This is a genomic window from Stenotrophomonas sp. 14P6.2.3 (genome assembly GCF_057799055.1).
On the sequence record NZ_JBYOLA010000003.1, the window covers coordinates 113,263 to 225,249 of the forward strand.

Sequence of the window (111,987 nt, forward strand, 5' to 3'; positions counted from 1 at the left end):
AGGCCGGCCGGTATCGCCAGCAGCGGCACCGCCAGGAACACCCAGCGCCAGCCCAGATGCTGCACGATCACCCCGCTCAGTGCCGGGCCGATCATCGAGGGCACCACCCAACCGGCAGAGAACGCGGCGAATACCTTCGGCCGCAGATGCTCGGGATAGGTACGGCCGACCATCACATACAGCGAGACCGAGATGGCACCGGCGCCGAGGCCCTGCAGCAGACGGCCGGCCACCAGCATGCCCATGCGCATCGCGAAGCCGGCCAGCAGCAGGCCCAGCACGAAGCAGGCCAGGCCCCACCACAGCGGCCGTGCCGGCCCGTGGCGGTCGGCCCAGCGGCCGGCCAGGGTCATGCCGATCACGCTGGTGGCCAAGGTGCCACCGAAGGCCAGCGCATACAGGCGCAGGCCGTCCAGTGCCTCGGCCACGGTCGGCATCGCGGCGGCTACCGCCAGCGCCTCGAAGGCATGCAGGGAGACCAGGGCGACCATGCCCACGGTGGTGGCGCGGTAGCGCGCGGACAGGATGGAGGAGTCGACCGGATCGGCCGTGGCAGCGGGGGAGGGCATCGGGTTCCTGCGGGTGGCGGACGGGCCGCGCTTGTCATCTGGCGGCGATGGTAGCAGCATGCCACCTCAACCAAAGTTGAGGTCAATCGATGCTGGCACAGGACATGAGCGTCGGCGATGTCGCCCGCCGCAGCGGCGTGGCGGTTTCTGCGCTGCATTTCTACGAGCGCAAGGGGTTGATCAGCAGCCTGCGCACGTCGGGCAACCAGCGCCGCTACGCCCGCGATGTGCTGCGGCGGCTGGCGGTGATCCGCGTGGCGCAACGCGTGGGCATGCCGCTGGAGGCGGTGGCGCGTGCGTTCGAGAGTCTGCCGCAGGGGCGGGCGCCGACCAAGGCCGACTGGGCCAAGCTGTCGGCACGCTGGCAGGTGGAGCTCGAAGAACGCATCCACATGCTGCAGCTGCTGCGCGACGAGCTGACCGGTTGCATCGGCTGCGGCTGCCTGTCACTGAAGCGTTGCCGCCTGGCCAACCCGGATGACGTGCTCGGCGAACGCGGCGACGGCCCGATGCGCTGGGGCTGACCGTGCTGGTGGGTGCCGACCCTGGTCGGCACGCCCGTCACCAGACCGTGATCGTTTCGCCGCTCTGGATGCCTTCCACCGCGCGCTGGAAGGCCAGCGCCGCGCGCTGTGCGGTGACTGCTTCAAAGCCGGGGAAGTACGGAGCGTAGGCCTCCATCGATTCCACCAGCACGTTCGGGCTGACCACGTTGATGCGCAGCCCGCGCGGCAGCAGTTCCAGCGCCGCCGCGCGCACGAAACCTTCCAGTGCATGGTTGACGGCGGTGGCGTTGGCACCATCGCGGATTGGCTGCGCGCTGACGATGCCACTGGTCAGGGTGATCGAACCGCCAGCATTGAGGTGGTGCTGCGCGGCCAGTGCAAGGCGCACCTGACCGAGTAGTTTGTCCTGCAGGCCGATGTTGAACTGTTCGGGTGTCATCTGCTGCAGGGGGCCGAAATGCAGTTTGCCGGTGGTGGAAATCACTGCATCGACCGGGCCGGTCTGCGCGAACAGCTCGCGCACGCTGGCGTCGTCGGTGAGGTCCACGCGCAGGCTGCCGCTGCGGCGACCAGCAGCGAGGATGTCGTGCTGCTGGCCCAGGTGGCGGGCAACGGCCTGGCCGAGGGTGCCGCTGGCACCGACGAGAAGAATCTTCATGACAGCTCCTTGCGAGAGGGAATGGACGCAGTCTGCGCCGTCACTGGGTGGTTTGGTAAGGAGCGTATGATTCGCATATTCCTAACCATGGGTTTGCAATGGATACCTTGCGCTGCATGCAGGCCTTCGTCGCCGTGGCCGAGCACGGCAGTTTTTCCGCCGCCGCCCGCCAACTGCAGGTCTCGGCGGTGATGGTCGGCAAGTACATCCAGCAGCTGGAAGCGCACCTGGGCACCGCGCTGCTGCAGCGGAACACCCGGCGCCAACGCCTGACCGAGGCCGGCAACGCCTATCTGGCCGGGTGCCGGCAGGTGCTGGAACAGGTGCAGCAGGCCGAGGCGGACGTGGCCGGGCTGCAGGTGCAGCCACGCGGACTGTTGCGGGTCAGTGCGCCGACCACCTGGGGCAGCTGTGTACTCGCACCGCTGCTGGCCGAGCTGTTGCGGGCACAGCCGCTGCTGAACCTCGAACTGGACCTGAGCAATCGCCGCATCGATCTGATCGAGGATGGCTTCGATGCAGCGATCCGCGTCGGTCCGCTGCCGTCGCAGGAACTGGTGGCGCGGCCGCTGCCGCCGTATGCGATGAGCCTGTGCGCATCACCGTCGTACCTGCGCCGCCGCGGCACGCCGCGCACGCCGGCCGATCTTGAAGGACATGATTGCCTGAGCCACCTGGCCTGGCGCGGCGGGCACGGTTGGCAGTTGGCCAATGGTGAACACGTGGACTGGGAAGCGCGGTTGACCAGCAATGACGGTTACGCGCTGCGCGAAGCAGCCGTGGCGGGTGCGGGCCTGGTGCTGCAGCCGACCGCGCTGCTTGCTGGTGAAATCGCGGCAGGACGATTGAAGCCCCTGCTGCGTGACCATCTGCCCGAGCCACGGCCGATGCACCTGATCTACCTGCCCGACCGTCGCCCACGACCGCGTCTGCAGTGTTTCGTCGATTTCGTCATGGCCACATTGGGGCAATGAGCATCCACGCATGGCGTGGATCTACTGAAGAGCACCATGCATTCCAGCGGCGACAGGTGTCAGTAGATCCACGCCATGCGTGGATGACGGTGGGTGCCGACCGTTGGTCGGCACACCTGTTTCAATCATTGGCCGCTGACAATTCCTGCCCGCGCACCTGCGCCGCACGCAGTGCCTTTTCCACCAGCGCTTCAAACCCGCCTGCCTGGAAGCTCTCGATCGCCGCCTGCGTGGTGCCGTTGGGTGAGGTCACCCGGCGACGCAGTTCGGCCGGGCTTTCACCGGCTTCGTCCAGCATGCGCGAGGCGCCCAGCAGTGTCTGCACCACCAGCGTGCGCGCCGCCTCTGCAGGCAGGCCCTGTGCGATCCCCGCCGCTTCCATCGCTTCGGCCAGCAGGAACACATAGGCCGGGCCACTGCCGGATACGGCAGTGACCGAATCCATCTGCGCTTCGTCGTCGATCCACACCGTGCGTCCCGCGCTGGCCAGCACACGTTCGGCCTGCGCATGCTGCTGCGCATCCACCGACGGCGTTGCATACAGACCGGTAACCCCGGCACCGAGCAGCGCCGGAGTGTTTGGCATCGCGCGCACCACCGGCAGCGAGCCACCCAACCAGCGCTGCAGCTGCGGGCTGGTGATGCCGGCGGCGATCGAGATCACCAAGGGCTTGCTCGCCTGCGCCAGCACCTGCAGTGACTGGCAGACATCGCGCAGCACCTGCGGCTTCACTGCCAGCAGCCACGTATCGCCTTGTGCTGCGGCGTCGGCCGCGTTGTCATGGGTCTGCACGCCGAAATCAGCAGCGAGTGCTTCCCGCAGTCCGGCCACCGGTTCGGCCACGTGGATGTGCGTGGCCGGCACGCCCTGCCGGATCAGGCCGGCGATCAGGCTGCGGGCCATGTTGCCGCCGCCGATGAAAGTGATGGAATCAGCTGCCATGGGAATCTCCTTGGAATCAGGCCGGGCGCGGACGCGCGCCGAACAGGGCGGTGCCGATGCGCACCAGGGTGGCACCTTCGGCAATGGCTTCAGCGTAGTCGCTGCTCATGCCCATCGACAGGGTGTCCACTTGGGGATGACGGGCCGCCAGTGCCTCGAAAAGTGTGCGCATGCGCACGAACGCATCGCGTCGGCGCTCGGCCTCGGGCCACGGCGCAGGAATCGCCATCAGGCCGCGCAACCGCAGGTTGGGTTCGGCGAGGATGGCTGCGGCCAGCGCCTCGACGTCCTCCGGCACACAACCGTGCTTGCTCGATTCGTCATCGATGTTGACCTGGATGAGCACGTTCAGCGGGCCGCGTTCAGCGGGGCGGTAGCGGGCCAGGGCGGTGACCAGCTTGGGCCGGTCCACGCTCTGCACCCAGTCGAAGTGCATGGCGACCGGCTCGGCCTTGTTCGACTGCAGGTGGCCGATCAGGTGCCATTCCAGCACCAGACGCTGCAGCTCCTGCATCTTGGCCAGCGCTTCCTGCACGTAGTTCTCGCCGAAGGCGGTCTGGCCCTGCGCGGCAAGGGCCGCGACGGCTTCGGCCGGCTGGGTCTTGGACACCGCCAGCAGGCGCGGCGGTGGCCGCCCGGCGGCATCGGCGGCGTTGTGCAGGTTGCTCAGGATCTGGGGCAGGGGAGTGGCCACGTAACGCGTTCCGTTCAATCAGGAGGGTATACTGCCGCCCGGGGAAAGATCCTTCCAGTCGAAGCCGTTATTGGGGAGTAGCCGCTCATGGATATCGCCGAGCTGTTGGCGTTTTCCGTAAAGAACAAAGCGTCCGACCTGCATCTGTCCGCAGGCCTGCCGCCGATGATCCGCGTGGACGGCGACGTTCGCCGGATCAACATTCCAGCCCTGGACCACAAGCAGGTCCACGCGCTGGTGTACGACATCATGTCCGACAAGCAGCGCCGCGATTATGAGGAATTCCTCGAAGTCGACTTCTCCTTCGAGATCCCGTCGCTGGCGCGCTTCCGTGTCAATGCGTTCAACCAGAACCGTGGCGCCGGTGCGGTATTTCGTACCATTCCGTCCGAAGTGCTGACCCTGGAAGACCTGGCCTGCCCGCCGCTGTTCCGCGAGGTGATCCAGCAGCCGCAGGGCTTGATCCTGGTGACCGGCCCGACCGGTTCGGGCAAGTCGACCACGCTGGCGGCGATGATCGACTACATCAACAAGAACGAATACGGTCACATCCTTACTGTCGAGGATCCGATCGAATTCGTGCACACCTCGCAGAAGTGCCTGATCAACCAGCGCGAAGTGCATCGCGATACGCATGGTTTCAACGAGGCGCTGCGCTCGGCGCTGCGTGAGGACCCGGACATCATCCTGGTCGGCGAACTGCGTGATCTGGAAACCATCCGCCTGGCGCTGACCGCCGCGGAAACCGGCCACCTGGTGTTCGGCACCCTGCACACCAGTTCGGCGGCCAAGACCATCGACCGCATCATCGACGTGTTCCCGGCCGGCGAAAAGCCGATGGTGCGCTCGATGCTGTCCGAATCGCTGCGCGCGGTCATTTCGCAGGCGCTGCTGAAGAAGGTCGGTGGCGGTCGTACCGCTGCGTGGGAAATCATGGTCGGCACCCCGGCCATCCGCAACCTGATCCGCGAAGACAAGGTGGCGCAGATGTACTCGGCCATCCAGACCGGTCAGCAGTACGGCATGATGACCCTGGACCAGCACCTGCAGGACCTGGTCAAGCGCAGCCTGATCACCCGCAACCAGGCCCGCGAATACGCCAAGGACAAGCGTCTGTTCGAGTAAGGCGAGGCAATGGCGGGGCAGGGCGCAGCACTACGCCGCCGGCCCCGCGCTGTTTCCTCCACCGACCGATTCCTGGTACATGCCCCATTGGGAGCCCGCCGTGAACACCACCGCGACCACCATCGATTTCACCTCGTTCCTCAAGCTGATGGCGCACCAGCGCGCCTCGGACCTGTTCATCACCGCTGGCATGCCGCCGGCGATCAAGGTCAACGGCAAGATCTCGCCGATCACCCAGACTCCGCTGACGCCGCAGCAGAGCCGCGACCTGGTGCTGAACGTGATGACGCCGGCGCAGCGCGAAGAGTTCGAAAAGACCCACGAATGCAACTTCGCCTTCGGCCTGTCCGGTGTCGGCCGCTTCCGTGTGAGCTGCTTCTACCAGCGCAACCAGGTCGGCATGGTGCTGCGTCGCATCGAGACGCGCATCCCGACCGTGGAAGAGCTGAGCCTGCCGCCGATCATCAAGACGCTGGCGATGACCAAGCGCGGCATCATCCTGTTCGTCGGCGCTACCGGTACCGGTAAATCCACGTCGCTGGCAGCGATGATCGGTTACCGCAACCAGAATTCGACCGGGCACATCATCACCATCGAAGACCCGATCGAATTCGTGCACAAGCACGAGGGCTGCATCATCACCCAGCGCGAAGTCGGCATCGATACCGACAGCTGGGAAGCCGCGCTGAAGAACACCCTGCGCCAGGCGCCGGACGTGATCATGATCGGCGAGGTGCGTACCCGCGAGGGCATGGACCACGCCATCGCCTTCGCTGAAACCGGTCACCTGGTGCTGTGCACCCTGCACGCCAACAATGCCAACCAGGCGATGGACCGCATCGTCAACTTCTTCCCGGAAGATCGCCGCAACCAGCTGCTGATGGATCTGTCGCTGAACCTCAAGGGCGTGGTCGCGCAGCAGTTGATTCCGTCGCCGGATGGCCGCTCGCGCAAGGTCGCGATGGAGATCCTGCTGGGCACGCCGCTGGTGCAGGACTACATCCGCGACGGCGAGATCCACAAGCTGAAGGAGCTGATGAAGGAATCGGTCCAGCTCGGCATGAAGACCTTCGACCAGAGCCTGTTCGAGCTGTACCAGGCCGGTGAGATCAGCTACGAGGACGCACTGCGCTACGCCGATTCGCAGAACGAAGTGCGCCTGCGCATCAAGCTCAGCCAGGGCGGCGATGCCCGCACCCTGTCGCAGGGGCTGGATGGCGTGGAGATTTCCGAGGTCCGGTAACGGCGGCGCCGGCCACCGGCGCCAGTGCGATGGGTGGCCGGACGGCATTCATGAAATCCAGTCATGACCGACTGCCATCCAGGTCGTTCAATCCGCCGGCCCTGCAGGCGTATCGTCATCGCTCCCCTACTGGAGCACGACGATGCAGACACGTGAACTCGGCCGCAGCGGCCTGAAAGTCTCCGCCCTGGGCCTGGGCTGCATGGGCCTGAGCCACGGCTACGGTCCCGCCGTCGAGCAGAGCCAGGGCATCGCCCTGCTGCATGCGGCGGTCGAACGCGGCGTGACCTTCTTCGACACCGCCGAAGTCTATGGGCCGTATACCAACGAAGATCTGCTCGGCAAAGCGCTGGCGCCGCACCGCGACAAGCTGGTGATCGCCACCAAGTTCGGCTTCAAGGACGCACAGGTCGACACCGGCCTGGACAGTCGCCCGGAGAACATCCGCGCGGTGGCCGAGGCCAGCCTCAAGCGCCTGCGCACGGACCATATCGACCTGTTCTACCAGCACCGTGTGGATCCGAACGTGCCGATCGAGGATGTGGCCGGTACCGTGCGTGACCTGATCGCCGAGGGCAAGGTGCGCCACTTCGGTTTGTCCGAAGCCAGTGCGGCCACGGTGCGTCGCGCCCATGCCGTGCAACCGGTGGCTGCAGTGCAGAGCGAGTACTCGCTGTGGTGGCGCGAGCCGGAGCGTGAACTGTTGCCGGCGCTGCAGGAACTGGGCATCGGCTTCGTTCCGTTCAGTCCGCTGGGTCGCGGCTTCCTGACCGGCGCGATCAACGCCGACACCACATTCGCCGACAACGATTTCCGCAACACCGTGCCGCGCTTCGAAGTGGAGGCACGTCGCGCCAATCAAGCGCTGGTTGACCGCATCACCACGATCGCGGCAGCGCGGGGCGCCACCCCGGCACAGGTCGCGCTGGCCTGGCTGCTGGCGCAGGCACCGTGGATCGTGCCGATTCCGGGTACGACCAAGATCCATCGCCTGGAAGAGAACCTGGCCGCCGCCGACCTGCAGCTGTCGCCGGCCGAGCTGGAGCGCATCGCGCAGACGCTGCAGGAGATCGCCATCGTCGGTGAGCGCTACAACGCACAGCGTGCGGCACAGGCCAAGGGCTGATCGCAGTGGGTGCGTTCCGTGGTGGGTGCGGGCTCTCGCCCTGTGGTGGGTGCGGACCGTTGGTCCGCACGCCTCACCCCATCATCGGCCCGCGCAGCGCATCAAGCACGGTGCGCATCGCCACGGTGACATGCCGGCGCGACGGGTAGTACGCGTAATAGCCGTCGAAGTGCGGGCACCAGTCATCCAATGTTGATTGCAGCCGGCCCTCCTGCAGGGCCGCCTGCACCTGGTCCTCGGGCAGCCAGGCCAGGCCACTGCCAGCCAGTGCTGCCGCCCGCGTCATGCCCATGGTGTTGAAGGTCCACTGACCAGAGACGCGGATGCTCAGCTCGTTGCCGTCCTGGCCGAAATCCCACGGCATCAGGCCGCCATGGGTGGGCAGGCGCAGGGTGATGCAGTTGTGCCCGGCCAGATCGTGCGGATGCACCGGTGCTACCTGCTGGCGGAAGTACGACGGCGCGCCCACCACGCGCATGCGCAGCGGCGGGCTGATCGGCAGCGCCACCATGTCGCGTGCCAGGCGCTCACCGAGACGGATGCCGATGTCGTAGCGCTCGGCAACGATGTCGGCCAGGCCGTAATCGGTGGTCAGCTCGACCTTCAGGTCCGGGTACTGCTGCAGCAGCGGCGCCAGCCTTGGCCAGGCCAGGTATTCGGCGGCGTGGCCGGTGGCATTGATGCGGATGGTACCTGCGGGCCGCTCGCGATATTCGGCCAGCGCGGCCAGTTCGTCTTCGATCTCGGCCAGGCGCGGGGCCAGAGTTTCCAGCAGGCGAGCACCCGCCTCGGTGGTGGCGACGCTGCGGGTGGTGCGGGTCAGCAGGCGCACGCCCAGCCGTTCTTCCAGCCCGCGCATGGCATGGCTGAGGGCGGACTGGGAGACGCCCAGCTGGGCGGCGGCCTTGGTGAAGCTGCCTTCGCGGGCGACGTGGACGAAGGCTTGCAGGTCGTTGAGGTTTTCACGCGGCATGAGGGGGATGATACGGCCGGGCTGCGCCCGGCGCCCGCGGTAGTGCCGGCCGCTGGCCGGCAACCTCAACAGCAGCAGCCGAAGCAAGAGCAAAAGCCGAAGCCGAAGCCGAAGCCGAAGCAACAGCAACATCGGTTTCCCGGGTTTGGCGGGGTGGGTCCGGTTGCGGGGGACGCCGTGAATACGTCCCTGTAGGCTTGGCCGCGGCATCCATGCCGCGGACACCCCCGCAACCGGACCCACCCCGCCTTCGACAGTTTCCCGCGATCTTTTGGAATGGCATGGCCCGCTCTTAGTGGGTGTCGACCTTGGTCGACACGTGTGTTCACGCCGTGCGTGGATGCGTGCCCGGTGGTACCGGCGCTGGCCGGTAAATGCCGATGTCGATTTGTGGTTCCGTGGTTCGTCGAATGGGTACTTTCCAAACAACAGGGAGCAGCACATGAGCACCGACAGCAAACCCAAGGGCCCGGCGTCCTACTTTCCGTCCATCGAGAAGACCTACGGGCAGCCGGTGACGCATTGGCTGGGGCTGCTGGCCAAACGGCCGGGGCTGAAGCACATGGAGCTGGTCAGCTTCCTGAAATCCGAGCACGGGCTGGGCCATGGCCACGCAAACGCCCTGGTCGCACACCACCTCGCCACCCAGCGCTGAACCCACCGCTCCACCGAGCGCAGCGACCCGCTTTTGCTCTTCTTTTCTCTTTACGTGGCTGGACGCGCACGGAAATTGTCCAAGGCCGGGCGGGTGGGCTGTGCAGGGGCGTGAGCCGCATGGATGCGGCGACCGAGCTTACATGGACGTACTTGCAGCGCCCCCTGCACAGCCCACCCGCCCGGCCCACTGCCAGATTTGGAGGCAGTATGCCGCCCAGCCACGAGGGGCTGCGCCGTTCGCCGGAACTCCCAACTGAACGATTTCATCTGCAACTGTCATGCAGATCGTGTCTAATACCGCTCCCCACCCGTAGTGCCCCCACCTGTATGTCCCTCCAATCCCATGGCCCGGCGCCGTGCGACGACGCTGACGGCCACCTGGTCACCGCTGGCCCGCTGACCCCGCCGCCCGATGTTGCCGGTACCCCCGCCGATGAGAAGGCACTGCGCCACTCGGTCGCCGAGGACGCGCAGGGCATGGTGCTGGCGATGCTGGTGGCCTCGCTGGGCCTGGCGATCTTCGCCAAGAGCGGGCTGATGATCGGTGGCATGGCCGGCATGGCGTTCCTGCTGCATTACACGATGGGCTGGAACTTCGGCCTGGTGTTCGTGCTGGTCAACCTGCCGTTCTACTGGGTGGCGGTGCGCCGCATGGGCTGGGAATTCACCCTGAAGACATTTGCGGCGGTCACCGCCTGCGGCCTGCTGACCGACATCCTGCCGCGCTGGGCCGACTTCTCGCATATCGCGCCGTTGTACTCGGCGCTGGTTGGTGGCGCGCTGTCCGGCCTGGGCATCCTGTTCTTCATCCGCCATCGCGCCAGCCTCGGCGGCATCGGCATCCTGGCGGTGTACCTGCAGCGCACCCGTGGCTGGAGCGCCGGCAAGGTGCAGATGTCCTTCGATGCGTGCCTGATGGTGGCCGCGTTCTTCGTGCTGTCGCCGTCGAAGGTGATGTACTCGGCCATCGGTGCGGTGGTGCTCAGCCTGGTGCTGATGTTCAACCACCGCCCGGGCCGCTACATGGGCGTCTGACGGCTCACCGGCAATGCCGGCCAGCGGCCGGCTCTACGGGGTGGACGCCTGCACCCACGGTGGCGCCAGCTTCAGCAGCTTGGCGTGCACCGGGCAGTCCTCGGCATGCGCGCCAGGCAGGTAGCCCAGGCTCATCAGGAACTCGCCGGTGATCTCGCCGCCGGTGAAGCGGAACGTCTTCTTGAACAGCTTCACCCAGTCGGCCTTGCTGCGCGGGTGGTGAGCGTCCAGCCACGCAGCGAAGCTGCCGTGGCTCTGGCGCAGCTGCTGGATCACCTGCGCGTTGTGGATCGCCGCCAGCACCTTCAAGCGGTTGCGGATGATGCCGGGGTCCGACAGCAGGCGCTCGATGTCCTGCTCGGCATAGGCGGCGACACGATCGACGTCGAAGGCGTCATAGGCCGCGCGGAATCCCTCGCGCTTCTTCAGGATGGTTTCCCAGCTCAGGCCAGCCTGGTTGATTTCCAGCAGCAGGCGCTCGAACAGCTCGCGCTCATCGCGCTGCGGGAAACCATATTCGTTGGCGTGGTAGTACTCGTGCACCGGGTGGCCCGGGGCGATGCGGCAGTATCCGCTCATGGTGTTGCCGCCTCCGCGCGGTCTTTGCTGCGATCAATCTCCAGCTGGCCCGCCGCGCCGTCAAGCAGCAGCGTCGGCCAGCGTGGCGGCTGCACGGTCAGGCGGCCATCGCGCAGGGCCTGTGGGGCCTCGTCCGAAGTGCGCTGGTCAACGTCCTGGAAGGAAACATCACCCTCCTTTCTCCAGCCAGCGGGTTCACGCACGTGCAGCTGGCAGCGCGGACCGCTGTACAGACTGGTCATGCAGAGCAGCACTTCATCTTCGCCATCGCCGTCCAGGTCACGACGCAGGGCGACGCAGCGCTTGTCGCCGATCTTGTCGTCGTCCAGACAATCGCCCGCACTCAAGCGCCGATCCAGTACTGCCTGCCACCAGTCATCGGCTGGCGATGCAGTGCCCTTGGCCAGCACGATCCGTGCCTTCAGGCCGGCCAGGTCGCGCACGCCATCGTCGATGTCGTTGTCCCAGCGCGACTCGCGCTTCTGCCGGGCCAGTGCCTGCACGATGATGCTGGAGGCGCGGGTATCGGCCGCCAATGAAGGTGCCTTCTGCAGCGTGCGCAGCGCCTGCACACCACGGCGGCCCAGCTCGAAACGCAGCTGGTTTGCCGCGTCTGCGGTCATCAGTGCCGGATCGGCGCGCAGGCGCTTCATCTGGCTGGCCAGGGTGATGCGCACCGGGTCGATCACCGGCGAGATGGCCAGCAGTGCCGTGGCCAGCACGGTCCAGCACATCCAGCGGTTGACCGGCTCAAGCCGATGCAGCCAACGCCCCTGCCGGCGCAGTGCGGCGAAGGCGTAGCCGATGGCATAGCCGGCGATCAGCACCGCAACCGCGAAGCCCCAGAAGCGCGAGAGGGTCCAGCCATATTGGCTGACCCGCAGGGTCATCGCGTACAACGCCAGGCCGGCGTAGACCGGCAATGCCAGCAGGCTGGCCTCGACCAGCCGGCGCAGCCATGCCGGGTAGGGCGGGGTGCCGTCGTCGTGTTGGTAGACCGCGTTGGCCAGGCTGATCAGCAGCACCGCCAGCACCAGCAGCAGGCTGGCGGCCGAGCGCGTGGCCCACAACGGCGCCAGCCCGGTGAACGGCAGTGACAGCACGAACAACACTGCGATGAACGACAGCAACGGCAGCAGGCCGCGGCAGATGGCGAACAGCACCTGGCGGGTGATCTGCATCGCGCGATGCTGGGTGCGCCCGATCAGCACGCCGAAGCCCGCCAGCATGCCGGTGGCCAAGGCGATGAAGGCGTCACTGCCGAACAGCTCGTGGAAGAAGTCGACCTTGACCATCCGGAACAGCGCTGCCCACAACCACAGCAGCAGCCAGGTCAAGCCGGTGAACACCGCCGCCAGCACCAGCGTGAGACCGTTCTGCCACGCACGTTCGAACAGTGCGCCGTAGTCGGCCCGCCAATGACCCGCGTGCAGGCGGAACTGCCACCAGGGCAGGGCAATGAACGTGGCAACCGCCAGGCAGACCGAGAGCGGAACCTGCAGCACGGCCGCATACAGCGCGGTTTCTCCGCTCAGGTTCCAGGCGGCCCAGGCGGCCAGCGCGAGGACGAGCACCGAGGCCAGCCCGGCGTGCAGCCACAGGCGCCACGCCTTCAGATCAACCAGCGTCAAGGCCACCGCGGTGGGCACGGTCAATACCCAGGCATACCAGCAGTAGCGCCAGCCGATGTCCCGGAACGGCCATTGATCGGCCAGTTCCTGGGCGGCGAAAAGCATCAGCCCCTGCAGCAATGCGATCAACACGATCATGCTGCGGGTGGGCCATGACAGCGTTGCGTCCTGCTGCATCGGGTCGTCCTCCTTGCAAGAGCGCCATCCTAGCCCATCCCTTCGCGCCCGCATCCTGCCGCAGCGGTTAGAATGACGCCCATGCCAGTAACGCCGACTTCCCTCGCCAATCACCTGCTCGTGGCGCTGCCGTCGCTGATCGACGCCACCTTCGCCCGCACCGTTGCGCTGATCTGCCAGCACGACGAGAACGGGGCAATGGGGGTGCTGGTCAACCAGCCTTCCGAGTACACCCTGGGCGAAGTGCTGGCGCAGATGGACATCGCCACCGTCGATGGTGGCCTGCAGGCGCGTCCAGTACTCAATGGCGGGCCGGTGCATCCCGAACGTGGCTTCGTCATCCATGACGATGCGCGCGCGTGGGATTCCAGCCTGGTCGTCGGTGATGGCCTGTACCTGACCACCTCGCGTGACATCCTCGAGGCGATGGCGCGCGGCGAAGGCCCGGCCAATGCCGTGGTCACCCTGGGCTGCGCGGGCTGGAGTGCCGGCCAGCTGGAAAGCGAACTGTCCGAGAACAGCTGGTTGACCGTGCCGGCCGACGCCGAGCTGGTATTCCAGCTGCCGCTGGAACAGCGCTGGCAGGGCGCCGCCTCGCGCATTGGCGTCGATCTGTTCCGGCTGACCGATTACAGCGGCCATGTCTGAGCCGGCCCTCATCCGTCGCGATGGCACCGTACTCGGCTTCGACGTCGGCTCGCGCCGGATCGGTGTGGCGATCGGCAGTGCGTTCGCCGCGCATGCCCGCGCGGTGGCCGTGGTCGATGTGCACGGTAATGGTCCCGACTGGGCGGCGATCGAACGCCTGCTCAAGGAATGGAAGCCCGATGGCCTGGTGGTTGGCGATCCGCTGACCCTGGACGGCCAGGACCAGCCCAACCGCAAGCGCGCGCAGGGCTTTGCCCGCCAGCTGCGGGAACGTTTCAAGCTGCCGGTGGTGATGATCGACGAGCGTTCCAGCTCGGTCGAGGCCGCCCGCCGCTTCGCCGTCGAGCGCGCCGAAGGGCGCAAGCGCCGCCGCGATGCGGCTGCCCTCGATGCCGTGGCTGCGGCGGTGATCGTCGACCGCTGGTTGTCGTCGCCGGACGACGCCATTCCCATTCCCTGACGATACGAACTCCGCCATGACCGCCCAGCAACTCGATGACTCCGGCCGCCTGCGCCACCTGTTGACGCTCGAAGGTCTGCCCCGCGACACCCTGGTGCAACTGCTCGACCGCGCCGGCCAGATCCGCGATGCCGCGGTCGGCCGCGTCGGCAACAAGCGCCATGTGCTGGGCGGATCGGCGGTGTGCACCTTGTTCTTCGAACCCTCCACCCGTACCCGCAGCTCGTTCCATCTGGCGGCGCAGCGGCTGGGTGCGGACGTGCTGAACTTCGACGCTTCCACCTCGTCAACGCGCAAGGGCGAAACCGCCTGCGACACGCTGAAGAACCTGGAAGCGATGGGCGTGCGTGGTTTCGTCGTACGCCACCCGGACGACGGCGCCGTGGCAGCGCTGGCTGCCGTGGCGGGCGAGGGCACCGCGCTGGTCAACGCCGGCGACGGTCGCAGCTCGCACCCGACCCAGGGCCTGCTGGACATGTTGACCCTGCGCCAGGCCAAGGGCCCGGACTTCTCGAAGATGAAGGTGGTGATCGTCGGCGACGTCAAGCACTCGCGCGTGGCCCGCACCGACCTGCATGCGCTGCGTACGCTGGGCGTGGGCGAGATCCGCGTGTGCGGCCCGCAGTCGCTGCTGCCGGACGACGACACCCTGAAGGGCTGTGTGGTGGGTGATGATTTCGACGCGATGCTGGAAGGCGTCGACGCACTGATGATGCTGCGCCTGCAGCGCGAGCGCATGGAAGAAGGCCTGGTGCCGTCGCTGGAGCAGTACCACGCGCAGTACGGCCTGAACACCGCACGCCTGGCCCGCGCCGGCAAGGACGCAGCCGTGCTGCACCCGGGCCCGATCAACCGCGGCGTGGAAGTGACCGACGAAGTAGCCGACGGCCCGCAGTCGTGGGTGCTGCGCCAGGTCGCCAATGGCGTCGCCGTGCGCATGGCTGTGCTGGAAACCCTGTTGGGTTGAGACCCCGCGTCCCGATTGGGTGGGTGCCGATCGCTGGTCAGCACAAAGGAATTCACCCTGAACAGCCTAGGTGGGTGCCGACCGTTGGTCGGCACAGAGCAATCAGTCCCGTGGTGCTGCGCGCAACCATTGATTGGCTACAGGCCTACCTGCATCGGAGTGGTTGCCCGATAGAAGGGGACTGCCCGTAGGTACACGCTTGGGCCCATGAACCGTGCACGCCTATGCCTTGGCCGCCATTCCCGGATCGGGCAACCCTACATCCTGACCACCGTCACTCAGGGGCGTCGACGCCACTTCGACGATGCCATTGCGGCGCAGGTGGTGATGGACGTGGTCCGCCGCATTGATACTGAAGGCCTGACGCACTCACTTGCCTATGTGGTCATGCCGGACCACATTCATTGGCTTGTGGAGCTCCGCGCGTTCTCGCTGGACTACATCATGCAACGCTTCAAATCGAGCAGTGCATTGCGGATCAGCCGCATGCTCGGCCGATCGGGACGATTCTGGCAATCGAGCTATCACGATCACGCGATCCGCTCCGATGAATCACTGTTCCGTCATGCGATGTACGTGTTGGGGAATCCGATCAGGGCAGGGCTGACCGCGCAGCTTGGTGAATATCCCCATGCGTGGTGTCGATGGGAAGTTGAAGGGAGATTCCAGTCAATTGAACATATGGGATCGGAGAGATAGTGCCGACCAACGGTCGGCACCCACCGCGGAGGTTTTCCAGCAGGAGCTGTAGTTCAGCGCTTCTGCTTGAACAACCACGCCCACATCGCCGCGTCGGCGTAGGTGGCATCCCAGGCATTGTGGTTGCCTTCCGCGTACTCGGTATAGCGCACGTCACGCGCGCCGGCGGTCTGGAAGGCGGCATGCAGCCGGCGGTCGTCATCCGGCGGCACCACATCATCCAGCGCGCCGTGGAAGATCCAGATCGGGGTGCGCTGCAACCGTTCCGCGATCACTGCATAGGGATCCGCTTCGTTCGTCACCTGCTCCACGAACAGGGTGGGGCGTATCGCACGCGGCGCCAGTACCGCACCGCAGACCGGCACGATCGCGGCAAAGCGCTGCGGGTCGTCCAGGGCGATGTTCCAGCTGCCGTAGCCACCCATCGACATCCCGGTCAGGTACTGCCTTGCCGGGTCGGCGCCGAATTCGGCGATTGTTGCATCGAGCGCGGCCACGGCCACACGGTTGTTGCGTCCGCTCCATTCTTCACGGCCGGGTACCTGCGGAAACACCGCCAGCGCGGGGAAGTCGGCGGCGTGCTGGCGCAGGTACGGGCCCAGGCCTGCGTGGGTCTGCTTCACGCCATCGCCGCCGCGCTCACCGGAACCGTGCAGGAACAGCACCACCGGCAGCGGCCCAGACGCGCGCGCGGCAGCGGCCGGAATGAACACCTGGTAGTAGGCCGTCTCGCCGTCCACCTTCACCGCGCGTGCCTCGAAGTGGCCGCGCGCACCGGGCGGCGTACTGGCACACCCGGCCATCATCAGCAGGGCCAGCAGTGGCAGCCAGCGCGAGAACGATCGAAGCATGGCGATTCCCATGAGGGCGAGGTCGCTTCGATGGTAGTGCGCTGCGGCCAGCCCGGCATCGTGCGCCGCATCACTGCGGGCGCGGGAAGCTGGCGATGATCTGCAGCTGCTCCTGCGCTTCGGCATTGCCGCCTGCGGCTGCGGCCTGCACCTGCGCCATGTCCGGATGCAGCACCACCAGCAGCGGGTTCTCGCACACCGGGCACACGTACTCGGTGGCGTCCTCGTCCAGCTCCATCACCATTGCCCGTGAACTGCCTTTCCACTCGCAGGCCGCGCAGGTGTGAGGCTGGTCGCGCCAACCCGGCGCAAAGTAGTTTTCGATCGTCGTTGCCATGGCAATTCCAGTCAGTGCAGCAGGACCATGGTGGCCAGGCCGAGGAAGGTGAAGAAGCCCATCGAATCGGTCACTGCGGTCAGGAAGATGCCGCTGGCCAGCGCCGGATCGAAGCCGAAGCGCTTCAGGCCCAGGGGCACCAGCACGCCGGCCAGTGCCGCGAACAACAGGTTGCAGGTCAGCGCGATGGCGATCACCGCCGAGAGTCCGGGCGAGTGGAACCAGGCGAGCACGATCAGGCCCAGCACCGAGCCGAGCACCACGCCATTGAGCAGCGCGACCCGTACTTCCTTCCACAGCAGCGTGCGTGCGTTGGAACTGCCGACCTGGCCCAGCGCCAGGCCACGCACCATCAGCGCCAGCACCTGGGTGCCGGCATTGCCGCCGAGCCCGGCGACGATCGGCATCAGCACGGCCAGTGCGACCAGCTTGTCGATGGTGCCTTCGAAGTGGCCGACCACACTGGAGGCCAGGAACGCGGTGCACAGGTTCACCGACAGCCACATCAGGCGGCGCCGCATTGCGCGCCAGACCGGGCTGAACAGATCCTCGTCCTCATCCAGGCCGGCGGCGCCCAGCGCCTGGTGCTCGGCCTGGCCACGGATGATGTCGACCACGTCATCGATGGTGATGCGGCCGATCAGGATGTTGTTGTCATCCACCACCGGCGCGGAGATCCAGTCATGGTCGGAGAACTGCCGCGCCACTTCCTGGTCGCTCTCGCCGACATCGATGGCAGGCTGTTCATCGTCGATCAGGCGGTTGATCGGCGTGGTGTCTTCGTGGGTCACCAGCGAGGCCAATGACACGCGGCCCAGGTATTGATGGCGGCGGCTGACCACGAACAGGTGATCGGTGTGGTCGGGCAGTTCGCCGCGCAGGCGCAGGTAGCGCAGCACCACATCGACGTTGACGTCGGCGCGCACCGTCACCACGTCCGGGTTCATCAGGCGGCCGGCGCTGTCCTCGGGGTAGGACAGCACCTGCTCCAGGCGCTCGCGGTTCTCCCGGTCCATCGACTTGAGGACTTCGTCGATGACCGTGTCCGGCAGATCTTCGACCAGGTCGGCCAGATCGTCGATGTCCAGGTCTTCGACCGCCGCGATGATCTCGTCCGGGTCCATGTCCGCGAGCAGGCTCTCGCGCACGTCGTCGCCGACGTGGACCAGTACTTCGCCGTCGTCTTCCGGATCGACCAGGCCCCAGACGATCTCGCGCTTGCCCGGAGGCAGCGATTCGAGCAGGTTGCCGATCTCGGCCGGCGCCAGGGTATTGACCAGACGGCGTACCGGGCCCAGCCGACCGCTGTCCAGTGCATCGGACAGCATCCGCAACTGGCGCGCAGTCTTGTCGTGGCGTACAGCCTCAGCCATCGCAGCTCCCGCGGGATAAGAAAAGCCGCGATCCTTGCAAGGATGCGGCAACAGGGGTGTTCAGCGCGTCATTATCGCAAGGGGATGTTTCAGCGCATACCCCGGCGGCCGGCGGCCATCGGGTGCGCGACGCATCAGGATGCGTCCGCCACCAACGCCAGCCAGCGCTCGATGCCGCGGCGGTCACGCATGCCCAGCAGCTTCGGTGCGCGGGCGCGCAGGGCGCCCAGGTCGGCGTCACGGACAGCCCGGCGTACTTCCAGCAAGGTGCCCGGGTGCAGGCTGAACTCGGTCAGGCCCAGCGCCAGCAGCAGCGGGGTCATCCGGGCGTCGCCCGCGATTTCGCCGCAGACCGCCACCGGAATGCGATGGCGCGCGCCGGTTTCGATCACCATCTGCAGCAGGCGCAGCACGGCCGGGTGCAGCGGCGAATACAGTTCGCCCAGTGCTTCGTTGTTGCGGTCGGCGGCCAGCAGGTACTGCACAAGATCGTTGGTGCCGATCGACAGGAAGTCGACCAGGTCGATGAAACTCTCCAGCGCCAGCGCGGCGGCGGGCACTTCGATCATCGCACCCAGCGGTACATGCTCGGCCACCATGTGGCCCTCGGCGCGCAGCTGCTCGCCCAGTTTCAGCATGCGCCGGCGTACCGCCAGCAGTTCGTCGCGGGTGCTGACCATGGGCACCAGCACGCGCAGCTTGCCGTAGGCCGAGGCACGCAGGATCGCGCGCATCTGGGTGTCGGCCACCTTCGGCCGGGCCAGTGACAGGCGCACGCCGCGCAGGCCCAACGCCGGGTTTTCCTCGTTGCTCAGGGTCAGGCCGGTGCGGTCGGCCTTGTCTGCGCCCAGGTCCAAGGTGCGGATGGTCACCGGACGGCCACTCATGCCCAGCGCCGCATCGCGGTAGGTCTGGAACTGTTCTTCTTCGTCCGGCAGTTCGTTGCGCTGCAGGAACAGGAATTCGGTGCGGTACAGGCCCAGGCCGTGGGCGCCCAGCGCATGCGCCTGGGTCACGTCTTCCAGCGATTCGGCATTGGCCAGCAGGGCGATGTCGACCTGGTCGCGGGTTCGGCTGGGCTTGCTGCGCAGGCGGCCGAGCTCGCGCTGCTCGCGTGCGTGCTCCTTCAGGCGTGCACGGTAGTCACGCAGGTTGTCGGCCTGCGGGTTGACGGTGATGCTGCCGTCGGCGCCATCGATGATCAGCACGTCGCCGTCGATCACCTTGCTCAGCAGCTGCGGCACGTTGACGATCAACGGCAGGTGCAGGCTGCGGGCGAGGATCGCACTGTGCGAAAGCGCGCTGCCCGCGCTGGTCACGATGCCGACCACACCGTGCGACTGCAGCTGGGCCAGCTCGGAAGGGGCGATGTTGTCGCAGACCAGGATTTCACCGGCCAGGCCCTTTACCGCTGCCGGCCGCTCGGGCTGCAGGAACGCATGGATGCGCCCGATCACATGGTCGAGGTCGTCCATGCGGCTCTTCAGGTAGGCATCGTCCATGCCATCGAAGACTTTGGCCAAGCGGTCGCGCTGCAGTCGCAACGCATAGCCGGCGCTGTAGGGACCGCTGCGGATCAGTTCGTCCAGGCCGAACAGCAGTTCGGGATCGTCCAGCAACAGTGCATGCAGGTCGAGGAACTCGCCCACTTCCTGGTTCAGCGCACCATGCAGGCGCTGGCGCAGCTCGTGCATTTCCGTGCGCGCCGCGTCCACGGCGCGGTGCAGGCGTGCCAGCTCGGATTCAACCTGGGAAGGGGGGACGCGCTGTTCGGCTACTTCCAGTGCATGCGGCAGGCGCACGCGGGCGCGGCCCATCGCAGTACCGCGGGCGGCGCCGTGTCCGGCCAGCAGCTGTACCGGCCGTTGGCCGGTGGGGGCTTGGCCGGCGCGCGCGCGCGGCACGCTCAGTTGTCCTCGTCGAAGCGACGCTCGAACAGGTCGACCACCGCGTCCATCGCCGCGACTTCGTCTTCGCCGTTGATGCGGATGGTGACCGGCGTGCCTTGCCCTGCCGCCAGCAGCATTACGCCCATGATGCTCTTGGCGTTGATCTCACGGCCCTTGGCGGCCATGGTCACATTGCAGCGGAACGGCGCCAGGGTCTGCACCAGCTTGGCGGTGGCCCGGGCATGCAGGCCCAGGCGGTTGCTCACAGTGAGTTCTCGTTCAAGCATCGTCGACTATCGCTCCATTACGGGTGCCCGCCGCCGCAGTGGCAGGCAGTTGATCCAGTCCCTGTTCCGGATAATTCATCACCCGCAGCAACATCGGCAGACTCAGCGCCGACACCCGGCGAACCGGGGTCCCCAACCGGGCCAGCTGCCCGGCGAGGTTGGCGGGGCTGGCGCCGTACAGGTCGGTCAGGATCAGCACGCCCTCACCCCCATCGACCCGCCGCAGAGCGGCCGAGGCGAGCGGGAGCAGAGCATCCAGGTCTGCGTCGAACGGTACTTCGAAAGCTTCGGTTTTCAACGGCAACTGCCGCAGAAGCCGGGTCGCCACCTCAAGCAGGGCGATCCCGACCCCAGGATGTGTTACGAGGAGAATGCCACAGGTCATTACTGCACGTTAACAGGTCAAGGTGAATTGGCGATAGCAGCAGGAGAGGGGCACTGTGTCCCGTATTCAGCGTTACTCGGGTCGGAGCCCTTTTCCGTTGAAAAAGGCTCCGACCCCATCCGTTTTTCGATGCCTGACAGAGATCCATCCACGCATGGCGTGGATCTACTGTGTCGACCAAGCTCGACACCCACCAACAGCAGCAGAAATCTGTCAGAGGTGGGGCAGCTCCACACCGCCCCGCATCCCACGAAATGCGGGCGTTTGACGTTGCCGTGGTTTCTGCGGGTGCCGGGCGCAGCCCGGCCGACCACCCCTCAATCCTGTTCTCGGTGATAGGTCGCCACGTCTTCCCAGCCCATCTCACGTGCATGGCGGGCCAGGCGTTCGGCCAGGAACACCGAGCGGTGCTTGCCACCGGTACAACCGAAGGCCACCGTCACATAGCTGCGGGTGCCATCCCCCAGCTTGGGCAGCCAGGTATCCAGGAAATCCATCAGCTGCGCCAGGTAGCGCTGCACATCCGGCTGCGCTTCCAGGTAATCGCGCACGCCGGGTTCGCGACCGCTCAGCGCGCGTAGTTCCGGATCCCAATGCGGATTGGGCAGCACGCGCGCGTCGAACACGAAGTCGGCCTCGGCCGGCACGCCGCGCTTGTAGGCGAACGATTCGAACAGCAGCGACAGGCGCGTGGCATGGCCCATCGCGAATTCGGTGATGATCCGGCGCCGCAGCTGATGCACGTTCAACGCACTGGTATCGATCACCGCATCGGCTTCGCGGCGCAGCGGCGCGATCAGTTCGCGCTCGCGGGCGATCGCTTCCGGCAGCGACAGGCCCAGCTGGCTCAGCGGGTGCCGGCGGCGGGTGTCGGCATAGCGCTTGAGTACCGTTTCATCGTTGGCCTCGAAAAACAGCACCTTGGCATCCACGCCGGCATCGGTGGCCAGCTGCCGCCAGCTGGACAACTGGGTCAGGTCGCTCTGCCCGCGTACATCGATGCCCACCGCCAGCCGGCGCGCTGCTGCACCGTTGTGGTGGCTCAGGACATTGCGCACGAAGTCCGGCAGCAGCTGGATCGGCAGGTTGTCCGAGCAGTAGTAGTCCTGGTCCTCGAAGGTCTTCAGGGCGACGGATTTACCCGAGCCGGACAGGCCGCTGACGATGATCAGGGTCGGGGCGGTGGGACTGACGGTGCTCATGGACGGACTCTTCGAAGGGCAGGGGGGTCAGGGCGTTCGCCGTTCCAGCAGGTTGCTGTGGCGGGCGATGAACATCGCCGCCGGGTCGATACCCTTGGTACGCAGAATGTGCAGGCGGGTGGCCGCCTCGGTCAGCACGGCCAGGTTGCGGCCGGGCATCACCGGCAGGGTGATCAGCGGCACGTCCAGGTCCAGCACGTGGCGCGTGCCCGAGTCGCCGGTCAGGCGCTCGTAACCATGGGGGGTGGGCTCGGTCATCGGCTTGGTCAGGTGGACGATCAGCCGAAGGTACTTGTTCTTCTTTACAGCGGTGTCGCCAAACATCTCGCGCACGTTCAGCACGCCCAGGCCGCGCACTTCCAGCAGGTCCTGCAGCAGTTCCGGGCAGGTGCCATCGAGCACGTCAGGGGCGATCTGGGTGAACTCGGGGGCGTCGTCGGCCACCAGGCGGTGGCCGCGGCTGAGCAGTTCCAGGGCCAGCTCGCTCTTGCCCGATCCCGCTTCACCGGTGATCAGCACGCCGATGGAATAGATCTCCATGAACACGCCGTGCAGGATCACCCGCGGCGCCAGCGTACGCGCCAGGTGGTACGACAGATGGTTGAGCAGTTCGTGGCCGCGCTTGGGCGACAGCCACAGCGGCGTGCCGGATTCATCGGCGGCCGCGCGCAGGTCTTCCGGGCAGGGCTGGTTGCGGGTCAGCACCAGCGCCAGCGGATGCGACTGCATGATTTTTTCGATGGTCTCCCAGCGCTGGCGTGGTTCCAGCGCGTCCAGCCAGGACAGTTCCTCGGTACCGAGGATCTGCACCTTGTTGGGGTAGATCGCATTGAGATAGCCGGCCAGCGAAGGGCGTCGCGAGACCGTATTGCCGGCCTCCAGCTCGCGCTTCTCGCCGGATTTGCCCGCTGCCCAACGCAGGCCAAGCCGCTCACGCTGCTGTTCGAACAGTTCGCGGGCAGTGATGCTGGTATTCATGCGGCGCTCGCCGGTGGGGTCAGGTCCAGGGCCTGGCGCAGCTCCCGTGCATCACCGGCCTCGCGCAGCGCCTGGCGGATGCAGGGCGCGGAAAACAGCTCGGCCAGCTCGGACAGCAGCATCAGGTGTTGATGGGTGTAGTGGGCGGGAACGGCCATGGCGAACACCAGGTCCACCGGCTCGTCGCCACCGAAATCGACCGGGGTCTGCAGACGCAGCAGCGCGCCTCGGGGTCGATCCAGGGTCGGCGCACGACCATGCGGGATGGCGATGCCGTAACCGATCGCGGTACTGCCCAACGCTTCGCGCTGGCACAGGTTGAGATAGATCTGTTCGGCATTGGCCTGGCGGCAGGCCAGCAATCCGGCCGCGGCCTGCAGGACGCTGTCGCGGTCGGTGGCCGTGCAGAGCTGGGTCTGCACGGCCGCCAGGAGGTCAGTCAGGGGCATGTCTGCGGGGAGCGGTGGCGATCAGCCACCATTGTCGCCCACCGGCAGCGGTGCGTGCTGCTGTTTTTTCTCCTTGTGCTTGATCACCAGGCGGTCAAGCTTGTCCGCCAGCAGGTCGATCGCGGCGTACATGGTCTGCGCATTGGCTTCAGCGTGCAGGGTCTGACCCGGAATATTGAGGCTGGCATCGACGTGGTGTTCAGTCTTCTGCAGCTTGAGCGTCACCCGCGCTTCGCAGTGCTGGTCGAAGTGTTTGCCGATCCGGGCCAGCTTCTCCTCTACATAGGACTGCAGGGCCGGGGTGACTTCGACATCTTTGCCAAACGTTTCGATGCGCATCGGGTTTCTCCTTTGATCGGATGTGCCAATGAACCTCTCCGCCGGGCGCGGCGGCGCGTCAAACGATTCTGACTCTTTCGTGCGAGGCGGAGATGTTCATGGCCTCACGATACTTCGCCACGGTGCGCCGCGCTACTGGGATTCCCGATGTTTTGAGCAGGTCAGCCAGCTTGGCGTCAGAAAGCGGCTTGCGTGGGTTCTCGTCATCGATCAGGCGCCGGATCATGGCCTGGATGGCGGTGCTGGACGCTTCGCCACCGCCCTCGGTGTCGATGCCCGAGGCGAAGAAGGCGCGCAGCGGCAGGGTGCCGCGTGGCGTACGCACATGCTTGCGGGCGATCGCGCGCGACACTGTGGATTCGTGCAGGCCCAGTTCGCCGGCGATCTCGCGCAGGGTCAGCGGGCGCAGAGCCTGTTCGCCGAATTCAAGGAAGCCCGCCTGCTGCTGGATCAGGCTGCGCACCACCCGCAGCAGCGTCTCGCCACGCGCCTGCAGGCCCTTCAGCAGCCAGCGCGCTTCCTGCAATTGGCCGCGCAGATAACCGGCATCGGCGTCACCGCAGCGACGGATCATCTGCTCGTAGCCGCGGTGGATCACCAGCTTGGGCCCGGCATGGGCGGCCAGCGCGGCGCGCCAGATGCCGTTCTGCCGCCACACGACCACGTCCGGCACCACGTAGGTGTCCTGGGCGAGCGGAGCGATCTGGGTGCCGGGGCGAGGGTCCAGCGAGCGCAGCAGGGCCACGGCGGTCTCGACCTCGGCCAACGGCTGCTTCAGCTGCTGGGCCAGGCCGGTCACGCCGCTGCGCGGCAGTTGTTCCAGTGGACCGGCAGCGACCTGCCGGGCCAGGGCCAGGCACGGGGTGTCGACAGGCAGCACGTCCAGCTGCAGTTGCAGGCATTCGCCGAGGCTGCGTGCGGCCACGCCAACGGGGTCGAAGCGCTGGATCTGGTGCAGCACGGTCAGGATTTCGTCTTCACCGGCATGGATCGCCGGCAGCAGCGCTTCGGCAATGGCCGAGAGCGGCTCGCGCAGATAGCCATCGTCTTCCAGCGAATCGATCAGCGCGGCGCCGATGCTGCGGTCGCGGTTGGACAGGTGGGTCAGGTGCAGCTGCCACAGCAGGTGGTCGGCCAGGGTTTCGGTTTCGGCGACGCGTTCGGCAGCACTGCCGTTGTCGTCGTCATCATCGAAACTACCGCCGCTGCCGCCACTGCTCCAGTCCAGCTCGGCGGGCGCCCAGTCGTCGCCACTGCTTTCAGCATTGTCGGGCGGGGCGTCATTGTCTGCGCCCGCGTCGTCGCTGCTGGCGTCCTTGTCGACACCGGCGCCTTCGTCGCTGCTGTCGGACCAGTCCAGCAGTGGATTGCTCTCCACCGCCTGGGCGATTTCCAGCTCCAGCTCGGTCGTGGACATCTGCAGCAGCTTGATCGCCTGCTGCAGCTGGGGCGTTAGCACCAGCTGCTGTCCCAACGATGTCTGCAGCCGAGTCTTCATGCCTGTGCCGAACGGAAGGGAGAGGGCCCGGCGGCCGCGGTTACAGCTTGAAGGAATCCCCAAGGTAGACGCGGCGCACGTCGGCGTTGTCCAGGATCGCCTCGGGCGAGCCCTGGGCCAGTACGGTGCCCTCTGCGAGGATATACGCGCGGTCGCAGATTCCCAAGGTCTCGCGCACGTTGTGGTCGGTGATCAGCACACCGATGCCGCGCTGCTTGAGATGGGTGACGATGCGCTGGATTTCGCCGACCGAGATCGGGTCCACACCGGCGAAGGGTTCGTCGAGCAGGATCAGGCGCGGCTTGGCGGCCAGTGCACGCGCGATCTCGCAACGACGGCGTTCACCACCGGACAGGCTGGCACCGAGCTGTTCGGACACGTGCCCCAGCTGCAGTTCGTCGAGCAGGCTGTTCAGTTCGCGCTCGCGGCCAGCCGAATCCAGGTCCTCGCGCAGTTCCAGCACCAGGCGCAGGTTGTCGGCCACGGTCAGCTTCCGGAACACCGACGGTTCCTGCGGCAGGTAACCCACACCCTGCTTGGCGCGGGTGTACATCGGGTCGCCGGTGATGTCCTTGCCGTCCAGCACGATGCTGCCGGCATCGGCACCGACCAGGCCGACGATCATGTAGAAGCAGGTGGTCTTGCCCGCACCGTTGGGACCCAGCAGGCCGACCACTTCGCCGGCGTCCAGGGTCAGCCCGAAGTCCTTGACGACTTCGCGCTGCTTGTAGCGTTTGCGCAGGCCAGTTGCGACGAGCATTACTTCTTGCCTCCCGCCGGCGCCGCAGCCGGGGCGGCCGCGGGCGTCTTGTTCTTCGGCGGAATCACGGTGCGCACGCGGCTGCCATCGCCGCCGGAGTTCATCTCACCGCTGCGGGTGTTGTAGACCATGCGCTGGCCGGCATTGGTGCCGCGCGCGCTGGTGACCTTGTAGTTGCCGGTCAGGGTGATGATCTCGGTGGTGATGTCGTAGTCGATCCGGTCGGCCACCGCATCCATCCAGCTGCCATCGTCGAGCTGCTGCTTCATCTTGGCCTGCTTGCCGGTGAACACCGCACGCACGGCTTCGCCGCCCTTGAGGTAGATCTCGGCCTCGGACGAACGCAGGTCCAGCGTGCCCTGGGTAATGATCACGCCGCCCGACAGCACGGTCTTGCCGTCACCGGTGAGGGTGCCGGACTGCGCGCCGGAATCAATGTTCATCGCTTCATTGCGGTCGGTCGACTTGGCAAAGGCGACAGCGGGGACAAGAAGACTGAGTGCGAGCACGGCTGCAAAGGGAATCTTCATCGGGGTCCGTTCTACCGGTGGTGGCCCTCCGGCGGGACCGGGGGCTGCGGGTGGGGGCTGCCTGCTTCGCGCCTGTCGGGAAGACGTCGCGGGCGGGCGGCGGAATCAGCGCTTGGGCGTGTAACGGCCCTTGGACTGGCTGAGGAAATGATACGTGTTGTTCTTCGAATCCACCTCGAACCCGACGCCGGACTGCTCCATGCCCGGGCGGGTCATGGTCACCAGGGCATCGGTACGGGCGCGGTTGTCCTTCGGGAACACGTCCAGGTGGTCGGTGCGGAAGGTGGTCGGGACCACGCCGGGATCGGCCGGGCTGTCGCCGGCGACGTTGCCGCGCAGCTTCATCTCGTCGCCCTTGGCACTGAGCCAGCCGGTCTCGGCGCGCAGCGTCCAGTGCTTGCCGTCCTTGTCGGGCATTTCGAACAGCGGGGTGGTGATGTTGAGCGTCTGGTCGCCACGCTGGCGTTCCAGCAGGGGCGCGCGCAGGGTGGTCGATTCCTTGCCGTGTTCGTCCAGGGCGACGATCTGGAAGTCGTGCAGGATGTAGTCCACACCGGCGTCCTGGCCTTCGACGACAGGTGCCTTTTCACGGTTGCGCAGCGCGGCCCAGCTGCTCAGCAGGGCCGCCAGCAGCAGGCCCACGCCGAGGATCATCCGCCAGTTCAAGGTGGGGGCATTCATGCGCCGAACCTCGCCAGCACGGCGTCCAGGCGGCCCTGCGCGGCCAGCAGCACGTCGCACAGCTCGCGTGCGGCACCACGGCCGCCGTCGGCGCGGGTGATCCAGTGCACGCGCTCGGCGATCCACGGATGGGCATTGGCCGGGGCCACGGCCAGGCCGACCGCGCCCAGTGGCGCCAGGTCCGGCAGGTCGTCACCCATGAAGGCCACCTGCTCCAGGCCGATGCCGTGCTGCGCGCACAGCGCCTGCACGCTGGCCAGCTTGTCGCCGACGGCAATCTGGGTGTCGATGCCCAGGTCGGCGCCGCGCTTGAGCGCGGACTGGCTGTTGCGCGCGGTGATCAGCACGGGGTGGATACCGTGCTGCTGCAGCAGTTTCAGGCCCAGGCCATCCTGCACGAAGTACGCCTTGCTCTCGTTGCCATCCTTGTCGTAGTACAGCCGACCGTCGGTGAGGGTGCCGTCCACGTCGAAGCAGGCCAGGCGGATATTGGCCGCAACGGCATGCAGGTGGGCGGGGAAGGCGGGCAGGGGGGACCAGGGCATCAGGGCATCGGACTCGGTGGTTGCGGGCTCGTTGGTACAGACTGAATGGGGTCTACGGACTGTCGGTTAAACCACCCGGGCCCGCAACAGGTCATGAATGTTCAGGGCGCCGACCGCGCGGCCCTCGCTGTCGACCACGATCAGGCCGGTGATCTTGTGGGTTTCCATCAGCCGGGCAGCCTCCACCGCCAGCTTGTCAGCGCTGATGGTGCGAGGTTGCCGGGTCATCACATCGGCGATCCTGGCGGTGCGCACGTCCAGGTCGGTGTCCAGCGCGCGGCGCAGGTCGCCGTCGGTGAACAGGCCGATCAGCACGCCCTGGTCGTCGACCACGGCGGTCATGCCCAGGCGCTTGCGGCTCATCTCCATCAGCGCTTCGCTGAGGCTGGCGCCGACATCGACCTTGGGCAGGTCCTCGCCGGTGTGCATGACGTCGGTGATGTGCAGCAGCAGGCGGCGGCCGAGGCTGCCGGCCGGGTGCGAGCGGGCGAAATCGTCGGCGGTGAAGCCGCGCGCGTCCAGCAGGGCCACCGCCAAGGCGTCGCCCATCGCCAGCGATGCGGTGGTGCTGGAGGTGGGCGCCAGCGCCAGCGGGCAGGCTTCGGCCGGCACGCTCACATCCAGGTGGAAATCGGCGGCGCTGGCCAGGCTCGACTGCGGGCGGCCGGTCATGGCGATCAGCACATTGCCCTGGCGCTTGAGCACCGGCAGCAGCATCAGCAGCTCATCCGATTCACCCGAATAGGACAGGGCCAGCACCACGTCGTCCTCGGTGATCATGCCGAGGTCGCCGTGGCCGGCCTCGCCCGGGTGCACGTAGAACGCCGGGGTGCCGGTGGACGCCAGGGTGGCGGCGATCTTGCGCGCGACATGGCCGGACTTGCCCATGCCGGTGGCGACCACCCGGCCGCGGCTGCCCAGGATCGCCCGGCAGGCCTGCTGGAAGGCGTCGCCGAGGCGGTCGGCCACGGCGTCCAGCGCCTGCCGTTCGATCTCGAACACGCGCCGGCCACTGGCGACCAGGGCGGCTGGGTCGGCGGAACGGGGGGGCAACAGGGATTCGGCCATGCGGACGCCACGCAGCGGAAGTAGAATGGACGCACATTTTATTAGGAAAGCCCGTTGGACGCCGACACCATCCGCAATCTGATCGAAACCGGCCTGCCCGGCGCCCGCGCCGACGTGCAGGGTGACGATGGCGTGCATTTCGAAGCGACCGTGGTCAGCGAGGCCTTTGCCGGCAAGATGCCGCTGGCCCGCCACCGGATGGTGTATGCCACTCTGGGCGACCTGATGGGCGGCGCGATCCACGCGCTCGCATTGAAAACCGTGACCCCGGCCGAAGCCGGCTGAACCGCAGAAGATCCCCAATACATGGCCAAGATCGTTGTGACCGGCGGCGCTGCGCTGCACGGTGAAGTAAGCATCTCCGGCGCCAAGAACGCCGTCCTCCCCATCCTGTGCGCAACCCTGCTGGCCGACGCGCCGGTGGAGATCACCAACGTGCCGCATCTGCACGACGTGGTCACCACGGTGAAGCTGCTGGGCGAACTGGGCGCGAAAGTGACCATCGACCAAGGCACGCTGTCGCGCGGCAGTGCGATCGTGGTCGACCCGCGTCCGGTCAACCAGCATGTGGCTCCGTATGAGCTGGTCAGGACCATGCGCGCCTCCATCCTGGTGCTGGGCCCGCTGCTGGCCCGCTTCGGCGCGGCCGAAGTGTCGCTGCCGGGTGGCTGCGCGATCGGCTCGCGTCCGGTTGACCAGCACATCAAGGGCCTGCAGGCACTCGGTGCCGACATCGTGGTCGAGAACGGCTTCATCAAGGCCACCGCCAAGCGCCTGAAGGGTGGCCACTTCACCTTCGACATGGTCAGCGTGACCGGTACCGAGAACGTGCTGATGGCAGCGGTACTGGCCGAAGGCACCACCATCCTCGACAACGCGGCGATGGAACCGGAAGTCACCGATCTGGCGCACTGCCTGATCGCGCTGGGCGCGAAGATCGAAGGCCTGGGCACCGCACGCCTGGTCATCGAAGGTGTCGAGCGCCTGTCCGGTGGCCGCCATGAAGTGCTGCCCGACCGCATCGAAACCGGCACCTTCCTGGTGGCCGCCGCGATGACCGGTGGCAAGGTCACCGTCAACCGCGCGCGCCCGAACACCATGGACGCCGTGCTGGCCAAGCTGGTGGAAGCCGGCGCGACCATCGAGACCACCGAAGACAGCATCACCCTGGACATGCACGGCAAGCGGCCGAAGGCGGTCAACCTGACCACCGCGCCGTACCCGGCGTTCCCGACCGACATGCAGGCGCAGTTCATGGCGCTCAACTGCGTGGCCGACGGCGTGGGCGTGATCAACGAAACGATCTTCGAGAACCGTTTCATGCACGTCAACGAACTGCTGCGCCTCGGCGCGGACATCCAGGTGGAAGGCCACACGGCCATCGTGCGTGGTCACGAACGCCTGAGCGGTGCACCGGTGATGGCGACCGACCTGCGTGCATCGGCGTCGCTGATCCTGGCCGGCCTGATGGCCGATGGCGATACCACCATCGATCGCATCTACCACCTTGATCGCGGCTACGAGAACATCGAAGAGAAGCTGTCTTCGCTCGGCGCCACCATCCGGCGCGTGGCCGCATGATCCTGCGCGGCAAGTTCAGCCGTCGCCGCAAGGCACTGCTGGTGCTGGTGCTGATCGTGCTGGCGTGGCTGGGCTACGCCTGGTACGCCAACATCGCCATCACCAAGGGCATCGAGCAGAAGGACATGGACTGGAATGGCGACGGCACGGTGACCCGTGACGAGATCATCCAGTCGTTCTACGCGGTGGCGGTGAACGACAGCCAGGACGGCAACCGCCATTGCCGTACCTTCGTGCGTCGATCCACGGGCGAGCAGATCCGGGTGGACTGCCGCACCGAGTTCGCGCCGGCGGAAGCGCCGAAGAAATAAAAAAACGCCCGCGAAAGCGGGCGTTTTTTTGGGACATCCATCCACGCATGGCGTGGATCCACTGGGACGTGAAGTAGATCCACGCCATGCGTGGATGGCGCGGATCGCCGGTCAGTTCATCGCCTTGATGGTCAGGTCCAGCGCATCGCGGCCGCTTTCACGCTGCAGCATGCGCGCCGGCACCGGAAACTCCGGCACGATCCAGGCGATCAGTTCCTTGTTGCCGTCGGTGCGCGAGACCTTGGTGGCCTCGTAGCTCTTGCCGCCCACGGTGACCGATTCCTTGCCGACCACGCGGTAGGTCATGTTCTTGACCCGGCCTTCGTCGACCATGCGATAGGTCAGCGGCTTGCCGGCAGCCAGGTCACGGGCGATGGCCAGGTTGATCAGCAGCGCGTCCATGTCGCCGGCCTTCAACGCGATCGGTCCGGCGCGATCCGGCTTGATGTCGCCGGTCCAGGTGGCCTGGTTGCTGGTCCAGTTGTAGTTCGCCTGCACATTGCGCTTCTTCACCAGCAACGCAGAGCGATCCTGGCTGCTGAGCGGGCGCAGCTGCCCACGCACTTCCTCGAACACGGTGGTCTGGCTCAGGTCGGCCAGCTGGTTCTTGACCTGCAGGCTGTAGCGCCACTTGTTGCTGCCTTCGCTGGCCAGGGTCATGCTGCCGTTGGCCTGCATGCCCATGTAGCTGGCCAGGTAGTCGGCCTTGAACGGCTGCAGGGCCATGGCCGGCAGGCTGGCCACCGACAATGCGGCAGCGGCGATCCAGGTCAGGGGGCGGGTCAGGGTGTTCATGCTCAGACTCCTTGGTATTCGATCAGGCGCAGATCGACGCGATCTTCGCCGTCTTCGCGTTGCAGGATGCGCACCGGGGTTGGGACACCGTTGGCGATCCAGAGAATGGTTTCGTTGTTGCCGCCGTTGGTCCGATAGACCCGCAGCGCGTTGTAGGACAGGTCGCCGACCTCGACGTTCTCGGTCTGCGGCGCGGCCTGGTAATCGTGCTGGCGCACCTTGCCCATGTCGACGTAGCGATAGTGCATGGCCGCGCCAGGGCGGGCATCGCGCATGATCGCCAGGTTCATCAGCAGGGCGCTCTGGTCGCCGGCCTGCAGCGGAATCGGCTGTGCGCGCTTCTTTTCCACGTCGCCACTCCACTGCGCGGTGCCGGCCTGCCAGTTGTAGGTGCCGACGGCCTTCTTGCCGAGGAACAGGCCCTTGCGCACCGTGCTCTGGCTGAGTGGCGCATAGACACCGTTGCGCTCCTCGAACACGGTGCTCTGTTCGATGTTCAGGCCGAGCACGCTGGCAAAGCCGCGGCGGCCGACTACCTGCATGTCCACCCGCCACTGGTTGCCACCGGTGTGGGTGACCTGCATGGTCGCATCGCCCGCTTCCTTGCTCTTGTAGAAGGCCTGGTAGGTCGCGCTGAACGGCTGCAGCGGCGGCGGCTCCCAGGCCAGTGCAGGCAGCACCGGCGGCGCCACCTCGGCAGGTGCCGGCGCAGCAGGCGCTGTTGCCTGGCCCCAGCCCGCACAGGCGAGGACGGCAAGCGGCAGCAGCAGGGTTGTACGCAGCAGGGTCGTGGTCTTCATGGCCGACAGGAACCGCAGGAGGGGAGCAGGATGCCAGCCCCGCAGTCAGCGGGGCGTGTGCACGGGCGTTACCGGTTCAGGTTCCCGGCGGAATCTAGAGCCAAGGGGCTAAACAGGGGGTGACCGTCGAATATCGGCTGGCCTTCCCGTTCAGCCAGACGGCCTGCACAGAGCAGTTCCAGGGTCGCGATCAGCAGCGGATGCTCCACCGCAAGCACGCGTTCGGCCAGGGTCTGCGCATCATCGCCGGCAAGCACCGGAACCCGCGCCTGCGCCAGCACCGCGCCGGCATCCAGTTCCGGCACCACCAGGTGGACGCTGGCGCCGTGCTCGACGTCACCGGCCTCCAGCGCGCGTGCGTGGGTATGCAGGCCCTTGTGCAGCGGCAGCAGCGAGGGATGGATGTTGACCAGGCGGCCATTGAACCGCTGCACGAAATCGGCGCCCAGGATGCGCATGTAGCCGGCGCAGACGATCCAGTCCGGGGCGGATGCAGCCAGCGCATCACCCAGCGCCAGCTCGTAGGCGGCGCGGTCGCTGAATTCCTTCGGCGCATGCGCCCAGCGTCGATCCGCTGCCACCCGCTCCAGTGCGGTCGCATCGGGACGGTCGGAGAACACGCCGACAACCTCGGCCTGCAGCCGCCCCGCAGCGATGGCGTCGACAATGGCCTGCAGATTGCTGCCGCGGCCGGAGGCCAGCACGGCGATTCGGCAGATGCTCATCGCACCGCGCTCCGGCGCACCAACGGCCACAGCAACAGGCTGCCCAGGGTCGCCAGCAGCATGTCCGCATGCGCGTCCCACATGTCGCCCTGCTGGCCGTTGTAGGCCTCGGCCGCTTCCGGCGACAGGGCAAGGGCGATGCCCCATTCCAGCCACTCATACACCAGGCTGGAACACATCACTGCCATCACCGCCAGGGTGAATGCCTGGCCGATGCGCAGCGCAGGCCAGGACTGTCGCGCCAGCTGCAGCAACGCGGGTGTGAAGCAGACGCCATAGAGGAAGTGAATCAGGCGATCGAAGTGGTTGCGCTGCCAGCCAAAGGCGGCATCCGGCGACCATCCGAGCAGCGACTGCAGCCAGGCATCATAGGGAACGTTGGAATACAGCCAGCGCGCGGCCACGCAGTGGATGGCGATGAAGCCGCAGATGGCGATGAACGCGCCGTTGTCCAGCTGCCAGCGCCGGTCCACCCACCACAGGGCGAGCAGGCCGATCACGGTCAGCGAGCTGTGCAGGGTCTGCTCGAGCGGCCACAGCGGATGGATCCAGGTTGCTGCGAATATGCCCAGCACCGCGGCCAGCGCGACCTTCTTCGGTGCTGACAGTGAGTGGGTGGCGCGGTTGCTGGCGAGCGAGGGGGCAGCAGGCGTGGACATGTCGGAGCGATCAGCAGAAGGGACGGAACATGCGCCTGCCAGCTCAGACGCTGACGTGGTCGCCGCGGTCGAACAGTGCAGCGATCTCCGGCTTGCGCAGGAAATACACCGCGTAGGCGGTCAGCGCCATGCCCAGCGGGCCGGCAAGCACTGCCGCCCAGGCCGCGCCGCGACACCAGGCCAGATTGCTGCGCTGGCCAAGCAGGCGCGCGGTGCGCAGCTGCAGGAAGCCCAATCCGATGGCCAGCAACGACACTGCGCCGTACACCGTCGCCAGCACGGCACCGTCATCCATGCCGCGTTCGAAGGCGACGATGCCGACAAAACCGAGGAACACCAGCGCTGCCAGCCAATGGAAGCCTGCCAGTGCATAGAACAGGATCTTCAGGTTGTGCAGGTGGCTGGCGGTCTGCAGGTCGGCCAGGGTCTGCCGGGGCAGGGGTGGCGGGTTCATTCCATCGCTCATGCCACACCCGCCTGGCCAGCGAAGGCGGCCTTCACCTGCGGGCGCAGCAGCACGACCAGGGTGAACACGCCGAGGATGGTGCCGATGGGGGTGAACAGGCACGATAGCCCCGCCACGATCATGCACAACAGGTAGCGGCGCTGCTGCGACAGGCAGCGGCCGGCATAGGCGACAAAGCCGGCCAGGGTCAGCCCGCCGAGCACGATGCAGAAACCCATCACGGTGAACAGCCAGCCGACGAACTGCTGTTCTTCCGGCGAAGACGGTTCACCGCCGGACTTCATCGGCAGCGAGCCGGACAGCATGGCGATACCCAGCACGATGTGCAGGATGAAGATCAGCGAGAACACCGCCATCAGACCGGCGACCACGTAGTGGCCGATTGCCAGCTGGCGCAGCTGGGTGGCGTCCTGCGGGCCGAACACCGGCACGGCCGGGTTCGGCGGCAGCACAGACGGAGCCGGCGTCGACGACAAGGGAGGGGGTGCGTCCATGCGGGTTCCTTTGTCCAGTGGATCAGGCGATGTGGACGCGTTCGCCGCCCTGGGCGGTGACCACCTGACCGATCGTCCAGTGCTCCAGGCCCTGCGCCTTGACCGCAGCGGACACGGCCTCCAGCTGGTCCGGGGCGACGATCAGCACAAAGCCGATGCCGCAGTTGAAGGTGCGCCACATTTCACTGTCGGCCACCGCGCCTTCCTTCTGCAGCCACTGGAACACCGGCGGCAGGGTCCACGACGAGGCCTGGATGTCCAGGCCGAGGCCCTCGGGCACCACGCGGATGATGTTCTCGGTCAGGCCGCCACCGGTGATGTGGGCCATGCCATGGATGGCATCGCCGTGCGACTTCAGCAGCGACAGGATCGGCTTGACGTACAGGCGGGTGGGGGCCATCAGCGCATCGACCAGCTTGACCCCGCCTTCCAGTTCCAGCTCGCCCGGGCGGCCGGCGCGGTCGTAGATGCGACGGACCAGCGAGTAGCCGTTGGAGTGCGGGCCGGACGAGGCGATGCCGATCAGCACGTCGCCTTCGGCGACATGGGCGCCGTCCTTCAGCTCGCTCTTTTCGACGGCAGCGACGGTGAAGCCCGCCAGGTCGTACTCACCCGGCGCGTACATGTCGGGCATCTCGGCGGTTTCGCCGCCGATCAGGGCGCAGCCGGCCTCGGTGCAGCCGTTGGCGATGCCGCCCACGACTGCCGCAGCAGTGTCGATGTCCAGCTTGCCGGTGGCGAAGTAGTCCAGGAAGAACAGCGGCTCGGCGCCCTGCACCAGCACGTCGTTCACGCACATGGCGACCAGGTCGATGCCGATCGTATCGTGGCGGTTCAGCTGGTGGGCCAGCTTCAGCTTGGTGCCGACGCCGTCGGTACCCGACACCAGCACCGGCTCGCGGTACTTGTTGGACAGGTCGAACAGGGCACCGAAGCCACCCAGGCCGCCCATCACCTCCGGACGGAAGCTGCGCTTGACCAGGGGCTTGATCCGCTCGACCAGCTCGTTGCCGGCGTCGATGTCGACACCCGCGTCACGGTAGGTGAGGGGGGAAGGGGCGGAAGACGGGCTGTTGGTCACGGGCGTCGGCGCTGGCAGGGGTTGAATCGCCGATTTTAACAGGCCGCATTGGCGCAAAGGCCGTATTCGGGCAACAATTCCCCCCGGATACGTCGAGCCAATGGATGTCCTGATGCGCCGCAGCCTGTTTTTGACCCTGCTCCTTGCGCTGTGCCTGCCGGTGGCCACGATGGCCCAGAGCGGCATGCGAACCGAGGGGGATGTTGCCACTGCCAGTGGTGCGTACGAGGCCGAAGTGCCCGTCAACAGCCAAGCCGAGGCTGACCGCAACGGTGCACTTGCCCGCGCGTTGAGCGTTGTACTGGGCAAATTGTCCGGCGATCGCAGCGTCATGTCGCGCCCCGGCGTGGCGCAGGCGTTGCGCAATGCCAAGGACTATGTGGCCAGCTACGACTACAAGCAGGACCAGAGCGTGGGCGCCAGCGGTGCGCCGAGCTTCCGTACCCTGCTGGTCGCGCGCTTCCGCGAGGATGACGTGGACGGGCTGGTGTCGGCGCTGGGCCTGCCGCTGTGGCCGCAGCCACGACCGAAGCCGGTGCTGTGGCTGGCCGTCGATGACGGCAGCGGTCCGCGTCTGGTCAGCGTGCAGCAGGCCAATGCCGCGCGGCCGCTGCTGAGCCGGGCCATCGAGCGCGGCTACAAGCTCGGCCTGCCCAGTGGTGGCGCCGCCGAGCAGGCCTTGGCCGGTGCCATCTGGCGCCAGGACAGCGCCGCCGTTGCCCGCGCTTCGTCGCGCTATTCGCCGCCGATGCAGTTGATCGGCAAGCTCTACCGCGCCAATGGCGGCTGGCAGGCGGACTGGGTGTTCGTCGACAACGGCCGTGAACTGAACAAGTGGACCAGCAAGGACGCCAACGCGATGCGCGCGATGGCCGCCGGTGCCGATGGCGCTGCCGACGCGCTGGTCAAGCGTTATGCCAAGGCCGGTGCGGCCACCGGCCAGGCGGGCACCTACCGCGTGGTGGTGACCGGCATCAACAGCGCGGACGAATACCTGCGCCTGGCCGCCGGCCTGCGTGAAGTGGCCGTGGTGCGCAACGTCACCCCGCTGCGCGCGACCGCCGATCATCTGGAACTGAATCTGGAAATGACCACCGGCCTGGCCGGCTTCAACCGCATGCTCGGCGACAACGGCGTCCTGGTGCCGTCGGCGACCCTGCCGGCCCTGCCGACGCCGATCGACGATACGACCGGTGCACCGGCACCGGCGCCGGTCAGCAACGAGTACCGCCTGCGATGATCCTGTCCCCGGAAGCGGAAATCGCGCAGTTCCTGCGTCGGCTGAAGTACATCCTGCTGGCGGGCCTGATCGGCTGGATCGTCTGGCTGCTGGCACCGATCCTGACCCCGTTCGTGCTGGCGCTGGCGCTGGCCTGGCTGGGCGATCCGCTGGTGGACCGCATCGAGGCCACCGGCCGCTCGCGCATGACCGGCGTGGTGCTGGTGTTCGTGGCGATGGTGCTGGTGATCGTCGCGCTGCTGCTGGTGCTGGTGCCGATGATCGAGCGCCAGATCACGACCTTGATCGCAGCGGCGCCGCAGGCGCAGGCCTGGTTGATGGAGAAGGGCATTCCCTGGTTCGAGCAGAAGACCGGGCTGGAAGTGATGCAGTGGATGGACCCGGACCGACTGATCGAGTGGGTGCGCAGCCATTGGCAGCAGGCCGGCGGGTTCGCAACGACCTTCATGGGCTACGTATCGCGCTCGGGCTTCACGGTGGTCACCTGGGTGGTCAACCTGTTGCTGCTGCCGATCCTGGCGTTCTACTTTCTGCGCGATTGGGACAAGCTGGTCGAGCGCGTGGCATCGGTGATTCCGCGCAACCAGATCGGCACGATCACCGCGCTGGCGCGTGAATCCAATGAAGTGCTCGGTGCGTTCATCCGCGGGCAGTTCCTGGTGATGCTGGCGCTGGGCGTGATCTACGCCGGTGGCCTGTCGCTGGTCGGGCTCAAGCTGGGCCTGTTGATCGGCCTGATCGCCGGCCTGATCAGCTTCATTCCCTACCTCGGCGCGACGACCGGCATCCTGATGGCGATCGTGGCCGCGCTGGTGCAGGCGCAGGGGTTCGACCTGAAGCTGCTGATCCTGGTGGGCGTGGTGTTCACCGTCGGCCAGCTGCTGGAGAGCTACGTGCTGACCCCGCGCATCGTCGGCGACAAGATCGGCCTGCACCCGGTGGCGGTGATCTTCGCGGTGATGGCCGGTGGCCAGCTGTTCGGCTTCCTGGGCATGCTGCTGGCGCTGCCGGTGGCGGCGGTGACCAACGTCCTGTTGCGCTATGCGCACCAGCGCTACCGGCAGAGTGAGCTGTATGCCGGCGAGAAGCCCGCAATCGTGCTTGATGGCGTGATCGACCAGCCCCATATCATCGTGCCTGGCAATGACAAGGGTCCGGAACTGAAGTGATTGGTGTGCCGCAACTTCCGCTGGCCCTGCATTACCCGCGGGATCAGCGCCTGGAGAGCTTCATCGGTGCGCCGGACGGCGCGCTGGCGCAGCTGCGTGCCATCGCGGTAGGGGCCAGCCACGATTGGATCTACCTGGAAGGCGCGGCCGGCACCGGCAAGACCCATCAGGCGCTGGCGATGTGTTCCAGCGCCGAGCAGGCCGGGCGCCTGCCGACCTACGTGCCCCTGGCCAGTGTGGCTGGCCGGGTACGGGTGGCGCTGGAAGGGCTGGAGCAGCGCGAGCTGGTGGCGCTGGATGGGTTGGATGCGGTGGCGGGCAACCGCGAGGACGAGATCGCGCTGTTCGATTTCCACAACCGCGCGCGCGCTGCCGACGTGACGGTGCTGTACACCGCGCAGAAGTCGCCCGGAGAGTTGGGCCTGGTGCTGCCGGATCTGCGTTCGCGCCTGGGCCAATGCGTGCGCGTGCTGCTGCAGGCGCTGGACGAGGAAGGCCGTGCGGCGGTGCTGCGCGAGCGCGCGCTGCGTCGGGGATTGGCGATCGACGAGGCCGCCATCGAGTGGCTGCTGTCGCACACCGGCCGCGAGCTGGGTGGGCTGATCACGCTGCTGGATTGGCTGGATCGCGAATCGCTGGCGGCGAAGCGGCGGATCACCGTGCCGTTCCTGCGCCAGGTACTGGAAGAAGGCCGTCCTCGTTACTGAGGTTAGGGTTGGTCGGCAGGGCTGCGCCCTGCACCCCCTGAAGCCGAAGCAACGTCAACGTCAACGTCAAAAGCGGGCTATCTGTGGGATGGCGGGGTGGCTCAGGTTGCGGGGGACGGCGCAAGTACGTCCATGTAGCCTCGGTCGCGCCATCCATGGCGCTCACGCCCCCGCAACCTGAGCCACCCCGCCTTCGACAGTTGGTCGCCGCTGCAGGTAGGTGTCGACCTTGGTAGGTAGATCCACGCCATGCGTGGATGAGACTTTCCGGGGAAGAATTGCCTTGGATCTGACGTGCTCTGCTTGTGGTGGGTGACGACCGTCGGTCGTCACCAGAGCAAGCGCAGCGAGGCGACCCGCTTTTGCTTTTCTTTCTTTTTCCGTGGCTGGACGCACACGGAAACTGTCAGAGGCCGGGCGGGGTGGGCTGCGCAGGGGCGTGAGCCGCATGGATGCGGCGACCGAGCTTACAGGGACGTACTTGCAGCGCCCCCTGCGCAGCCCATCCCGCCCGGCCAAGCAAGGCTTCTGCTCTGAAGACGTCCAACCACGAGGGGCTCAGCCGTTCGCGGCCAACTCAACGTCCAGCGCACGCAGGCGATCAACGGTCCCGACATCCGTCCAGCGACCGCGATGATGCTGACCGCTGATCCGCCCCTGTGCCATGAAATGCTTCTGCAACGGCACCACCGAAAACTTCGGTGGCACGCGCTCGCTGCCAGGTGCCTCGCCGATCACCGCGCGCCAATCGGCCACGATCGACGGACGATAGACGCCGATACCCGCATAGGTCAGGCACGGACCTTCGCGGTCGTGGTGCAGCACGCCGTGCGCGTCCAGCCGGTAGTCGCCGGCGGGGTGCTGTGCCGGGTTATCGACCAGCACCAGATGCGCTTCGCCGGCCGGTTCACGCGGCAGCGTGGCGAAATCGAAATCGGTCCAGATATCGCCGTTCACCACCAGAAACGGATCGTCCCCCAGCGCCGGCAATGCATTGAGGATGCCGCCACCGGTTTCCAGCGGGGTATCGCCTTCGTGCATGAAATGCAGCTGCAGGCCCCATTGGCGGCCATCGCCCAATGTGGCCGGAAACTGCGCGGCGAGCCAAGCGGTGTTGATCACCACGTCGCGGATGCCGAATGCAGCCAATCGCTCCAGGTGCCACACGATCAGTGGTTTGCCGGCCACTGCCAGCAGCGGCTTGGGCGTGTGCAGGGTCAATGGACGCATGCGCTCGCCCAGGCCGGCGGCGAAAATCAGTGCCTTCATCGACGCGACCTTCAGCGCAGCACGCGCATTGGCGCGGCCAGCTCGGCCAGTGCCGGCTTGATCCGCATTTCCAGCAACTGCTGCAACGGTGCCAGTTCGCGGTAGCGCGGCAGCACTTCATCCAGGTAGGCGATGAAGCGCGGTGCGTCGTCCAGGTAGTGGCCCTTGTTGTCGCGGTAGCGCAGGCGGCAGAACAGGCCGAGGATCTTCACGTGGCGCTGGATGCCCATCCAGTCGGCATCGCGCAGGAAGGTGGCACGGTCGGGTACCGGCAGGCCGGCATCACGCGCGCGCTGGTGATACTGCGACAGCCATTCGTCCACGCGCTGCAGCGGCCAGCTCAGGAAGGCATCCTTGAACAGACTCACCGCGTCGTAGGCGATCGGGCCACGCACCAGATCCTGGAAATCCAGCACGGCCGGGCCGCCGTCCACCGGCATCAGGTTGCGCGGCATGTAGTCGCGGTGGGTCATCAGCTGGGCCTGGCCCAGCGCGTTGTCCATCAGCCGGCGGTGGACCAGCTGCAGGCCTTCGATCTCGCCGCAGTCCAGTTCAAGGCCAAGATGGCGCTGCAGGAACCACTCATCGAACAGGCCGGCATCACGCTGCAGCAGCGCTTCGCCGAACTGGCCGAAATCGGCCGGCACCGGGATGGCCTGCAGGCGCAGCAGCTGCTCGATGGAGCGGCTGAACCACGCGTCGGCATTGCGTTCGTCGAGGATCTTCGCCAGCGTCGGGCCGCCCAGGTCTTCCAGCAGCAGGAAGCCGGCGTCGAGGTCCTGGGCGAGCAGCGCGGGCACGCGCAGGCCGTGATCGTGCAGCAGGCCGCGCATGCGCAGCCACGGCGTGGGGTCTTCCAGCCCCGGCGGAGCGTCCATCACGATGTGGCTGCCGCGCTGGCTGGTGGTGCGCCAGTAGCTGCGCATGCCGGCGTCGACCGAGGCGCGTTCGACCACGGCGTTGCCGTCGTCGAGCTGGGTACGGGCCCACTGCAGGCGCTGTGCGCTGCGCTGGGGATCAGAGGCGGGTTCGGTCATGCAGGCATATCCGGGCGCGCCGGGCGCGCCAACGTCGGGGCAGAATGAAAAAGGAGGTGGCGGCTCAGCGGCGGCCGCTGAACAGGCGCAGGATCGCCAGCACGACGACCGCGCCTACGACCGCGCCGAGGAAGCCGGCCGGTTCACCGGGTGCGTACCAGCCCATGTACTGGCCGAACCAGCCGGCCAGCAGCGCGCCGATGATGCCCAGCACGATGGTCAGCAGGCAGCCCATGCGGTTGTTGCCGGGCATGAAGAAGCGTCCCAGCAGGCCGACGAAGAAGCCGACCAGGATGATGTAGAGCCAGCTGGTGCTGCCAAACAGACCGTTCATGCCATCAGTGCTCTCGAAGGATGGACGCAGCCTAGCAAGGCCGGGCTGCGTCCGTCACTGCGTGCTGGATCAGCAGCAGCCGTGGTCGCCGTTGCGGGTGCCACTGTCGGCGGCCACCGGCGAACCGCTGGTCTCGCCACGCAGGCTTGCCGCGTAGTGCTCGCTGATCACCTTGGACACGCACGAGGTGACCTTCTTGCCCATCGGAATGTGCAGGAACTCGTTCGGGCCGTGGGCGTTGGAGTGCGGGCCGAGCACGCCGGTGATCATGAACTGGGCGCCCGGGAACTTCTCGCCCAGCATGCCCATGAACGGGATCGAGCCGCCTTCGCCCATGTACATCGCCGGCTTGCCGAAGAAGGTCTGGCTGGCATCGTCGATGGCCTTGGTCAGCCACGGTGCCATCGCCGGCGCGTTCCAGCCGGTGGAGGCCTTTTCCAGGTCCAGGGTGACCTGCGCGCCGTTCGGCGGATCGCGCAGCAGTGCTTCCTTCAGCAGCTCGCCGCAGGTCTTGCCATCGGCAGTCGGCGGCAGGCGCAGCGACAGCTTCACCGCGGTATGCGGGCGCAGCACGTTGCCGGCCGATTCCAGCGGCGGCATGCCGCCGATGCCGGTCACCGACAGGGCAGGGCGCCAGGTACGGTTGAGCACCAGCTCGGTCAGGTCGTCGTTCATCGGCTTGAGGCCGTCGACCAGCGGGAATTTCTCGAAGATCGCGGTATCGACCACGTCGGCGGCACGCTTGGCCTGTTCCAGGCGCTCGGCCGGAATCTCCACGTTCATGCCCTCGATCAGGATGCGGCCGGTGTCCTGGTCCTCGATGCGCGACAGCAGCTGGCGCAGCAGGCGGAAGCTGGACGGCACCACGCCGGAGGCATCACCGGAGTGCACGCCCTCGTTGAGCACCTTCACCGAGAAGTTGCCGCCGGTCAGGCCGCGCAGCGAGGTGGTGCACCACAGCTGGTCGTAGTTGGCGCAACCCGAATCCAGGCAGACCACCAGCGACGGCTTGCCGATGCGGTCAGCCAGGTGGTCGACGTAGGCCGGCAGGTCGTAGCTGCCCGACTCTTCACAGGCTTCGATCAGCACCACGCAGCGGGCGTGCGGCAGGCCCTGGGCCTGCAGCGCCAGCACGGCGGCCAGCGAGCCGAAGATGGCGTAACCGTCATCGGCACCGCCACGGCCATACAGCTTGTCGCCGCGCAGGACCGGGGTCCACGGGCCCAGGTCGTCGTCCCAGCCGGTCATCTCCGGCTGCTTGTCCAGGTGGCCGTAGAGCAGGATGGTGTCGTCGCCGGTTTCGGCGCCGGTAGCCGGAATTTCCAGCAGAATCAGCGGGGTACGGCCTTCCAGACGCACCACCTCGACCTTCAGGCCGGGCAGCTCCTGCGCCTTGGCCCAGGTTTCCATCAGGGTGACCGCCTGCTCCATGTAGCCGTTCTGCACCCAATTGGCGTCGAACATCGGCGACTTGTTGGGGATGCGGATGTAGTCGACCAACTGCGGGACGATTTCGCTGTCCCACTTGTCATTGACGAATTGGCCGAGCTTGGCGCTGTCCATCTGAAACTCCGGTTGCATGGCTGATCCGCCCATTCTACGCCTCGGCCAAGGGTAGGGTTTTCCCTACATCACGTCGGGTATTTGGCTGGCTTTTAGAAATCCGTGAACCCGATACGCTGTGTGCATGTGGTGACGGACACTGTTTCGACCGACGGGATTGCCGGTCGGGACGGTCAGAACCACAAGGAGATACACGTCGTGCCTTGGTTTGTCGTGTTGAGGGCGCTGGTGCTGGGAATGTGGATCACGGGAGCGCAAGCTGCCGAGCCGATCGACATCAACCGGGCCGATGCCCAAGCGCTGCAGCAGGGATTGACGATGGTCGGGGCCACCAAGGCAGCGGCGATCGTCGAGCACCGGCGCAGACACGGCCCGTTTCACCGCGTCGAGGACCTGACGCAGGTGAAGGGGATAGGGACATCGATCGTCGAACGGAATCGACGGCGGATCACCGTTGGCAACAAGATGTTGCCCGCGGATCCGGTACCCGGATCGGTACCGGTGCGAACCGTACCCAGGCGCTGACAACAGGAAACGTCGGGACCGGCAGGATGCAGGTTCATTGGCTACGGACAGGATGCCCGTAACCACCGACCGTCGCAGGGATGCGACACCAATCACCAGGATGGTGGCATCACAGACCTGTGGAAGGGGCTGAGATACAAACAGGACAGACGCGGCCGCGTGCAGGATGCAACGCCGCCCCCGCTTCGCAGGATGCGAGGGGGTGGCAGCAGGCCGACAGGGACGTGACGATTGCCCGGTACGACACATGGCTGTGTCGCCGGGCAATTTCTTTTGGCGCAGCCACTACGCGCCCATGGTGTACGGTGAGGCCTTCGCATGGAATGGAACCTGCTGGATGCACCTGCACCGTTTGACCCTGATGCTCGCCGCTGCCTTGGCACTGCCCTGCGCTGCACACGCCGCCGCACCCTCCAAGCCGGTCGCGGCGACGGCTTCCGACGTACGCGGTCCGACCGACCTCAAGCCTGGCGAGTACCTGTGGCACCCGGAGGTTTCGCCGGCTGGCCCGATCGTGCTGGTGGTGAGCCTGGATGAGCAGCGCGCCTATGTGTACCGCAACGGCATCGCCATCGGCCTGACCACGATCAGCTCGGGCAAGACCGGCCATGAGACGCCGACCGGTGTGTTCACCATCCTGCAGAAGGACAAGGACCACCGTTCCAACCTCTACAACAGCGCACCCATGCCGTACATGCAGCGGCTGACCTGGGACGGCATCGCGCTGCACGGCGGCAGCCTGCCCGGGCACCCGGCCTCGCATGGCTGCGTGCGCCTGCCGCAGGCCTTCGCCCAGAAGCTGTTCAGCGAAACCAAGCGCGGCGATACGGTGGTCGTGGCCGATGCCAAGAGCGCGCCGATGACGCTGGCCTATCCGGCGGTGCTGGCACCGGTGAATGCACGTGGGCAGGCCCTGCCGGAAGGCGAGGCCGGCGCCCCGGACAAGGCGTGGTGGGATGATGCGGCCGCCCCCAGCGGGCAGGTCGGCATCCTGGTCAGCCTGCACGACCAGCGCCTGTACGTGCTGCGCGACGGCGTGATGATCGGTGAGTCGCCGTTGAAGGCCGATGCGCTGCCGGCGTTCCAGGGCACCACTCTGTTCGTGATGGGCCAGGGCTACAGCGATACGCCCAGCCCGCTTGACGCACAGCAGCGCCTGCACCAGTGGACGGCCTATCCGCTGCTGGGCCAGGACCGCGCCCAGGCCACGCCGGACCTGCTGGCCACCCCATCGCTGCCGATGGCGTTGCCGGCCGATTTCGCCCGCCAGCTGTACCAGGTGCTGGTGCCGGGCACGACCCTGCTGGTCACCTCGCTGCCGGCGGTGCGCCCAAGCGCGGCTGAATCGGGTATGCAGCCGGTCTTGGAATCGGAGCCGCCAGCGTCCACCCTCAAGGGATCCTGAGACCTCCCTGCGTGCCCATGTCCACTTCCCGCTCGTGCTGGCTGGCTGCTGTTGGCCTGTTGGCGACTGTTACCAGTGCGTCGGCATGGGCACAGACGCCTGTTGCCGCGATCAGTGCAGACGACCTCGCTGCGCAGCTGGCCCGCAGCGCGCCCAAGGCCGACCGCCGGGTGCTGCAGTTGGCCGCCCACGCCATGCGCTGCGCGCTGCAGCGGCCGGAACTGGGTGTCAGCGGCGAACGCCTGAGCGTGATCGATTACTCGCGGCCGTCCACCGAGCCGCGGATGTGGGTCTTCGACTTGGCCCGCCAGCGGCTGTTGTTCGAGGAGTGGGTGGCGCACGGCCGCAACAGTGGCGAGAACCGCACCGAGCATTTCTCCAACCGCGATGGCAGCTTCATGTCCAGCCTCGGCGCGTTCACCGCGCAGGAAACCTACATGGGCGGCAACGGCTACTCGCTGCGCCTGGCGGGGTTGGAGCCGGGTTTCAATGACCGCGCACGCGAGCGCGCCATCGTCATCCACGGGGCGCCGTATGTGAATCCCTCCACCGCACAGTTGCAGGGACGATTGGGGCGCAGTCTCGGCTGTCCTGCGGTGCGGTTGTCGGTGGCCAAGCCGCTGATCGACGCGCTGCGGGGCGGCACGATGGTGTTCGCGTACTACCCCGACCAGGATTGGCTCAAGCACTCGCAGTTGCTGGGTGGCGATTGCGGTACGGCCGCGGGTCTTGCAACGCGTTGATGCGTTGTGGCGCGCGGCATGATGCAATGCGCGCATGAACATCGACTCCCTGCTGCAGACCCCGAGCCAGGTGATTTCCAGCCTGGATTACCGCCGCGAACGCTGGCGCAACGGCCTCGGCTGGACCCGCGAGATCCTGCGGTTGCCGGCGCAGGGCGATGACTGGGCATTGCGCCTGTCAGTAGCCGAAATCGAACAGGACGCCGCGTTTTCCGCGTTCCCCGGTGTCGAGCGCGAACTGGTGTTGTTGCAGGGCAATGGCGTGCGCCTGCGTTTCGAGGACGGCCGTGTAGCCGAGGTGCTGCCACCGCATGGGCGCGTGCGTTTTGCCGGCGAAGCCGCGTTGCACGGCGAGCTGGTCGACGGCACCACCCACGATTTCAACCTGATGTGGAAGCGCGAGCTGCTGCAGGCCGAGCTGCTGCACCGGCCGCTGGTCGGGCCGATGTTCTTCTTCTGCGAGCCGGGTGTGGCGTGGGCCCTGCACCTGTTGGGTGGGCAGGCCACGTTTGGTGCGGACAGTGGATTGCCTGCGATGCAGGGCGGCGATACCGCGTGGTTGGCGGCCGGTGAACGTCAGCGGCATGCGCTGCAGGGCGGCGGGGAGTTGCTGGCGATACGGGTGAGCGCTGCGGGGGGCTGAGCCATCGTCGGCGCGAGGAGGTAATCATCCACGCATGGCGTGGATCTACTGAAAATGCGGTCGCTGTGCTCCAGTAGATCCACGCCATGCGTGGATGCGGAGGCCGATACCGCGGCATGAAGCCGTTCAGTAGATCCACGCCATGCGTGGATGCAGTGGCCGATACCGCAGCATGGTGCGAACCAAGGTGCGCACCCACCAGAAGTCGGTGCGCACCCACCTGGAGACGGTTCGCCTCAATACACATCGCGCCGGTAGCGACCGGCCAGCAGCAGCGCTTCCTTGCCGTCGGCACCGAGCACCTGCTCGATCACCGCATCCACTGCCGGGGCCATGCCCTGCAGACTGCCGCAGACCAGGATCGTCGCGCCTTCATCGACCCACTGCCGCAGCGTGGCTGCTTCGGCCAGCAGGCGATCCTGTACATACCGATGCGCGCCGCCATCACGGCTGAATACCGTATCCAGGCGGGTCAGCGCGCCATTGGCGAGCATCGCCTGCAGCTCATCGCCGAAGTGGAAATCATGCGCGGCCGAGCGTTCGCCGAACAACAACCAGGTGCGACCGCCGCCAACACGTGCGCGCTCGTGCAGGTGCGCACGCAGGCCGGCGATCCCGGTACCGTTGCCGATCATCAGCAGCGGAACGTCGGCGGCGACGCCGTGGAAATTCTCGTTGCGGCGCAGGCGCATCTGCACCGGCTCGCCAATGGCGGCGTGGTCGCACAGCCAGCCACTGCCGACGCCTGGTGTGCCATCGGCACGCAGCTGACGGCGCAGCAGCAGCTCCACCGCGCCGTCGTCCATCACCGAGGCGATGGAGTACTCGCGATGTGGCAGTGGCTGCAGTGCCGCCAACAAGCCGGGCAGGTCGCCCGCAGCAACCAAGGACGGCAGATGCGAGCGGGCGACGCGGGCGAGCAGCGTATTCCCGTCGTCCAACACGGTGTTGGCATCGAAGCTCTGCGCCTGCAGCCAGTCGCGCGTGCTCTGTTCGGCGTGCTGCGGACCGACCTCGGCGATGTCGCCTGCCTGCCAGTGCGCGCTGCTGTCGGTCGATGGTTGCAGGCGCAGCCAGTAGACAGGACCACCGACGCTGCCGGGATTGAGGTGCATGCGCTGCAGCAGTGTCCACGGCTGGTACTCGGCCGGTGTCCAATCGGGCAGTTCGCTGGCACCGCCGCCGAGCTGGCCGAGCAGCTGCTGCCAGTGGCGCAGGGCGGCTGGATCGGCGTTGTCGACTTCAATGGCGTCGAACAGCGGATGCGCGCCGTGCTGGCGCAGCCAGTCGTGCAGCTGGTGGCCGAACGCGCAGAAGTGGCCGTAGCTGCGATCACCCAGCGCGAGCACGCCGTACTGCAGGTGGTCCAGAGGCGGCGGTGTGGTCATCACCCGGCGCAGGAAGGGCAGGGCGTGGTCGGGTGCATCGCCTTCGCCGGTGGTGCTGACGATGAACAGTGCACGTGCGCTGCCCGCCAGCAGGGGCGCATCCACTTCATGCAGGCCACGCAGGCGCACCTTGACGCCGGCCGAGCGCAGGGCCTGCGCACTGCGCTCGGCCAGTTCGCGGGCAAAGCCGGTCTGGCTGGACCAGACCAGCAGCATCGGTTGGTCGCCGCCTTCGGTCGTGTCATTGCGTGGACGGCTGCGCCACCACACCACGGTGCACGCCAGTGAATACAGCGCGGTGGCGGCCAATGCGATGCCCCACTGCCGCGACGGCGGCGCACCCTGCCACCACGCTTCGCCCAGGTGCAGGCGCAGCAGGGCCCCGCCGATCACTGCCAGCAGGACCAGCACTACGACGTTGCCAAGGGTTGCGCGCGAGAAACGTGTGCTCATGCGGCCTGCTCATCCAGCAGCCGCTGGAAGGCGCTGCTGAGGGTTTCGCGTGGGCCATCGGCGGCGCGTTCGAGGTAGCGCGCGGCCAGCCCTTCGCGCTCTGCCAGCGCGATGCCCGCGTCGCGACCGAGCACGGTCAGTGCGGTGGCCCAGGCGTCAGCGTGCATCGCGTCGTCGGCGACCACGGTGACGGCGGCTGCGACCTGTCGCACCGGCGTGCCGCTGCGTGGGTCGAGGCTGTGACTGTAGGCAACGCCATCGTCCTGATACTGGTGCCAGCGATCGCCGGAGGTGGCCACTGCCTTCCCTTCCAGCGCGAGTACACGCGGTGGCATATCGGTGTGGGCATCTTCTTCCGGCGCCGACTCCACCAGCACGCGCCACGGTTGGCCGTCGGGCTTGCGGCCGTAGCCCGCCAGCTCGCCACCGACTTCAATCAGTGCGGCATCGACACCTTGGCTGCGCAGCCAGGCGGCGACGTGGTCGACACCGAAGCCCTTGGCGATCGCCGAGAGGTCCAGTTCCAGGCCGCCGGGTTGCAGCAGCGCATCGTCCTGCCAGTGCAGGTGTTGCCAGCCGCAGCGTGCACGGGTTGCCTGCAACGTGGTGGCATCGGGGGCACGCCGTGCGCCGGCATGCGCGCCGAAGCCCCACAGCGCCACCAGTGGGCCGATGGTGGGGTCGAAGGCACCACCGCTGGCGGCGGCGATGGCCTGCGCGCAGGCCAGTACATGGCGGGTTTCGGCCGGCAGCACGCAGTAGCGACCCGCGTCGGCGCGGTTGTAGCGGCTCAGGTCAGAGCCCGCTTCCCACGTGCTCATCTGAGCGACCACTTCATCCAGGCGGGCCTGGATGCCCGCATGCAGCGGATGCAGGTCGCGCTGACGCGGTGCCACCAGCGACACGCTCCAGGTGGTGCCCATGGTGGTGCCGCCCAGCCGGGCGATATCGAGTGCGGTAGAGGTCATGGGCATGCGTGGCAGGCTGCGATACCCGGGCGCGCCGGGTATCGCAGCGATGCGTTTACTGCGGCAGTACTTCCAGCGTGGCGACGTAGCTGAGGCGACGCTTGGCGGCTTGCTTGACCGACGTCTTCTTGTCCTCGGTGCCGGTTTCCAGCCAGTACATGCCGGCTTCCGGCCAGGTCACCTTGATCTCGCCCTTGGCGTCGCTGGTCAGTTTCTGCTCGTCCTGAGCATTGCGGTAGCGGGTGCCACCGCGCACGATCTCGAACTCCAGGCCCGCAGTCGGTTTGCCGTCGACCAGTACGCGGAAGGTGGCTTCTTCGCCGGCAAACAGGTCGTTCGGGTGGCCGACGGCCACCAGTTCGATGCCGCGGTTGGTCGGCTTCAGCGCGGTGTCGTTCGGCGCGCCGTTGGTGACGAAGGTCTCCACGCGGCCGACCGACTGGCTCACTTCCAGCTTCTTTGCATCCTTGGGCAGTTCGCCGAAGGTGGCGGCGGTGCCGCGCCAGCGCTTGCGCTCGCCATTCAGTTCATAGGTTGCCGACAGGCCGTCGTTGACCGAGGCGATGCGGTAGGTGCCCTGCTGTTTCAGTTCGACGTCGAACACGCTGCGGTACTTGCCGGTGGACGCGTTCTGCGCCTGCACGGTGCTGCCGTCCGGGGCGGTGATCACCACCGATTCCAGGCGCAGCGGCACGTGGTTGAAATAGAACAGGTCATTGGAGACCGCACCATCGACGGTGATCCACGGTGCGTTGCCGGCGATCACGGTCTGCGAGGGCAGCAGCCAGGCCTTGTGGGCCAGGGCAGAGAAGGGAAGGGCAGCGGCCAGAGCGGCGGCGAGGACGAGCGTGCGCTTCATGCGGAAGACTCCAGTTGGAAGGGGTCGGATCCCTTTCCAAAGGAAAGGGCTCTGACCCCGAGGATATGGCGATGGGGTCAGAGCCCTTCCTGCGGAAGGGATCCGACCCCGCTTGATCAAGGCTTGACGGCGAGGGTGACCTGGCCCAGTTCGGTGGCGCCCTGCGCGCGGCCGTTCTGTGCGGCGGTGGCCGGCCAGGTGAAGGGGATCTTCAGCAGTTCACGGCCGCCGACTTCGCGCACCGCTTCCACCACCAGGGTGTAGTTGCCCGGGGCCAGCTGCTTCAGCGCCGGCTGCTTGTCGTTGAACGACAGCGCGTGCTTGCCGGCGGGACGGGTCGGGCCGGTCACGCCGTCCACCGGCACCTGCAGGGTGCGACCGCTCTTGCGCCACCACTGGCGCAGGTCGGGCAGCCACTTGGTGCCATGGCCTTCGCTGTTGCTGGTCTGCTGGTACCAGACCGACAGGTTGGCGGCGACCTTCTGGTCGGCGCCTTCCAGCCACACTGCCACATACGGGCGGTGGTACTCGGCCACGTTGAGCTTGGGTACTTCGACGTTGATGTCGAGGGTGGTGGCGTAGGCCGGTGAGGTGGCCAGCAGGCCGCTGAGGGCGATGGTCAGGGTGACGCGCATGGGGCGGCTCCGGAGAAACGGATGGAAATCACGGTGGAAGTTCAATGGATCAGCAGCAGGGCGATCAGCAGCGGAATCATCAGGCCCAGGCCGACCAGCGGCCAGGTCATGCGTCGCTGCCGCGCATGCAGGTGCAGCAGGAACAGACCGGTGATGCAGAACACCAGGCAGGCCACGGCGAACACGTCCAGGAACCAGCCCCACGCGGGGCCGGCATTGCGGCCCTTGTGCAGGTCGTTGAGGTAGGACACCGCGCCGCGCGAGGTCGATTCGTACTCGACTGCGCCGGTTTCGCGGTCGATGCTCAGCCAGGCGTCGCCGCCGGGGCGTGGCAGCGACAGGTAGATTTCCTCGGCCGACCATTCGGCGGGTCGGCCGCCGATGGAAATGCCCAGCTGCTCGTCCAGCCATTGCCGGGCCGGGCGCGGGATCGGCGCGTTGCCGTCCTCGCGTGTGCCGAGCTGGACGCGCACGTCGGCCGGCAGTTCCAGATGCTGGTTCTGCACCTGTGGCTTGGCTTCGATCTTCGCCGCGTGATTCAGCGTGAGCCCGGTCACCGCGAACAGCAGCATGCCGATCAGGCAGACCGCCGAGCTGATCCAGTGCCACTGGTGCAGGGTACGCAGCCAGAAGCCGCGGCTCTGTTGCTGCTGCACGGTGGAAGATGCGGGACGGCTCACGGCACGGTTCGGGACGGATGAATACTGGGCATTACATCATTGATGAGAATTGCTCGCAATTAGATGTCGTTGTGTATCTCTGACGGGGTAGTGCGGACAGGTAGATCCACGCCATGCGTGGATGGAGCGCCGACCAAGGTCGGCATCTACCAGGTCAGGGCGATGCCGGCCAGCGGCCGGCACTACCGGTCGCGGTCTCAGAACTTCGCGTTGAGCGAGATCCAGTAGCTGCGGCGCTGGTCCTTGGTGGCGTAGTCGTCCACGCAGTTGTATTCGCTGGGGCTGGTCAGCAGGCACGACTGCGAGACGAAGTTCTTGTCGAACAGGTTGTTAACCCGCGCGTTGACCGTCAGCCACTGCGTCGCCTTCCAGCTGCCACCGAGGTGGAAGATGGTGTAGTCCTCGTAGTAGCGGGTGTGGCTGGCACCGGCGGCATCGAGGATCGTGTCGCGATAGCGGTCGTAGCGGCCTTCGCCGATCAACGACAGGCTGATCGCATCGTTGAGCTGCCAGTTGAGGCTGGCGTTGGCCATGTGCTTGGCCGGCATGGTACCGGTGATCGGCAGGCCCTTGCCGGAACCGGCGGTCTGCTCGCTTTTGGTCCAGGTGTAGTTGCCGCGCAGCTGCAGGTTGTCCAGCAGGTCGACGTGGCCGGCCAGTTCCACGCCGCGCGTTTCGGCCTTGTCGATGTTCACGCTCTGGGTGAAGGTGCTGTAGCCCAGCGAGGCCCAGCCCGGGCCGATATCCACGCAGTAGCCACTGCCGGCTGGTGCGACCTCACAGTTGGGGAACGTGCCGCCGCTGGCGATCTTGTCTTCGAACTTGTTGATGAAACCGGTGACGTTGAAGCCCCAGCGCTGGCCCTCGTAGTACGCAGCCAGCTCGTAGTTGGTGCTGGTTTCCGGCTTCAGGTTGGGCGAACCCACCAGCGGCAGCACGCCCTGGCCACCGAAGCCGGTGATGCCGGGGAACAGCTGGTCCGGCCGCGGGGTCTTATAGCCGGTGCTGACGCCGCCCTTGAAGGTCCAGGCATCGGTCGCGTTCCAGACCAGGTAGCCGCGCGGGCTGAGGTGGCTGCCGAAGATGTTGTGGTCGTCGTAGCGCAGGCCGAAGGTGGCGGTCAGGGTGTCGGTCAGCGACCAGTTGTCCTCGGCGAACAACGCCCACATGCGGTGCTTCTGCTTGGTGTTGCTGCGGTAGCCGGCACCGTCCATGCCGAACACGCCGTCCACCATGTCGGTGTCGTTGTACTGGCCGCCCACGGTCAGCTTGTGCGCGCCGAAGTCCAGGTCGAGCATCGTGTCCAGCACGTAGCCTTCCAGCTCCATGGTGCGCAGCGGACGCGGCAGGAACGCCTGCAGGCGTGCCTGTTCGCTGGCGTTGAGTGCGCCCAGCGCGTTGTTGCGGCCGGCGGCACAGTTGTTGGCGGCACCGGTGCGGCGGCAGACGTCGTTCCACAGGGTCTGCAGGCCGGCGCGCTCGTCCAGGGTCAACGGCAGCGAGCGGCCGAGGTTGCTGCTCTTGCTGTGGGTCAGCGAGGTCTGCCAGGTGCCGAAGCTGTAGCGACCCTGATGGGTCAGCGAGAGCTGGTCGCGCTCATAGCGCTGGTAGGCGGTGTAGCCCACGCGCGGCTGCACCACGCGGCGGGTGACGGTGCCGTTGCCATTCGGGTTCGGGACCACCGCGTTGCCCACGCGCCACAGGCTGGCCAGGCTGTCGAGCGTGCCGGTCTGGCCCTCGCTGTTGTCGTACTTCTGGCGAGAGACGTCATAGTCCAGCCACAGCTCGTGGTCGTCGTTGACGTGGAAGTTCAGGCGCACGCCGGTGTTCCAGTTGGTGTTGGCCACCGACTTGCCGCCGCCACCAAAACCGATGCTGCGCTCCCACAGCGTGCCGTCGGGCAGGGGCAGTGCATCCCATTCGGGATTGGATGCCTTGGCGTCGTAGTAGCTGCCGCGCACGGCCAGGCCGAGGCGATCCTTGACCAGTGGCCCGCTCAGGTACAGGTCGGTGCTGCGCGCATCGCCGAACTGATCGTCCTGCTGCACGGTGAAGCCCTGGGTGACCGCGCCGTGCCAGCTGTCCTGGTTGCGGCGGGTGATGATGTTGATGACGCCGCCCATCGCATCCGAGCCGTACAGCGTGGACATCGGGCCACGCACCACTTCAATGCGCTCGATCGCATCCAGCGGCGGCAGGTAGGCGAACTGGCCACCACCGAAGTTGTTCGGATACAGCTGGCCGGCGTTGCTCTGGCGACGGCCGTCGATCAGCACCAGGGTGTATTCGGACGGCAGGCCGCGCATGGAGATGGTGGCGCGGCCGTTCTTGTCGGTGGCTTCGAGGCCGACGTCGATGCCCTCGACGTCGCGCAGGGCGTCGACCAGGCTGGTGTAGGGGCGCTTGCTCAGCTCTTCGCGGCTGACCACGCTGATGCTGGCCGGTGCATCGACCACCTTCTGCTCGAAGCCAGCGGCGGTGACCACCACCTTGTCGAGGGTCTGGGGTGCGCCGGAAGCGTCGCCATGGGCGTAGGCGGGAGCCGCGACGGCGGCCAGCACGGCGCTGGTCAACAGATGGCGGGACAGGGACGAACGGACACGATGGCGCTGGGCCATGGCAGATACCTCGAAGGATGTAAGGCAGCGCGATGCCGGGCGCGGAGCGCGCGCGGCAGGGCAGGGATGGCCCGGTCAGGGGCGGCAGAGGTGAAGCAGGCTGCGGCGAGCCGGTGCAACCGCTCAGGCGGTCACAGCGTGCCGTGGATCAGGCGAGCGGCGGCGCCTGGCCGCGTTGCTGGCGACGCCCGGGCGCATCGGTCCAGGGCATGTCTGGTGCGGCCAACGGCCAGTGCGAACGCGCGTCGGACGGAGCCGACGCGGAGGGAGCCAGATCAAGTTCGGTACGCAGCCAGTGGCTGGCCAACAGCAGTGGCGGCGCCGGCTTGTCAGTGGACTTGGCCGGTGCCGATGCGCAGCGCCGCAGCTTGGCCGGCGCTTCTTCCTGCAGGGGGGCTTCGCCGCCGCGCTCTTCCAGCGGTTGCTGCAGCGCCTGGGTTGCAGCCGCATGGGCCACCGGCAGCAGCGGCAGGGTGCCCAGCAACAGCGTCAACATCGCCACCCACGCCAGCAGGCTGGCCAGCGCAGGCCGACGGCCGCGCATGGCGGTGCCGAGCTGTACAAGCCGAAGCGGGCGAGGGCGGAACGGGCGACGCAAGCGGAAATCCCTGGCTGGCCGGAACATCCGGCGTCAACGGGGCGTGATTGTAATGAGACCCGTTAGCCGTTGCAAATGAGAATGATTGCCAAGTTGTCGCAGGGGTGGCCTGATCGGCTCAGACCTCGCTCCAGCGTCGCAGCAGGTTGTGGTACACGCCGGTCAGCTGCAGCACCGCGTCGGCATCGCCATCGGTCTGTCGCAGGCGCTCGATGGAAGTATCCATCTCCCACAGCAGGCGCCGCTGCACGTCGTCGCGGATCATGCTCTGCACCCAGAAGAACGAGGCCACGCGCGCACCGCGGGTGACCGGGTTGACCTTGTGCAGGCTGCTGGAGGGATACACGATCAGATCACCGGCAGGCAGTTTCACTTCATGTTCGCCGTAGGTGTCGCTGATGATCAGTTCACCGCCGTCGTACTCGTCCGGGTCGGACAGGAACAGCGTGCAGGAGATGTCCGAGCGCAGCTGCTCGCCGTTGGCCAGGTTCATCACCGCGCCATCGACGTGGAAGCCGTAGGTGCCGCCGCCGCTGTAACGGTTGAAGCGCGGCGGCAGGTACTTCAGCGGCAACGCCGCGCTGAAGAACAGCGGCTGCCGGGCCAGCGCGACCAGAATGGTCTCGCCCAGTTCGCGGCGCAGCGGCGAAGCTTCCGGCAGCTGCTGGTTGTGCTTGGCCTGCGCGCCGAGGTGGCCGACAGTCTCGCGGCCATCGGTCCAGTCTGCCGCATCGAGCCTGCGGCGGATATCAGCGACCTGTTCGGCAGGAAGGATGTCGGGGATATGCAGCAGCATGCGGAAGTCCTCAGCAAGCGGACGGTGCGACCAGGGCGCGCACCTGCGGATGGGGGGAGGCGGCGAGCTCGGGCACGATATGCGCCATGAAAGCGGGACTGCCGTGCTGCAGTGCCAACCGCAGCCAATGCACCGCCTGTTCGATTTCACCGGCCTGCAGCAGGATCGAGGCGTAATTGGCCTGGCCACGGAAATCGCCAGCCTCGGCGGCGCGCTGATACCAGGCCAGCGCGGCCTGCGGATCGCGTCCGGTATCCAGTCCATCTTCCAGATGCCGGGCCAGCAGGTTCATCGACTTGGCGTGGCCCAGATGCGCCGCGCGGGTATACAGCGCCAGCGCCTGTGCGCGGTCCTGCGGCACGCCACGGCCGGTGGCCAGCAGGTTGGCCAGGTTGTACAGGCCCCAGTCCAGACCGGTGTCGGCCGCGCGCCGGTACCAGACCGCGGCAAGCGAAGGATTGGCGGCGGTGCCCTGGCCCAGCTCATGGCAGCGGCCGAGCATGTTCATCGCCATCGGCGCGCCGTTGTTGGCCGCGGTCTCGTACCAGAGCAGGGCTGCAGCGGCGTCTTCCGGCGTGCCTTTGCCTTCCATGTGCATCTGCGCCAGCAGCAGCTGCGCCTCGACCTGCCCGGCCTGTGCCGCATCGCGCACGCGCGCGAAGGCGGCCTGCGGGTCGTGCAGCAGCAGGTCTGCCAGTGCGTCGGAATCAAACGGGGGGTTGGAAGCCATGCGCGGAGTATCGCCGGAAACAAAAACGGCGGCAGGAGATCCTGCCGCCGTGTGGGTGCTGCGGGTTACATCAGAACTTCACGTTCAGTGCCAGGGTGGCCGAACGACCCGGGGCGATGCTCGCGTAGTGCGAAGCATAGGCCTTGGTGAAGTAGGTCTTGTCGGTCAGGTTCTGCACGTTCAACTGCAGGCTGATGTTGTCCTGGATCGCGTAGCTGGCCATCGCATCGAAGCGGGTGTAGCTGGGGATCCACTTGGTGTTGGCCACATCACCGTACTGCTTGTCGGAGTAGTTGGCGCCGGCGCCGACGGTCAGGCCGAACGGGAAGCGGTAGGTGGTCCACAGCGTGGCGCTGTGCTTGGCGGTGTTGGGGAACACGTTGCCGTTGTAAGGCGAGGGCACGTAGACGTTGGACGGGCAGGTGCGGCCGGACACGGCGCAGACGAAGCCGTTGTCCTTCAGTTCCGAATCCAGGTAGGTGTAGCCGCCGTACAGGCTCCAGGCATCGGTCAGCTGGCCGGTGAAGCCCAGTTCCACACCGTTGATTTCCTTCTTGCCGGCGTTCTGGCTGGTGCCGTTGTCCACGGTCACGCGTGCGTTGTCCATCACGGTGTGGAAGATCGCAGCGGTCAGGTTCAGGCGGTTGTCGAACAGGTCCCACTTGGTGCCCAGTTCGAGATTCTTGGTGTCCTGCGGCTTGAGGTCGGCCACGGCCGCGCTGAGGCCATCGGAACCATCGCCACCGTCCATGCCCGGCGGGGTGGAGGAGGTGCCGTAGGACAGGTAGATGCTGCCGTTGGCAGCCGGCTTGAAGACGATGCCGGCCTGGTAGTTCAGGAAGTCATTGTCGTTGCGCACGCGGGTCGGCGCCTTGCCGGCCACCGGGGTGGTCAGGGTGGTGGAGAAGTCGTCGTAACGCAGGCCGACGTTGATCATCCACTGCGCGTTCAGTTCGATGGTGTCGAACAGGTAGGCCGACTTGGTCTTGGTGCGCTGCTCGACGTCCAGCGCCTTGTCGCTGCGGTACACCGCATGGGTGGCCGCCCACGGATCGTTCGGGTTCGGGTTGTCGAAGCTGGTGCAGTTGTAGCCGGTGGCCGCGCCGGTGGTCGGGCACTTGCTGCTGTTGGTCAGCGGGTTGTTGGTGCCCGGGGTCATCAGGTAGCTGCCACGGGTCATCTTTTCATCGCTGTATTCCACGCCGGCGCTGTAGCTGTGCTTCAGCGCACCGGTCTGGAACGCACCGGTCAGGCTCAGCTGGTCGGCGAAGCTCTTGACGTCGACGGCGCGGCTGTTGGTACGGCGCCACAAGGTGCCGTAGTTGTTCGGGTTGCCCTGGCTGTCGTCCGGCTGGGTCCACAGGTAATCGTTGCTGGTGTTGCCCAGGCGCGCGATGTTGCGCAGCTTGTGGCCACCGAAGTCGTAGCTGCCGTCCAGGGTGCTGATGTCGGCGCGGGTGCGCTGGAAATCGCGATCCACCAGGCCGTAGTAGTTGTTGCGGTCGGGCACCATCGGGCGGCCGTCGACCCACTTCGACACCGGTGCGCCGTTCGGGTTGCCGTACGGGAAGCCGCCCGCGTCGGGCAGGTCGTCGCTCTGCATGTGGTAGTGGCTGGCGATCAGCTGCGCCGGGCCGTTCAGGCCGAACGCGATCGACGGCGCGATGCCCCAGCGGCTGACGTTGGCCGCGTCACGACCGGCGATGTCCGACTCGTGCTTCATCAGGTTCAGGCGTGCGGCGATGCCATCGGCCAGCACGTAGTTGGCATCCACGGTGCCGCGTGCGTAGCTGTCGGTACCGATGCCCATGCTGGCAGTGGTCTCGTTCTTCAGCTTCGGCGTCTTGCTGACCAGGTTGAGGCTGCCACCACCGGAGTCACGGCCGCCGTAGGCCGAGCTCGGGCCCTTGACCACTTCCACCTGCTCCAGGTCGAACACTTCGCGGGTCTGCGAACCGACGTCGCGCAGGCCATCGACGAACATGTTGCTCTGCGAGTCGAAGCCGCGGATGAAGGGGCGGTCACCGGTCGGGTTGCCACCTTCGCCGGCACCGAAGGTGATGCCAGGAACCATGCGCAGCGCATCCTGCAGGTTGGTCGCACCGGTTTCGGCGATCAGCTTTTCCGAGACGATCGAGACCGACTTCGGGGTATCCAGCAGCGCAGCGGTGAACTTCGGCGAGGAGGGGTTGAACCAGCTGCCGCGCACCTGGACCTTGTCCAGTTCGGTGGCCTGGCTGGCGCCGGCATCGTCGGCCGCCTGTGCGGCCAGCGGCGCGAAGCCGGCGGCGAGGGTGGCGGTGGCCAGTACCGAAACGCGAGGTGCGTACTTGCGGGTCTTGATGTGGGTCATGGGTAGGTCGGCGGTGGCTTGGATAGGGAATGAGCGAGGGCCGGCCAGCACGGCTGGGCGCGCGGCGACAGGCAGGAGGTGGGTTCTGTAGAGCCGAGCCATGCTCGGCTGGCCGGAAACGCAATCAGGCCCGCGGCAACGGCCGCAAGGCGCCTCAGATGGCGCGCGGTGCCGGAGGTGCGTGGCCGGGATTCAGGCGCAGCGAGGGGTCGTGCAGCTGCCAGCGCAGGGCATCGGAGTGCCACAGCGGGATATGCGCCACCAGCGCGGCACGCGGCAGGGCAGTGCCGGCGCAGGGCGTGCCACCTTCACCATCCACCGGAGGTTCCGGGGCGGGGGCGGCGTGGTGTGGGCATTCGTCGCCGGAAGGCGCCGGCAGCGGAGCGACCTGCTCGACATCGTGCAGATGCGCCTGCCAGCCAGCGTTGGCGGCGTGGCCACCGCCGCGTCCTTCGTGCAGCGCCGACCAGCCCAGCAGCAGCGTCAGCAGCGCGGCCACGAGCAGCGGCCACCCCTGACGGGCGAGCTGGCACAGCGTGGCGGAGGGCGCGGACGAAGCCATGGCGCAGGCGGGGGCATTACGAAGATGTTACGTAGGATAACATCAACGATAATGATTCGCATGTACGAGATGCGGCAGGGCGCCCGGGTGGCGCCGAAAGGCCCTGGCAGGCCCTTCAGGCTGTTCCTGTAGATCCACCCCATGGGTGGATGCCCCTGGCCTCAATCGCGGTCGTCGCGGGTCCACACCGCGTCGTGCTCGCGCTTCACCGGAAACTTCGGCACCGCGGTATAGGCCGGCGCACACAGGGCGCGGCCATCGCGCACGTCGAAGCGGGCGCCATGCAGCACGCATTCGACGCTGCCTTCGGTGGTGTTGAACTCACCCGAGGACAGTTCGAATTCCTCATGCGTGCACTGGTCTTCCAGCGCGTACAGCTCACCGTCGAGGTTGAACACTACGATCGGCGTACCGGTCACTTCGTCGAACACGCTCTTCATTTCGCCCGGCAGCAGTTCGGCGCCGGCGCAGACAAAGGTCCAGGCCTCGCTCACGCGGTGGCTCCGACCAGTGGCTTTTCCAGGATCTCGAAGCGCAGGTCGTCGCGCTTGGGGATGCCAAAGCGTTCGTCGCCATACGGGAACGGCTTCTTGATGCCGGTGCGCTGGTAACCGCGGCGCTCATAGAAGGCGATCAGTTCATCGCGCACGTCGATCACCGTCATCTGCATCACCGGCACGTTCCATTCGCGTGCGGCATGGGCTTCGGCCGCGTCCATCAGTTGCTTGCCGACGCCGCCGCCCTGCTGGGCCGGGTCGACCGAGAACATGCCGAAGTAGCCCTTGCCGTCGACGTCGGCGACGTGGGCGCAGGCCACCAGCTGGCCGTCGCGTTCGGCCAGCAGGATGGTCGAGCGCGGGCGGTCCAGGTCACCCTGGATGCCTGTGGCGTCGATGCGGGCGCCGTCCAGCAGGTCGGCTTCGGTGGTCCAGCCAACGCGGCTGGCGTCGCCACGGTAGGCCGAGGTGACCAGGGTGATCAGGGCGGGGATGTCGGCCGACGTGGCGGCGCGGAAGGTCAGGGTGCTCATGCGGGCATTTTAGGTGGCGTGGGGGCAGGCGGGGAGGTTGCTGATCCGGCTGGCTTTGCCAAGTGTGTCGGATACGCCTTGTTGACACGGCCTTCATTTTTCATTCATAAATGAACAATGCCCGCCCACCGTGTTCAAGCGTGTGGTTGTCTGCCGGAGTGGGCAACGTCCGATCTGAGCATCGACAGTGGCGCGATGTGGGCGGGGCTCTCAAGGAAGGTCGATCCAGGGAGGATCTTCATGCAAGCATGGCTCATTGCTCATCCGCGCGCGGCAAACGCCATCAAAGGCCTGCTTCTGACAGCACTGGCCTTCTGCGTACTGGCACCGGTTCCCGCCTCCGCCCAGATCGTGCCGACTTGGCGTCAGGAATATGACAAGCGCTTGAAGTACGGCGACCTGGTCGAACCCTTGAAGGGCGAGATCTTTGGTGAGCAGGTGAACCTGTATGACGGTTCGATCAGCTTCAAGGCCACGGATATTTCGATTCCGGGCAACGGCGGGCTCGCGATTTCGCTCAGCCGCAGTTACGGGGACGTCAGCGGCAGTGCAAACGACAAGGAGTATGGAAACTGGGATCTGGACATCCCATCACTTTCAGGCACATACGGAGACCAGCCCGAAACCGCGGTCGGCGGGCATTGGACACCAAGCGCACGTTGCTCGACAGTTTCCGCTCCCCCGTCGTTGGATGTCTGGAACTACAAGCATACCCAGACCATCAGTTTTGCCCCCTACACCTATTGGGAGGGAGTAAGGCTTTCACTGCCCGGCGGAGGGGGTGAAACCGTCCTTGCAGGCAGCGGAGACGCGCGCCAGCCCATGCCGCAGGTTGGCGCGGCGACGCCTTGGAATACCAAATCGGGGTGGTTCTTCTCCTGCCTCAGTTCGCTCAAGAGTGGTCAGCCGGGCCAAGGTTTCCTGGGGCACGCGCCAGACGGAACCAAGTACTACTTTGACTGGATGGTGGCGCGCGAGAACGAGTCTGCTGTTCTTCAGCCCTACGACACGATCACCCATTCCACCCTGAAGCGAAAAAAGGTCTTCCTTTATCCTTCGCAGGTCGTTGATCGTTTCGGCAACTGGGTCCGCTACGAGTGGAGTGGTGGGCGATTGGATCGAATGGTCGCCAACGATGGGCGCAGCATCAGCCTTTCCTATGATTCCTTGGGGCGCATTGCATCGGCGGCGGCATCGGGTCGAACCTGGACATATGGCTATGCTCCTACCGGTGTATTGCAGTCGGTTACTTTGCCGGATGGGACGGCATGGGGCTACAACCTGCCGCCGGTCTATGTGACGAAGAAGTACCAGGAGTACACCGGGCAGCCCGTGAGTGACTACATGGAAACCCCGGCCTTCTGCGCGAAGACGAACAAGATCGTGCAGACGGAAGTTACAGCCTCCATCACGCATCCATCCGGTGCGGTGGGAAGCTTCGTCTTCCGGCCATTCCGGCATGGGCGCAAGAACGTGCCGTTCAATTGCCAGACCTCAGGTGATGAGCAGTTGCTGGCTGATGGGTGGAATCTCACGCCCATCTATCGTGACGCGATGTCGCTGGTTGCCAAAACCATCAGTGGCCCCGGCATGCCTACGGCTCAATGGAACTATCAGTATACAAATCTGGGGTGGGAGTACGACAGAAGGGTCCACGAGGCTGGGTGGCCGATGATCCCGGTGGGGCAGGCGGAACCCAAGATAACGATTGAAACCCTGCCGGATGGGATCATCCGGACATACGAATTCGGTAAGGAAGTCGGCTATAACGATGGTCTATTGCTGTCCACGACCACCAGCTCCGGCGGCGCGGTGGTTCGCACGGAGCGCAACAACTACTACCCGGACGCGCAGCTTGCCAGCGCACCGTTCCCGCATGAGGCAGGACGGAATCTCAAATACGGCGCCAGGGAGTTGGGTGAGCACCTGAATCGCCCAGTGCAGAGCACGAACGTGAATCAGGATGGCGTGCAGTTCACTCGTACGGTGCAGAGCTTTGACGCCTTCGTCCGCGAAGTCACCGTCGTTGAGGCGAATTCCGCCGGACAGAGCCGTACCAGCACCACGACCTACTACGACAATCCGACGCTATGGTTGAATGGCCAGGCCGCGCGCAGTGTCCTCAATGGTATCGAGCAGTCGCGCACCGAGTTCGACACCGCCACTGCGTTGCCGCTGCGCGCCTACGCATTCGGCCGCCTGGCGCAGCAGGTGACCTATGCGGCCGATGGCACCGTGGCGTCGGTAGCCGATGGCCGCGGCAACACCAGCCATCTGTCAGCATGGAAACGCGGCATTCCACAGCAACTGCGGCTGCCAGCCACACCTGAAGCGCCCAACGGTGCGGTGCGCACTGTCGCCGTCGACGACAACGGTTGGATCACCTCGCTGACCGACGAGACCGGCGCAACCACCAGCTTCAGCTACGACAGCATGGGGCGCCTGCGCAGCCAGCAGTTCCCGAGCGGCGACAGCGTGAACTGGAATGGCGTGACCATGGACCTGCAGCGGCTGGGCGGTGCGCAGCTGGGGGTGCCTGCCGGCGCATGGAAACACTCCCGCACGCAGGGCGGGCGGCGCACGGATACCTATCTGGACGCCATGTTCCGGCCGGTGCTGGTGACCGAGAACGCCAACAACGTGCTGGACAGTGCCGTGGTGACCCGCTACGACACCAGTGGCAAGACGGTGTTTGCGTCGTATCCGACGCGGCAGTTCTCCGATATCAATGCTGCACTGGCTGGTACCACGACGCAGTACGACGCGTTGGGGCGCCCTGTCGTGGTCAGTCAATCGTCCGAGCTCGGTGCATTGGCCACGCGCACCGAGTACGTGGGCAACCTTTCGGTGAAGGTGACCAATCCCCGTGGCCAGTCGACCACAACACGGCACCTGGCCTATGACCAGCCGACCTACGAAATGCCCTTGGCATTGCAGCACCCGGAAGGCGTAGTGACCGAGATCCAGCGCGACGTACTCGGCAAACCGCTGGCGATCACCCGTCGCAGCGCCGACGGCAGCCAGGCGCTGACCCGCCGTTATGTCTATGACGGTTATCAGCAGCTGTGCAAGACCATTGAGCCGGAAACCGGGGCGACGGTGCAGGACTACGATGCTGCCGGCAATGTTCTGTGGTCGGCTGCCGGAACGGGTTTGACCAGCACCACCGACTGCAATCGCACCGAGGCGCTTGCCAGCGGGCGCGCGGTGAAGCGCAGCTATGACGCCGCCAACCGCCTGTCGACACTGATCTTCCCGGACGGCCGTGGAAACCAGATCTGGTCCTACACGGCGGACGGATTGCCGGTCGAAATCAGCACGCAGAACGACCCGGCCCGGCCGACGGCCGTCAACCGCTACCAGTACAACCGTCGCCGCCTGCTCAGCGGCGAAACCCTGCAACATCCGGACTTCGGCAATCTGAGCCTGGCCTATGGCTACGATGCCAACGGCACGCTGGCCAGCAACACTTACCCGGGTGGGCGTGTGGTCAGCTATGCGCCAGATGCACTGGGTCGAGCGACCACTGTCGGCGGCTATGCGAAGGAAGCCAGCTACTTCGCCAATGGCGCGCTGGCGCGTTTCGTGTATGGCAACGGAATCGTGCACACATTGACCCAGAATGCCCGCGGCCTGCCGGACCGCAGCCGCGACGCCACGGCCGCGGCTGCGGTCCTGGATGACAGCTACGACTACGACGCCGGTGGCAACGTGATGGCCATATCGGATGGCCTGCCCGGCGCGCCCGGCAATCGGGACATGACCTATGACGGATTGGACCGGCTGCGCGCGGTCACTGCGCCGGGCTTCGGCAATGCGCTGTATGAATATGATGCGCTGGACAACCTGCGTCGGGCCAAGGTCGGCAGCCGTGATCGTACGCATTACTTCGATCCGACCAACCGCTTGGTCAACGTGATCGAAACCGGCACCGGGGCAACCGTAACCGGCCTGGGCTATGACGTGCAGGGAAACCTCTCGGTGCGCAATGGTCAGACCTTCACATTTGACTACGGCAACCGGCTGCGTGCGGCAGGTACGGCAGAGAGTTATGAGTACGACGCCCATGGGCGTCGAGTGAAAGCCAGCGCAAGCGGCACGGGCGCGATCTATTCGTTCTACGACAACGGCGGCGTGCTGCGTTTCCAGCGCAACGAGCGTACCGGCAAGCAGACAGACTACCTCTACCTGTCCGGCAGTCTGGTTGCCCAGGTGCACGGTGAGGCCGCGCCCAGCGTTCCCGCGCTGAGTGCGCCGGGCTACATCACCCAGGGCAGCGTGAATCTGACCTGGAGCCTGGCTGGTGGCGCCAACCGCTACGAACTGCAGCGTGCCTTGGCGGGCACGTGGAGCAAGATCTTCGACGGCGCGGCGCAATCGTTCACCAGCACTGGCCTGGTCACGGGTACCTATCAGTTCCGGGTGCGCGGCTGTCGCGCGGTGTGCGGCGGATGGAGCAACGTTGCGTCAGTGGCTGTGGCGTTGGCGCCGTCCACGGTGCCGACCTTGAACGTGCCGGCCACGGCCTTCAATGGTAGTTACAGCGTGGGTTGGTCTGCGGCTTCCGGGGCCGAGCGTTATGAACTGGAGGAAAGCGCCAATGGCGGCGCATGGACCCAGGTGCACAACGCCATCGGCCAGTCCAAGGCCTTCAGTGGGAAGGGGGCAGGCAGCTATAGCTACCGGGTTCGGGCGTGTAATCCGGTGGGATGCACGGGATACAGCGCAACTGGTGCAGTGACGGTGGTCTATCCGCCTGCGAGTGCTCCGGGAGTATCAGCGCCGGCTCGTTCGGCGCCCGGCAGCATTGGCATCGGCTGGAACGGGATTGGCGGGGCTGACCGTTACACGTTGCAGGAAAGCACCAATGGCGGCGGTTGGGTGACGTTGGCGGACGCACACGTGGTGTCCTTTGCAACCCCCGCGCGGGGAGTGGGGAGCTACGCCTACCGCGTCGCGGCCTGCAACGGAGCAGGCTGTGGGCCATGGTCAGGGTCTGCAATGGTTGCCGTGATCGGCGCGCCGACGATCGAGCCGGTGATCAGCGCTCCGGGGCTGGTGAATGTGCCGCAGTACAGCTTCAGCTGGTCTGTGCCTGCCAACAGCGAGAGCTTCATCCTGGAGGAGAGCGCCAACGGCGGTGGTTGGACGGTGGTGCATAACGGAGGCGCGAACAGCTTTGGTGCCAGCCGTGGAAAAGGCAGCTATGCCTACCGGGTGAGAGTCTGCAACTTCGCGGGGTGCAGCCCCTACTCGGGGATTGCGACGGTTGTCGTCGCACTTCCGCCGGGAACGCCCCATTTCTATCTGGCCGAATGGCTGACCACCCGCAAGGCGCCCTATCAGGTGCAGTGCTCGGTGGGTTGGAACCAAGTGGCCGATGCCACCGAGTTCCAGCTTGAGAGCGGCGGCGGCGGCAAGCGACTGTACACCGGGCCCAAGGCTTATGTGAGCGCCAATGGTGCTGCCTACTGCGCCGGTGACTACCGCGTGCGCGCCTGCAATGCAGGCGGCTGCTCGCCATGGTCAGCCGATCATCCCGTCACCCAAGGTGTACTGAGCTGGGACTAAGCCATGAATGGACTCTCTTCGCTGTTGATTCAGGTGGTACTCGCGGTGGTGGTGCTGGCGGCCTGTATGGCGCCGGCTACCGCCCAGGAAGTGGTCGAGTACATCCACACTGACGCACTGGGGTCACCGGTGGCGATCACCGATGCCAGTGGAAATGTCATCGAGCGTACGGTGTACGAGCCGTATGGTGAGGTGGCTAACCGGCCGTTGAAAGATGGGCCGGGATACACGGGGCATGTGACGGACTCTGAGACCGGGCTGAGTTACATGCAGCAGCGGTACATGGATCCGGCGTTAGGGACTTTCCTGAGCGTTGACCCGGTAACGGTTGAAGGGGGCGATATGCGCCACTTGAGCCGCTACGCCTACGCTTACAACAACCCCTACAAGTTCACAGATCCGGATGGGCGCTGCCCCCAGTGCTTGTGGGGTGCGCCAATAGGCGCAGTTGTGAACATCGGTGTTCAAATGGCTATGGCGGAAGGGTCGGTGGGCGAAAGATTCTCCCAAGTAAAATGGGGGCAAGTTGCTGTCGCAACAGTGGCTGGCGCGCTAAGTGGTGGGGTAAGTGCCGTTGCAAGCACCGCTGCCACTACCGGTGGAACCATTGCTGCAAACGTGGTTGGAAATGCAGCCGTCGGTGCGGTTTCAGCCCAGGCAAATGCCCAACTTGAAGGTAAGACCGCTTCTGTATCCGAGGTTGCGAAGGGCGCCGCCTTGAGTGGAGGAACGGCTGGCTTAGGGGCGGCTGTTTCTGCAGCGCCTGGCGTAGCGGCCAGAAGTGCGAGTGCTGGAATGACACAGACTGAGCGAGCTGCGACAGGAAATCTGATGCAGGGTATAAAGGAGGCCACTCCTGGGTTTAAATACTCCAATCCCGTCCAAACAGCGGCCAATGCCGTCGGCGCGGCGGTCAGTTCATCAGGCGATCTGGAGCCACTTGTAAACGATAAGTTGAAGTAGGAAATGAAGAGTAAATTGATCCTGAAGGGCGTTGCCGTCTATTACGCAAAAGCTGCTGTTTTCACGATCGCCAGCTATGGGTTGCTGCGTCTCGTGTACGGGCATACAGGGATTTCATTCATTGAATGGGCGCTCATACTTCTGGCGGCGTTTACAGTGGGTTACATACCTATTTTCGTTGGCTTGCTACGCGGGAAGAGTTCCTAGCAGCCTTAATGCAGAAGCGGCAAGTCCGCCCAGTGTTTGCCGCCCTTTAAGGATACTCTGAACTATCATTTCGGTAGCGCCGGCCGCATGAGAGAAAATCACGGTACACGTTGAGAAGCTATCCATGCAGCTGACATTTGGTGATTCTGAGCGCCTGGGCAAGCGCAAGCGCAAGCAGACCCGGCGCGTGATCTGGACCGGCAAGATGCGGCGACGGACTATCTACTTCTCGGCGAAATCCATGCTCCGCTTGATGTCTGATTCCTACGGTTCCCCGGTACAATGCCACGTGCCGCTTTTGGGGAAGTGGCGCTGGATCTGGAAGACTGAAGTGACAGATGGCCCTTGGATGAATACTGTCCATGAGCCTGCAGCAATGCGCAGCGCTTGTACTTTTTCATGCTTGAAGGGCATGCGTTGATCGGGTGGACACGCAACCGCCGCCCGGGGGCTCATGTGGTGGCATGGACTGCAGCTTGCGAGACCAGGATCCTCCCCGGCCTACTGCCGCGGCAGACGTCACCGGATTGATCGCGGAGGTCTTGTCGCTGCACAGTGGCAGATCGGGCAGCTGACGTTTGCGGTCTTGGTGCTGCAGCTCGGCATAGTCAGCCGACAAAAAAACGCCACGGTGTCCCGTGGCGTTCGCAACTTTCCGGTTGTTACCGAGGCCTCACCCCAGCAACTTCCTTGCCTTCGTCAACGCGGTCATGAACCGCTCGATCTCTTCATGCGTGTTGTAGAACGCCAGCGAGGCACGGCAGGTCGCGGCCACGCCGTAGTACTGCAGCAGCGGATGCGCGCAGTGCTGGCCCGAACGCACGGCCACGCCTTCCAGATCCAGCAGCGTGGCGAGGTCGTGCGCGTGCGCGCCGTCGATCAGGAACGACACCACCGCTGCCTTTTCGGGTGCCTCGCCGATGATGCGCAGGCCATCGACCCGGCGCAGCTCTTCGGTGAAGTGCGCCAGCAGCTCGGCTTCGCGCGCTTCCACGTGGTCCAGACCGACGTTCTGCAGATAGTCCGCCGCCACGCCCAGGCCGATGAAGCCGGCGATGTTGGGGGTGCCGGCTTCGAACTTGTGCGGGGCATCGTTGAACACGGTGCCGTCGAAGCTGACTTCCTTGATCATCTCGCCGCCACCCAGGAACGGTGGCATCGCGTCCAGGTGCTCGCGACGCGCCCACAGCGCGCCGGTACCGGTCGGGCCGCACATCTTGTGGCCGGTGATGGCGTAGAAGTCGCAGCCGATCGCGGTGACATCGACCTTGCGGTGCGGTGCGGCCTGCGAGCCGTCGACCACGGTGACGATGCCGCGCTTGCGCGCTTCGCGACAGATCTCGCGCACCGGGTTGATGGTGCCGAGCACGTTGGAGACATGGGCCACGGCCAGCAGCTTGACCTCGGGGGTCATCGCCGCGCGCAGCGCGTCCAGGTCCAGCGCGCCGTCGGGAGTGATCTCGGCCACGCGGATGGTCGCGCCGGCGCGCTGGGCGACCAGCTGCCACGGCACGATGTTGGCGTGGTGCTCCATGCGCGAAACCAGGATCACGTCGCCGGCCTTCAGCCGCGGCAGGGCCCAGGAGTACGCAACGAGATTGATCGCGAAGGTGGTGCCGCTGCACAGCACCAGGTCGTTGCTGCGCACGTTGAGGAAACGGGCCAGCTTGTTGCGCGCGCCCTCGTAGGCGTCGGTGGCCTCGGTACCCAGCGCGTGCACCGCACGGCTGACGTTGGCGTTGTAGCGACGGTAGAACTCGTCCACTGCGCCGATCACCTGCACCGGCTTCTGGCCGGTGTTGGCGTTGTCGAAATAGACCAGCGGCTTGCCATGCACTTCGCGCATCAGCAGCGGGAAGTCCAGGCGCACGCGCGCCCAGTCGGGGGCGTCGGCGGGTGCTTCGATCGGTCGCGGGGTGGACAGGTTCATGCCACGCCCGCCTCGGCCAGTGCCTTGTCCAGCCGACGTGCCAGCTGCTCGCGCAGCGCTTCCGGCAGCACCTTCAGCGGCTCGTGGCAGAACGCGGCGCTCAGCAGCGCCTGCGCCTGGGCCTGCGGCAGGCCGCGCGAGCGCAGGTAGAACAGCGCGTTGGCGTCGAGCTGGCCGACGGTGGCACCGTGTGCGGCCTTCACTTCGTCGGCGTCGATCACCAGCGTCGGCTGGGTATCGATTTCGGCGTCGGCCGACAGCAGCAGATTCTTGTTGGACAGGTTGGCGTCGGTGCCATCGGCGCCGGCACGAATCTGGATGCCGCCATGGAACACCACGCGGCTGCGATTGGCCGCCACGCCACGCCACTGCAGCTCGGCGCTGGTGTCGCGGGCAATGTGGTCGATGCCCAGGCGGGTATCGACGTGGCGACGGCCGTTGCCGAGCAGCACGCCATTGGCGGTCAACTGGGCGTTGTCGCCTTCCAGACGCACGTTCAGTTCGTGGCGGCTGAGCGCTGCACCCAGTTCCAGGTCCACACGGTGGTACTGCGCGTCCTTGGCCAGCACCGCGTCGGTGCGCAGGAAGCTGGTCTGGCGCGCGCTGCCAGCCTGCACGCGGGCGTGCTTGAGCACGGCATCGCGGGCGACGTGGGCGTGCAGCACGGTGTTGTCCAGATGCGCCGAGTCACCCACGCTGAAGCGGTGCTCGACCACGCCCAGGCTGGCGCCCGCACGCAGTTCGATCAGGTGCCGGTGATGCCAGGCCAGGTCGGTGTCGCCGGCGACGCTGGCGAACACCAGCTGCAGCGGCACCTCGACCTGCACGCCGTCGTCCACGCGCAGCACCACGCCTTCATCGGCGAGGGCAGCGTTGAGGCGGGCGAATACTTCGTCACTGCGCTCATAGCGGCGGCCGAGGAAGCGCACGGCGTCCTCGCCAGCGGCCAGTGCGGAAGACAGCGTTTCCAGCTGCACGCCGGCCGGCAGGCCCTGCACGTCGCTCAGCGCGTCGTTGAGGCGGCCATTGACGAACACCAGGCGCGGCGTAGGGATGTCCTCCAGCACGGCGGCATCCAGCAGCGCCGGGGCCAACGGCGCGGCCGCAAAGCTGCGGCGCTCCAGCTGGCGCAGCGAGGTGTACTTCCAGCTTTCGCTGCGTGCGCCGGGCAGGCCGTCGCGCAGCACGCTGTCGAGCACTTCGCGGCGCGCATCGCTGCCGCAGAAGGCCTGGACCATGGAGTCGAGCAGGGCGCTCATCAGACTGCCGCCTCGGGCACGACCCGGTCCTTCAGGAAGTCATAGCCGTGCGCTTCCAGTTCCAGCGCCAGTTCCGGACCACCGCTCTTGACGATGCGGCCATCGGCCAGCACGTGCACTACGTCCGGCTTGATGTAGTCCAGCAGGCGCTGGTAGTGGGTGATGACCAGGAACGAGCGGTCGGTGCTGCGCAGTGCGTTGACGCCGTCGGCCACGCTCTTCAGCGCATCGATGTCCAGGCCCGAATCGGTTTCGTCCAGAATCGCCAGCTTCGGCTCGAGCACGGCCAGCTGGAAGATCTCGTTGCGCTTCTTCTCGCCACCGGAGAAGCCTTCGTTGACGCCACGGTGCAGCAGTTCGTCCTTCAGGTGCAGCACGGCCAGCTTCTGCCGAACCAGCTTGAGGAACTGCATGGAGTCGAGCTCTTCCTCGCCGCGCGCCTTGCGCTGGGCGTTGAGCGCGGCGCGCAGGAAGTAGGTGTTGTTCACGCCGGGGATTTCCACCGGGTACTGGAACGCCAGGAACAGGCCGGCAGCGGCGCGCGCTTCCGGGTCCTGGTCGAGCAGGTCGACGCCTTCGAACTGCACGCTGCCTTCGGTGACCTCATAGCCGTCACGGCCGGCCAGGACATTGCCCAGGGTGGACTTGCCGGCGCCGTTGGGGCCCATGATGGCGTGCACCTGGCCGGGCTTCACTTCCAGGGACAGGCCCTTGAGGATTTCCTTGTCGCCGATGCGGGCGTGGAGGTTTTCGATCTTCAGCATGGTGGGGGTTTCCGTGGTGCGGGCCGCGGCCCGCCGGTAAAAAGAATGCGTTGTGCGAGGGCAGGGCGGGCGATCAGCCCACCGAGCCTTCCAGCGAGACTTCCAGCAGCTTCTTGGCTTCCACCGCGAACTCCATCGGCAGTTCGCGGAACACCTGCTTGCAGAAGCCGTCGACGATCATCGACACCGCGTCTTCCTGGCTGATGCCACGGGCGCGGCAGTAGAACAGCTGGTCGTCGGAGATCTTCGAGGTGGTGGCCTCGTGCTCGACGGTGGCGCCCGGGTTCTTCACCTCGATGTAGGGGAAGGTGTGGGCGCCGCACTGCTTGCCGATCAGCAGCGAATCGCACTGGGTGTAGTTGCGCGCGCCGTCGGCATTGCGGTCGATCTTCACCAGGCCGCGGTAGGTGTTCTGGCCGCGGCCGGCGCTGATGCCCTTGCTGATGATCTTGCTCTTGGTGCGCTTGCCGACGTGGATCATCTTGGTGCCGGTGTCGGCCTGCTGGCGATGGTGGGTCAGCGCCACCGAGTGGAACTCACCGACCGAGTCGTCGCCCAGCAGCACGCAGGACGGATACTTCCAGGTGATCGCCGAGCCGGTCTCGACCTGGGTCCAGGTGACCTTGCTGCGCGCGCCACGGCATTCGGCACGCTTGGTGACGAAGTTGTAGATGCCGCCGACGCCGTTCTCATCGCCCGGGTACCAGTTCTGCACGGTGGAGTACTTGATCTCTGCATCGTCCAGCGTCACCAGCTCGACCACCGCGGCGTGCAGCTGGTTCTCATCGCGCATCGGCGCGGTGCAGCCTTCCAGGTAGGACACGTACGCCTTCTCTTCGCAGATGATCAGCGTGCGCTCGAACTGGCCGGTGTGGCCGGCGTTGATGCGGAAGTAGGTGCTCAGTTCCATCGGGCAGCGCACGCCCTTGGGGATGAACACGAAGCTGCCATCGGAGAACACCGCCGAATTGAGCGCGGCGAAGTAGTTGTCGCCGACCGGCACCACGGTGCCCAGGTACTGGCGCACCAGTTCCGGGTGTTCCTTGATGGCTTCGGACATCGAGCAGAAGATCACGCCCTTCTCGGCCAGCTCCTTGCGGAAGGTGGTACCGACGGAGACCGAATCGAACACCGCATCCACGGCCACGCCGGCCAGCTTGGCGCGTTCGTGCAGCGGCACGCCCAGCTTGTCGTAGGTGTCCAGCAGTTCCTTCGGCACGTCATCCAGCGAGGCGTACTTCGGGCCCTTCGGCGCGGAGTAGTAGCTGAGCGCCTGCAGGTCGATCGGGGCGATCTGCAGCTTGGCCCAGTTCGGCATCGGCATGGTCAGGAAGTGGCGGTAGGCGTCCAGGCGCCACTGCGTCATCCATTCCGGCTCTTCCTTCTTCGCCGACAGGGCGCGGATGGTGTCCTCGTCCAGGCCGGCGGGAAGGGAGTCCGACTCGATGTCCGTGATGAAGCCGGCCGAATACTTGCGGCCAAGCTGCTCGTGGATCTCGCGGTTGGGGGTGTCGTCGCTGGCGACGGTTTCGATGGTTTCGGTGGCCATGGGGGGCTGCCTACGGATCAGGAGACGACGTCGACAGCGATGGTGCGGCGCTGTTCTTCGTCGACAAGGGGAAGAGGGGGCAGGATCTGCGCCAGGCTGACATCGCGCAGGGCCTCGGAGACCACGTCGTTGATCAGCCGCCAGCTGCTGCGTGCGCCGCACTTGGGCGCCATGCCGCACTGGTGGTGATCGTGGCTGCACTCGGTCAGGGCCAACGGCCCTTCCATGGCTTCGACCACTTCAAACAGCGAGATCTCGATCGATGGACGGGTCAGCCGGTAGCCGCCGCGGACACCGCGCAGGCCTTCGACCAGGCCGGCCTGGGCCAGTGGCTTGAGCACCTTGCTGACGGTGGGCGGCTCCAGACCGGTGAATTCGGCCAGCTCGGTGGCACTGAGCACCTCGCCCGGACGGGCGGCGAGCACGGTCAGTACGACGGTGGCGTAATCGGTGAGCTTGGTGACGCGCAACATGGGATGCGAGTGGTTCTTAAAGCGGACTGAAATTGTACGCTTTTATTCGCCGGCATCCAACCCGGCCATTCAGCGGGCGCTTGGGGCCGGCTGCGGGTCGGCGGCCGAAGGCGGCCGACGGGGCGACATGCTGCGGCATGGGGGTGATTTTCGCAATCACCCGGAATGGGCGAGAATCAACGTTCCTTTCGCTGCAAACGTCTCTTGCCGATGCCCAAGAAGATCCAAGCCCGCAAGTCCGCCATCCACGGCAACGGTGTGTTTTCCGTGGCCCCGATCAAGCAGGGCGAGCGCGTGATCCAGTACAAGGGCCTGCTGCGCAGCCACGGCGATGTCGATGCCGATGACAGTGGCGATGTGGAAAGTGGCCATACCTTCCTGTTCACCCTCAACGACGACTGGGTGATCGATGCCAACTACAAGGGCAACGACGCGCGCTGGATCAACCACAGCTGCGACCCGAACTGCGAGGCGGTGATCGAGGAGAACGAGGACGGTGACAGCCGCGGCGACAAGGTGTTCATCGAGGCGCTGCGCGATATCAAGGCCGGCGAAGAGCTGACCTACAACTACGGCATCACCCTGGCCGAGCGGCATACGGCCAAGCTGAAGAAGATCTGGGAGTGCCGCTGCGGCTCACCCAAGTGCACCGGCACGATGCTGCAGCCCAAGCGCTGATCCGGTATAGCGCCGGGCGATGCCCGGCGAGCGCCAAGCGCGGGCGGAACCAGAAGCCGCCGGGCATGGCCCGGCGCTACCCGGGCGTTTCTGCACCTGCCGTGCACGGCCGGGTCACCGTCGTTCAATGCGCTTTCGCCCACCCTGTCCGCTCCCCCCTATCTGGAGCACGACATGGCACAGCGTCTTCGCGGCAAGCAGATCGCCATTCTCGCCACGCATGGTTTCGAGCAGTCTGAACTGATCGAGCCCAAGCACCTGCTGGAAGCGGAGGGCGCGCGCGTCAGCGTGGTGTCGCCGGCCAAAGAGGCCAGCATCAAGGGCTGGAAGGACAAGGACTGGGGTGATTCGGTCGCCGTGGATCAGCCGCTGGATGGCGCCGACGCCGGCCACTTCGATGCGCTGGTGCTGCCCGGTGGCGTGATCAATCCGGATATCCTGCGCACCAACGAAGCAGTACTGGATTTCATCCGCAGCATGGCCGAGGCCGGCAAGCCGGTGGCGGCGATCTGCCACGGCCCCTGGCTGCTGATCAACAGCGGGCTGGCGAAGGGGCACGAGGTAACCTCGTGGCCGTCGCTGCAGCAAGACCTGGCCAATGCCGGCGCGCGCTGGCGCGATGCGGAAGTGGTGGTGGACGGCAACCTGATCACCAGCCGCAAGCCCGCGGACATTCCGGCCTTCAGCGAGGCGGTGGTGAAAGCGCTGGCGGCGTGATGTTGTGATGCGGTAGCGCCGGGCCATGCCCGGCGAGCGCGAAGCGCGGAAATGGCAGAAGCCGCCGGGCATGGCCCGGCGCTACCGTATCTGGCGGGGGCTTATTTGCCGAGCACGCCGGCCGGCACCAGGTTGCCCAGGTTCTGGTTGAAGGTCACCACCAGCTTGCCGTTCTTCACCTGCGCCGACTGCACCTGCAGGGCACCGAGCAGGCCGGCCACGGCCGGGTCCAGCTTGTAGATCGGTTCGCGCTGGGCGTAGTCGCTCAGCCATGCGTTCAGCAGGCCGCGGGTGCGCGAGTCGAGACGGCCGCCCTGGTTGGCCGGGGTGAAATCATCCACGGTCGGCTGCTGCAGGTGGAAGCCCTGGGTCTGCGCGTCATAGCGCAGGCCGCTGCTGAGCTTCACGGTACCCAGCTTGGCCGGGTTGCCGCCCGCAGTGGCCAGCGCCACGTCCATGCCCAGGTTCAATCGTTCGCCTGCCGGCAGGCTCAGCTGCGGGTGGCTCATGGTCAGTGCGATCAGGCCGCCCAGTGCGTCCTGGGTGCGCGGGAAGCTGCCGTCCAGGTACTGCTGCACGTCGCTGGCGCCGACCGCCAGTTCACGACCGGAGATCGAAGGGGCGGCCTGCGCACCGATCGCGGCAGCAATCAGCACGGTTGAGGCGGCAAGGCGGGTCATCAGGGAACGCAGGCGCATGGCGGTGACCGGAAGAAGGATCGAAGAGGCCTACAGAGTAGCTTTGCCCGCTGAATCGCGGGTACACACCGCTGCAACGGTTCAGTCCAGCGTTGGCTGCAGGCTGGCCGACTGGATCTGCCAGGCGCGGCCGTCGGCGCTGGGCCGTACGCGGTACCAGCCGTGGTAGCGGAAGGTTCCGCTGGCGGTCACCGCGCGGATCTTCACCGGCACTTCCAGCAGGCGCGGTGGCTGCGCATCGTCGCGTGGCAGCGCCACATCACTGTCCAGGCGCAGGTTGCGCACGTCGGGCAGCAGGCGCAGTACGGCGTCGTCAGCATGACGCGGGTCGGCCGGGGCATAGGTCCACGCCGCGTCGCTGCGCGCCTTGTTCTGGTTGAGCAGATCAAGCATGTAGCGGTTGAGCATCGCCGCGGGCGATTCGCTGCCGATGGCAACGGCGCCATACAGCGGGTCGATGGCGATCGCGTCGACGGCAGCTGCCTCCGATGCCGCCTTCGTCGTTGGCACGGCAGGGGGGGGTGCAGCGGGGGCCGAGTCCGACGTGGTGGAGTCGGCTGGAGGGGTCGGGTTGGAACACCCCACCGCAAGCAACGGGATCAGCAGGTAAAGAGAACCGCGCATGTCTGCCTCCTCCCCGAGGCGACCTGGAAGGCGGCAGTGTAGCGGCCGGGGCCGACTCAGCGCGAAGAGGGAAGCTGCTCCAGCGCATCCAATGCCGGCAGCACCTGTGCGGAAATCGCTGCCAGTGCATGGCCGTCGGTGTCTGCATGGCGCTGCACGATGTCACGCAGCAGCTGGGTGGCCACCACCAGCGTGGCACGTTCGTCGCCGCTCAGGCCTGCCGTGCGCGGGGCTGATTCCAGCAGGCGCATCAGGTCGCGGCTGGCACGGTGTTCCAGTTCGATGGTGCAGCGCCCGGTGCACTGGTGCCCGTCCTTTTCGATCGGGGTCACCGAGATCCGGTAGCGGGTGGAGGGGCTGGCCATGGGGGTGCTCGCGCTGGTGGGGAGGAATGTGTCCACCATAGGCAAGGCATTGGCCGTCGGCGATGGCCGGGGCTGCACGCAGTGTTCCACCCGGTTCGTTCCTGCACTGGAAAAACAGCGGCGCGGCCATGGGCGGCGGGCCTGTGCGGGTGATTGCGTGGGCGCGGGAAACGCTGTGTTGCGGGGTCGCAGAGTAGAGCATCCACGCGTGGCGTGGATCTACTGGAGAGCAGAGCAAAAAAAACGGGACGGCCAAGGCCGTCCCGTCAGGTATCCGCTGCAGGGCGCGCGCTTAGAGCGCAGCGTCCTTGAGCTTCTTCAGCGGGCGAACCTTGAGCTTGGTGGTGGCCGGCTTGGCGGCGAACCACTGCTCTTCCTTGGTGAACGGGTTGATGCCCTTGCGCTTCGGCTTGGCTGCCACATTGACGGTGCTGATCTTCAGCAGGCCCGGCAGGGTGAACGAGCCTGCGCCCTTCTTGTGCACCGAAGCGGCGACAGCGCCTTCCAGCGAGGCCAGCACAGCGCGGACGTCCTTGGCGACAACGCCGGAGACTTCAGCGATGTGTGCAACCAGGCCCGACTTGGTCAGCACTTCCTTGATCGGCTTCGGAGCGGCCGGCTTGGCGGCGGCAGCCTTCGTCGCGACTTTCTTCACTGCCTTCTTCGGGGCAGCCTTCTTAGCGGTCTTTGCCATGGTTTCCTGTTCCGTGAACGGTTGGTTGTTTGGTCGGCGCCGAACCCCGTCGGCAAGCGCAATGTAGGGCAACTCTTGGGCGCCGCCAATAGCCTGGAGCGCTGAAAGTGCATGTTTTTTCATATCCAGGCCGATTCAGTACATGGCCGGTCGTGCGGGAAATGGGTGTCGTGGTGCACTGCACCGCAGTGTCCGTGTTTGCGGTCGTGTTGGCGAAATGACTGAAAACAAGGGAAAAATCGCCGGGTTGGTGGCGAAGAAGTGTCCACTCGCTGGCTCGGGACAGGCGCGGCGCATGCGGCGGAGCGACGCAGGGCTAACGTGGTGCGTGCCAGGGTATCGGTTCATCGCAGCCACAACGGAGCAGGACATGGGAATCTCGCGACACGCTACCGCGCATTGGGAAGGCGACCTGAAGTCGGGCAAGGGCCAGTTGAGCACGCCACAGAGCGGCCTGCTGGACAAAACCCGCTATGGCTTCAACAGCCGTTTCGGTGATGAAAAGGGCACCAATCCCGAAGAGCTGATCGCCGCCGCGCACGCCGGTTGTTTCACCATGGCGCTGTCGGCCAAGCTGGGCGAAGCCGGTTTCACCCCGACCTCGCTGGATACCGAAGCCAAGGTCGACCTGTCGATGGAAGGCGGCCCGCAGCTGTCGCAGATCCGGCTGAAAGTGAAGGCGGTGGTGCCAGGAATCGATGCGACGCAATTCCGCGCGATCGCCGATGACGCCAAGCAGAACTGCCCGGTTTCCAAGGCACTGAGCGCAGTGCCGATCAGTCTGGAAGCCGAGCTGGGCTGAGAAGGTGGTAGCGCCGGGCCATGCCCGGCGAGCGCAGCGGAAAGACGCCGGGCATGGCCCGGCGCTACCTCGTACGGGCAGTCACCAGTCGATGGTGCCGGAAATCACCGTCTGCACCTGGCCACCGGACCAGACCTCGCCGTCTTCGTCGACCAGCAGGGTCAGGCGCGCATCGTGGCCGACTTCGCGGCCTTGGCTGACTTCGAAGGGCTGGCGGCCGCGCGGCAGGGCATCACGCAGATCCAGCCAGGCCGCCAGTACGGCGTTGGCCGCGCCCGAAGCGGCATCCTCGAAGCGGCGTCCATTGCCGACGAAGGCGCGTACGGCCAGGTCGTAACCGTCGCTGCCATCGGCAAAGGCATAGGCGAACACACCCATGCTGTCGGTCGATTCAGCCAGCGTGGCGATCGCGTCCCAATCGGGGCGCAGGGCGCGCAACGCGGCTTCGTCCGCAACCTGCACGACCCACCAGCTTCGACCGCCCTGCATGCGCGCAGGTGGCAGCGTACCCAGCGGCCAGCCCTGCAGGGCGGGCTGCAGGCGCGGATCGTCGGCAACCGCGGTCTCGGCCAGCTGTGCACGCGGCGTACGGATCGCGATGCGCTGCTGGGCGCCTTCGCCGGTCACGCGCAGTGGCAACGCCCCGGCGATCCCGTCCTGCACCAGTACTCCGTCAACCGGCACGGCGATGCCTGCCTGCAGCACCGCGTGGGCAGTGCCGACGCTGGGATGGCCCGCGAACGGCACTTCCTTCTGCGGGCTGAACATGCGCAGCCGATAGCTGCTGCCGGGCGCCTGTGGCGGGAACACGAAGGTGGTTTCGGGCAGGCGGGTCCAGCGGGCGATGGCCTGCATTGCCGCATCGTCCAGGCCTTCGGCATCGAGCACGACAGCCAGCGGATTGCCGGCGCCCGGGCGCGGGGAAAACACATCCAGCTGCAGGAAACGGCGTGCGGACATCAGGCGGGAACTCCAGGAAACAGGCCGCATAGGGTAGCGCGGGGCCATGCCCCCGCGAGCGCGCAGCGCGGCAGGCCGGCGGGCGTGGCCCGGCGCTACCAGCGGATGTGGCCGTCGATCACCGGCTGCACCTGGCCACCGATCCATACCGTGCCCTGCGCATCGACGGTGACCTGGACGCGGCCGTCGCGGCCGACCTCGCGGCCCTGGCTGGCCATGTAGCTCCCGTTCTTGCCGGGCAGGGCATTGCGCTGCCGCAGCCAGGCGCCGATCAGCGCGTTGACGCTGCCGGTCACCGGATCCTCGGGCACGTTGGGCGCATCCGCAGGGCAGAACGCACGCACCACCAGATCATGATCGGCACCGGGTTCGAGCGCGAACACGGCTACGCCGAGCGCATCGGTGGCCATGCTCCAGTCGCGCAGGGCCGCCATGTCCGGTAGCAGCGTGCGTACGGCCTCGGCATCGCGCAACGGCAGCAGCCACCAGCGCGGGCCGTTTTCCCAGAGTTCGGCGCCCTGGCCCTCGGCGATGACGGCGCGCAGCGCTTCCGGGACGGCGCCCGATGCTGTCGGCAGCAGGCGCGCCGCTGGGCTGGCCAGCCGGATGGTGGGCGCGTTGGCCGGGCCGGTGATCTGCACCGGCAGGAGGCCGGCCGCGCACTGCTGTACCAGGGCCCCGTCGCGTGGCTGCACCAGGCCGCAGGTGACCGCGGCCCAGGCGGCACCCACGCTGGGATGGCCGGCAAAGGGCAGCTCGCTGGCGGGGGTGAAGATGCGGACGTGGTAGTCGGCGCCGGCAGCGGTGGGGCGCAGGAAGAACACGGTCTCGGACAGGTTCAGCCAGGCGGCCAGGGCCTGCATGCTCTCGGTTGACAGCCCATCCGCGTCGAACACGACACCGAGCGGGTTGCCGGTACCGGGGTGGTGGGCGAAGACATCGAGCTGCAGGTAGCGGTAGGCGGTCATTGACGGGTGTATTGGGCTTAGAATCGAAGGTTCCGCCCCCAAGGGCGGCTTCCCCACATTACACATAGCCTATCCATGTCAGCTTCCTCCCTTGTCGATCGTTGGATCGTACTGAAGTTCGGCGGCACCTCGGTGTCGCGTCGCCACCGCTGGGACACGATCGGGAAGCTGGCGAAAAAACGGGCGGAAGAGACTGGCGCGCGCGTGCTGGTGGTGGTTTCGGCACTGTCCGGGGTCACCAACGAACTGACCGCGATTGCCGATGGCGCGCCGGACAGCCTTGATCGCGTGGCGGCGCTGGTCGAGCGCCACCAGGGCTTCCTGGAAGAACTGGGCCTGGGCGCCGAGGTGCTGGCCGAGCGGCTGGCCGCGCTGCAGGGCCTGCTGGACGACCCGCGTGCGCCGAGCCGACCGCTGGACTGGCAGGCCGAAGTGCTGGGCCAGGGTGAACTGCTGTCTTCCAGCCTGGGCGCGGCTTACCTGCGTGCCAGCGGCCTGGATTTCGGCTGGATGGATGCGCGCCAGTGGCTGGACGCGCTGCCGCCGCAGCCGAACCAGAGCGACTGGTCGCAGCGCCTGTCGGTGAACTGCCAGTGGCGTGCCGATGCGGAATGGGCGCAGCGCTTCCGCGCGCAGCCCACGCGCCTGCTGATCACCCAGGGTTTCATCTCGCGTCATGCCGACGGTGGCACGGCCATTCTCGGTCGCGGCGGTTCGGATACGTCGGCGGCCTACTTCGGTGCGCTGCTCGGCGCCAGCCGCGTGGAGATCTGGACCGATGTGCCGGGCATGTTCAGCGCCAACCCCAAGGACGTGCCGGACGCGCGCCTGCTGACCCGCCTGGATTATTACGAAGCGCAGGAAATCGCCACCACCGGTGCCAAGGTGCTGCACCCGCGCTCGATCAAGCCGTGCCGCGATGCCGGCGTGCCGATGGCGATCCTCGATACCGAGCGCCCGGAACTGCCGGGTACCAGCATCGACGGCAACGCCGCGCCGGTGCCGGGGGTGAAGGCGATCAGCCGCCGCAACGGCATCGTGCTGGTGTCGATGGAAGGCATCGGCATGTGGCAGCAGGTCGGCTTCCTCGCCGATGTGTTCGGCCTGTTCAAGAAGCACGGCCTGTCGGTGGACCTGATCGGTTCGGCCGAGACCAACGTCACCGTGTCGCTGGACCCGTCCGAGAACCTGGTCAACACCGATGTGCTGGCCGCGCTGTCGGCCGACCTGTCGCAGATCTGCAAGGTCAAGGTGATCGTGCCGTGCGCGGCGATCACTCTGGTCGGCCTGGGCATGCGCTCGCTGCTGCACAAGCTGTCGGACGTGTGGGCGACCTTCGGTCGTGAGCGCGTGCACATGATTTCGCAGTCGTCCAACGACCTGAACCTGACCTTCGTCATCGACGAGGCCGATGCTGACGGCCTGCTGCCGATCCTGCACGCCGAACTGATCGACAGCGGCGCGATGCCGGTGGAAGAGACCGAAGTGTTCGGCCCGCGCTGGCGCGAAATCGCCGGCACCGTGCGCCCGCGCGGTACGCCATGGTGGCGTGGCCAGCGAGCGCATCTGCTGCAGTTGGCCGATGCCGGCACCCCGCGCTACGTCTACCACCTGCCGACGGTACGGGCACGTGCCCGTGCGCTGGCGGCGATCAAGCCGATCGACCAGCGTTATTACGCGATCAAGGCCAACAGCCATCCGGCCATCCTGCAGCTGCTGGAAGCCGAAGGTTTCGGCCTGGAGTGCGTGTCGCACGGTGAGCTGAAGCATGTGTTCCAGGCCATTCCGGAACTGTCGCCCAAGCGCGTGCTGTTCACCCCCAGCTTCTGCCCGCGCAGCGAGTACGAAGCGGCGTTCGCGCTGGGCGTGACCGTCACTGTCGACAACGTCGAAGCCCTGCAGCGCTGGCCGGACCTGTTCCGCAACCGCGAGCTGTGGCTGCGCGTGGACCTGGGCCGTGGCGAAGGCCATCACGCCAAGGTCCGCACCGGTGGCAAGGAATCCAAGTTCGGCCTGCCGATCGCGCGCGTGGACGAGTTCGTGCGCGCGGCCACCGAGCTGGGCACCCGCGTGGTCGGCCTGCATGCGCACCTGGGCAGTGGCGTGGAAACCGCCCAGCACTGGCGCCTGATGTGCGATGAGCTGGCCGGTTTCGCGCGTCGTATCGGCAGCGTGCAGACCATCGACATCGGGGGTGGCCTGCCGATTCCGTACAGCGACGAAGACGAGCCGTTCGACCTGGAGGCCTGGGCCGAGGGCCTGGCCGAGGTCAAGGCGCTGCACCCGGCATTCCGCCTGGCAATCGAGCCGGGCCGCTTCCTGGTGGCCGAATCGGGCGTACTGCTGACCCACGCCACCCAGGTGGTGGAAAAGGACGGCGTGCGCCGTGTCGGCCTGGATGCCGGCATGAACACGCTGATGCGCCCGGCCCTGTACGACGCCTGGCACGACATCGAGAACCTCAGCCGCCAGGGCGGTTACGCCGAAGCGGCGTTCGATGTGGTCGGTCCCATCTGCGAATCCAGCGATGTGTTCGGCAAGCGCCGCAAGCTGCCGGTGTCGACCGCGCCGGATGATGTGATGCTGATCGCCGACGCCGGTGCCTACGGCTATGTGATGTCCAACACCTACAACCAACGGGCGATGCCGCGCGAGGACGTGATCGAATGATCGCCGCCTTCCGCGCCCTGCACCCGCCCACCGACACGTCCCGCGCCTGCGCGCGGGCACGTGCCTGACCGTGCTTGAACTGGATTCACCATGACTGCTTTCGATAAACACCAGGTTTCCCGCTTCCGCTTCGTCCGCTGCGAATTCGCCGCGGACACCGGCGTGGCCAAGCTGGTCTACGCCTTCGATGACGGCCCGGAAATGGTGGAAACCGTTACCGTGCCCGGCGCCCCGTTCGTGCTGGAGCCGGCGCGTGCCGACGCCGTGCAGCGCGCGCTGCGGCTGCTGCACCTGATTGCCGGTGTGAGCTACTACAAGGCCGGTGTGCCCGATACGGTCAGCATCGACAGCTACAGCATCGATGCCGATACCGCGGCGCTGGTGGAGACCATCTACCTCAACGGCCTGGGTGAGTTCGCCTACCGCAACGGCCTGAACCTGCGTGGGCGCTTCCGCCTGCCGGTGCAGGGCGAAACAGTGCAGGCACCGGTGCTGGGCCTGCAGGCGCATGCGCTGGTGGCCATCGGTGGCGGCAAGGATTCGCTGGTCAGCATTGAAGCGCTGCGTCGCGCCGGCGTGGACGAGACGGTGACCTGGATTGGTGGTTCGCAGTTGATCCGTGCCTGTGCCGAGCGCACCGGGCTGCCGACATTGAACCTCGGTCGCGCGCTGGCGCCGGAACTGTTCGAGCTCAACCGCCAAGGCGCCTGGAACGGCCACATCCCGGTCACCGCGGTGAACTCGGCGATCATGGTGCTGGCTGCAGTGCTGCAGGGCGTGGACCAGGTGGTGTTCTCCAACGAACGTTCGGCCAGCTACGGCAGCCAGATTCCGGGCACCGGCGAGGTCAACCACCAGTGGTCGAAGGGTTGGGCGTTCGAGCAGGCCTTCGGCATGTACGTGCAGGAACAGGTGGCCGCTGATCTGCAGTACTACTCGCTGCTGCGGCCGATGTCGGAGCTGGCGGTGGCGCGCCAGTTCGCCAAGAGCGATTTCTACGACGCGCATTTCTCCAGCTGCAACCGCAACTTCCACATCCTTGGCGAGCGCCCGGTGAACCGCTGGTGCGGCGTCTGCCCGAAGTGTCACTTCGTGTTCCTGGCGCTGGCCCCGTTCATGCCGAAGACCCGCCTGGTGCGCATCTTCGGCCGCAACCTGCTGGACGACATCGAGCAGGCCGGTGGCTTCGACGCGCTGCTGGAATTCCAGGACCACAAGCCCTTCGAATGCGTAGGCGAAGGCCGCGAATCGCGTGCGGCGATGGCAACCCTGGCGCAGCGCCCGGAGTGGAAGGAAGACGTGCTGGTGAAGCGCTTCTGCAATGAAATCCGGCCGCAGCTGGATGCGGCCGAACTGGAGCTGGCGCCGTTGATGCAGCTGCAGGGCGAACATCGTATTCCGGCGACGCTGTGGGAACGGGTGCGTGAAGATTTCGCAGCTTGAAGGCAAGCGCGTAGCGCTGTGGGGCTGGGGCCGTGAGGGGCGTGCCGCGTTTGCGGTGCTGCGAACGCGCCTGCCATCGCTTGGCCTGAGCCTGTTCTGCCCGGCCACCGAGGTCGAGGCGGCGCGTGCGGAAACACGGGGCGTGCTGGATGTACGCGGCGAACCCACGGCCGAAGCGCTGGCTTCATTCGACGTGGTGATCAAGTCGCCCGGGATCAGCCCGTATCTGCCGATCGCGTTGGCGGCGGCCGGGCAGGGCACCGTCTTCATCGGTGGCACGGCGTTGTGGTTCGCCGAACATGCCGATGCCGAAGGCACCGTGCGCGACACCATCTGCGTGACTGGTACCAAGGGCAAGAGCACCACCACCGCGCTGGTCGCGCATCTGCTGCGCGCAGCCGGGCATCGCACCGGTCTGGTCGGCAACATCGGCCTGCCGCTGCTGGAAGTGCTGGACCCGCAACCGGCGCCCGCGTACTGGGCGGTGGAGCTGTCCAGCTACCAGACCGGCGAGGTCGCACGTAGTGGTGCGCACCCGCAGGTGGCCGTGGTGCTGAACCTGTTCCCGGAACACCTGGACTGGCACGGTAGCGAGCAGCGCTACATCGAAGACAAGCTGCAGCTGGTGACCGGGGCCGCGCCGCGCGTTGCCGTGCTCAATGCTGCAGACCCGCACTTGGCCGCGCTGACGCTGCCCGCCAGCGAGGTGGTCTGGTTCAACCAACCGCAGGGCTGGCATATGCGCGGCGACATCGTGCATCGCGGCGAGCAGGCGGTGTTCGATACCCGCAACACGCCACTGCCGGGCCGGCACAACCGCGGCAACCTGTGCGCGGTGCTGGCCGCGCTGGAGGCGATGGGCCTGGATGCGGTGGCGCTGGCGCCGGCCGTGCAGGATTTCCGGCCGCTGCCGAATCGCCTGCAGCGGATTGGCGAGGCCGATGGCCTCACCTACATCAACGATTCGATCAGCACTACGCCGCATGCCAGCCTGGCGGCGCTGGAGTGCTTCGCCGGCCAGCGCATCGCGCTGCTGGTGGGTGGGCATGATCGCGGCCTGGACTGGACCGACTTCATGCAGCACATGGCGCACGACGTGCCGCCGGTGGAGATCGTGACCATGGGCAGCAACGGCCCGCGCATCCACGCGATGCTGCAGCCGTTGGCCGACGCCGGCCGTTTCGGTCTGCATGCTGCTGCCGATCTGCCCGACGCGATGGCGCTGGCGCGTCGCGCACTGGGCGAGCAGGGTGGGGTGGTGCTGCTGTCGCCGGGGGCGCCGAGCTATGGCGCCTACCGCGATTACGTTGCACGTGGGCGGCATTTCGCCGAACTGGCCGGGTTCGACCCGGACACGATCAGCGCGATTCCGGGGATCGGGATCGCCTGAGGGGTCGGATCCCTTTCCGCAGGAAAGGGCTCTGACCCCAACGGGATACCGCGTGAATCCATCCACGCATGGCGTGGATCTACTGTAGAGCCGAGCCCACGCTCGGCTGCCTTCATTCGTCTTCGTTGATGAACGCGTAATCGCGATCAATCAGCTGCTGCAGGTACGCATCAAAGCTGGGGGCGATCACCACGTAGCTGTCCGGGTCGTGCAGGTAGCGCACCACCTGACCAACGCTGCCGCCGGGTGCGGGATCGAAATCCAGATACAGCATCGAGGTGCCGCCGTTGTTCATGCAGTGCGAGAAGCACAGGCGACGGCTCATCGGCAGGTCGGCATCGATGCCGGCACCGAGGATCTCCGGTTCTTCATCCAGCCATTCTTCGTAGATGGAGCGGATGCTGTCGTCCCACTGCTGCTGGTCTTCGAAGATCTGCGCCACCGAGCGCAGGTAGTACGGATAGTCGCCGACGTCCGAGCCCAGCATCAGCACGCAGACCTCGCCCTTCGGGTACTGGCGGAAGTGCGTGCCGTCCACGCGCGACAGCAGCTCGACCAGGCTGGCGGGAACCTGCGGCCACTGCGCGCGCAGGCGTTGCAGATCGGCGTCGCTGGCGCCTTCGGTCCATGCCCATTGCGGGGCATCGTCCTCGGGCAAGCGCGGGGTCAGGCCAGACAGAAAGCGATCAACAAGGTTCATGCAGAGAGGGGACGGAGGGGATCAGGTCGTATCCAACCACACCTGCGTCACGCAGCCAATGCAGAATGCGACGCGGGAGGGGCGATTACGGCTTAATCCCCTCCGTCCCCTTTTTTCTGGAGCAGGCGCATGAAACGTTGGCGTTGCGGCGTGGCGATGGTACTGGGGCTGGCGGCGATGCCAGCGTGGGCGGCGATGAAGACGCAGCCGGTGGAGTGGAAGCACCAGGGCACGACCTTCAGTGGGGTGCTGGTCTATGACGATGGCGACAACGACAAGCGCCCGGGCCTGGTGATGGTGCCGAACTGGAAGGGCGTGAACGAATCGGCCATCGAGAAGGCCAAGCAGCTGGCTGGCGATGACTACGTGGTGCTGGTGGCCGATGTGTACGGCAAGGGCGTGCGACCGAAGACCGATGCCGAGGCCGGTCCGGTGGCGACCAAGCTGCGCAATGACCGGCCGCTGCTGCGGGCGCGGGCGCTGGAGGCGGTCAACGTGCTGAAGGCGCAGGCGGGCAAGGCACCGCTGGACGCCAGCCGGATCGGCGCGGTGGGCTTCTGCTTCGGTGGCACCACGGTGCTGGAACTGGCCCGTGCCGGTGCGCCGCTGGCGGGCGTGGTCAGCCTGCATGGCGGGCTCGGGTCGCCCTTGCCGGCGCAGGCCGGTGGCAGCCATCCGTCGGTGCTGGTGTTGAATGGCGCCGACGACAAGAGCGTGACCGCGGAGGATATCGGCAGCTTCCAGAAGGAAATGGATGCGGCCAAGGTGGACTGGGAGTTCACCAACTACAGCGGTGCGGTGCACTGCTTTGCCGAGCGTGATGCCAACAGCCCGCCGGGCTGCCAGTACAACGAGCGTGCGGCGAAGCGTGCCTGGAAGGCGCTGGATGAGTTCTTCGAGGAGCGCTTCGAAAAGCGTTGAGGCGCCGTGTCCGCCGGGCATGGCCCGGCGCTACCAGATCGCGTGCGGTAGCGCCGGGCCATGCCCGGCGAAGCAATCAATGCGAACGCTGTACCGCGTAGCGGGCCAGGCCGCGCAGGGCGGCGACGGCATCGTTGTCGGCCAGGCCGTCGAGCGCGCGCTCGGCGGTTTCCGCATATTCCTCGGCGCGGCGGCGGCTGTATTCCAGGCCACCGGTGGCCTGGATCGCAGCCAGCACTTCCGGCATCGCCGAGGCGTCGCCGTTCTGCACGATCTCGCGCAGGCGCTGGCGGGTGGCCTCGTCCGAATGCGCCATCGCGTGGATCAGCGGCAGCGTGGCCTTGCCCTCGGCCAGGTCATCACCGAGGTTCTTGCCCAGCTCGTCGGCGTTGGCCGAGTAATCCAGCACGTCATCGGCGATCTGGAAGGCGTAGCCCAGATGCATGCCGTAGTCGTACAGGGCCTGCTGGGTGGCTTCATCGACGCCGCTGGCCAGTGCACCCAGGCGGGTACCGGCGGCGAACAGCACCGCGGTCTTGCGCTCGATCACGCGCAGGTAGGCCGCTTCGTCGGTGTCCGGGTTGTGCACGTGCAGCAGCTGCAGCACTTCGCCTTCGGCGATGCGGTTGGTGGTGTCGGCCAGGATCTGCATCACCGACATCCGGTCCAGCTCGACCATCAGCTGGAAGCTGCGCGAGTACAGGAAGTCGCCCACCAGCACGCTCGGCGCGTTGCCCCACAGCGCATTGGCGGTGCTGCGGCCGCGGCGCAGGCTGGATTCGTCCACCACGTCGTCGTGCAGCAGGGTGGAGGTGTGGATGAACTCGATGATCGCGGCCAGCTGGTGGTGCTCGGGGCCGGCGCCGCCGACCGCATGGCCGGCCAGCATCACCAGCATCGGCCGCAGGCGTTTGCCGCCCGCGGAAATGATGTGGTCGGCGATCTGGTTGATCAGCACCACATCCGAGGACAGCCGGCGGCGGATCAGGGCATCGACGGCAGCCATGTCGGCTGCGGCAAGCGACTGGATCTGGGACAGGCCCAGGGCGGGACGGGTGTCTTCAGTGATGGTCATGCGATCAGGCTTTCAGGCTCATCCCTGATTATAGGCGTTGCCTGTGAATTGGGGAGGAAACCGGTTCCCAGGCCGCCGCCGGATGCCGCCGACCACGGTGTCCGGCGTGAATACGTATGCAGGCAGCGCCATCGTCGTGGACCGCCGCTAAGCTTGCGGGAGTTGGTTTTCAGCCCGCTTGCAGCGGGTCCCGCATGCCCGGAGGGGGCTGTCGATGTCGCACTATCCATGGTGGCGCGGAGCCGTCATCTACCAGATCTACCCGCGCAGTTTCCTCGACGCCAACGGCGACGGGGTAGGCGACCTGCCGGGCATCATCCAGCGCCTGGACCATATCGCCGCGCTGGGCGTGGATGCGATCTGGATCTCGCCATTCTTCCGATCGCCGATGGCCGACTTCGGCTATGACATCGCCGACTACCGCGATGTCGATCCACTGTTCGGCAGCCTGGACGACTTCGACCGGCTGCTGGCCAAGGCGCATGGTCTTGGCCTGAAGGTGATGATCGACCAGGTACTCAGCCATACCTCGATCGACCATGCCTGGTTCCGCGAGAGCCGGCAGGACCGCAGCAACCCGAAGGCGGACTGGTATGTGTGGGTGGATCCGCGCGAGGACGGCACGCCCCCCAACAACTGGCTGTCGCTGTTCGGCGGCGGCGCCTGGCAGTGGGAACCGCGCCGCGAGCAGTACTACCTGCACAACTTCCTGGTGGACCAGCCGGACCTGAATTTCCATCACCCGGAGGTGCAGCAGGCGACCCTGGACAACGTGCGCTTCTGGCTGGACCGCGGCGTGGATGGCTTCCGCCTGGATGCGATCAACTTCTGCTTCCATGACGCGCAGCTGCGCGACAACCCGCCCAAGCCGGCCGACAAGCGCGTCGGTCGCGGCTTCAGCGCGGACAACCCGTACGCCTACCAGTACCACTATTACAACAACACCCAACCGGAGAACCTGCCGTTCCTGGAGCAGCTGCGCGCCCTGCTGGACGAGTACCCGGAGGCGGTGAGCCTGGGCGAGATCTCTTCGGAGGACTCGCTGGCGACCACCGCCGAATACACCCAGGACGGCCGCCTGCACATGGGTTACAGCTTCGAGCTGCTGGTCAACGACTACAGCGCGGCCTACATCCGCGACACCGTGTCGCGACTGGAAGCGGCGATGACCCAGGGCTGGCCGTGCTGGGCCGTGTCCAACCACGATGTGGAGCGGGCGGTCAGCCGCTGGGGTGGGCATCCGGCCGACCCGCGCCTGGCGCGGATGCTGGTGGCGCTGCTGTGCTCACTGCGCGGCTCGGTCTGCCTGTACCAGGGCGAGGAGTTGGGCCTGGCCGAGGCCGAGGTGCCGTTCGAGGCGCTGCAGGACCCGTACGGCATCACCTTCTGGCCGAACTTCAAGGGCCGCGACGGCTGCCGCACGCCGCTGCCGTGGATCGACGCGCCGCTGGCCGGCTTCACCACGGGCAAGCCGTGGCTGCCGATCCCGGCCGAGCACCAGGCCGCGGCCGTGGCGGTGCAGGCGCAGGATCCGCAGTCGGTGCTGTCGGCCTTCCGCGGCTTCCTGGCCTGGCGCCGCACCCAGCCAGCCCTGCTGCACGGTGACATCCGGTTCCTGGACAGTGCCGAACCAGTGCTACTGTTCGAGCGTATGCTTGCAGATGAAACTCTCCTGCTGGCCTTCAACCTGTCGGCCGAAGCGGTGACCCATCCGCTGCCGGCGGGTACCTGGCAGCAGGTGGCCGTACCGGGCCCGGATGCGGGCACGGTGCAGGGCAACGAACTCCAGCTGCCGCCGCGCGCGGTGTATTGCGCACGACGCAGCTGACCGATTTCTCCGGTGGCGGTACTTGCGGGGACGGGGCCGAAGCGCCCCGTCCCTTTTTTGTGGGCGCGGTTGCGGTGCAGGGCATCCACGCATGGCGTGGATCTACCGGGGCCGTGCGGCGGTGATCGGCATCCACGCATGGCGTGGATCTACTGGAGAGGCGGTGTTCCGGTGCAACGCATCCACGCATGGCGTGGATCTACTGGAGAGGCGATGTTCCGGTGATCGGCATCCACGCATGGCGTGGATCTACTGGGCCGTGTGGCGGTGATCGGCATCTACGCATGGCGTGGATCTACCGGGGCCGTGTTGCGGTGATCGGCATCCGCACGTTGCAGCGGTGCACCGATGTCAGTAGATCCACGCCATGCGTGGATGGGCCTTGCCGATGACCCACCGGAGGCCGTCGCGGCACTCGCGCAAAAGAAAACCCGCTGCCTGCGCAGCGGGTTTCCGGTGGGTTGCCGGCCAGCGGCCGACACTACCGTGCAGGTCAGAACTTGTAGTTCACGCCCAGCATGTAGGTGCGGCCCCACTCGATGTACTCCAGCGGACGATCCCGGGTGCCGGCGTAGGTGCGGTACGGCTCGTTGGTCAGGTTGCTTCCCTGCAGCAGCAGGGTCAGCCCGCGCATGCTGCTGCTGTCGCTGAAGGTGTAGCTGATCTGCGCATCGGTCACGTTCTCGCCCACCACGTAGCGCAGGGTGCGGTTGCCGTTGAAGTTGCCGATCTCGCCGATGAAGTCCGAACGACGACGCTGGCTGACGCGTGCTTCAAAGCCACTGCGCTCGTAATAGGCAGTGAAGTTGTACACACGCTTGGACAGGCCGGGCAGGCTGATCGGGTCGGTGCCGACGCTGGATGCGCTTTCCGGATCGAGGATCTGGATGTCGCTCTTGTTGAAGGTCGCGCTGGCCTGCACGCCGAAGCCACGCAGGCTGTCGGTCAGCATGTCCAGCGGGAACGACGCGGTCAGCTCCAGGCCCTTCAGCGTACCGCCCTTGCCGTTCACCGGGGTCGAGAACGTGCCGGTCGGCAGCACCGGCACCACCATGCCCGGCGGCGGCACATAGTTGCCCAGCAGCCCGGTGAAGTCGTAGTTGTCCACCGACTGCGTGTAGACGTAGCTCTTCAGGTCCTTGTAGAAGATCGCGGCGGCCACGTAGGCCTTCTCGCCGAAGTACTTCTCGTAGGACAGGTCGAGCGCGGTAGCGCGCCACGGATCCAGCAGCGGGTTGCCGCCACTGCCGCCGGGGCGGCCGGTACCGGTATCCACGCCGAACTCCAGGCCGGCCCGCATCTGGTCCACGCGCGGGCGGGCGACCTGCTTGGCTGCAGCAAAGCGCAGGGTCTGCTCGTGCGGGAACATGAAGGCCAGGTTCAAGCTCGGCAGCCAGTCGTTGTACTTGCGGCCATCGGAGTACGGCTGGATGTTGTTGCCGGCCGCCTGCGAGCTGTCCCAGTAGCGTGAGTCCGAGCTCTGGTCGGTGTGCTGCATCTGCACGCCGATGTTGCCGCGCACGCCGACCACGCCGATGTCGGTGTTGATGTTCAGGCGCGCCCAGGCGGTGGTGATCTTTTCCTGCACCGTCCACGACTTGGGAATCAGGTAGTCGAGGTTGTCGACCGGATTGAAGGTCATGTAACGACCGACCGCGCCCGGCACGTTCCAGGCCGGGATGGTGCCCAGACCGGCGAAGCCGAGGTTGACCGGGCGGTACTGCAGATCCGATGCGATGTTGGCATCGCCCTGCGCGCCCAGCAGGATGTTGCCTTCAGACTGGGTCTTCACCTTGCGGCGATCGGCGTAGTTCACGCCGATGTCGAGGTCCGGTGCCCAGGACGCCATTGCTTCCGGCAGCGCGATGGTCGCGGCCAGCTTGCCGCCCTTCAGGCGGTCTTCCACCTTCGGCACCTTGCCGTAACCAGAACCGTAAATGGTGTTGGTCAGGAACAGCGCGTCCGGGTTGGAGTAGTTCAGGCCCGGGCTGATCTGCGAGAAGCCATCCTGGCGGAACTGCACACCGACCGTATCCAGCTGCGGCATCGGGGTCAGCTGCAGGTTGTTTTCCAGGTTCAGCTCGTCACGGGTGGCCTTGGAATAGTTCAGGTCGGCGACCAGCTTGACGCTGCCGAAGGTGAACTCGTTGTTCCAGCCGAACGCATCGATCTTGTCCTTGCGCTTGTTGTACATGCCGCGCACCAGCGGGTACACGCCACTGGCGGTGCCACCGGTGAAGGTGCCATTGGCGTTGACCTGCGGGTTGCTGACCAGCAGGCCCGGGGTGTAGTTGCCGTTGTAGTTGCTGAGGTTGAGCTCGAACTGGTTGGCGGTGTCGATCTGCTCGGCTTCGGTGTGGAACGCATCGAAGGTGCTGGTCCAGCTGTTGTTCGGCCGGAACTGGATCGTGGCCATCACGCCGTCGCGCTTGTTGTTGCCGGTGCGGCGCAGTGCCTTGATGCCATCGGTGAAGTAGGTGCCAGCGGCAACACCCGGACGGTTGCCGTTGGTGGTGTGCTCGGTGGTCCACGGTTCGTACAGGCCCACCTGGTTTTCCTGGATCGGCATGTCGCTGTGCGCGTAGCCGATGGCGATGCCGAGGGTCTTGTCCAGGAACTGGTCGATGTAGCTGGCGCTGAACCGGTTGCCGTACGGATCGGTGTCGGCGGCGCGGCCCAGCGAACTCTTCTGGTAGCGGCCGCTGATCGCGATGACGCGGTCGGGGAAGCTGAGCGGACGTGCGGTATGCATGTCGATGGTGCCCGACAGGCCCTGGCCGACCAGTGCCGCATCCGGGGTCTTGTACACGGTCACGCCGTTGACCAGCTCGGACGGGTACTGGTCGAACTCGACGCCACGGTTGTCGCCGGTGCTGACCACTTCACGGCCATTGAGCAGGGTGGTGGCGAAATCCGGCGACAGGCCGCGCACGCTGATCACCTGCGCACGACCGGCCACACGCTGCGCGGCGAGGCCGGGCAGGCGCGAGATCGATTCGGCGATGCTGACATCGGGCAGCTTGCCGATGTCTTCGGCGGAAATCGCTTCGACCACCGAGGTGGCGTCCTGCTTGGTGGCGATGGCGCTTTCGATGCCGCGACGGATGCCGGTGACCTGCACGGTATCCAGGTTGGTGGCGGCAGTGCCGGTCGGCGGGGTGGTGGTCTGCGTGGACTGTGCTGCTGCCAGCGACGGCGTCAGTACGACGGCCAACGCGATGCTCAGCGCACTGCGCTTGTGGTTCAACATTTTCCCCTCCCAGGCAATGTTGTAGTGCGATTCGTGGTCGTCCCGATGCTGTCGAGGACGTGCGACGCGGTGGCCGCTGTCGTCGCCGCTATGGTAGGCAGCGCGTTCTTCGTGGGAATCACCCTGCATACGTATTCAATGGCGTTTGCAGGGTTGTAATCGCTTTCAGGTGCATCGTTCCGTAGAGCCGAGCCCACGCTCGGCTGCGTTCCGGTGCTGCGCACCGCCGCCCGAGCACGGGCTCGGGCGCTACATGGGCGCGCAGGCCGGCAAGCGTTCAGTGGACCGGTGTAAATCGGATTGCCTGCCCGCCGCCCGGCGCCAGCACCAGGGTGAGTGAATCGTTGCTGCTGACCTCGCGGGTGTCGCGCTTGAAGGCGAAGGGATTGCTGCGGAAATCCGCGCCGTCGCCATCGCGGTAGATCTCGGCGCGGTAACGCACGCCCGGCTCCAGGAAGCCCAGCGACACCGGCAGCACGCGGCCGTTCTCATCGGTGATGCTGCCGAGGAACCAGTCGCGGCTGTTGCGGTCGCGGCGCACGATCGTCACATAGTCGCCGACCTCGCCATCGAGCACGCGGCTCTGCTCCCAGTCCACCGCGACGTCCTCGATGAAGCGGAACGCGTCGCGGTGCTGCAGGTAGTGCTCGGGCAGATCCGCGGCCATCTGGATCGGGCTGTACAGCACCACGTACAGGGCCAGCTGGCGGGCCAGCGTGCTGGGGATGGCCTGGCCACCGCGGCCCTTCAGGCTGAGGATGCCGGGGGTGTAATCCATCGGCCCGGCCAGCATGCGGGTGAACACCAGGTTGACCTCATGCTCGGGCGGGTTCGGTGGCTGGCCCCAGGCGTTGTATTCCATCCCGCGCGCGCCTTCGCGCGAGATCCAGTTCGGGTAGGTGCGACGCAGCCCGGTGTCCTTGATCGGCTCGTGCGGATTCACCGCCAGGTGCCGGCGCGCGGCTTCCTGCACCACCTTCAGGTGATGACGGGCCATGAACTGCCCGTCGTGCCACTCGCGCCACAGCGGGCCGCCTGCTGGATTGCGGCGATCGACCTGGCCGTCGTCGCAGACGTAGCCGGTCTTGAACTGATCCACGCCCAGCCGCGCATACAGGTCCAGCGCAGCATCCAGCTGGTCTTCGTAGTGCTCGATCGCGCAGCCGGTTTCATGGTGGCCGATCAGGTGCACGCCCTTCTTCAACCCGTACGCCGACAGTGCTTCGATGTCGAAATCCGGCGTGGCGCGGGTGAAGTCGAAGTCGTAACCGTTGCCGACCCAGTTGCCGTCCCAGCCCGGATTCCAGCCTTCCACCAGCACACCACGGAAACCGTGCGCGGCGGCGAAATCGATGACCTTCCGCGTTTTCGCGGTGGTGGCGGCATGCTTCGGTCCGGTCGCCCAGCTCTCGTTGTCCAGGTGCATCGACCACCACACCCCCAGGTACTTGGCCGGCTTCACCCAGCTCACATCGCCCAGCGCATTGGGCTCGTTGAGGTTGAGGATCAGGTCTGACTCGACCAGCCCGCCGGCGCGGTCGGCAATCTGCAGGGTGCGCCATGGCGTGGCGAAGGGCAGGGCGCGGCGTACCTTCCAGCCTTCGGCCGAAGGCGAAAGCTGCGCGCGCAGGCGCTGGCCCTCGGTGCGGCGCAGCCACATGCCGGCGTAGTCGACCAGGGCCGCTTCATGGATGGCCACGTGCAGGCCGTCGTGGCTGCGCAGGGTCATCGGCGTGTGCACCAGCGGCACTTCGCGCAGCGGCGTGCGCTGGTACAGGTATTCGTAGTGGATCGGTTCGCCAGCGGGTATCCACCAGGCGGTGGACTCCGGTGCGATGGCGAACTCGGTCAGTTCGTCATCGATGATCGCTTCGCGCAGGTTTGGTTGCTCGGGGAACACGTAGCGGAACCCCAGGCCGTCGTCGTAGACGCGGAACACCACGTCCAGCCGGCGCTTGCTGCCGGTGGTTTCGGCCAGATGCACGGTCAGTTCGTTGAAGTGGTTGCGGGTGAGGCGGCGCTCGCCCCACGGCTGCTCCCAGCGGTCGTCGACACTGCGGCGTTCCTGCGCCAGCAGGCTGAAGTCGCGGTCGAGGCGACCATCCCGTAGTTCAAAACCCAGCTTCGAATCGGCCACCACGGTCTGGCCGAGACGCTCGACGCGGTAGCGTGCGGTGCCGCCGTCCAGCACCAGGCTGACCTTCAATACCTTGTCCGGTGATTCGACGCTGGCGATCTGCGGTGCAGCCGCCTGTGCCAGCGTGGCCAATCCCAACAGGGCCAGGCCGAAGGCGTGCGCGATCACTGCGCGTACCGTTGTGGGTGACGTCGGCATTTCCCCTCCCAAGGCGCCGTTGACAGACCCGGACCATAAGCCAGCGCAGCAGGTGCGCCGGTGCCGCGCGCCATGAATACGTATGCAGCTGGACGCAGCCGACAGCCCCGCGTCTACCATGGGGCCAGGGCACCTTGAGGGAGGTGCCGCGCCCGCACGCCGGCAACGGCAGTGCGGACCCACAACGGTGCAGAGAGGGAGGGAGGTCGACGGGCGCAAGCCGGTCTGCCGCTTCGATGCTGAAGATCATTTGCCTGACCGCTGCCCTGGGGGCAGCGCTGGGGACGACCGCGCACGCGGCCGACCTGACATTCGACGGCCGCCAGGCGCGTGCCGAAGCCGCTGCCAATGGCAGCTTCGTGCTGCATGCGCGCACACCGGAAGGGCGCGGCGAGGTGCGCATCGCCGCCGCGCCCATGCGCAGCCAGACCGGCAGCGTGATGTTCGACGCGCTGTTCGCATTGGCCCAGCAGGAAATGGACCAGGACCGGGTGGACGCCATCCGCGATCCGGCCTTCGATGAAGGCCGTCCGGTACCCTGCGAGTGCTTCCAGACCGGCGCGCGCTGGCCGTACGTGTGGACGCGCGACGTCAGCTTCGCTGCCGACCTGGCGCTGGCCAAGCTGGACCCGAAGCGCACCCGGCAGTCGCTGCAGTTCAAGTTGTCGGCGGCGCGCGACGGGCATACGCCCGGCCTGTTCGTGGCCCAGGACACCGGCTCCGGCGGCAGCTGGCCGATCAGCAGCGACCGCGTGGTGTGGTTCCTGGCCGCACGCCACCTGCTCGATGATCCTGCGTTTGCCGAGCAGGTCTGGCAGGCGCTGCAGGGCACGCTGGCGCAGGATCGGGCGATGGTGTTCGACGCGCAGATGGGCCTGTATCGCGGCGAGACCTCGTTCCTCGACTGGCGCGAGCAGACCTATCCGGACTGGACACGCGAGGACGTGCGCTTCATCGGCGACTCCTACGCACTGTCCACCAACGTGCTGCATTACCAGGCGCTGCGCCTGGCGCAGCAGATGGCCGCGCAGCTGGGTGACGAACGCAGCGAACAGTACAAGGCCTGGGCCGACGCACTGGGGGGGCAGATCGACGCACGCTTCTGGCGTGAAGACATGGGCCAGTACATGAGTTACATCGGCGAAGCGGCGCACCCGGTGCCGTACGCCAAGATCGATCTGCTCGGCCTGTCGCTGGGCATCCTCGCCGATGTGCTGCCTGCTGAGCGTGCGCGCCGTGCGCTGGCGGGCTATCCGATGGGTGCTGCCGGCAGCCCGGTGGTGTGGCCGCAGGAAGCGCAGCAGCCGATCTACCACAACCGCGCGATCTGGCCTTTCGTCAGCGCCTACTCGCTGCGCGCGGCGCGCAAGGTAGACGACGCGCCGCGCATCGCCGCGGAGATCCGCTCGTTGATGCAGGGGGCGGCGTTGGCCGGCTCCAACATGGAGAACTACGAGCTGGTGACCCAGGCCGTGCACGTGGACGAAGGTGCCTTGAGCGGCCCGGTGGTCAACTCCGAGCGCCAGTTGTGGTCGGTGGCCGGCTATCTGTCGATGGTGACCGAGGGTGTGTTCGGCGTGCAGGACGACGGTCGCGTGCAGCCCAAGCTGCCGGCCGAGCTGGTGCCGGAGCTGTTCGGAAAGCAGAAGCGGATCAGCCTGGAGTCGGGTGGCAAGCGCTATGTGCTGGAGCGCCCGAAGCAGGTGGGCGCTGGCTTGCTGGTCGCGGGCAAGACGCGCACGCGTGGTGCCACGACGACCGTGCAGCTGGTCGCCGCGCCGGCAGCGGCGAGCCATGATGTGCCGCGTGCCGATGCCAATGCACGTGCGCCGGCCACGCCGCTGGCGCCGCAGGCAAAGCGTAACGGCAAGAGCTGGACCGTCGCAGTCGCCGCCGGACAGGTGCTTTGGCAGGACGGTGTCGCGGCCTCGGCCAGCAAGGGCCAGGTGCGCGTCGGTGATGACGGACTGCAGCACTGCCTGAGCCTGACCCGTCGCGAAGGTGTGCTGGAATCACTGCACAGTCCGATGGTCTGCGTCGGCCCGCAGCAGGTGCTGCGTGGCAGCCGGCAGTGGCAGTTCAACGCCGCCAAGGCGGGCCACGTGCGCCTGCGCCTGCAGTACAGCAACCCGAACGGTCCCATCAACACCGGTGTGACCGCGGCGGTGAAACAGCTGGCCGTGCAGTGCAAGGGCCAGCCGCCGCAGCGGCACACGGTGGCTCTGCCGCACAGCGTGGCGGCGCAGGATTCGACCGCTGCAACCTTCGCGGTGCCCAAGGGCCGCTGCACGGTGACCCTGGAAGAGGGCTTCAACATGAGCGCGCTGCAGCACTTCGCGCACTACACCGGCGGCAAGGGCGGGCGTGATGGCGTGCTCAACCAGGCCCAGATACAGGCGCTGAAGATGGCGCCGGTGGCGGCAACAGAGGACGCACGATGAGTCGTCCTGCAAAGCCGCAGTTGTCGTTCTGGCAGATCTGGAACATGTGCTTCGGCTTCCTTGGCATCCAGTTCGGTTTCGCCCTGCAGAACGCCAACGCCAGCCGCATCTTCGAAACACTGGGTGCGGACATGGAGGCGGTGCCAGGACTGTGGATCGCCGCGCCGCTGACCGGCCTGCTGGTGCAGCCGGTGATCGGCTACCTGTCCGACCGCACCTGGACGCGCTGGGGACGGCGCCGCCCGTTCTTCATGATCGGCGCGGTGCTGACCACGCTGGCCCTGCTGGTGATGCCGAACTCGCCGACGCTGTGGATCGCGGCCGGCACGCTGTGGGTGCTGGACGCCTCGATCAACGTATCGATGGAGCCGTTCCGCGCCTTCGTCGGCGACCAGCTGGCCCCGCGGCAGCGGCCGGCCGGCTATGCGATGCAGAGCTTCTTCATCGGCGTCGGCGCGATCGTTGCCAGCTTCCTGCCCTTCATCCTGGCCCACTTCGGCGTTGCCAACACGGCAGCGGCGGGCGAAGTGCCCGATACCGTGCGCTATGCGTTCTACTTCGGCGCGGTGGTGCTGCTGGCGGCGATCACCTGGACGGTGGTCAGCACACGTGAGTATTCGCCCGACGAGCTGGCCAGCTTCGATGACGCCGAACCACCGGCGCACCACGCCGGCACTGCGGTCAGCGGCCCTGCGCCGTGGGCGCAGGTTGCGCTGTGGCTGGGGCTCGGCGTGCTGCTGGCGGCGCTGATCGCGTGGCGCCAGGGCGACAAGATGCTGTACGTGCTGGCCGGCCTGTGCGCGGGCTACGGCGCACTGCTGGCGGCGGCGCGGGTACTGCCGGGCACGCACATGCTGGCAGCCATCGTCGGCGACCTGCGCGCGATGCCGATCACCATGCGTCGTCTGGCCTGGGTGCAGTTCTTCTCGTGGTTTGCTCTGTTCGCGATGTGGATCTTCACCACGCGCGCAGTGGCCGGCATGCACTTCGGTTCCACCGACGTCGAATCGGCGGCCTACAACGAAGGCGCCAACTGGGTGGGCGTGCTGTTCGGTGCCTACAACGGCTTCGCCGCACTGGCCGCGCTGCTGATCCCGCCGATGGTGCGGGCGATCGGGCTGCGTTGGAGCCATCTGGTCAACCTGTGGCTGGGCGGGGCAGGGCTGATCTCGATGATGTTCATCGACGATCCGCAATGGCTGCTGCTGTCGATGGTCGGCGTGGGTTTTGCCTGGGCCTCGATCCTGTCGTTGCCCTATGCGCTGCTGTCGGACAGCGTGCCGGCGGCGAAGATGGGTGTGTACATGGGTATCTTCAATTTCTTCATCGTGATCCCGCAGCTGGTCGCGGCCAGTGCGCTCGGTTTCGCCCTGCGCGCATGGCTGGGAGGCCAGCCGATGCATGTACTGGTGCTGGGTGGCTGCAGTCTGTTGATTGCCGGCCTGTGCGTGTTGCGGGTTCCGTCCCGTCCGGAGGTGGTGTGATGCGTGGTGCGCTGTCTGTTGCTGTATCCCTTGTGCTGTTCACTGGCCACGCCGCGGCTGCGCCACGTCCGTCCTATGTCGGCACCACCGAACCGTTCGCCAGCGACGCGGTGTATTTCGTGGTCACCGACCGCTTCGTCAACGGCGATCCGTCCAACGATCACCGCGACCAGGGCGGCAAGCACCGCACGTTCGATATCCCGGTGCCGTGCCCGGACAAGGTGGACGGCAACATCGGCTATCTCGGTGGTGACTTCCGCGGCGTGCTCGACAATGCCGATTACATCCGCAACCTCGGTTTCGGTGCGGTATGGATCACCCCCATCGTCGACAACCCGGATGAAGCGTTCACCGGCAGCAAACCGATCAGCTGCACCAGCACCCTGACAGACCGTGGCAAGACCGGCTACCACGGCTACTGGGGCATCAACTTCTACAAACTCGATGAACACCTGCCGAGCAGGGACCTGGACTTTGCCGGGTTGACCAAGGGCCTGCACGGCGCCGGCCTGAAGGTGGTGCTGGACATCGTCGGCAACCACGGGTCGCCGGCCTGGACCATGCCGAAGCGGCAGCCGCAGTTCGGCCAGATCTTCGACAAGGACGGCACGCTGATCGCCGACCACCAGAACCTGCCGCCGCAGAAGCTGGACCCGAAGCACAATCCGCTGCACGCGTTCTACAACAACATCGGTCCGGTCGACAGCAAGGACGGCTCGATTTTCGACGGCAACCTGGCCGAGCTGAGCGACTTCAACCAGGACAACCCGGCAGTGATGGATTACCTGGTGGGGGCCTACCTGCAGTGGACCGCGCAGGGCGTGGATGCGCTGCGCATCGACACCATCGGCTGGCTGCCGCATCCGTGGTGGCACGAGTTCGTCAACCGCATCCGCGCGCAGCACCCGGGCATGTTCATGTTCGGCGAAGCGTTCGACTACAACGCGGCCAGCATCGCCGAACACACCTGGCCGGCCAACGCCAATGTCAGCGTGCTCGACTTCCCGCTGCGCGGCGCGCTGGAACAGACCTTCGGCACCGCCGGCAAGGGGTTTGAAACCCTGTCCGAGCCACTGCACCTGACCGGTGGCCCGTACGCCAACCCGTACGAGCTGATGAGCTTCTACGACAACCATGACATGCCGCGCCTGCAGGCCAGCGACAACGGCTTCATCGACGCGCACAACTGGCTGTTCACCGCACGTGGCATTCCAGTGGTCTATTACGGTTCGGAAACCGGCTTCATGCGCGGCCGTGCGGAACATGCCGGCAACCGCGCCTATTTCGGCCAGCCGCGGGTGGACGCCGCCCCGCAGAGCCCGATCTTCGCGCCGCTGCAACGCATCGCCAAGCTGCGTGAAGCCACGCCCGCACTGCAGCGCGGCCTGCAGGTGAACGAACGTCTGCAGGGCGATGAAGCGGTGTTCTTCCGCGTGCTGCAGCACGCCGACGTAGCGCAGACTGCGCTGGTGCTGTTGAACAAGGGCGATGCCGCGAAGACCTTCAACGTGGACCGCTACCTGCAGGCCGGCACCTGGCGGGACGCGCTGGACGGCGGCGAGGTGAAAGTGACGGGGGCGCTGAAGGCTGACGTGCCTGCGCACGGGGTGAAGGTGTTCGTGCTGGATGCACCGGTGCAGCAGCCGGCCCTGCAGGCCGAATTGGACAAGGCCGTGGCCGACCAGCAGGCGCGCGACCAGCGGCTGAAGCGCTGAGAGGTCCGGGCCGGGCGGTTGTAGAGCCGAGCCCACGCTCGGCTGCCGCCATCTACAGTCCGTGGAAGCGCAGCCGAGCGTGGGCTCGGCTCTACAATAGGCCCCCTTACCTCCCTGTTGCAGCCGCCATGACCGACCTTGCCCCGCAGACCCCGATCGAAACCCTGCTCAAGGCCGCGATGGACGGAACAGTGCCGATCCGCGCGTTCATGGAGGCCTTCGTCGCCTCCGATGTGGTGCTGCTGACCGGCAGCCTGGTCACCCCCGATGGCAGCGGCTTCGATCCGCTGCTGTTCGACAAGCAGGGCACCCTGCACGTAGCCGTGTTCACCGATCCGGCGCGGGTGGGCATCTACAGCCAGCAGGCCGAGCATCAGGTCCGCTGGCTGATGCTCGACGTGTTGCGTCGCGTGCCGGGCGGTTACGGTGTGGTGATCAATCCGGGTACCACGCTGGGCTTTGAGATCTCGCCCAGCGGCGTCGGCGAGATCCTGAAGGATTTCGCGCAGGGCTGACCGTTCTGTAGCGCCGGGCCGTCGCTCGTCTGCTTCCAATTGAAGGCCGTACGTGATCCTCTTGCACGACATAGGGATCGAGGCTTCGCCATGGAATTCAGGGTGCTACCCGCTGACGCGCCGGAAAGGCTGCAGCTGGCACAGTGGTACAACGCGCAATGGGGCCGGGACGCCGGCGTGTCGCTGGAGCAGGAACTGCAGCGGCTCAACCAGCCGCAGGATGCGGAAGGCTTTCCGCACCTGATCACCGCATTCGATGGCGCCCAGGTGGCAGGCGCGGTGCAGCTCAAGCGCCGGGAGATGCAGGGCTTGCCGCAGTACGAGCATTGGCTGGGCAGCGTGTTCGTGGCCGACAGTCATCGTGGCCGCGGGCTGGCCAGCGGATTGGTCGAACAGGCTGCGGCGCAGGCGGTGCGGATGGGCGTCTCGCATCTGTACCTGCAGACCGAAGCCCTGGATGGCGGCCTCTACGCGCGGATGGGCTGGACGCCCCTGCAGGAAGCCGACAACCACGGCTATCGCGTACTGGTGATGGTACGGGAGCTGGGCGCATGACCGCCGCTTCGGTACACCATTCCCGCCTGGCGCTGGTCTTCCTGATCGGCGCCATCGTCGCAGCACTCATCGCCATGCCATTGCTGCGCGCGGTCGGTTTCGTGCAGTGGCCGGTGTTCGTCATCGCCTGGCTGATCAACCTGGGGGCGGCCTGGCATCTGGGGCAGTGGGCGCGGCAGCAGGGCCGTTCGGAGTTTGCCTTCATGTTGCTGGCTGCACTCGGCACCGTGGCGTCGATCGTGATCTACGTGCTGCTGGCGGTGCTGGGGCCGAAGGCCGGTTCGCAGAGCCCCGCAGCGTAGCCGAGGGCGTCAACGGGGCAGCACGGCATCCACGCATGGCGTGGATGCGTTCCAGTAGATCCACGCCATGCGTGGATGCTTCCGCAAACGATGCCGGCCCGAAGGCCGGCACCATCACGCGTGTTACATCGTCACCTTGCGCCGGTTGTCCTCGCTCACCCGGTCGATCAGCTTGTTGTACGGATCGAAGCCCGCCTCATCCGGCCTGGCATCCACCGTCACCGTGATCTTCGGCTCGGCCGTGGTGATGTGGTGGCGCTGCAGGTACAGCACCTTCTGGTCATGTTCCTTGCCGGACGGACCATTGGCGAACACACCAATCTCCACCCAGTCATCCATCGTGCCGGCGGTCTCCTTGCCCTTGCCATCGGCGTACTGCTTGCTGGCATGCAGGTCCAGGGTCACGTCGTAGCGTCCGTCGGCACGCTTGCGCGCGCTGGCGGCCAACAACCGGTTGTCGTAGAAGCTCATCTTCTCGAACAGGTCGGTGACCAGCTGCTGGCGGTCGGCGGGCGTTTCGGCGCGAATGTAGGCCAGCAGCTCCCGCGAGGTGGTGTACGGCGGCTGCTGGTAGCCCTTGTCCTGCAGGAAATGCTTCAGGGCACGGTTCAACGCCTCCTCGCCGATTTCCTCACGCAGCCGGTAGAACACCAGCGAGCCCTTCTGGTAGTGGATGTACTGCTGGTTCTCCACACGCTCCAGCGGCAGCTCCTCGATGGCCTCACCGCCGCGCCCGGACAGGTAGCCATCCAGCTCGCGCTTGAGGAACTGGCGCATGTGCTGGCGACCGTATTCCTGCTCCATCACCATCAGTGCCGAATACTGCGACAGCGACTCGGACAACACGGTTGCGCCCTGCACGTTGGCGCCGATCACCTGGTGCGCCCACCACTGGTGCGCGACTTCGTGGGCGGTCACGTAGAACACATAGTCCACCTTGTCCGGGTCGCGCAGGTCGGCGATGAAGCCGATCGACTCCGAATAGGGAATGGTGTTGGCGAAGGACTGGGCGAAGCGCTGGTAGCCCGGGAACTCGATGATGCGTACCTGGCGATGCTGGTACGGAGTGAAGTTGGCTTCGTAGTAGGCCAGCGACTTCTGCACCGCGTCGATCATGCGGTCCACGTTGTAGCCATGGGCGGGATCGAAATACACCTCGATCGGGATGTTCTTGTACTTCGCCCGGCGAACCTCCCAGCGTGCCGACAGGTAGGCGTAGAAGTTCAGCATCGGCCGGTCCATCGCATAGCTGAAGCAGCGCCGCCCGTTCACCGTGGTCTCGTGCTGCAGGTAGCCCGGCGCCAGTGCCACCTGGTCCGGTGCGGTGCAGATGGTACTGCGGAAGTCGAGCCAGTCGGCGTCGTTGGTGACGTAGTTGTTTGCGCGTGCGGCTTCGTCTTCCAGCTTGGGCATGCGCCGTGGCTCGCCGAGGTCACGCTTGCGCCGCTCGTTGCGGTCGCTGATCTCAGCGCCTTCGTTGTAGCCGAAGGACGGCAGTACGCGGCTGTTGAAGAAGCTGCCGTTGTCGACGATGTTGCTCGGCGCCTGATCTGCGGTGATGCCATCGGGCTGCTGCACCACACGGAAATGGATGCGGCGCTCTTCGCCCGGCTGCAACGGCGTGGCCAGGCGATAGATGCGGTAGCCAAGGTCGGCGTCGTGCATTGACAGCGTCTGTCCACCCAGGTCGACGGCCACCAGCTGTTTGTCGTCGGACGCAGCCACGTGCACCTCCTGGATGGGCGCGGCGTGGGTGTTGCGGATCGTCCAGTTGGCGTCGATCACCATCGACTGGGTTTCGGGACGCAGGTCCACCCGGTTGTCCACGGCGATGATGCGCGGCTGCGGCAGGTTGCGGTATTTCGACAGTTCGCGTTCGTAACGGGCCTGCAGGTCCAGCTGCTGGTCCGGCGAAAGGAAATCGTTGCGGATGTTGGTGCTCCAGTACAGCCAGCCGCCTACCGCGATGAACGCAACTGTGGCCAGCGCTGCCATCGCGCCGGTCGGGCCACGCAGGCGTCGCCCGGCCAGGGCAAGCCGCTGGCGCAGGCCCTGGCTGACGCCACGTACCCAGAACGCCGATGCCAGGCACATCAGTGCCAGCAGGAACAGCGCCCAGTAGCCCTGGAAGGCCAACTGTCCGGTCAGGAAGTGGCCGTAGCCGTTCATGTCCGAATAGGGGGCAATCGGCCAGCTGCCGAAGTTGTAGATGTTCTGGGTGTAGTCGAGCATGCCCAGCACGCCCTGGCCGATCATCACCACGATCAGCAGCGCGTAGCCGAAGAACTTGTTGTTGGTCAGCACCTGCAGCACCAGCGCCAGACCGCCCATCAGCACGTACACCACCGAATCCAGCGCAAGGCTGCGCAGGTACAGCAGCGGTTCGAGATGGGTATAGCCCTTGGCCAGCTGCACGGCCATGGCTGCCAGCGCGCCGGCCGCCTGGAAGCAGGCGATCACCGCCAGCAGTGCGACGAACTTGGCCAGCAACGGCACCCAGTTGGGTACCGGCATCGCATCGTTCACCTCGTTGATGCGTGCGCCTCGCTCCTTCCACACCAGCTCACCGGCGAAGAACAGCACGATGATGATCAGCAGCCAGCTGAAGGCGCCTTGCAGGGCCATGATCATCTGCGAGGTGACTGGCCAGATGGAGGTGCCGTACAGCGTCTGCCGGAACAGCGCGGACGGCAGGAAATTGGCCAGGCCCAGCACCAGCAGCACGATGAAGGGCACGCTGCGCAGCACGCCGCGTGTATCGAACCGCACCTGGCGCAGGAACTGCCGCCACGCGGTGCCTGTACTGAACACCGGCGTCACCCGCGGCAGCGTGGTCGTTGCCGGTCGCAGCGGCGCGGGATCGGCTGATGCCACCGCCTTGCCGCGCCCCCAGCGCCGGCGGCCGCTGCCGCTGCGCTCGGTACGGAACAGGGCGAAGGTGGCGGCGAACAGCGCGGCGGCCACGGTCAGCCACAGCACCCGGTTGGCCAGCAGGTAGCCGGCCAGTTCCGGAATGCCGCTGTTGCGCTCTTCGGTGGACCAGTAGCGGATGGTGCGCGACAGCGCACGCATGCCCAATGGCTCGGTCAGCACCGCGATCCAGGTGTTGTCGATGTCGCGCAGCAGGGCGGCGCTGACCCCATACAGTACGAAGTAACCGACCACGCCGATGTACACCCACAGGATCGAACGGGTGGTCACCGCCAGCAGCGACAGCAGTGCCGTGGTGAACAGCAGGTTGGGAATGACCACCACCGCGAAGGTCCAGCCATAGCCGGCCCAGTTGGTGGGCCCCAGGCGCTCGGCATCGACCCAGGGCATGAACTGCGCCACCAGTATGCCAACGGCGATCAGCACGTATACCAGCAGGCCCGACACCAGCGCTGCGGCGATGCGCCCGGCCAGATAGTGGCGGCGTTTGATCGGGCTGGCGAAGATCAGTTCGGCTGTGCCCAGTTCGAAGTCACGCAGCAGCGCATTGCTGACAAACAGGGTGGACACCAGCATGCCGAGCAGGGTGAAGATGCCCAGCATCGAGGCGACGACGGTGGGGGCATTGCTGTGCACGTTGCCGCTGCCGCCCCCGATCTGCACCGCATCGCTGGACGCGGCGCCGAAGGCGAGCAGGGCGAACAGACCGGCAAACAGCCACAGCAGCGGGGAACGCAGCTGCTCGCGCAGCTCGAACCGGAAGAAGTCGAGGGTCATGGTGTACTCCGCTCAGGCTGCACGGGCACGCGCCTGCAGGCGCAGGCGCTGGAAATACACGTCCTCGAGATCGGGTGCGACCGGCGCGAAGCCATCGCCCGGGTCGCTGGCGCTGTGCACGTGGATCACCGGACGGCCCCCCACCAGGCGCGAGGACAGCACCGTGTAGCGCGCCTCATGGTCAGCCAGTTCCGATGGGTCCACCTGCTTGCGCCAGACCTGCTGCTGCAGCGCGTCGATCGCATCGGTGGGGCGGCCGGTCAGCAGCACCTGACCCTTGTTCATGATCGCCATGGTCGGGCACAGGTCGGTCACGTCCTCGACGATGTGGGTGGACAGGATCACCGCCACGTTCTCGCCGATGGCCGCCAGCAGGTTGAGGAAGCGGTTGCGCTCTTCCGGGTCGAGCCCGGCGGTGGGCTCGTCGACGATCACCAGACGCGGGTCGCCGAGCAGCGCCTGGGCGATGCCGAAGCGCTGGCGCATGCCCCCGGAGTAGGTGCCCAGCTTGCGCTTGCGTGCATCCCACAGGTTCACCTGCTGCAGCAGGCCATCGACCACCTCGCGACGCTGGCCACGCTGGGTCAGGCCCTTCAGCACGGCGAAGTGCTCCAGCAGGTCCAGCGCGCTGACCTTCGGGTACACCCCGAAGTCCTGTGGCAGGTAGCCCAGGCGGCGGCGCACGGCGTCCTTGTCGCGCAGTACGTCGATCGGTGATTCACCCGGAATGCTCAGGGTGGCACTGCCACTGTCAGCCTCCTGCAGGGTGGCCAGGGTGCGCATCAGCGAGGATTTCCCCGCGCCGTTCGGGCCGAGCAGGCCGAACATGCCGCGGGGAATATCCAGGGTGACCCCGTTCAACGCGTGCACGCCGTTGGCGTACGTCTTGGACAGCGAATCGATCTTCAGCATGCGACGTACACCTTTCCGTGTGTTGATCTGCTGTTTATCGCGCTGAACGGGGCCGCGTCATGCCCCTTTGGTCATGGTGCCGCCAGTCGTGGGCCGTCGGCGCAGCGCAGGGGGCTGGCTATACTCGTTCAGCCCAACGCGGAAAAGGACATCCGGTGCGCATCGCATTCTGGTTCAACTGGTTGCTGTTGATCTCGCTCAGTATCGGGTTGGTGCTGTCGCTGGCCGATTTCCGTACTGCCACGCACTACGCATCCGCACCGCTGTTGCTGGAACCAGGCACGCAGCTGGTGCTGGAGACCGAGCGGCTGTTGCCTGGTCGGCCGCAGCTGTCGTTGACGTTCCAGCGGCCGCCGCGCAGGTACGACCAGCCGGATCCCGTGCTCGGTGACTGGCAGAACAGCGAGCATGCTGGTTTTCTGCGCTTCCGCACGCCCGGCGAGCCGATCAGGCTGAAGGTCGAGCATGACGGGCGGCACGCACTCTATCGGGCGATGCCGGTCGGTTCGCATGGCTCGGGCGAGGTGACACGCGAGTTCACGCCGGACGAACCCGGGTTACCGCCCAGCGATTTCCGGTGGCCGCCACTGGCCCCGCCACTTACGCTGGGTGCCGGCGCCCTGCACCTGAAGATCACCGTTGTGGAGGTCGGGCCTGGCCTGCGTGGAGAAACCGCGACACTGGGCCTGGCGCCTGGCCTGCAGATGAAAATGGCCGACGCCGACTACGGTTGGCTGCCGCTGCTGTTCTTCGTCAAGCAGGGGCTGCAGCTGCTGCTGGCGCTGTACGCGGTGCTGATGCTGGCGTGGAGCTGGCGCATAGGCCGCCTCCGGTGGCGGCGCAGGGCGGGCGCCGTGAAAAATTCCTGAATGCGTTGGCATCGGTGCGCTGGATCACACAATCCGTCCACAGCGGCGTCGCTAGGCTCTGACCCTCTTTTGTCATTGCCATGCAGGCGCACATGCGGATCGTAACCGGGGTAGAGGGGCTGGACAGCATTCTGGGCGGCGGGCTGCCGCAGGCGCGCCTGTACCTGTTGGAAGGCCCGCCCGGCTCCGGAAAGACCACCTTGTCGCTGCAGTTCCTGCTGGAAGGGCTGCAACGCGGCGAACGCTGCCTGTACATCACCCTGTCCGAGACCGCCGAAGAGCTGCGGGAAGTAGCGTCGGCGCATGGCTGGTCGCTGGATGGCCTGCACCTGTTCGAGCTGGGCTCGGCCGAGGGGGCCATGGGCAATGGCCGCCTGCAGTCGGTGCTGCACTCGTGGGAAATGGAGCTGGACGAGACGGTCAATCTGATCATGTCGAAGGTAGACAGCATCGGGCCGACCCGCGTGGTGTTCGATTCGCTGTCCGAACTGCGCCTGCTGGCCCAGGATTCGCTGCGCTATCGCCGGCAGATCCTCGCACTCAAGCAGTTCTTCGCGCCCAAGAGCGCCACGGTGATCCTGGTGGACGACCTGACGTCCACCGGCGATGAGCGCGATGGCCAGCTGCACAGCCTGTGCCACGGTGTGTTGTCGCTGGAACGTCTTACTCTGGATTTTGGCCCGGCCCGCCGCCGGATGCAGGTGCAGAAGCTGCGGGGTGTCGATTTCGTTGCCGGTTACCACGATATGGTGATCCGTAGTGGTGGGGTGCAGATCTTCCCGCGCCTGATCGCCTCCGAGCATCATGGCCGGTTCGTCGGAACGCCCATCAGCAGCGGGGTAGCGGAGATCGACCGGCTGCTGGGTGGCGGGCCGCTGCGAGGCACCTCCACGCTGCTGACCGGCCCGGCCGGCAGCGGCAAGACCAACGTGGCACTGCAGTACGTGTGGGCGGCCTGCGAACGCGGTGAGCGCAGCTGCATCTTCGAATTCGACGAGCGGGTCGGCACGTTGCTGGCGCGCGCTTCCGCGCTGGATATCGACCTGGACAAGCACCTGCAATCGGGTCTGCTGGAGATCCTGCAGATGGACCCGGCCGAAGTGTCGCCGGGTGAATTCTCCTGGAACCTGCGCAAGGCCGTGGAAGAGCGCAACTGCAGCGTGCTGGTGATCGACAGCCTCAACGGCTATGTCACCGCCATGCCGCAGGAAAAGCAGCTGATGCTGCAGCTGCACGAGATGCTGTCCTATCTGAACCAGAAGGGCGTGGCGACCTTCCTGATCAACCCGCAGCACGGCCTGGTCGGCACCATGTCCACCGGCAGCCTCAACGTGTCCTACATCGCTGATGCGGTGGTGCTGTTCCGCTTCTTCGAAGCCAAGGGGCGCATCCGCAAGGCGATCTCGGTGATCAAGAACCGCGGCGGTGCGCATGAAGACACCATCCGCGAACTGAAGATCGACGGGCGGGGTATCACGGTCAGCGCCGCATTGGCCGATTTCCAGGGAATCCTTACCGGCACGCCCGAATTCGTAGGCGACAGCGCGGCGCTGCTGGGCCAGTCCGATGTCCGATAGCGATGATGGCGGCACGGTTGTCCGCATCGTTGCTCCCTTCGGCCGCGACGCCGACAGCATCGCGGCGGTGCTGGCCAACGCGGGCCTGAAAACGCACATCGCACCCGGTCTGGAGGTATTGGCCAGCCAACTCGATGACCGCACCGGGCTGGTGGTGGTCACCCAGGAAGCGGTGGCACGCGGCAGCGATGTGCTGCAGCAGGCGCTGCAGCAGCAGCCGGCCTGGTCGGACGTCCCGTTCATCCTGCTGCGCTCGGCGCGTTCCTACCGGCGTTCCACCCGCGAACCCTTGCTGCCCGGCTCGATCAACGTGGTGGAAATGGATCGGCCGTTGGGAAGCATGTCGTTGCTCAGTGCAGTGCAGGGTGCGCTGCGTGCGCGCGCAAAGCAGTTCGTGGTGCGCGACCAGGTCACCGCGTTGGCCGATGGCCGTGCGGCGCTGGCGCGCAGCGAGTCCGAATTGCGCCTGATTGCCGATGCGATGCCGGTGCTGATCGCGTTCGTCGATCGCGCGCTGTGTTTCCGCTTCGCCAACAGGGCCTATGAAAGCTGGTTCGAACTGGCCACCGGCGAAGTGATCGGCAGGCATGTGCGCGAGGTCATCGGCGAGCCGGTGTGGCAGCAGCGTCGGCCGGCGATGGAAGCCGCATTGGCCGGCCGCGAGGCGGTGTTCGAAATCGTCTGGCCACATCGCGTACACGGACGTCGGGACTGCGAAGTGCGTTACTCGCCGCGCCGCGATGCTGATGGTCGCATCGACGGCTTCCATGTGTTCATCACCGATATCACCGCCGCCAAGCTGGCGCTTGCCAGCAGCCAACAGCACGCGCACGCGCTGGAGGCGATGGTGGCCGAGCGTACCCGTGAACTGCAAGCGCAGATGGCCGCGCGCGAGGCCAGCGACGCCGCACTGCGGCAGTCGCAGAAGATGGAAGCGATCGGTCAGTTGACGGGCGGCATCGCCCACGACTTCAACAACATGCTGACCGGCATCCTGTCCGCGCTGGACATCGTGCGCCTGCGTCTGGACATGGGCCGGGTCGACGACCTCGAACGTTTCCTCGACACCGCCACCGCCTCGGCCCAGCGTGCGGCGGCGCTGACCCAGCGCCTGCTGGCGTTCTCCCGACGGCAGTCGCTGGATGCGCGGCCGGTGGAGATCAACACATTGCTGGTTTCGGTACAGCACCTGCTGCACAGCACCCTGGGCGAAGCCGTGCGTATCCGCGCCGAGCCCTCGCCGCTGCCGTTGCACGCTACGCTGGATGCCAACCAGTTCGAAAGCGCGCTGTTGAACCTGGCCATCAACGCGCGCGATGCGATGCCGCACGGTGGCGATCTGACCCTGCGCGCATCGGCGGTGAGCGTACGCGAGGGGCAGTACAGGGCCGTGCCTGCTGGCGACTACGCGATGGTGGCGGTGGCCGATACCGGTGCCGGCATGGCGCCGGAAGTGGTCGAGCGCGCGTTCGAACCCTTCTTCACCACCAAGCCCATCGGCAAGGGCACGGGCCTGGGCATGTCGATGGTGTACGGCTTCATGCAGCAGTCCGGCGGCCACATCGCCATCCAGTCCAATGTCGGCCAGGGCACGACGGTGCTGTTGTTCATTCCGTTGTCGGAAGCCGTGGCGGAGGACGAGCCTGCAGCCTCGCAGCCGATCCGGCGGGGCGCGGGCCAGTCCATCCTGGTGGTGGAGGATGACGAGCAGGTACGGATGCTGGTGACGGTGGTGCTGGAGGACCTGGGGTATCAGGCCCAGGTGGTGGGTGATGCCGATGCAGCCATCCCGATTCTGGCCTCGGCGCAGACCATCGACCTGCTGGTCACCGATGTCGGGCTGCCGGGGCTCAACGGCCGCCAGTTGGCGGAGATCGCGCGGCAATCGCGGCCAGCGCTGCCGATCCTGTTCATGACCGGCTATGCGGAAAAGGCACAGGAACGCGCGGCCTTCCTCGATGAAGGCATGGCGATGATCGCCAAGCCTTTCCTGCTGGATGAGTTCAGCATGGCGGTACGCACGGCGATGCCGGGCGGCGCGTAGTGGCGTAGGTCCTGTAGAGCCGAGCCCATGCTCGGCTGCCGTTGGCCTTGCGTCTCATGCATTCTGCCGAGCATGGCTCGGCACTACAAAAGTGCTAGGTGCGCAGCGACGACTCGCGCACCACCAGCTTCACCGGAATGCTCTGGCCTTCCACCGGCTGCCGGCCGATCAGCGCCAGCAGCTTCTCCACCAGCAGCTGGCCGGCCTGCTTGGTGTCCTGCTGCACGGTGGTCAGTGGCGGCGACACCGAGGCGGCCAGCGGGATGTCATCGAAGCCGGTCACCGCCACGTCCTGCGGCACCCGCAGGCCCTGCTCGCGCAGGGCGCGCACCGCGCCAATGGCAATCAGGTCGCTGGCCGCGCAGATCGCATCGATGGAACGGTCCTGGGCCAGCAGTGCCAGGCAGGCCTCATGACCGGACGCCTCGGTGGTGATCGCATCGTGCTGCAGCGCCGGGTCGGCCGCCAGGCCGTGTGCACGCAGCGCTTCGACGTGGCCGCGATAGCGCTCCTCGAATTCCGGGTAGTGGCTGGAGGCATGGCCGAGGAAGGCGATGCGGCGGCAGCCCTGTTGCAGCAGGTGGGCGGTGATGTCATGCCCGCCCTGGAAGTTGTCGCTGCCGATCGACACGCCCGGCTGGCCGGGCAGGGCCGCGCCCCAGCGCACGAAGTGGGTGCCCTGTTCGACCAGCCGCTGCAGGCGGTCGCGCGACTCGTGGTAGTCGCCATAGCCGAGCAGGATGATGCCATCGGCCTTGTTGCTGTCTTCGTAATCGGCCTGCCAGTCGGTGGACAGTTGCTGGAAGGACACCAGCAGGTCCTGCCCGTGCAGCGCGCAGGCACGGGTGATCGAGCCCAGCATCGAGTGGAAGAAGGGGTTGATCAGCGAGTCGTCATTGGTCGGGTCCTCGAAGAACAGCAGGGCCAGGGTGCCGGCATTGCGCAGGCGCAGGCTGGAGGCGTTCTTGTCGACCTTGT

The 111,987-nt window shown here is 66.4% G+C and carries 107 protein-coding genes (2 of these 107 cut by a window edge); 42 read left to right on the forward strand and 65 right to left on the reverse strand.

The annotated features are described in order from the left end of the window. Positions 1-629, reverse strand: partial view of an MFS transporter gene (locus tag AC27VL_RS03970; protein ID WP_488765591.1) — the start only. The gene continues 793 nt to the left of window position 1, outside the view; the window shows 629 of its 1,422 coding nt (coding positions 1-629); it begins with the start codon at positions 627-629; the stop codon falls past the left edge of the window. A gap of 29 nt (positions 630-658) precedes the next feature. Between AC27VL_RS03970 and soxR the strand changes: the two genes are divergently transcribed. Next, positions 659-1,093: a redox-sensitive transcriptional activator SoxR gene (gene soxR / locus AC27VL_RS03975; protein ID WP_032951587.1), complete on the forward strand. Its 435-nt coding sequence runs from the start codon at positions 659-661 to the stop codon at positions 1,091-1,093. Between the two features lie 37 nt (positions 1,094-1,130). Here soxR and AC27VL_RS03980 read toward each other — a convergent pair whose 3' ends face one another. Beyond that, positions 1,131-1,733 carry a short chain dehydrogenase gene (locus AC27VL_RS03980; protein WP_099819246.1) on the reverse strand — a complete coding sequence of 201 codons (603 nt, stop codon included), beginning with the start codon at positions 1,731-1,733 and terminating at the stop codon, positions 1,131-1,133. Positions 1,734-1,831: 98 nt separating this feature from the next. On the opposite strand from AC27VL_RS03980, the gene AC27VL_RS03985 reads away from it, so the two are divergent. Further along, positions 1,832-2,707 (forward strand): LysR family transcriptional regulator, encoded by an 876-nt coding sequence (locus tag AC27VL_RS03985; protein WP_488765592.1) that lies wholly within the window; start codon positions 1,832-1,834, stop codon positions 2,705-2,707. Between the two features lie 121 nt (positions 2,708-2,828). Here the strand turns inward: AC27VL_RS03985 and proC are convergent, their stop codons facing one another. Both proC and AC27VL_RS03995 read right to left on the reverse strand, forming a co-directional pair. Next, positions 2,829-3,650: a pyrroline-5-carboxylate reductase gene (gene proC, locus AC27VL_RS03990; RefSeq protein ID WP_488765593.1), complete on the reverse strand. Its 822-nt coding sequence runs from the start codon at positions 3,648-3,650 to the stop codon at positions 2,829-2,831. A 16-nt stretch (positions 3,651-3,666) separates the two neighbouring features. Beyond that, the gene (locus AC27VL_RS03995; protein ID WP_488765594.1) at positions 3,667-4,344 is read right to left on the reverse strand and encodes a YggS family pyridoxal phosphate-dependent enzyme; all 678 of its coding nucleotides are present in this window, start codon (positions 4,342-4,344) and stop codon (positions 3,667-3,669) included. Between the two features lie 87 nt (positions 4,345-4,431). Between AC27VL_RS03995 and AC27VL_RS04000 the strand changes: the two genes are divergently transcribed. From AC27VL_RS04000 to AC27VL_RS04010, 3 genes are all read left to right on the forward strand, one after another. Further along, on the forward strand, positions 4,432-5,469 hold the full coding sequence (locus tag AC27VL_RS04000; RefSeq protein WP_004147099.1) for a type IV pilus twitching motility protein PilT: 1,038 nt from the start codon (positions 4,432-4,434) through the stop codon (positions 5,467-5,469). 79 nt (positions 5,470-5,548) lie between these two features. After that, positions 5,549-6,712 carry a PilT/PilU family type 4a pilus ATPase gene (locus AC27VL_RS04005; RefSeq protein WP_488765595.1) on the forward strand — a complete coding sequence of 388 codons (1,164 nt, stop codon included), beginning with the start codon at positions 5,549-5,551 and terminating at the stop codon, positions 6,710-6,712. 142 nt (positions 6,713-6,854) lie between these two features. Further along, entirely contained in the window at positions 6,855-7,838 is a 984-nt protein-coding gene (locus AC27VL_RS04010; protein ID WP_100463493.1) for an aldo/keto reductase, read from the forward strand. A gap of 73 nt (positions 7,839-7,911) precedes the next feature. Here the strand turns inward: AC27VL_RS04010 and AC27VL_RS04015 are convergent, their stop codons facing one another. Further along, positions 7,912-8,811 (reverse strand): LysR family transcriptional regulator, encoded by a 900-nt coding sequence (locus AC27VL_RS04015; RefSeq protein ID WP_488765596.1) that lies wholly within the window; start codon positions 8,809-8,811, stop codon positions 7,912-7,914. 442 nt (positions 8,812-9,253) lie between these two features. On the opposite strand from AC27VL_RS04015, the gene AC27VL_RS04020 reads away from it, so the two are divergent. Both AC27VL_RS04020 and AC27VL_RS04025 read left to right on the forward strand, forming a co-directional pair. Further along, complete coding sequence (locus tag AC27VL_RS04020) at positions 9,254-9,466, forward strand: DUF4287 domain-containing protein (RefSeq protein ID WP_025874036.1); 213 nt, start codon at positions 9,254-9,256, stop codon at positions 9,464-9,466. Positions 9,467-9,795: 329 nt separating this feature from the next. After that, on the forward strand, positions 9,796-10,503 hold the full coding sequence (locus AC27VL_RS04025; RefSeq protein WP_165780962.1) for a YitT family protein: 708 nt from the start codon (positions 9,796-9,798) through the stop codon (positions 10,501-10,503). Between the two features lie 33 nt (positions 10,504-10,536). On the opposite strand, the gene AC27VL_RS04030 is transcribed toward AC27VL_RS04025, so the two are convergent. Then, complete coding sequence (locus AC27VL_RS04030) at positions 10,537-11,082, reverse strand: DNA-3-methyladenine glycosylase I (protein ID WP_100463504.1); 546 nt, start codon at positions 11,080-11,082, stop codon at positions 10,537-10,539. After that, positions 11,079-12,890 carry a DUF4153 domain-containing protein gene (locus AC27VL_RS04035; protein ID WP_100551728.1) on the reverse strand — a complete coding sequence of 604 codons (1,812 nt, stop codon included), beginning with the start codon at positions 12,888-12,890 and terminating at the stop codon, positions 11,079-11,081. Before AC27VL_RS04035 ends, AC27VL_RS04030 begins: the two co-directional genes overlap by 4 nt. A gap of 81 nt (positions 12,891-12,971) precedes the next feature. Between AC27VL_RS04035 and AC27VL_RS04040 the strand changes: the two genes are divergently transcribed. From AC27VL_RS04040 to AC27VL_RS04055, 4 genes are all read left to right on the forward strand, one after another. Then, positions 12,972-13,538 (forward strand): YqgE/AlgH family protein, encoded by a 567-nt coding sequence (locus AC27VL_RS04040; protein WP_099819255.1) that lies wholly within the window; start codon positions 12,972-12,974, stop codon positions 13,536-13,538. Further along, entirely contained in the window at positions 13,531-13,998 is a 468-nt protein-coding gene (gene ruvX, locus AC27VL_RS04045) for a Holliday junction resolvase RuvX (protein WP_375067814.1), read from the forward strand. Before AC27VL_RS04040 ends, ruvX begins: the two co-directional genes overlap by 8 nt. A 16-nt stretch (positions 13,999-14,014) precedes the next feature. After that, on the forward strand, positions 14,015-14,965 hold the full coding sequence (locus tag AC27VL_RS04050) for an aspartate carbamoyltransferase catalytic subunit (protein ID WP_025874030.1): 951 nt from the start codon (positions 14,015-14,017) through the stop codon (positions 14,963-14,965). A gap of 207 nt (positions 14,966-15,172) precedes the next feature. Further along, on the forward strand, positions 15,173-15,664 hold the full coding sequence (locus tag AC27VL_RS04055; RefSeq protein WP_488765597.1) for an REP-associated tyrosine transposase: 492 nt from the start codon (positions 15,173-15,175) through the stop codon (positions 15,662-15,664). 53 nt (positions 15,665-15,717) lie between these two features. Here AC27VL_RS04055 and AC27VL_RS04060 read toward each other — a convergent pair whose 3' ends face one another. From AC27VL_RS04060 to AC27VL_RS04135, 16 genes are all read right to left on the reverse strand, one after another. Further along, positions 15,718-16,515, reverse strand: a complete 798-nt coding sequence (locus AC27VL_RS04060) for a carboxylesterase family protein (protein ID WP_488765598.1) — start codon at positions 16,513-16,515, stop codon at positions 15,718-15,720. A gap of 70 nt (positions 16,516-16,585) precedes the next feature. Beyond that, on the reverse strand, positions 16,586-16,852 hold the full coding sequence (locus AC27VL_RS04065; protein ID WP_089239293.1) for a hypothetical protein: 267 nt from the start codon (positions 16,850-16,852) through the stop codon (positions 16,586-16,588). A gap of 11 nt (positions 16,853-16,863) precedes the next feature. Then, positions 16,864-18,225, reverse strand: a complete 1,362-nt coding sequence (gene mgtE / locus AC27VL_RS04070; protein ID WP_025874026.1) for a magnesium transporter — start codon at positions 18,223-18,225, stop codon at positions 16,864-16,866. A gap of 134 nt (positions 18,226-18,359) precedes the next feature. Continuing rightward, positions 18,360-20,129, reverse strand: a complete 1,770-nt coding sequence (ptsP, locus tag AC27VL_RS04075; RefSeq protein ID WP_100551731.1) for a phosphoenolpyruvate--protein phosphotransferase — start codon at positions 20,127-20,129, stop codon at positions 18,360-18,362. A gap of 2 nt (positions 20,130-20,131) precedes the next feature. Beyond that, positions 20,132-20,401, reverse strand: coding sequence for an HPr family phosphocarrier protein (locus tag AC27VL_RS04080; RefSeq protein WP_025874024.1), 270 nt, complete (start codon positions 20,399-20,401; stop codon positions 20,132-20,134). Then, positions 20,394-20,786 (reverse strand): PTS sugar transporter subunit IIA, encoded by a 393-nt coding sequence (locus AC27VL_RS04085; RefSeq protein ID WP_099819261.1) that lies wholly within the window; start codon positions 20,784-20,786, stop codon positions 20,394-20,396. Before AC27VL_RS04085 ends, AC27VL_RS04080 begins: the two co-directional genes overlap by 8 nt. A 317-nt stretch (positions 20,787-21,103) precedes the next feature. After that, the gene (rapZ, locus tag AC27VL_RS04090) at positions 21,104-21,988 is read right to left on the reverse strand and encodes an RNase adapter RapZ (protein WP_162292003.1); all 885 of its coding nucleotides are present in this window, start codon (positions 21,986-21,988) and stop codon (positions 21,104-21,106) included. A gap of 27 nt (positions 21,989-22,015) precedes the next feature. Next, the gene (gene hprK, locus AC27VL_RS04095; RefSeq protein WP_004147299.1) at positions 22,016-22,966 is read right to left on the reverse strand and encodes an HPr(Ser) kinase/phosphatase; all 951 of its coding nucleotides are present in this window, start codon (positions 22,964-22,966) and stop codon (positions 22,016-22,018) included. Next, complete coding sequence (locus AC27VL_RS04100; RefSeq protein ID WP_032977285.1) at positions 22,963-23,415, reverse strand: PTS sugar transporter subunit IIA; 453 nt, start codon at positions 23,413-23,415, stop codon at positions 22,963-22,965. The genes hprK and AC27VL_RS04100 overlap by 4 nt, the downstream gene beginning before the upstream one ends. 21 nt (positions 23,416-23,436) lie before the next feature. Then, entirely contained in the window at positions 23,437-23,754 is a 318-nt protein-coding gene (gene hpf, locus AC27VL_RS04105; protein ID WP_004147311.1) for a ribosome hibernation-promoting factor, HPF/YfiA family, read from the reverse strand. Between the two features lie 58 nt (positions 23,755-23,812). Continuing rightward, positions 23,813-25,252 carry an RNA polymerase factor sigma-54 gene (locus tag AC27VL_RS04110; protein WP_205405047.1) on the reverse strand — a complete coding sequence of 480 codons (1,440 nt, stop codon included), beginning with the start codon at positions 25,250-25,252 and terminating at the stop codon, positions 23,813-23,815. A gap of 40 nt (positions 25,253-25,292) precedes the next feature. Further along, positions 25,293-26,012, reverse strand: a complete 720-nt coding sequence (gene lptB / locus AC27VL_RS04115) for an LPS export ABC transporter ATP-binding protein (RefSeq protein WP_025874019.1) — start codon at positions 26,010-26,012, stop codon at positions 25,293-25,295. Further along, positions 26,012-26,542 (reverse strand): lipopolysaccharide transport periplasmic protein LptA, encoded by a 531-nt coding sequence (gene lptA / locus AC27VL_RS04120; RefSeq protein ID WP_099819263.1) that lies wholly within the window; start codon positions 26,540-26,542, stop codon positions 26,012-26,014. Before lptA ends, lptB begins: the two co-directional genes overlap by 1 nt. A 105-nt stretch (positions 26,543-26,647) precedes the next feature. Continuing rightward, entirely contained in the window at positions 26,648-27,223 is a 576-nt protein-coding gene (lptC, locus tag AC27VL_RS04125; protein ID WP_089239303.1) for an LPS export ABC transporter periplasmic protein LptC, read from the reverse strand. Beyond that, positions 27,220-27,768, reverse strand: coding sequence for a KdsC family phosphatase (locus AC27VL_RS04130; protein WP_100463540.1), 549 nt, complete (start codon positions 27,766-27,768; stop codon positions 27,220-27,222). Before AC27VL_RS04130 ends, lptC begins: the two co-directional genes overlap by 4 nt. 66 nt (positions 27,769-27,834) lie before the next feature. Continuing rightward, complete coding sequence (locus AC27VL_RS04135) at positions 27,835-28,836, reverse strand: KpsF/GutQ family sugar-phosphate isomerase (RefSeq protein ID WP_100551733.1); 1,002 nt, start codon at positions 28,834-28,836, stop codon at positions 27,835-27,837. Positions 28,837-28,890: 54 nt separating this feature from the next. On the opposite strand from AC27VL_RS04135, the gene AC27VL_RS04140 reads away from it, so the two are divergent. The 3 genes from AC27VL_RS04140 to AC27VL_RS04150 are packed head-to-tail and all read left to right on the forward strand — an operon-like array spanning position 28,891 to position 30,728. Continuing rightward, positions 28,891-29,121, forward strand: coding sequence for a BolA family protein (locus AC27VL_RS04140; protein WP_089239309.1), 231 nt, complete (start codon positions 28,891-28,893; stop codon positions 29,119-29,121). Positions 29,122-29,142: 21 nt separating this feature from the next. Further along, entirely contained in the window at positions 29,143-30,417 is a 1,275-nt protein-coding gene (murA, locus tag AC27VL_RS04145) for a UDP-N-acetylglucosamine 1-carboxyvinyltransferase (RefSeq protein WP_180163785.1), read from the forward strand. Further along, a complete protein-coding gene (locus AC27VL_RS04150; protein WP_100551735.1) occupies positions 30,414-30,728 on the forward strand; it encodes a hypothetical protein in 315 nt (104 codons plus the stop codon). The genes murA and AC27VL_RS04150 overlap by 4 nt, the downstream gene beginning before the upstream one ends. A 111-nt stretch (positions 30,729-30,839) precedes the next feature. On the opposite strand, the gene AC27VL_RS04155 is transcribed toward AC27VL_RS04150, so the two are convergent. The 7 genes from AC27VL_RS04155 to purM form a co-directional block, all read right to left on the reverse strand. After that, on the reverse strand, positions 30,840-31,523 hold the full coding sequence (locus tag AC27VL_RS04155) for a DUF3108 domain-containing protein (protein ID WP_191078839.1): 684 nt from the start codon (positions 31,521-31,523) through the stop codon (positions 30,840-30,842). Between the two features lie 2 nt (positions 31,524-31,525). Continuing rightward, entirely contained in the window at positions 31,526-32,323 is a 798-nt protein-coding gene (locus AC27VL_RS04160) for a DUF3108 domain-containing protein (protein WP_205405046.1), read from the reverse strand. Positions 32,324-32,391: 68 nt separating this feature from the next. Beyond that, positions 32,392-33,048, reverse strand: a complete 657-nt coding sequence (gene purN, locus AC27VL_RS04165; RefSeq protein ID WP_488765602.1) for a phosphoribosylglycinamide formyltransferase — start codon at positions 33,046-33,048, stop codon at positions 32,392-32,394. After that, positions 33,045-33,656 (reverse strand): DUF2238 domain-containing protein, encoded by a 612-nt coding sequence (locus AC27VL_RS04170; protein ID WP_488765697.1) that lies wholly within the window; start codon positions 33,654-33,656, stop codon positions 33,045-33,047. The genes purN and AC27VL_RS04170 overlap by 4 nt, the downstream gene beginning before the upstream one ends. A 94-nt stretch (positions 33,657-33,750) precedes the next feature. Beyond that, positions 33,751-34,173: a hypothetical protein gene (locus AC27VL_RS04175; RefSeq protein WP_488765603.1), complete on the reverse strand. Its 423-nt coding sequence runs from the start codon at positions 34,171-34,173 to the stop codon at positions 33,751-33,753. Next, a complete protein-coding gene (locus AC27VL_RS04180; RefSeq protein WP_488765605.1) occupies positions 34,170-34,667 on the reverse strand; it encodes a hypothetical protein in 498 nt (165 codons plus the stop codon). Before AC27VL_RS04180 ends, AC27VL_RS04175 begins: the two co-directional genes overlap by 4 nt. A gap of 22 nt (positions 34,668-34,689) precedes the next feature. Beyond that, on the reverse strand, positions 34,690-35,748 hold the full coding sequence (gene purM, locus AC27VL_RS04185) for a phosphoribosylformylglycinamidine cyclo-ligase (protein ID WP_375067792.1): 1,059 nt from the start codon (positions 35,746-35,748) through the stop codon (positions 34,690-34,692). Positions 35,749-35,860: 112 nt separating this feature from the next. Between purM and AC27VL_RS04190 the strand changes: the two genes are divergently transcribed. From AC27VL_RS04190 to hda, 3 genes are read left to right on the forward strand one after another with little or no spacing between them, the layout of a single operon-like run. Further along, positions 35,861-36,988: a DUF2066 domain-containing protein gene (locus tag AC27VL_RS04190; protein WP_223482051.1), complete on the forward strand. Its 1,128-nt coding sequence runs from the start codon at positions 35,861-35,863 to the stop codon at positions 36,986-36,988. After that, entirely contained in the window at positions 36,985-38,157 is a 1,173-nt protein-coding gene (locus AC27VL_RS04195) for an AI-2E family transporter (RefSeq protein WP_089239329.1), read from the forward strand. The genes AC27VL_RS04190 and AC27VL_RS04195 overlap by 4 nt, the downstream gene beginning before the upstream one ends. Then, positions 38,157-38,864 (forward strand): DnaA regulatory inactivator Hda, encoded by a 708-nt coding sequence (gene hda, locus AC27VL_RS04200; protein WP_488765698.1) that lies wholly within the window; start codon positions 38,157-38,159, stop codon positions 38,862-38,864. The genes AC27VL_RS04195 and hda overlap by 1 nt, the downstream gene beginning before the upstream one ends. Positions 38,865-39,422: 558 nt before the next feature. On the opposite strand, the gene murU is transcribed toward hda, so the two are convergent. The 4 genes from murU to AC27VL_RS04220 form a co-directional block, all read right to left on the reverse strand. Next, positions 39,423-40,133, reverse strand: a complete 711-nt coding sequence (murU, locus tag AC27VL_RS04205; RefSeq protein WP_488765607.1) for an N-acetylmuramate alpha-1-phosphate uridylyltransferase MurU — start codon at positions 40,131-40,133, stop codon at positions 39,423-39,425. 11 nt (positions 40,134-40,144) lie between these two features. Further along, a complete protein-coding gene (locus AC27VL_RS04210) occupies positions 40,145-41,170 on the reverse strand; it encodes an aminoglycoside phosphotransferase family protein (RefSeq protein WP_100551745.1) in 1,026 nt (341 codons plus the stop codon). 64 nt (positions 41,171-41,234) lie between these two features. Continuing rightward, positions 41,235-41,504 carry a GlsB/YeaQ/YmgE family stress response membrane protein gene (locus AC27VL_RS04215; protein WP_089239335.1) on the reverse strand — a complete coding sequence of 90 codons (270 nt, stop codon included), beginning with the start codon at positions 41,502-41,504 and terminating at the stop codon, positions 41,235-41,237. A 69-nt stretch (positions 41,505-41,573) separates the two neighbouring features. After that, positions 41,574-43,067: a M20 family metallopeptidase gene (locus AC27VL_RS04220; protein ID WP_100463586.1), complete on the reverse strand. Its 1,494-nt coding sequence runs from the start codon at positions 43,065-43,067 to the stop codon at positions 41,574-41,576. A 102-nt stretch (positions 43,068-43,169) separates the two neighbouring features. Here AC27VL_RS04220 and AC27VL_RS04225 point away from each other — a divergent pair, with 102 nt between their 5' ends. From AC27VL_RS04225 to AC27VL_RS04240, 4 genes are all read left to right on the forward strand, one after another. Beyond that, positions 43,170-43,592, forward strand: coding sequence for a ComEA family DNA-binding protein (locus AC27VL_RS04225; protein WP_488765608.1), 423 nt, complete (start codon positions 43,170-43,172; stop codon positions 43,590-43,592). Between the two features lie 337 nt (positions 43,593-43,929). Continuing rightward, positions 43,930-44,997: a L,D-transpeptidase gene (locus tag AC27VL_RS04230; protein ID WP_205405040.1), complete on the forward strand. Its 1,068-nt coding sequence runs from the start codon at positions 43,930-43,932 to the stop codon at positions 44,995-44,997. Between the two features lie 17 nt (positions 44,998-45,014). Next, on the forward strand, positions 45,015-45,740 hold the full coding sequence (locus AC27VL_RS04235) for a murein L,D-transpeptidase catalytic domain family protein (protein ID WP_191077454.1): 726 nt from the start codon (positions 45,015-45,017) through the stop codon (positions 45,738-45,740). A 34-nt stretch (positions 45,741-45,774) separates the two neighbouring features. Continuing rightward, a complete protein-coding gene (locus tag AC27VL_RS04240; protein ID WP_180163795.1) occupies positions 45,775-46,383 on the forward strand; it encodes a HutD/Ves family protein in 609 nt (202 codons plus the stop codon). Between the two features lie 236 nt (positions 46,384-46,619). On the opposite strand, the gene AC27VL_RS04245 is transcribed toward AC27VL_RS04240, so the two are convergent. From AC27VL_RS04245 to AC27VL_RS04305, 13 genes are all read right to left on the reverse strand, one after another. Then, entirely contained in the window at positions 46,620-48,224 is a 1,605-nt protein-coding gene (locus tag AC27VL_RS04245; RefSeq protein WP_488765609.1) for a sulfite reductase subunit alpha, read from the reverse strand. After that, a complete protein-coding gene (locus AC27VL_RS04250) occupies positions 48,221-49,192 on the reverse strand; it encodes an FAD:protein FMN transferase (protein WP_488765610.1) in 972 nt (323 codons plus the stop codon). The genes AC27VL_RS04245 and AC27VL_RS04250 overlap by 4 nt, the downstream gene beginning before the upstream one ends. A gap of 55 nt (positions 49,193-49,247) precedes the next feature. Further along, positions 49,248-50,051 (reverse strand): DUF4198 domain-containing protein, encoded by an 804-nt coding sequence (locus AC27VL_RS04255; RefSeq protein ID WP_089239348.1) that lies wholly within the window; start codon positions 50,049-50,051, stop codon positions 49,248-49,250. Between the two features lie 116 nt (positions 50,052-50,167). After that, positions 50,168-50,686, reverse strand: a complete 519-nt coding sequence (locus AC27VL_RS04260) for a DUF2271 domain-containing protein (protein WP_032975835.1) — start codon at positions 50,684-50,686, stop codon at positions 50,168-50,170. A 41-nt stretch (positions 50,687-50,727) separates the two neighbouring features. After that, positions 50,728-51,366, reverse strand: coding sequence for a PepSY-associated TM helix domain-containing protein (locus AC27VL_RS04265; RefSeq protein WP_488765611.1), 639 nt, complete (start codon positions 51,364-51,366; stop codon positions 50,728-50,730). A 197-nt stretch (positions 51,367-51,563) separates the two neighbouring features. Continuing rightward, positions 51,564-53,984 carry a TonB-dependent receptor domain-containing protein gene (locus AC27VL_RS04270; protein ID WP_488765612.1) on the reverse strand — a complete coding sequence of 807 codons (2,421 nt, stop codon included), beginning with the start codon at positions 53,982-53,984 and terminating at the stop codon, positions 51,564-51,566. A 148-nt stretch (positions 53,985-54,132) separates the two neighbouring features. Further along, positions 54,133-54,528, reverse strand: coding sequence for a hypothetical protein (locus AC27VL_RS04275; protein ID WP_488765614.1), 396 nt, complete (start codon positions 54,526-54,528; stop codon positions 54,133-54,135). A 172-nt stretch (positions 54,529-54,700) separates the two neighbouring features. Next, the gene (locus AC27VL_RS04280) at positions 54,701-55,378 is read right to left on the reverse strand and encodes a Fe2+-dependent dioxygenase (protein ID WP_482996027.1); all 678 of its coding nucleotides are present in this window, start codon (positions 55,376-55,378) and stop codon (positions 54,701-54,703) included. 10 nt (positions 55,379-55,388) lie between these two features. Then, positions 55,389-56,108, reverse strand: a complete 720-nt coding sequence (locus AC27VL_RS04285) for a tetratricopeptide repeat protein (RefSeq protein WP_488765615.1) — start codon at positions 56,106-56,108, stop codon at positions 55,389-55,391. A 70-nt stretch (positions 56,109-56,178) separates the two neighbouring features. Beyond that, positions 56,179-58,461 carry a TonB-dependent receptor gene (locus AC27VL_RS04290; protein WP_488765616.1) on the reverse strand — a complete coding sequence of 761 codons (2,283 nt, stop codon included), beginning with the start codon at positions 58,459-58,461 and terminating at the stop codon, positions 56,179-56,181. Positions 58,462-58,615: 154 nt separating this feature from the next. After that, positions 58,616-59,023 (reverse strand): hypothetical protein, encoded by a 408-nt coding sequence (locus tag AC27VL_RS04295; protein WP_488765617.1) that lies wholly within the window; start codon positions 59,021-59,023, stop codon positions 58,616-58,618. Positions 59,024-59,184: 161 nt separating this feature from the next. Then, positions 59,185-59,517: a non-heme iron oxygenase ferredoxin subunit gene (locus tag AC27VL_RS04300; protein ID WP_088101588.1), complete on the reverse strand. Its 333-nt coding sequence runs from the start codon at positions 59,515-59,517 to the stop codon at positions 59,185-59,187. Further along, positions 59,514-60,053, reverse strand: a complete 540-nt coding sequence (locus AC27VL_RS04305) for a GNAT family N-acetyltransferase (protein ID WP_488765619.1) — start codon at positions 60,051-60,053, stop codon at positions 59,514-59,516. Before AC27VL_RS04305 ends, AC27VL_RS04300 begins: the two co-directional genes overlap by 4 nt. 240 nt (positions 60,054-60,293) lie before the next feature. Here AC27VL_RS04305 and AC27VL_RS04310 point away from each other — a divergent pair, with 240 nt between their 5' ends. The 4 genes from AC27VL_RS04310 (at position 60,294) to AC27VL_RS04325 (ending at position 67,215) form a co-directional block, all read left to right on the forward strand. Continuing rightward, a complete protein-coding gene (locus AC27VL_RS04310) occupies positions 60,294-65,624 on the forward strand; it encodes a wall-associated protein (protein WP_488765620.1) in 5,331 nt (1,776 codons plus the stop codon). Between the two features lie 3 nt (positions 65,625-65,627). Next, a complete protein-coding gene (locus AC27VL_RS04315) occupies positions 65,628-66,587 on the forward strand; it encodes an RHS repeat-associated core domain-containing protein (protein WP_205405030.1) in 960 nt (319 codons plus the stop codon). Between the two features lie 3 nt (positions 66,588-66,590). Next, the gene (locus tag AC27VL_RS04320) at positions 66,591-66,794 is read left to right on the forward strand and encodes a hypothetical protein (protein WP_488765621.1); all 204 of its coding nucleotides are present in this window, start codon (positions 66,591-66,593) and stop codon (positions 66,792-66,794) included. 124 nt (positions 66,795-66,918) lie between these two features. After that, positions 66,919-67,215: a hypothetical protein gene (locus AC27VL_RS04325; RefSeq protein ID WP_488765622.1), complete on the forward strand. Its 297-nt coding sequence runs from the start codon at positions 66,919-66,921 to the stop codon at positions 67,213-67,215. Positions 67,216-67,467: 252 nt separating this feature from the next. Here the strand turns inward: AC27VL_RS04325 and AC27VL_RS04330 are convergent, their stop codons facing one another. The 5 genes from AC27VL_RS04330 to AC27VL_RS04350 form a co-directional block, all read right to left on the reverse strand. Further along, positions 67,468-68,724 carry a cysteine desulfurase gene (locus tag AC27VL_RS04330; RefSeq protein WP_488765624.1) on the reverse strand — a complete coding sequence of 419 codons (1,257 nt, stop codon included), beginning with the start codon at positions 68,722-68,724 and terminating at the stop codon, positions 67,468-67,470. Beyond that, positions 68,721-69,983 (reverse strand): Fe-S cluster assembly protein SufD, encoded by a 1,263-nt coding sequence (gene sufD, locus AC27VL_RS04335; RefSeq protein ID WP_488765625.1) that lies wholly within the window; start codon positions 69,981-69,983, stop codon positions 68,721-68,723. Before sufD ends, AC27VL_RS04330 begins: the two co-directional genes overlap by 4 nt. Further along, the gene (sufC, locus tag AC27VL_RS04340; protein WP_191077464.1) at positions 69,983-70,747 is read right to left on the reverse strand and encodes a Fe-S cluster assembly ATPase SufC; all 765 of its coding nucleotides are present in this window, start codon (positions 70,745-70,747) and stop codon (positions 69,983-69,985) included. The genes sufD and sufC overlap by 1 nt, the downstream gene beginning before the upstream one ends. A 73-nt stretch (positions 70,748-70,820) precedes the next feature. Next, positions 70,821-72,296, reverse strand: a complete 1,476-nt coding sequence (gene sufB / locus AC27VL_RS04345) for a Fe-S cluster assembly protein SufB (protein WP_099819294.1) — start codon at positions 72,294-72,296, stop codon at positions 70,821-70,823. A 17-nt stretch (positions 72,297-72,313) separates the two neighbouring features. Continuing rightward, positions 72,314-72,769 (reverse strand): SUF system Fe-S cluster assembly regulator, encoded by a 456-nt coding sequence (locus AC27VL_RS04350; RefSeq protein ID WP_025873978.1) that lies wholly within the window; start codon positions 72,767-72,769, stop codon positions 72,314-72,316. A 210-nt stretch (positions 72,770-72,979) separates the two neighbouring features. Here AC27VL_RS04350 and AC27VL_RS04355 point away from each other — a divergent pair, with 210 nt between their 5' ends. Beyond that, the gene (locus AC27VL_RS04355) at positions 72,980-73,447 is read left to right on the forward strand and encodes an SET domain-containing protein (RefSeq protein ID WP_089239376.1); all 468 of its coding nucleotides are present in this window, start codon (positions 72,980-72,982) and stop codon (positions 73,445-73,447) included. A 174-nt stretch (positions 73,448-73,621) separates the two neighbouring features. Beyond that, complete coding sequence (locus AC27VL_RS04360; RefSeq protein WP_488765628.1) at positions 73,622-74,164, forward strand: type 1 glutamine amidotransferase domain-containing protein; 543 nt, start codon at positions 73,622-73,624, stop codon at positions 74,162-74,164. A 101-nt stretch (positions 74,165-74,265) separates the two neighbouring features. Here the strand turns inward: AC27VL_RS04360 and AC27VL_RS04365 are convergent, their stop codons facing one another. From AC27VL_RS04365 to AC27VL_RS04380, 4 genes are all read right to left on the reverse strand, one after another. Beyond that, positions 74,266-74,862 carry a YceB family lipoprotein gene (locus tag AC27VL_RS04365; protein ID WP_089239378.1) on the reverse strand — a complete coding sequence of 199 codons (597 nt, stop codon included), beginning with the start codon at positions 74,860-74,862 and terminating at the stop codon, positions 74,266-74,268. An 81-nt stretch (positions 74,863-74,943) separates the two neighbouring features. Beyond that, entirely contained in the window at positions 74,944-75,486 is a 543-nt protein-coding gene (locus AC27VL_RS04370; protein WP_488765630.1) for a hypothetical protein, read from the reverse strand. A 56-nt stretch (positions 75,487-75,542) separates the two neighbouring features. Then, positions 75,543-75,851 carry a DUF3861 family protein gene (locus AC27VL_RS04375; protein WP_089239382.1) on the reverse strand — a complete coding sequence of 103 codons (309 nt, stop codon included), beginning with the start codon at positions 75,849-75,851 and terminating at the stop codon, positions 75,543-75,545. A gap of 292 nt (positions 75,852-76,143) precedes the next feature. Continuing rightward, the gene (locus AC27VL_RS04380; RefSeq protein ID WP_089239384.1) at positions 76,144-76,545 is read right to left on the reverse strand and encodes an HU family DNA-binding protein; all 402 of its coding nucleotides are present in this window, start codon (positions 76,543-76,545) and stop codon (positions 76,144-76,146) included. Between the two features lie 370 nt (positions 76,546-76,915). Here AC27VL_RS04380 and AC27VL_RS04385 point away from each other — a divergent pair, with 370 nt between their 5' ends. Beyond that, entirely contained in the window at positions 76,916-77,347 is a 432-nt protein-coding gene (locus AC27VL_RS04385) for an OsmC family protein (protein ID WP_019659396.1), read from the forward strand. A gap of 81 nt (positions 77,348-77,428) precedes the next feature. Here the strand turns inward: AC27VL_RS04385 and AC27VL_RS04390 are convergent, their stop codons facing one another. Continuing rightward, on the reverse strand, positions 77,429-78,307 hold the full coding sequence (locus AC27VL_RS04390) for a PhzF family phenazine biosynthesis protein (protein WP_100551768.1): 879 nt from the start codon (positions 78,305-78,307) through the stop codon (positions 77,429-77,431). A 95-nt stretch (positions 78,308-78,402) separates the two neighbouring features. Then, positions 78,403-79,275, reverse strand: coding sequence for a PhzF family phenazine biosynthesis protein (locus AC27VL_RS04395; RefSeq protein ID WP_488765631.1), 873 nt, complete (start codon positions 79,273-79,275; stop codon positions 78,403-78,405). Between the two features lie 75 nt (positions 79,276-79,350). Between AC27VL_RS04395 and AC27VL_RS04400 the strand changes: the two genes are divergently transcribed. The 3 genes from AC27VL_RS04400 to murD all read left to right on the forward strand — a co-directional run bounded on the left by AC27VL_RS04400 (position 79,351) and on the right by murD (position 84,778). Beyond that, the gene (locus AC27VL_RS04400; protein WP_488765632.1) at positions 79,351-81,945 is read left to right on the forward strand and encodes a bifunctional aspartate kinase/diaminopimelate decarboxylase; all 2,595 of its coding nucleotides are present in this window, start codon (positions 79,351-79,353) and stop codon (positions 81,943-81,945) included. A 90-nt stretch (positions 81,946-82,035) separates the two neighbouring features. Then, positions 82,036-83,388, forward strand: a complete 1,353-nt coding sequence (gene murL, locus AC27VL_RS04405) for a UDP-N-acetyl-alpha-D-muramoyl-L-alanyl-L-glutamate epimerase (RefSeq protein ID WP_100551771.1) — start codon at positions 82,036-82,038, stop codon at positions 83,386-83,388. Continuing rightward, positions 83,369-84,778 (forward strand): UDP-N-acetylmuramoyl-L-alanine--D-glutamate ligase, encoded by a 1,410-nt coding sequence (murD, locus tag AC27VL_RS04410; protein ID WP_100551772.1) that lies wholly within the window; start codon positions 83,369-83,371, stop codon positions 84,776-84,778. The genes murL and murD overlap by 20 nt, the downstream gene beginning before the upstream one ends. A 112-nt stretch (positions 84,779-84,890) precedes the next feature. On the opposite strand, the gene AC27VL_RS04415 is transcribed toward murD, so the two are convergent. Further along, entirely contained in the window at positions 84,891-85,478 is a 588-nt protein-coding gene (locus tag AC27VL_RS04415) for an SMI1/KNR4 family protein (protein WP_488765633.1), read from the reverse strand. Positions 85,479-85,607: 129 nt separating this feature from the next. On the opposite strand from AC27VL_RS04415, the gene AC27VL_RS04420 reads away from it, so the two are divergent. Beyond that, the gene (locus AC27VL_RS04420) at positions 85,608-86,399 is read left to right on the forward strand and encodes a dienelactone hydrolase family protein (RefSeq protein ID WP_346560103.1); all 792 of its coding nucleotides are present in this window, start codon (positions 85,608-85,610) and stop codon (positions 86,397-86,399) included. 76 nt (positions 86,400-86,475) lie between these two features. Here the strand turns inward: AC27VL_RS04420 and AC27VL_RS04425 are convergent, their stop codons facing one another. Then, entirely contained in the window at positions 86,476-87,474 is a 999-nt protein-coding gene (locus AC27VL_RS04425; protein WP_100551775.1) for a polyprenyl synthetase family protein, read from the reverse strand. A 214-nt stretch (positions 87,475-87,688) separates the two neighbouring features. Between AC27VL_RS04425 and AC27VL_RS04430 the strand changes: the two genes are divergently transcribed. Then, positions 87,689-89,302, forward strand: a complete 1,614-nt coding sequence (locus tag AC27VL_RS04430; protein ID WP_488765634.1) for an alpha-glucosidase family protein — start codon at positions 87,689-87,691, stop codon at positions 89,300-89,302. A gap of 493 nt (positions 89,303-89,795) precedes the next feature. Here AC27VL_RS04430 and AC27VL_RS04435 read toward each other — a convergent pair whose 3' ends face one another. Both AC27VL_RS04435 and AC27VL_RS04440 read right to left on the reverse strand, forming a co-directional pair. Continuing rightward, positions 89,796-92,552 (reverse strand): TonB-dependent receptor, encoded by a 2,757-nt coding sequence (locus AC27VL_RS04435; protein WP_488765635.1) that lies wholly within the window; start codon positions 92,550-92,552, stop codon positions 89,796-89,798. 277 nt (positions 92,553-92,829) lie between these two features. After that, positions 92,830-94,887 (reverse strand): glycoside hydrolase family 97 protein, encoded by a 2,058-nt coding sequence (locus AC27VL_RS04440; RefSeq protein WP_100551777.1) that lies wholly within the window; start codon positions 94,885-94,887, stop codon positions 92,830-92,832. A gap of 236 nt (positions 94,888-95,123) precedes the next feature. Between AC27VL_RS04440 and AC27VL_RS04445 the strand changes: the two genes are divergently transcribed. The 6 genes from AC27VL_RS04445 to AC27VL_RS04470 all read left to right on the forward strand — a co-directional run bounded on the left by AC27VL_RS04445 (position 95,124) and on the right by AC27VL_RS04470 (position 101,899). Continuing rightward, on the forward strand, positions 95,124-97,328 hold the full coding sequence (locus tag AC27VL_RS04445) for a glucosidase family protein (protein WP_488765636.1): 2,205 nt from the start codon (positions 95,124-95,126) through the stop codon (positions 97,326-97,328). After that, positions 97,325-98,812 carry an MFS transporter gene (locus AC27VL_RS04450; protein WP_380658135.1) on the forward strand — a complete coding sequence of 496 codons (1,488 nt, stop codon included), beginning with the start codon at positions 97,325-97,327 and terminating at the stop codon, positions 98,810-98,812. Before AC27VL_RS04445 ends, AC27VL_RS04450 begins: the two co-directional genes overlap by 4 nt. Beyond that, positions 98,812-100,527 (forward strand): alpha-amylase family glycosyl hydrolase, encoded by a 1,716-nt coding sequence (locus tag AC27VL_RS04455; RefSeq protein WP_488765638.1) that lies wholly within the window; start codon positions 98,812-98,814, stop codon positions 100,525-100,527. Before AC27VL_RS04450 ends, AC27VL_RS04455 begins: the two co-directional genes overlap by 1 nt. 128 nt (positions 100,528-100,655) lie before the next feature. Continuing rightward, on the forward strand, positions 100,656-101,042 hold the full coding sequence (locus AC27VL_RS04460; RefSeq protein ID WP_100551781.1) for an SseB family protein: 387 nt from the start codon (positions 100,656-100,658) through the stop codon (positions 101,040-101,042). Between the two features lie 90 nt (positions 101,043-101,132). Further along, a complete protein-coding gene (locus AC27VL_RS04465) occupies positions 101,133-101,597 on the forward strand; it encodes a GNAT family N-acetyltransferase (protein ID WP_488765640.1) in 465 nt (154 codons plus the stop codon). Then, a complete protein-coding gene (locus tag AC27VL_RS04470; RefSeq protein WP_100463718.1) occupies positions 101,594-101,899 on the forward strand; it encodes a hypothetical protein in 306 nt (101 codons plus the stop codon). Before AC27VL_RS04465 ends, AC27VL_RS04470 begins: the two co-directional genes overlap by 4 nt. Before the next feature lie 123 nt (positions 101,900-102,022). On the opposite strand, the gene AC27VL_RS04475 is transcribed toward AC27VL_RS04470, so the two are convergent. Both AC27VL_RS04475 and AC27VL_RS04480 read right to left on the reverse strand, forming a co-directional pair. Beyond that, positions 102,023-105,607, reverse strand: a complete 3,585-nt coding sequence (locus AC27VL_RS04475) for an ABC transporter permease/M1 family aminopeptidase (protein WP_488765642.1) — start codon at positions 105,605-105,607, stop codon at positions 102,023-102,025. Between the two features lie 12 nt (positions 105,608-105,619). Continuing rightward, positions 105,620-106,519: an ABC transporter ATP-binding protein gene (locus tag AC27VL_RS04480; RefSeq protein ID WP_100551784.1), complete on the reverse strand. Its 900-nt coding sequence runs from the start codon at positions 106,517-106,519 to the stop codon at positions 105,620-105,622. A 212-nt stretch (positions 106,520-106,731) separates the two neighbouring features. Between AC27VL_RS04480 and AC27VL_RS04485 the strand changes: the two genes are divergently transcribed. The 3 genes from AC27VL_RS04485 (at position 106,732) to AC27VL_RS04495 (ending at position 111,009) form a co-directional block, all read left to right on the forward strand. Continuing rightward, on the forward strand, positions 106,732-107,388 hold the full coding sequence (locus AC27VL_RS04485) for a hypothetical protein (protein WP_488765644.1): 657 nt from the start codon (positions 106,732-106,734) through the stop codon (positions 107,386-107,388). Positions 107,389-107,468: 80 nt separating this feature from the next. Further along, complete coding sequence (locus tag AC27VL_RS04490; protein WP_488765646.1) at positions 107,469-108,965, forward strand: ATPase domain-containing protein; 1,497 nt, start codon at positions 107,469-107,471, stop codon at positions 108,963-108,965. Next, complete coding sequence (locus tag AC27VL_RS04495) at positions 108,955-111,009, forward strand: PAS domain-containing protein (protein ID WP_488765648.1); 2,055 nt, start codon at positions 108,955-108,957, stop codon at positions 111,007-111,009. Before AC27VL_RS04490 ends, AC27VL_RS04495 begins: the two co-directional genes overlap by 11 nt. A 94-nt stretch (positions 111,010-111,103) precedes the next feature. Here AC27VL_RS04495 and AC27VL_RS04500 read toward each other — a convergent pair whose 3' ends face one another. After that, positions 111,104-111,987, reverse strand: partial view of a LacI family DNA-binding transcriptional regulator gene (locus tag AC27VL_RS04500; protein WP_236509253.1) — the 3' portion only. Its footprint extends 148 nt past the window's final position; 884 of the gene's 1,032 nt are visible here — the last part of the coding sequence; its start codon lies off the right edge, out of view; its stop codon occupies positions 111,104-111,106.

Coding starts and splice junctions, on each gene's coding strand:
- AC27VL_RS03980 (WP_099819246.1), bottom strand. CDS start 1,733: ATGAAGATTCTTCTCGTCGGTGCCAGCGGCACCCTCGGCCAGGCCGTT.
- AC27VL_RS04450 (WP_380658135.1), top strand. CDS start 97,325: ATGAGTCGTCCTGCAAAGCCGCAGTTGTCGTTCTGGCAGATCTGGAAC.
- AC27VL_RS04275 (WP_488765614.1), bottom strand. CDS start 54,528: ATGCGCGGCCGTCGGCCTGCGCTGGCCAGCCTGCTGGCGTGGGTGGCG.
- AC27VL_RS04280 (WP_482996027.1), bottom strand. CDS start 55,378: ATGCTGCTGCATATCCCCGACATCCTTCCTGCCGAACAGGTCGCTGAT.
- lptC (WP_089239303.1), bottom strand. CDS start 27,223: ATGAATGCCCCCACCTTGAACTGGCGGATGATCCTCGGCGTGGGCCTG.
- AC27VL_RS04375 (WP_089239382.1), bottom strand. CDS start 75,851: ATGGCCAGCCCCTCCACCCGCTACCGGATCTCGGTGACCCCGATCGAA.
- AC27VL_RS04390 (WP_100551768.1), bottom strand. CDS start 78,307: ATGTCCGCACGCCGTTTCCTGCAGCTGGATGTGTTTTCCCCGCGCCCG.
- AC27VL_RS04015 (WP_488765596.1), bottom strand. CDS start 8,811: ATGCCGCGTGAAAACCTCAACGACCTGCAAGCCTTCGTCCACGTCGCC.
- AC27VL_RS04270 (WP_488765612.1), bottom strand. CDS start 53,984: ATGGCCCAGCGCCATCGTGTCCGTTCGTCCCTGTCCCGCCATCTGTTG.
- AC27VL_RS04250 (WP_488765610.1), bottom strand. CDS start 49,192: ATGACCTCTACCGCACTCGATATCGCCCGGCTGGGCGGCACCACCATG.
- AC27VL_RS04065 (WP_089239293.1), bottom strand. CDS start 16,852: ATGGCAACGACGATCGAAAACTACTTTGCGCCGGGTTGGCGCGACCAG.
- mgtE (WP_025874026.1), bottom strand. CDS start 18,225: ATGGCTGAGGCTGTACGCCACGACAAGACTGCGCGCCAGTTGCGGATG.
- AC27VL_RS04415 (WP_488765633.1), bottom strand. CDS start 85,478: ATGAACCTTGTTGATCGCTTTCTGTCTGGCCTGACCCCGCGCTTGCCC.
- AC27VL_RS04435 (WP_488765635.1), bottom strand. CDS start 92,552: ATGTTGAACCACAAGCGCAGTGCGCTGAGCATCGCGTTGGCCGTCGTA.
- AC27VL_RS04445 (WP_488765636.1), top strand. CDS start 95,124: ATGCTGAAGATCATTTGCCTGACCGCTGCCCTGGGGGCAGCGCTGGGG.
- sufD (WP_488765625.1), bottom strand. CDS start 69,983: ATGAGCGCCCTGCTCGACTCCATGGTCCAGGCCTTCTGCGGCAGCGAT.
- AC27VL_RS04370 (WP_488765630.1), bottom strand. CDS start 75,486: ATGCGCGGTTCTCTTTACCTGCTGATCCCGTTGCTTGCGGTGGGGTGT.
- AC27VL_RS04355 (WP_089239376.1), top strand. CDS start 72,980: ATGCCCAAGAAGATCCAAGCCCGCAAGTCCGCCATCCACGGCAACGGT.
- AC27VL_RS04285 (WP_488765615.1), bottom strand. CDS start 56,108: ATGGCTTCCAACCCCCCGTTTGATTCCGACGCACTGGCAGACCTGCTG.
- murA (WP_180163785.1), top strand. CDS start 29,143: ATGGCCAAGATCGTTGTGACCGGCGGCGCTGCGCTGCACGGTGAAGTA.
- AC27VL_RS04380 (WP_089239384.1), bottom strand. CDS start 76,545: ATGGCAAAGACCGCTAAGAAGGCTGCCCCGAAGAAGGCAGTGAAGAAA.
- AC27VL_RS04430 (WP_488765634.1), top strand. CDS start 87,689: ATGTCGCACTATCCATGGTGGCGCGGAGCCGTCATCTACCAGATCTAC.
- AC27VL_RS04025 (WP_165780962.1), top strand. CDS start 9,796: ATGTCCCTCCAATCCCATGGCCCGGCGCCGTGCGACGACGCTGACGGC.
- AC27VL_RS04030 (WP_100463504.1), bottom strand. CDS start 11,082: ATGAGCGGATACTGCCGCATCGCCCCGGGCCACCCGGTGCACGAGTAC.
- AC27VL_RS04020 (WP_025874036.1), top strand. CDS start 9,254: ATGAGCACCGACAGCAAACCCAAGGGCCCGGCGTCCTACTTTCCGTCC.
- AC27VL_RS04130 (WP_100463540.1), bottom strand. CDS start 27,768: ATGCCCTGGTCCCCCCTGCCCGCCTTCCCCGCCCACCTGCATGCCGTT.
- soxR (WP_032951587.1), top strand. CDS start 659: ATGCTGGCACAGGACATGAGCGTCGGCGATGTCGCCCGCCGCAGCGGC.
- AC27VL_RS04305 (WP_488765619.1), bottom strand. CDS start 60,053: ATGAGCACCCTGACCTTCCGCGCCGCCACGTCGGCCGACATCCCCGCC.
- AC27VL_RS04365 (WP_089239378.1), bottom strand. CDS start 74,862: ATGCGCCTGCGTTCCCTGATGACCCGCCTTGCCGCCTCAACCGTGCTG.
- AC27VL_RS04215 (WP_089239335.1), bottom strand. CDS start 41,504: ATGAACGGTCTGTTTGGCAGCACCAGCTGGCTCTACATCATCCTGGTC.
- sufC (WP_191077464.1), bottom strand. CDS start 70,747: ATGCTGAAGATCGAAAACCTCCACGCCCGCATCGGCGACAAGGAAATC.
- murL (WP_100551771.1), top strand. CDS start 82,036: ATGACTGCTTTCGATAAACACCAGGTTTCCCGCTTCCGCTTCGTCCGC.
- AC27VL_RS04470 (WP_100463718.1), top strand. CDS start 101,594: ATGACCGCCGCTTCGGTACACCATTCCCGCCTGGCGCTGGTCTTCCTG.
- AC27VL_RS04320 (WP_488765621.1), top strand. CDS start 66,591: ATGAAGAGTAAATTGATCCTGAAGGGCGTTGCCGTCTATTACGCAAAA.
- AC27VL_RS04495 (WP_488765648.1), top strand. CDS start 108,955: ATGTCCGATAGCGATGATGGCGGCACGGTTGTCCGCATCGTTGCTCCC.
- lptA (WP_099819263.1), bottom strand. CDS start 26,542: ATGAAGATTCCCTTTGCAGCCGTGCTCGCACTCAGTCTTCTTGTCCCC.
- AC27VL_RS04180 (WP_488765605.1), bottom strand. CDS start 34,667: ATGGACGCACCCCCTCCCTTGTCGTCGACGCCGGCTCCGTCTGTGCTG.
- AC27VL_RS04325 (WP_488765622.1), top strand. CDS start 66,919: ATGCAGCTGACATTTGGTGATTCTGAGCGCCTGGGCAAGCGCAAGCGC.
- AC27VL_RS04050 (WP_025874030.1), top strand. CDS start 14,015: ATGACCGCCCAGCAACTCGATGACTCCGGCCGCCTGCGCCACCTGTTG.
- AC27VL_RS04240 (WP_180163795.1), top strand. CDS start 45,775: ATGAACATCGACTCCCTGCTGCAGACCCCGAGCCAGGTGATTTCCAGC.
- AC27VL_RS04315 (WP_205405030.1), top strand. CDS start 65,628: ATGAATGGACTCTCTTCGCTGTTGATTCAGGTGGTACTCGCGGTGGTG.
- lptB (WP_025874019.1), bottom strand. CDS start 26,012: ATGCTCGTCGCAACTGGCCTGCGCAAACGCTACAAGCAGCGCGAAGTC.
- AC27VL_RS04295 (WP_488765617.1), bottom strand. CDS start 59,023: ATGGCTTCGTCCGCGCCCTCCGCCACGCTGTGCCAGCTCGCCCGTCAG.
- AC27VL_RS04010 (WP_100463493.1), top strand. CDS start 6,855: ATGCAGACACGTGAACTCGGCCGCAGCGGCCTGAAAGTCTCCGCCCTG.
- AC27VL_RS04245 (WP_488765609.1), bottom strand. CDS start 48,224: ATGAGCACACGTTTCTCGCGCGCAACCCTTGGCAACGTCGTAGTGCTG.
- AC27VL_RS04000 (WP_004147099.1), top strand. CDS start 4,432: ATGGATATCGCCGAGCTGTTGGCGTTTTCCGTAAAGAACAAAGCGTCC.
- AC27VL_RS04480 (WP_100551784.1), bottom strand. CDS start 106,519: ATGCTGAAGATCGATTCGCTGTCCAAGACGTACGCCAACGGCGTGCAC.
- AC27VL_RS04190 (WP_223482051.1), top strand. CDS start 35,861: ATGCGCCGCAGCCTGTTTTTGACCCTGCTCCTTGCGCTGTGCCTGCCG.
- AC27VL_RS04160 (WP_205405046.1), bottom strand. CDS start 32,323: ATGAAGACCACGACCCTGCTGCGTACAACCCTGCTGCTGCCGCTTGCC.
- proC (WP_488765593.1), bottom strand. CDS start 3,650: ATGGCAGCTGATTCCATCACTTTCATCGGCGGCGGCAACATGGCCCGC.
- AC27VL_RS04425 (WP_100551775.1), bottom strand. CDS start 87,474: ATGACCATCACTGAAGACACCCGTCCCGCCCTGGGCCTGTCCCAGATC.
- AC27VL_RS04110 (WP_205405047.1), bottom strand. CDS start 25,252: ATGAAGACTCGGCTGCAGACATCGTTGGGACAGCAGCTGGTGCTAACG.
- AC27VL_RS04460 (WP_100551781.1), top strand. CDS start 100,656: ATGACCGACCTTGCCCCGCAGACCCCGATCGAAACCCTGCTCAAGGCC.
- AC27VL_RS04440 (WP_100551777.1), bottom strand. CDS start 94,887: ATGCCGACGTCACCCACAACGGTACGCGCAGTGATCGCGCACGCCTTC.
- AC27VL_RS04210 (WP_100551745.1), bottom strand. CDS start 41,170: ATGACCGAACCCGCCTCTGATCCCCAGCGCAGCGCACAGCGCCTGCAG.
- ruvX (WP_375067814.1), top strand. CDS start 13,531: ATGTCTGAGCCGGCCCTCATCCGTCGCGATGGCACCGTACTCGGCTTC.
- AC27VL_RS04055 (WP_488765597.1), top strand. CDS start 15,173: ATGAACCGTGCACGCCTATGCCTTGGCCGCCATTCCCGGATCGGGCAA.
- murU (WP_488765607.1), bottom strand. CDS start 40,133: ATGAAGGCACTGATTTTCGCCGCCGGCCTGGGCGAGCGCATGCGTCCA.
- AC27VL_RS04220 (WP_100463586.1), bottom strand. CDS start 43,067: ATGGACAGCGCCAAGCTCGGCCAATTCGTCAATGACAAGTGGGACAGC.
- AC27VL_RS04150 (WP_100551735.1), top strand. CDS start 30,414: ATGATCCTGCGCGGCAAGTTCAGCCGTCGCCGCAAGGCACTGCTGGTG.
- AC27VL_RS04290 (WP_488765616.1), bottom strand. CDS start 58,461: ATGACCCACATCAAGACCCGCAAGTACGCACCTCGCGTTTCGGTACTG.
- hpf (WP_004147311.1), bottom strand. CDS start 23,754: ATGCGCATCGAAACGTTTGGCAAAGATGTCGAAGTCACCCCGGCCCTG.
- AC27VL_RS04100 (WP_032977285.1), bottom strand. CDS start 23,415: ATGCCCCTGACTGACCTCCTGGCGGCCGTGCAGACCCAGCTCTGCACG.
- AC27VL_RS03985 (WP_488765592.1), top strand. CDS start 1,832: ATGGATACCTTGCGCTGCATGCAGGCCTTCGTCGCCGTGGCCGAGCAC.
- AC27VL_RS04395 (WP_488765631.1), bottom strand. CDS start 79,275: ATGACCGCCTACCGCTACCTGCAGCTCGATGTCTTCGCCCACCACCCC.
- AC27VL_RS04330 (WP_488765624.1), bottom strand. CDS start 68,724: ATGAACCTGTCCACCCCGCGACCGATCGAAGCACCCGCCGACGCCCCC.
- purN (WP_488765602.1), bottom strand. CDS start 33,048: ATGAGCATCTGCCGAATCGCCGTGCTGGCCTCCGGCCGCGGCAGCAAT.
- AC27VL_RS04135 (WP_100551733.1), bottom strand. CDS start 28,836: ATGGCCGAATCCCTGTTGCCCCCCCGTTCCGCCGACCCAGCCGCCCTG.
- AC27VL_RS04385 (WP_019659396.1), top strand. CDS start 76,916: ATGGGAATCTCGCGACACGCTACCGCGCATTGGGAAGGCGACCTGAAG.
- AC27VL_RS04455 (WP_488765638.1), top strand. CDS start 98,812: ATGCGTGGTGCGCTGTCTGTTGCTGTATCCCTTGTGCTGTTCACTGGC.
- AC27VL_RS04155 (WP_191078839.1), bottom strand. CDS start 31,523: ATGAACACCCTGACCCGCCCCCTGACCTGGATCGCCGCTGCCGCATTG.
- AC27VL_RS04420 (WP_346560103.1), top strand. CDS start 85,608: ATGAAACGTTGGCGTTGCGGCGTGGCGATGGTACTGGGGCTGGCGGCG.
- AC27VL_RS04230 (WP_205405040.1), top strand. CDS start 43,930: ATGCACCTGCACCGTTTGACCCTGATGCTCGCCGCTGCCTTGGCACTG.
- AC27VL_RS04260 (WP_032975835.1), bottom strand. CDS start 50,686: ATGCGCGTCACCCTGACCATCGCCCTCAGCGGCCTGCTGGCCACCTCA.
- AC27VL_RS04060 (WP_488765598.1), bottom strand. CDS start 16,515: ATGCTTCGATCGTTCTCGCGCTGGCTGCCACTGCTGGCCCTGCTGATG.
- AC27VL_RS04310 (WP_488765620.1), top strand. CDS start 60,294: ATGCAAGCATGGCTCATTGCTCATCCGCGCGCGGCAAACGCCATCAAA.
- AC27VL_RS04040 (WP_099819255.1), top strand. CDS start 12,972: ATGCCAGTAACGCCGACTTCCCTCGCCAATCACCTGCTCGTGGCGCTG.
- AC27VL_RS04465 (WP_488765640.1), top strand. CDS start 101,133: ATGGAATTCAGGGTGCTACCCGCTGACGCGCCGGAAAGGCTGCAGCTG.
- AC27VL_RS04475 (WP_488765642.1), bottom strand. CDS start 105,607: ATGACCCTCGACTTCTTCCGGTTCGAGCTGCGCGAGCAGCTGCGTTCC.
- AC27VL_RS04005 (WP_488765595.1), top strand. CDS start 5,549: ATGCCCCATTGGGAGCCCGCCGTGAACACCACCGCGACCACCATCGAT.
- AC27VL_RS04350 (WP_025873978.1), bottom strand. CDS start 72,769: ATGTTGCGCGTCACCAAGCTCACCGATTACGCCACCGTCGTACTGACC.
- AC27VL_RS04255 (WP_089239348.1), bottom strand. CDS start 50,051: ATGAAGCGCACGCTCGTCCTCGCCGCCGCTCTGGCCGCTGCCCTTCCC.
- AC27VL_RS04490 (WP_488765646.1), top strand. CDS start 107,469: ATGCAGGCGCACATGCGGATCGTAACCGGGGTAGAGGGGCTGGACAGC.
- hprK (WP_004147299.1), bottom strand. CDS start 22,966: ATGAATACCAGCATCACTGCCCGCGAACTGTTCGAACAGCAGCGTGAG.
- sufB (WP_099819294.1), bottom strand. CDS start 72,296: ATGGCCACCGAAACCATCGAAACCGTCGCCAGCGACGACACCCCCAAC.
- AC27VL_RS04360 (WP_488765628.1), top strand. CDS start 73,622: ATGGCACAGCGTCTTCGCGGCAAGCAGATCGCCATTCTCGCCACGCAT.
- rapZ (WP_162292003.1), bottom strand. CDS start 21,988: ATGAGCACCGTCAGTCCCACCGCCCCGACCCTGATCATCGTCAGCGGC.
- AC27VL_RS04400 (WP_488765632.1), top strand. CDS start 79,351: ATGTCAGCTTCCTCCCTTGTCGATCGTTGGATCGTACTGAAGTTCGGC.
- AC27VL_RS04195 (WP_089239329.1), top strand. CDS start 36,985: ATGATCCTGTCCCCGGAAGCGGAAATCGCGCAGTTCCTGCGTCGGCTG.
- AC27VL_RS04175 (WP_488765603.1), bottom strand. CDS start 34,173: ATGAGCGATGGAATGAACCCGCCACCCCTGCCCCGGCAGACCCTGGCC.
- AC27VL_RS04235 (WP_191077454.1), top strand. CDS start 45,015: ATGTCCACTTCCCGCTCGTGCTGGCTGGCTGCTGTTGGCCTGTTGGCG.
- AC27VL_RS04035 (WP_100551728.1), bottom strand. CDS start 12,890: ATGCAGCAGGACGCAACGCTGTCATGGCCCACCCGCAGCATGATCGTG.
- AC27VL_RS04085 (WP_099819261.1), bottom strand. CDS start 20,786: ATGACCTGTGGCATTCTCCTCGTAACACATCCTGGGGTCGGGATCGCC.
- AC27VL_RS04080 (WP_025874024.1), bottom strand. CDS start 20,401: ATGCTTGAACGAGAACTCACTGTGAGCAACCGCCTGGGCCTGCATGCC.